This is a genomic window from Streptomyces sp. NPDC058279 (genome assembly GCF_042881255.1).
GTDB lineage: Bacteria > Actinomycetota > Actinomycetes > Streptomycetales > Streptomycetaceae > Streptomyces.
Genome location: NZ_JBHVYA010000015.1, coordinates 57,312 through 146,045 on the forward strand (window position 1 = coordinate 57,312; position 88,734 = coordinate 146,045).

Genomic DNA, 88,734 nt, shown 5'->3' on the forward strand with positions numbered 1-88,734 from the left:
GCTTGTCTTCCTCTCGGTACCCAGGCGGGGCCCCCGCGCCGTCGTCCTGCGTCCAGCCGTGGTGGAGTGGAGTGGGAGGGAAGTGAGGGGCGCCGTCATGACGTGACAGGGGTAGCCCATGGATCCCGGCGTGTTCCCGTACCTGCGTACGGACCCTCCGGAAATTCATACGAATGGTGGCCGCCTCGCGCGGTGCTCCACGCCGAAGGCCGCGCGGCCCGCGGCCGCCCCGTGCTCAGAGCCCCGCGAAGGCCCGCTCGAAGGCCGACCGCGGCGCCGGATCACGGTCGAGGATCCCGAACACCACCTGCTCGAAGACGCCCTCGAAGCGCCCGGTGAGCAGCCCCCGGAAGGCCCCCGCCACCTCCGCCGGGTCGTTGCGGAACACCCCGCACCCCCAGGCGCCCAGTACCAGCCGCCGGTAGCGGTGCAGTGCGGCGACCTCCAGCACCCGCTCGGCCCTCCGGGCGAGGGCGGCCGGGATCTCGGGGGCGCGCTCCGGCTCCTGGCGGCGGATCGTGCCCGCGTTCGGCGCCGGGGAGGTGAGGAAGCCGACCCGGTAGGGGGCCTCCAGCAGGTCGCCCCGGTCATCGCGGAATACGGGGACCCCCGGCGAGTGAATCACCCGGTCGGTGTAGAAGGTGCTGCGGCCGGCGCGGTGCGTCTCGTAGTAGTCCGGCGCCTCCAGCAGGGTCTCGTAGAGGGCCGAGGCGCGGCACAGTGCTTCCTCCTGGGCTTTGGCGCCGCGGACGTATCCACCGCCGGGATTGCGGGCCGAGGCGAAGTTGAGGACCGCGACGGCGGGCTCCGGGTCGGGGTGGGCGGCGAGCCTACGGGCAGCGACCGTGCTGCTCTCTCCCGTGACGTCGACGGTGGTCCGGCCGGTGCCGTTCAGCGGCTGTTCGTCTGGAATGACCTGGTTTGGTCCATATATTCTGGTTCCTGCCTTGGCTTCCGCCAGGGCGGCGGCCAAGGAGATCTGCCGTCCGGAGGGCGTCCGATAACCGCCGGCCGCCAGGATCACCGAGTTGTGCCGCGCGATCTCGCGCAATCTACTGCTCACGCCGTGATCCTGCGGTGCGGGAGCGGACGCGGCAAGGGAATTTGTCCCGCGCGCGCGGGTAGGCACGGGTGACATCCGAGCCGTCGACAAGGACGGCCGACGACAGGAGATGAGGTTCCGGTCATGCGCCAGGACTCACCCGCTCCGCCCTGCCAGCCCGCTCCCGACTCCCCTCTGACCGAAGCCACCGCCGAGGAACTGATCCACGGCATCTGTTTCAAGACCGGTCCGCCGCGGCTGCTCGGCGCCGAGCTCGAATGGCTGGTGGTGGACGCCGAGCGCCCCTGGCTGCCGCTGGACGCCGACCGGCTGACCGCGGCGCACGACGCGGCGGGCTCCCTGCCGCTGCGGTCCCGGTTCACCGTCGAGCCCGGCGGACAGCTGGAGCTCAGCTCCGCCCCCGCCGACTCCCTCACCGCCTGCGTGGACGGGCTCCAGGCCGACCTGGCGGCCGTCCGGGGGGCCCTGCGCGAGCGGGGCCTGGTCCTGCGGGGGCTGGGCCGCGACCCGCGCCGCCCCTACCGCCGGCTCCTCGACAGCCCCCGGTACCGGGCGATGGAGAGCTACTTCGACCGTACGGGCCCGGCCGGGCGCGCCATGATGCGCGCCTCCGCGTCCGTGCAGGTCTGTGTGGACGCCGGACTGGAGGAGCCGGGCCCGCTCGGGCACGGTCGGCGGTGGCGGCTGGCGCACCTGCTGGGCGCGGTGCTGGTGGCGTCGTTCGCCAACTCGCCCGCGCGTGAGGGCCCGTACGCCGGATGGCGGTGCGCGCGGCAGGGGATCTGGGGCGACATCGACGCGCGGCGGGCGCTCGCCCCGCCGTTGGATGTGGAGCCCCGTGCCGCCTGGACCCGGCACGCGCTGGACACCGAGGTGATGTGCGTGTGCTCCGCCGATCCGTCGTGGGAGGTCCCGGGTGGGTTGACGTTCCGCGACTGGCTGCGCTCCGGAGGCCCGCGGCCACCCACCCCGGCGGACCTGGACTACCACCTGACGACCCTGTTCCCGCCGGTCCGGCCGCGCGGCCACCTGGAGCTGCGGATGATCGACGCGCAGCCGGGTGAGGACGGCTGGCTGGTCCCGGTGGCCGTCACGCACGCGCTGTTCGACGACCCCGAGGCCGCCGAGACCGCCTACCGCGCGGTGAAGGCGCTGGCGGACGCGTACGGGGGCCGGCGCGCGCCCCGCAATCCGTTGTGGCGGACCGCGGCCCGGCTGGGACCGGCCGACCCCGATCTGCGTGCGGCCGCCGTCGCCTGTTTCGCGGCGGCCGGGGAGGCACTGCCGCGGCTGGGCGCGAGTTCCCACGTACAGGACACGGTCGGCGCCTTCACCGAGCGCTACGTATTGCGCGGCCGCTGTCCGGCCGACGATCTGGATGAGCGGCAGCCCGCCGGGAAGGAACCGCGATCGTGACCACCGAATCCCGCCCCGCCGTGTCACGTGAGCGGGCGGCCGCGGAGCTGACCGCGGCCCGGGCCCGTACCGCCGCCCTGACCGACGCCGTGACCGACGAAGACCTGACGTCGCAGCATTCGCCGTTGATGTCGCCACTGGTCTGGGACCTCGCGCACATCGGGAACCAGGAGGAGCTCTGGCTGCTCCGCCGGGTGGACGGGCGCGAGTCGATGCGCCCCGAGATCGACCCGCTCTACGACGCTTTCCAGCACCCGCGCTCGGAGCGGCCGAAGTTGCCGTTGCTGGGGCCCGAAGCGGCCCGCCGGTACGCGGCGGAGGTCCGGGGCCGGGTCTTCGACCTGCTGGAGCGCACTCCGCTGGAGGGCACCCCGCTGCTGGACGACGGTTTCGCCTTCGGCATGATCGCCCAGCACGAACAGCAGCACGACGAAACGATGCTGATCACCCACCAGTTGCGGCGCGGCGCCCCGGTACTCACCGCCCCGGATCCCGATCCGCCCCAGGGGCCTCCCCCGGCGGCGGCGGAAGTCCTCGTACCCGGTGGCCCGTTCACGATGGGGACGTCGGCCGAGCCCTGGTCCCTGGACAACGAACGACCCGCGCACGTCCGCGAGGTGGCGCCGTTCTGGATCGACACGACGCCCGTCACCAATGCCGCCTACCAGGCGTTCATGGCGGACGGCGGATACCGGGAGCCCCGCTGGTGGGCCGCCGAGGGCTGGGACCAGATCCGCGCCCACGCGATCGAGGCACCCTTGTTCTGGCACCGGGAGAGCGGGATCTGGTTGCGCCGCCGGTTCGGCGTCACCGAGCCCGTCCCGGACGACGAGCCGGTGCTGCATGTGAGTTGGTACGAGGCCGATGCCTACGCCCGCTGGGCGGGACGCCGGCTGCCCACGGAGGCGGAGTGGGAGAAGGCGGCCCGCCACGACCCGCGCTCCGGGCGCTCCACCCGGTACCCGTGGGGGGACGCCGACCCGACGCCCGCCCACGCCAACCTGGGCCAGCGCCATCTGCGCCCCGCCCCGGCGGGCAGCTATCCGGCGGGCGCCTCCCCGCTCGGGGTGCGCCAGTTGATCGGCGACGTGTGGGAGTGGACCGCCTCGGACTTCCTCCCGTACCCGGGGTTCAGGGCGTTCCCGTACCGGGAGTACTCGGAGGTGTTCTTCGGCCCGGAGCACAAGGTGCTGCGGGGCGGGTCCTTCGCCGTGGCGCCCGTGGCCTGCCGGGGCACGTTCCGCAACTGGGACCTGCCGGTGCGCCGGCAGATCTTCGCCGGCTTCCGGACCGCGCGCGGCGGTGGGGCCTGATGTGCCGTCACCTTGCCTATCTGGGGCCGGAGGTGTGTCTGGGCCGGCTGCTGAGCGAGCCCGAGCACTCCCTGGTCCGGCAGTCCTACGCGCCCCGTCGCCAGCGGTTCGGCACGATCAACGCCGACGGCTTCGGAGTCGGCTGGTACGCGGCGCAGGATCCGGTTCCGGCCCGCTACCGGCGCTCCGGCCCGGTCTGGGGCGATCTGACCTTCGCGGATCTGGCCCGGGTGGTGCGCAGCACGGCGGTGCTGGCCGCCGTCCGGGACGCCACATTGGCCGGGGCGGACGGTGAGGCCGCCGCCTCGCCGTTCGCGTCGGGGCCGTGGCTGTTCAGTCACAACGGGGCGATACGCGACTGGCCGGACGCGGCGGCCCCGTTGGCCGCGGGACTACCGCCGCACGAGTTGCTCCAGTTGGCCGCGCGCACCGATTCGGCGTTGATCTGGGCGCTGGTGCTGCGCCGGCTGCGGGAGGGGGACGGTCTCGGCGAGGCGCTCGCGGGGCCGGTGCAGGAGTTGGCGGCCGCTTCCCCGGGCTCCCGGTTGAACCTGCTGCTGACGGACGGCACGGGCATCGCCGCGACCGCGTGGGGCGACTCCCTCTGGTACCTGTCCGATCCGGCGGCCGGCCGCACGGTCGTGGCGTCCGAGCCGTACGACGACGACAGCCGTTGGATCGAGGTAGCCGATCGCACCCTGTTGACCGCCACCCGTACCCGGGTCGACCTGACCCCGCTCAAGGAGAGCCTGTCGTGAGTGACTTCCAGTTGACCCGTACCCTCGACGAGCACTCGGCGGACACCGCGCTGCGGGCGGACGTGCGCAGCGGCCTGACCCGATCGCCGAAGGAGCTGCCGCCCAAGTGGTTCTACGACGCCCGGGGCAGCGAACTCTTCGAGGAGATCACCCGGTTGCCCGAGTACTACCCGACGCGCGCCGAGCGGGAGATCCTGCTGGGGCGGGCCCGGGAGATCGCCGCGGAGACGGGCGCGCGCACGCTCGTGGAGCTGGGTTCCGGCTCCTCGGAGAAGACCCGGCACCTGATCGAGGCGTTGCCCGAGCTGGAGACGTACATCCCGGTGGACGTGAGCGAGAGCGCCCTGCGGGGTGCGGCGCAGACGCTGCTCGCCGCGCATCCGGGGTTGCGGGTGCACGCCCTGCTGGCGGACTTCACGCGCCCGCTGCGCCTGCCGGAATCGCCCGGTCCGCGGCTGGTGGTGTTCCTGGGCGGCACGATCGGGAACCTGCGGCCGCCGGAGCGCGCGGCGTTCCTGGCGTCGGTGCGGGCGATGTTGTCGCCGGGTGACGCCTTGCTGATGGGGACGGACCTGGTGAAGGACGAGGCGGTGCTGGTGGCCGCCTACGACGACGCCCAGGGGGTGACCGCGGAGTTCAACAAGAACGTACTGGCCGTGATCGACCGTGAGTTGGGCGCGGACTTCCACACCGCCGACTTCGCGCACGTGGCGGTGTGGAACCGGGAGCGGGAGTGGATCGAGATGCGGTTGCGGGCCCGGTCGGAGGTGGTGGTGAAGATCCGGGCCCTGGACCTGGTGGTGCGTTTCGAGGCGGGTGAGGAGATCCTCACGGAGATCTCCGCGAAGTTCCGTCAGGAGGGCGTACGGCGGGAACTGGCCGCCGCCGGGCTGGCGTCGACCCGCTGGTGGACGGACGTGGAGGGGCGTTTCGCGCTGTCCCTGTCGGTGGCCGACGGCCTGGAGGGCTGAGTGGGGATGCCGGGCGGCGTCGGTTGCCCGGTGTCGCCGCGGACGGCTTCCTGAGCGGCCTTCGCGAGGTCCCGTCGGTCCGGGTGCCGGCCCGACGGGATGCGCGGCAGCAGCCGCACCTCGGCCCGTATCCCGCGGGCGCGGGCGATCCGCCACAAGGAGGCGGTCAGCGGATCGTTCCCGACGAAGGCGGGCGCCCCGGCGAGGCGCCCGTCGGCCGCCGACCGGTAGGCGATCCGTACGGGCTGTACGGGGACCCGGGCGTCCAGGGCCGACTGGAACGCGGCCCGCCGGAAGGGGCCTTGGGCTCGTCCGCACCACGTGGACCCTTCGGGGAAGACGGTGACCCGGTCCCCGGCCAGCAGGGACCGGGTGAGGGTGTCGACGGTGTGGGGCAGGGCCCTGATCCGGTCGCGTTCGATGAAGAGGGTGCCGGCCCGGGCGGCCAGGCGACCGAGTACGGGCCAAGCGCCGATCTCGCTCTTGGCCAGCATCCGGCAGGGCAGGACGGCGGCGACGAGGGGGATGTCCAGCCAGGAGATGTGGTTGGCGACGACCAGTCGGCCGCCGTCCGGCCCGGGGCTGCCGTGCACGCTGACCCGTATCCCCAGGGCCCGCAGCAGCGCCGCCGCCCAGACCCGGACGAGGGCGTGGCGGGGGCGCCGCGGCAGCAGCCGGACCGGCGGGGCGGTCAGGGCCGCGAGCAGCGTCAGGGCGGCGGCGCAGGCAAGCCGCGCCACCGCCTGCGGGACGCTCGCCGCCCGCCCCTCGTGGGCCGCGCAGGCTTCGGGGGTGCAGGGCGCGGTGGGCAGCCAGCCGCTCATGCGCCCGGGGCGAGCGACAGGAAGTGGTTGAGGTAGCGCGGGTTGGTGCGGCGCAGCGAGAGCAGGACGTACAGGTCTGCGCAGCCGAACCCGGCGTCGAGTGCGGGCTCGCCGCACACCCAGGCGCCCAGGCGCAGGTAGCCGCGCAGCAGCGGGGGCGCTTCCGTGCGGTCGGGGAAGGTGATGCCTTCGGGGTTCCAGGGGAGGCGCGGGGTGACCCGGTACTCCTCGGGCGCGAGGTGGCGGGTGAGGACGTCGGCGCGGGTGGCGGCGGCCAGCAGGCCGCCGTCGGCCAGCGGGATCGAACAGCATCCGGCGAGCCAGTTGTGGCCGGAGCGGTCCATGTAGCGGGCGAGGCCGGCCCAGATGAGGGCGATGACGGCGCCGTTGCGGTGGTCGGGGTGGACGCAGGAGCGGCCGACTTCGACGAGGTCGGGGCGGATGGGGTCCAGCGCCGTCAGGTCGAACTCGCCTTCGGAGTAGAGGCGGCCGGCGATCGCGGCGCGTTCCGGGGGCAGCAGCCGGTAGGTGCCGACGACCTGTCCGGTGTTCTCGTCGACCACCAGGAGGTGGTCGCAGTAGGCGTCGAAGGCGTCGGCGTCGATGCCCGGCTCGGGGCCGTCCAGGCGGGCGCCGAACTCTCCGGCGAAGACGAGGTGGCGCAGCCGTTGGGCGGCGCGCACCTCGTCCTCGTCGCGGGCGAGGCGGACGGCGTACCGGGGGGTGGTCGCGGGCGGTGCGAGGGGGGACGGGGACAGGGGGGCGATGGTCATGACTGCTCCTGATCCGGGCACGGTGGCCGGGCCGGCGGGTTGGCGGCCTGGCTCCTTTACTTCTTCCGTGACCGGCTGGATTCGACATGACCGCTCAGCGGCGGCGGGATGTGCGGACGCTGAACTCGGTGCTCGGACGGTGTGGCGGCCTCAGCGTCGGCTGTTGAGGATCTTGCCGATCGCGTCGGACGCGGTCGCCGCCGCCCGCTTGGGGTCCTGACCGGTGAGGACGGCCGTCATGAACGGCTTGATCGGGTTCTTGGCCTCGACGTCGGCCCAGTGCGCGGAGTTCGGGGTGGCGCGGCCCTGGGCGGCGCCGGTGGCCATGGCGGTGGCGCCCTCGTCGCCCTCGACGACGTGGGCGAGGGTCGTCTTGTTGGGCACGTAGCTCATGGTGGTGGCGAGTTCGGTCTGCCACTTTTCGCTGACCAGCGCGGTGATCACGTCGACCGCCTGGGCGCGCCGCTTCGTCTTCTCCGGGATGATCAGGTCGGAGCCGCCGGTGAAGACGGCGCCGGGCTTCTCGGCGGTCTTGCCGGGGATCGGGAAGAAGCCGAGCTTGCCCTTGAGCGCGGGGTTGGCCGCCTCGATCTCCCGGGCCTGGCCGGGCGGGGCGATGATCTGGGCGACCTGGCCCCGGGCGAAGACCTGGGACTGCGGGGGCGTTTCCTCGTCGGCGTCCTTGGGGCCGTCGCCCAGGCTCTGGAGCTGCTTGTAGAACTCCATCGCGGACAGGGCCTTCTCGTCGTCGAGGGCGCCGGACCATTCGCCGCTGTTCTCGACGGCGAGGTCGCCGCCCTCGTCCCAGACGAAGCCGGCGAGGACGTACCAGTTCTGGCCCGGCAGGTAGATGCCCTGCTGACCGCCCGTTTCCCCCTTGTTCCCCTTGTCGAGCCTCTGGGTGGCCGCGAGCCATTCCTGACGGGTCTTCGGTGTGCTCTTGACGCCGGCGCTCGCGAAGAGGTCCTTGTTGTAGATGACCACACGGTTGGCCGCGTACCAGGGGACGCCGTACTGGGCTCCGTCGACGCTGCCGGGATCGGACAGGCCCCGCAGCCAGTCGTTGCTGCCCCAGGCGCGCAGTCCCTCCAGGGTCAGTTCGCGCAGCCCGCCGGTCTCCACGTACTGGGCGACCTGGGTGTTGCCGACCTCGATGACGTCGGCGTTCTCCTTGCTCTTGCCTTCGAGGACGGCGTTGACCTTGTCGACGACGCCCGTCCATTCCTGGATCTTGACGACGAGGTCGATGTCGGGGTGTTCCTTCTCGAAGTCGGCGGTGAACTTGGCGATGAAGTCGTCCGACGCGCTTCCCTTCATGAGCCACAGCGTCACCCTTTCGGGCCCCGCCTCCGATCCGGCCGACCCGGCGCAGCCGGAGAGGGCGGTCGCGGCCGCCAGGGCGGTGCACAGGGCGAGGAAGCGCATCTTCACGGAAAGTCACCTTCTGGGGACGGATCTCAGATGGCTTGAAAATTGGCATGGACCAATGGGCTGGTCAAGACCTTCCGCCTCGGGACTGTTCACGCAAAGTTCGCGGGAGCGGAGTTACTGGGGCACCGTGGAACCAGACAACAGCGACCACTGTCGGGAGACGCCCATGTCCCAGCACACGTACCGGGTGACCGAAATCGTCGGCACGTCCCACGAGGGCATCGATCAGGCCATCCGCAACGGGATCGCGCGAGCGGGCGCGAAGCTGCGCAACCTGGACTGGTTCGAGGTCACGCAGGTGCGCGGGCACATCGAGAACGGCGAGGTCGCCCACTACCAGGTGGGCTTGAAGGTGGGCTTCCGGCTCGACGACGAGGACTGACGGGGACTGACAAGGGCTGATGGCGGCTGAAAGCCTGGGCGGGCGAAAGCCCGGGCGGGCGGACCGGACCACGCCGTCCGGCTTCGCGTCGGAGGCGGCCGGGCGGAACGTCGGGTACGGTCCGGCGCCGCGTCAGGTGCGGCCCTCGGTCTCCTGGGCGGTGGTGAGTTCCGGCGCGTCCGCCGCCCAGTCGGCGAGCACCACGCGGAAGCCCGCCTCCCGGGCCGCCCGGCAGACCAGTTCGTCGTCGTCCACGAGCATCCGCACCTCCCGTCCCCGGGCGATCCGGCCGAGCACCTCCAGTTTGGTCGCCCGGGCGGGACGGCGGTCCCGGTCGCCCCGCATCCACAGCGGGCCCTCGGGCAGTCCGTGCCGTGCCAGCCACTCGACCGTGTCCGCCCGGCAGCGCTCCGGCCGCCCGGTCAGGTAGACCACCTCGCAGTCGGCCGCGCTCTCCACGGCCAGGGCCACCCCGCGCGCGAGCGGCGGATCGGCCGGGGCGGCGGCGAAGAAGCCGTCCCAGTCGCGCGGACGGCGCTCCAGGAAGTGCTGGCGGTGGTCGGTGTCGGACAGAGTGTTGTCGATGTCGAAGACGGCCAGGGGCCGACGAGCGGCGCTCTCAGGGGACATGGCGCAAGGGTAGAGGCCGCTCCCCGGCTTCGGGAATCCTGGCGGTCCGCGGACGTTGAGCAGTGTGTGATCCCGAGAATCTCGATACTCGACCGGTCCCGCACCCGGGTGGGGCACCCCGCCCCGCAGGCCCTGCGGGACACCGTGGACCTCGCCCGTGCGGCGGAGCGGCTCGGCTACCACCGCTTCTGGGTGGCCGAGCACCACAGCGTGCCGGGCGTGGCGGGTTCCGCGCCGACCGTGCTGGCCGCCGCCGTGGCCGCCGCCACCCGGCGGATCCGGGTCGGTACGGGCGGGGTGATGCTGCCCAACCACCGGCCGATGGTCGTCGCCGAGCAGTTCGGGGTGTTGGACGCCCTGTTCCCCGGCCGCGTCGACATGGGCCTAGGCCGCTCGGTCGGCTTCACCGACGGGATCCGGCGGGCCCTGGGCCGGGACACCGGGGACGCGGACCGGTTCGAGGAACAGCTCGCCGAGCTGCTGGGCTGGATCGACGGCACCCAGCGGGCCCACCCCGAGGTGCACGCCCGACCGGCCGAGGGGCTGCGGCTCCCCGCGTACGTACTGGCCAGCGGCGAGGGCGCGCGGATCGCGGCGCGGGCCGGGCTGCCGGTGGTCGTGGGCGACCTGCGGTCCCGCGGCCGGGTGGCCGGGGCCGTGGCGGCGTACCGCGAGGAGTTCCGGCCCTCGCCGTGGGGCGCGCGGCCGTACGTGGTGGTCTCGGGGACGGTGGCGGTCGCGGCCACCGAGGAGGCCGCCCGGCGGATCCTGGTCCCGGAGGCCTGGTCCCTCGCGTACTCGCGCACCCGGGGCTCCTTCCCGCCCCTACGCCCGGCCGAGGAGATCGCGGCGCTGGAGATGACCGCGAAGGAGCGCGAGCTGTACGAGGGAGCGCTGCAAGGGCACGTCCACGGCACGGAGGAGCAGGTCGCGGCGGAGCTGACGGAGGTCGCCGGGGCGTTGGGCGCCGACGAGCTGCTGGTCACGACGTCCACCTACGACCGTACGGCGCTGCTGGACTCGTTCACCCGGCTGGCCCGGCTCGCGGGCCTGACCGCGGCAGGAGCGGGGGCCGCGGTGGGCGGCGAGCCCTAAACTGGGGCGAATGCACCCGCAGACCGCTCCGCAGACCCACGCCCACGACCCCTACGTCCGGGTGCGGGGGGCCCGGGAGCACAACCTGCGCGGCGTCGATGTGGACATCCCGCGCGACGCGCTCACCGTCTTCACCGGTGTCTCCGGCTCCGGCAAGAGCTCCCTCGCCTTCGGCACGCTCTACGCCGAGGCCCAGCGTCGGTACTTCGAGTCCGTGGCCCCGTACGCCCGGCGGCTGATCCACCAGATCGGCGCCCCGAAGGTGGACTCCGTCACGGGACTGCCGCCCGCCGTCTCGCTGGAACAGCGGCGCTCCTCCCCCGGAGCGCGCTCCTCGGTCGGCACGGTGACGATGCTGTCCAACTCCCTGCGGATGCTGTACTCCCGTGCCGGCACCTACCCCCGGGGCGCGGCACGCCTCGACTCCGACTCCTTCTCCCCCAACACCGCCGCCGGCGCCTGCCCGTCCTGTCACGGCATCGGCCGCGTCCACCACACCAGCGAGGAACTCCTGGTGCCGGACCCGGACCTGTCGATCCGTCAGGGGGCGGTCGCCGCATGGCCGGGCGCCTGGCAGGGCAAGAACCTGCGGGACATCCTGGAGGCGCTCGGCCACGACGTGGACGCGCCCTGGCGGGAGCTGCCGGCGAAAGACCGCGCGTGGATCCTGTTCACCGAGGAGCAGCCGGTGGTCACCGTGCACCCGGTACGGGACGCCGACCGCATCCAACGCCCCTATCAGGGCACCTACATGAGCGCCCACCGCTATGTGATGCGGACCTTCGCCGACAGCAAGAGCGCCACCCTTCGCGCACGCGCCGAGAAGTTCCTCACCGACTCGCCGTGCCCGCGCTGCGGAGGCCGCAGGCTGCGGCCCGAGGCCCTCGCCGTGACCTTCGCGGGGCGCACGATCGCGGAGCTGGCGGCGCTGGCGCTGACCGACCTGGACGAGCTGCTGGCCGCCACGCCCGCCGCCGGGGAGGCGGCGCGGGTGCTCATCGAGGACCTGCGGGCCCGGATCGGGCCGATCGCCGAACTCGGGCTCGGCTACCTGAGCCTGGACCGGAGCGCGCCCTCCCTGTCGGCGGGCGAGTTGCAGCGGCTCCGGTTGGCGACGCAGCTGCGGTCGGGGCTGTTCGGGGTGGTGTACGTACTGGACGAACCGTCGGCGGGGCTGCACCCGGCCGACACCGAGGCGCTGCTCGGCGTACTGGACCGGCTCAAGGCCGCCGGGAACACGGTGTTCGTGGTGGAGCACGACCTGGCGGTGGTGCGGCACGCGGACTGGCTGGTGGACGTCGGGCCGTTGGCCGGGGAGCACGGCGGGCGGGTGCTGCACAGCGGGCCGCCGGAGGCGCTGGCGGGGGTGGCGCGGTCGGCGACGGCCCGGCACCTGTTCGGGCCGGGCGGGTCGGCCCCGGCCCGGGCGGCGCGCACCGCGACGGGTGCGGTGCGGCTCAGCGGGATCGAGCGGCACAACCTGCGCGGCGTGGACACGGAGTTCCCGCTCGGCGTGTTCACGGCCGTCACCGGCGTCTCCGGGTCGGGGAAGTCGACGCTGGTCGGCCAGGCGCTGGCCGGGGAGGTCGGGGAGCGGATCGCGGACGCCCGGTTCCCGGTGCGGCGGCTGGTGGAGGTGGACCAGAAGCCGATCGGTCGCACTCCGCGCTCCAACCTCGCCACGTACACGGGGTTGTTCGATGTGGTGCGCCGGCTCTTCACGTCCTCCCCGCAGGCGCGGGAGCGGGGCTGGAAGGCGGGGCGGTTCTCCTTCAACGTGCCGGGCGGCCGCTGTGAGACCTGCCAGGGCGAGGGCTTCGTCTCGGTGGAGTTGCTCTTCCTGCCCAGTACGTACTCCCCCTGCCCGGACTGCGCGGGCGCGCGCTACAACGCCGAGACCCTGGAGGTCCGCTACGAGGGGCTGAGCATCGCGGAGGTGCTGGCCCTGACGGTGGAGTCGGCGTCGGAGTTCTTCGCCGGGGTCCCGGCGGCGGCGCGCAGCCTGCGGGCGCTGGAGGACATCGGGCTGGGCTATCTGCGGCTGGGGCAGCCGGCGACGGAGTTGTCGGGCGGTGAGGCGCAGCGGATCAAGCTGGCGACGGAGCTGCAGAGGCTGCGCCGCGACCACACGCTGTACCTGCTGGACGAGCCGACGACGGGCTTGCACCCGGCCGACGTGCGGGTGCTGCTGCGGCAGTTGCACGGCCTGGTGGACGCCGGGCACTCGGTGGTGGTCGTGGAGCACGACATGGCGGTGGTGGCGGGTGCGGACTGGGTGATCGACCTGGGACCGGGCGGTGGGGCGGACGGCGGACGGGTGATCGCGGCCGGAACCCCGGCCGAGGTGGCGCGCACCCCGGGCAGCGCCACGGCGCGCTATCTGGCGCAGGCCCTGGGGTGAGCCGGCGCGGTCGGTGAGCCGGCGCGGTCGGTGAGCCGGCGCGGTCGGTGAGCCGGCGCGGTCGGTGAGCCGGCGCGGTCGGTGAGCCGGCGTGGTCGGTGAGCCGGCGGGATCCTCGCCGTTCGCGTCTGGGAGGCTCGGGCGATGTGCCCCTACTGGTGGGTCGGGTCCCCGTACGCCTCGAACTCGTAGAGGGAGTACCCGTACGCCATGCCGCGCCGGGTGCCGTACACGCGGATGTAGCGGCCGGAACCGGTCAGGCCGGTCAGGTCCTGGACGGCGCCCGCGCCGGTGGTGGTGGAGTAGACGGTGCGCCAGGTGGCGGCGTCGTCGGAGAGCTGGATCCGGAACGACTTGCCGTACGCGGCCTCCCAGCGCAGCACCACGCGGTCGACGCGGCGGACGGCGCCGAGGTCGACCTGGAGCCACTGCGGGTCGCGGTACGCGCTGGACCAGCGGGTGCCGGGATCGCCGTCGGTCGCGGCGGCAGCCGGGAAGTTCGCCGTCTCGGTGCTGGAGGCGATGGTGGGACGGCCCAGGGTCAGGTTGTCCGGTCGGGCGACGCCCGGCCAGGCGGGGTTGTGGCCCACGGCCGCCACGATCGGGGTGAAGGCCGGGTAGGTCGCCGCCGGCTTCGGCGAACCCCAGGTCTGCTGGGCCAGGGCGCGCAGCGGGTACATGATCCCCGCCGCGATCTGGTCCTCCGTCTCGGCCGTGGGGTTGTCGCACCAGACGTGGAGGAGCGAGCCGGGGTTCTTCGCCGGGTCGGAGAGGGTGTTGCCGCCCTCGAAGCGGTCCGCGGTCCAGGTCTCGTACATCCACGTGGTGTCCGGTTTGGCGCCGCCGAGCACGTAATAGGTGGGCGTCCAGGATGCGTTGGCGACGGTGTGCCCGGCGGCGGCCAACTGCTGTGGGGTGAGGCCGTAGGTGTACCAGTACTCGACGACGATCGCGGGGTTCGGGGTGAGCGTCCCGTCGCCGGACTTGATGCCGTCGTTCCACATGCGGGTGGTCTTGCCACCCGCCCGGACCAGCGCGTCTGCCCAGTTGACGAACCCGTAGTAGGTGTCCTTGGCGGTGGCGTTCGCGCCGTAGTGGGCGCGGGCGTAGGACAGGAGCTGGGGGTACTTGGTGTAGTCGGTGACGTATTCGTCCGCTCCGATGTGCCAGTACGGCCCGGGGAACAGGGGCAGGTACTCGTCGATCAGGTCTTCGATCAGCGTGTACGAGGCGGGGAGGGAGAGGTCGATGAAGTCGGGGCTGAGGGCGCCGGAGCCGCTCTTGAGTTTGAGTTCGGGGTGCGCGGCCAGCACCGCGTTCATGTGCCCGGGTGTGTCCACCTCCGGGACGATGGTGACGTGGTACTTGCGGCCGAGGGCGATGAGGTCGGCGATGTCCTGCTTGGTGTAGTGGTCGGCGGAGACGATCTCCGGGTGCGTGGAGCTTTCCAGACGGAAGCCGAAGGTGTCGGAGAGATGGAAGTGGAAGGTGTTGAGCTTGAGGTAGGCGAGTTCCTTGATGTGCTGCTTGAGCCAGTCGACGGTAAAGAACTTCCGCCCCTGGTCGACCATGAGCCCGCGCTCCGGCTTGGCGGGCCAGTCGACCGCCGTTCCGGCCGGCACCGATGTGGACTGGTGGAGCAGTTGCAGGACGCTGCGCGTGCCGTTGAAGGCGCCGGTGTCGGTGGCCGCCCGGATGGTGACGGAGGCGGCGACGGTCATCCGGTAGCCCTCGGCGGGCAGGGTGGGCTCCCCGAGGGTGAGGCCGATGTCCCCGGGGGCCGGGGCGGCGCTGACCACGGCCACGCTGCGGCCGGTCAGGGCGGCCAGGTCGTCGGCGAAGGTGGCCGCCTCGTCGGCGAGTTGGGCGGTGTAGGCGGGGTCGACGGCGATGCGGGTGGCGGTGGTGAAGGTGTACGTACCGGCACCGGCCGTCCATTGCCGCAGGGCCGGTACGGTCTGCGGCGGCGCGGCTGCGGCCACCGGGGCGGCGTGGGCGGCGGCCACCGGGGTGGGGTGGGCGTCGGCACCGGGGAGGGCCGGCGCGCAGACCGCGCAGACGGCGGCGATCAGGAGTCCGAGCAGACGCATGGCTGCCTCCAGCCGCTGTGGCCGCGGAGCGGAACGGGGCTCAAGTGCAGCCTAGTGCCGCGTACATGTCAATACTTGCTCGGAACCCGGCCGGATCGAGCACGGTCGCGCAGTCCGATGCCCGTCCGGACACCCGCCGTCGAACGCCGCGTGCGACCGTCTCGGGCAGGCCGCGGCAACGTCGCCGCCGTCCACGACACCCCGGTCGAACTCGCTCACCACCGAGCGCCGGCGCCCCCACCCTCGCCTTCCGCATGCGCGGCGACGAGGTTCGGCGCACGCTGAGACCATGGGGGCACATCTCGGAGCCGAGGGCACCCTGCCGCAGTGGCGTGCTGCCACGCCCCCCGGTCGCCGACGCCTCCGGCCGCCGGGACGGCGAGGACGTGCCTCACGCAGCTCGTGACCCGCTTCCGAGCTGTCCGGCGCTTCGGTTTGGCGCGAAGGAGGGCTAGTGAACCGTTACCCACCCATTGCCGAGCACGGCATGGTCGGCGATCTCCAAACGGCCGCGCTGGTGTCTTCCGGCGGAACGATCGACTGGTGGTGCACGCCCCGCTTCGACTCCCCGAGCATCTTCGGATCGCTGCTGGACAGTGATCGAGGAGGCTACTGTCGGCTCACCGCGGACCTTGCGGAGGGGAGCGGTGCGACGGTTCGACAGCTGTACCTCTCCGATACCGCCGTCCTGGTCAACCGTTTCCTCGCACCCGGCGGGGTCGGCGAGGTGGCCGACTTCATGGCACCGATCGAAGGCGGCGTCGCCACGGACCGCCACCGCATGGTCAGGGTCGCCCGGGTGGTCCGGGGCAGCCTGACCTTCACGTTCGATTGCCGCCCGGCCTTCGACTACGCCCGTGCGCCCCACACCATCACCCGCTCCGACGACCACTCGGCGCTCTTCCACGGGCCGGGAACCGATCTTCATCTCCAGTCCACCGGCCACATCACACTGACCACCGAAGGTGACGGCCTGACGGCCCGTTTCACCCTTGAGGCCGGTGAAGTGGCCGCCTTCGTGCTGACCAGTTCCGCGAGCGGCGGCGCCGTCCCGCCGCAGCCTTCCCTCGACGCCGTCGCCGAGGAGCTGGAGGCCTGCCGCACGTTCTGGCACACGTGGTTGCGCTCCTCGACCTATCGCGGCCGTTGGCGGGACATGGTCAACCGCTCGGCGATCACCCTCAAGCTGCTCACCTACGCCCCCACGGGAGCGCCCATCGCCGCGGCGACCATGGGACTGCCCGAACAGATCGGCGGTGAGCGCAACTGGGACTACCGGTACACCTGGGTGCGTGACGCCTCGCTGTCGGTCCGGGCCCTGATCGACCTGGGCTTCGAGGACGAGGCCCACGCCTTCCGGCGCTGGTTGCGCGACCGCATCGAGGCCGGCGCCACCGCCTCGGGCGACCCCCTGCAGATCATGTACCGGGTCGACGGGGAGCCCCATCTGACCGAGGAGACCCTCGACCACCTGGAGGGCTACATGGGCTCCTCCCCGGTACGGGCGGGCAACGCGGCGGCCGACCAGCTCCAGCTCGACATCTACGGCGAGGCCGCCGACGCCCTCTTGGTCGCCGGTGACATAGGAGCCATCCGCGGCTGGAAGGCCATCAGCGACGTGCTGGACTGGCTCGCCGACAACTGGGACCGCCCCGACGAAGGCATCTGGGAGACCCGCGGGGGTCGCCAGGACTTCACCTACAGCCGGTTGATGACCTGGGTCGCCTTCGACCGCGGCGTACACCTGGCGACCGACCATTCCCGTCCCGCCGACGTCCCCCGCTGGACGCGGGCCCGGGACGCGGTCTTCCGGCAGATCGTCGAACGCGGGTGGAACGAGGAGCGGCAGGCGTTCGTACAGCACTACGACACCAACGTCCTGGACGCCTCACTGCTGCTCATGCCCCGGGTGGGCTTCCTCTCCCCGAAGGACCCGGCCTGGCTGACCACCCTCGACGCCATGGACCAGGAACTGGTCAGCGACAGCCTGGTCTACCGGTACGACCCGGAGGCCTCCCCCGACGGTCTGCGCGGCTCGGAGGGCACGTTCAACCTCTGCAGCTTCCTCTACGTCGAGGCTCTGGCGCAGTCCGGCAGACTGCACCAGGCCCGGTACGCCTTCGACAAGATGCTCACCTACGCCAACCACGTAGGCCTGTTCGCCGAGGAGATCGGGCCTTCAGGCGAACAACTGGGCAACTTCCCCCAGGCGTTCACCCATCTCGCCCTGGTCGCCGCGGCCATGGCTCTGGACGAACAACTCGACAAGGCCGAGACGCGGCCGCAGAGCAGCCCCGGACATCTGCGTCCCCCGAGCCGAGGAGGCGGGGCCGGTGCCTGACGTGGGCACCTCGGGAGCCCCCTCGACGGCTCGACGGCGGGTCCTGGCACCCCTCGCCCTCGCACAGTTCATCTGCAGCTTCGCCGGCTCGAACATGAACGTGATGATCAACGACATCAGCGAGGACCTCGACACGACCGTGCAGGGCGTGCAGGTCGCGATCACGGTCTTCCTGCTCGTCATGGCCGCGCTGATGATCCCCGGCGGCAAGCTGACCGACCGGTACGGTCGCAAGCGCTGCTTCCTCGCCGGCCTGGCCGTGTACGGGGTCGGCGCCCTGCTGACCGCCGCCGCCCCGGGCCTGGGCGTCCTGATCCTCGGCAACTCGATCCTGGAAGGTGTCGGCACGGCCCTGCTCATCCCGCCCGTCTACATCCTCGCCACGCTCCTCTTCACGGACATGACCTCTCGGGCCCGCGCGTTCGGAGCCATCATGGCGTTGGGCGGCATCGGCGCCGCCGCCGGGCCGCTCATCGGCGGGCTCATCACCTCATGGATCAGCTGGCGGGCCGCCTTCGTGTTCCAGGCCGTGGTGATCGCAGTGATCATCTTCCTGAGCCGTCACCTCGAGGACCCCCTGCCGCCAGACCCGACGCGCCCCTTCGACACCGTCGGAGCCGTACTCTCGGCCGCCGGCCTCGTCCTCGTCGTCATGGGCATCCTGGCCGCCGACAACAACCTCTGGCTGATGATCGGCCTGCTCGTGCTCGGCGCACTGACCCTGCTGTGGTTCTTCCGGCACATCCGCGGCCGCCAGGCCGCCGGCAAGGAACCGCTGCTGTCCACCAGCCTGTTCCGCAACCGCACGTCCAACCTCGGCATGATCACCCAGAACGTCCAGTGGCTGCTGCTCATGGGCTCCTCGTTCACCGTGGCGGCCTACCTCCAGGTCGTGCGCGGCTACAACGCCGTCCAGACCGGCGTCATCTTCACCGCGGCGACCCTCGGCCTGCTCGCCTCCTCCCTCGCCGCCGAACGTCTCGCGAAACGCCGGGCCCAGCGCACGCTCATCACGACGGGGTTCGCCCTCGCGATCGTCGGCATCGTCATCCTGATCGCCATGGTCAACAGCTTCGCGAGCGCCTGGGCCTTCGCCCCCGGGCTCCTGCTGCTCGGGCTGGGCCTGGGTGTGATGCTCACCCCCTCGGTCAACGTCGTCCAGTCGAGCTTCCCCGAGGCGCGGCAGGGCGAGATCTCCGGCCTCTCCCGCAGCGTGTCGAATCTCGGCTCGTCCCTGGGCACCGCCGTGGCCGGCACGATCCTCGTCGCCGGACTCAGTACCGGCGCCTACGCCGCCGCGATGATCGTGCTCGCGGCCACCGGGCTCATCGGACTCGCCGCCGCGGTCTCCCTGCCCAGGAACGAGGCCAAAGCCGACGCCGCGGGCGCTCAGCTCTAGGAGGGGTTTCCCGGACCGACGAGCCGGCGGGCTCCCTACCGGTCACCCTTCGCCGGAGCCCGATCGACGTACCAGGCGTCGCCCGACGTGTTAGGCGTCGCCGGGCAACAGGTGTTGCGGGAGTTCGCGGAACTCCCATCGGCCCTGGTGGCGGGTGAACATCCAGACCAGGTCATGGCGGTCGGGCCAGGCGGCGGGGACGCCGAGGACGTGGTGGGCGCCGAGGGCACGGACCAGGCCGGGGATGCCGGAGTGCTCCCAGCAGACGAGTACGGGCATCCGCGCGGCCAGCACCGCCTGCGCCAGGGCCGGCTCCGCCCCGACGGCGAACTCGCCGCGGACGGGCAGGCGCAGGGCCGCCGCCAGCGGCTCCACGGTCTGCTTGCTGCGGGCGGGTGCGGACGGGCCACCGCCCGTCGCGAAGATCACCGTCGGGCGCGGCAGCGGAGCCCGGGCCGTCGGGGGGAACAACCGCGGGAGTTCCTCGGCGCGGCGCTCGCCCCGGCCGGCCAGGGACCCGGGGTGTTCGTTGCCGTCGTCGTCCTCGCCGGTGTCCCCGGGGGGCGGCTGCTCCCCGTGCCGGATGATCATGACGAGGGCGTCCTTGGGACGAGCCTTCGGGCCGGGGGCCGGGCGCGCGGACTCGGTGGTGCAGCCCGCCACCGCGAGCGGGGCGAGGGCGGCGGCCAGCACGGCTCGGCGGCGCGGTCCGGACCCGGCGGGGGCTTGTGGCATGGGGTCACTGTCCCCCACGGCCGGGATGCCGCCCGGGCGCGGCGCGACGTACGGCCACCACGAGCCCCCGGTCGGCGGATCGGCACCCTCGTTCGGGTCCCTCGTTCGGGTCCCTGGCTCGGATCCGTCGTCGGTCCCTCCGCCGGGGTCTCGCCCGGCCCGAGGGCGGTGGGCGCTACCCCTTGCGGACCGCGCGGAGCCACTCCTTGTTCATCGCGGCGATCGACGGCAGCGGGATGCCCTTGGGGCAGGCCGTGGCGCATTCGCCGGTCAGGGTGCAGCCGCCGAAGCCTTCGCCGTCCATCCGGGCCACCATGTCCAGGACCCGGGTCTCCCGCTCGGGCGAGCCCTGCGGCAGCACGTTCAGGTGGTTGACCTTGGCGGAGGTGAACAGCATCGCGGAGCCGTTGGGGCAGGCCGCCACACAGGCGCCACAGCCGATGCACTCGGCGTGTTCGAAGGCGTAGTCGGCGTCGGCCTTCGGCACCGCGTTGGCGTGCGCCTCGGGGGCCGAGCCGGTGGGGGCGGTGATGTAACCGCCGGCCTGGATGATCCGGTCGAAGGCGCTGCGGTCGACGACGAGATCCTTGACCACCGGGAAGGCCGAGGCCCGCCACGGTTCGATGTCGATGGTGTCGCCGTCGGCGAAGGCCCGCATGTGGAGCTGGCAGGTGGTGGTCCGCTCGGGGCCGTGGGCGTCGCCGTTGATGACGAGGCTGCACGCGCCGCAGATGCCTTCGCGGCAGTCGTGGTCGAAGGCGACCGGATCCTCACCGCGCAGGATGAGGCCCTCGTTGAGGGTGTCGAGCATCTCCAGGAAGGACATGTCCTTCGATATGCCGTCGACCTCGTAGGAGGCCATGGCGCCGGGGGCGTCGGCGTTTCGCTGGCGCCAGACGCGCAGGGTGAGCTTCATGCGTAGCTCCGCTGGGTGGGGTGGACGTACTCGAAGACGAGGTCTTCCTTGTGCAGGACGGGCGCCGCGCCCGTGCCCTGGTACTGCCAGGCCGCCGCGTAGCCGAACTCCTCGTCCCGGCGGGCGGCTTCGCCGTCGGGGGTCTGGGACTCCTCGCGGAAGTGGCCGCCGCAGGACTCGGCGCGGTGGAGCGCGTCGAGGCACATCAGCTCGGCCAGCTCCAGGTAGTCGACGACGCGGTTGGCCTTCTCCAGCGACTGGTTGAACTCCTCGCCGCTGCCCGGGACCTTGATCCGCCGCCAGAACTCCTCGCGGATCCGCGGGATGCGGGCGAGGGCCTTGCGCAGGCCGGCGTCGGTGCGGGCCATGCCGCAGAACTCCCACATGAGCTCGCCGATCTCGCGGTGGAAGGAGTCCGGGGTGCGGTCGCCGTCGACGGCGAGCAGCTTCGCGAGGGTGTCGCGGGTCTCACGGACGACGGCCGCCGCCTCGGGGTGGGTGTCGTCCACGGTGTCGTGGTGCGGGTTGCGGGCCAGGTAGTCGTTGATGGTGGAGGGCAGGACGAAGTAGCCGTCGGCGAGGCCCTGCATGAGCGCGGAGGCGCCGAGCCGGTTGGCGCCGTGGTCGGAGAAGTTGGCCTCCCCGATCGCGAACAGGCCGGGCACGGTGGTCTGGAGGTCGTAGTCGACCCACAGTCCGCCCATCGTGTAGTGGACGGCCGGGTAGATCCGCATGGGGACCTCGTACGGGTTCTCCGCGGTGATCCGCTCGTACATGTCGAAGAGGTTGCCGTACTTCTCGGCGACCTTGTCCTTGCCCATGCGGCGGATGGCGTCCGCGAAGTCGAGGTACACGCCCTGACCGCCGGGGCCCACGCCACGGCCCTCGTCGCAGACGTTCTTCGCGGCACGGGAGGCGATGTCGCGGGGCACGAGGTTGCCGAAGGAGGGGTAGATCCGCTCCAGGTAGTAGTCGCGCTCCGCTTCGGGGATCTCCGCGGCGGGGCGGGTGTCCCCCTTGGCCTTCGGGACCCAGATGCGGCCGTCGTTGCGCAGGGACTCGCTCATCAGCGTCAGCTTCGACTGGTGGTCGCCGGTGCGCGGGATGCAGGTGGGGTGGATCTGGGTGAAGCACGGGTTCGCGAAGTAGGCGCCGCGCCGGTGCGCCCGCCAGATGGCGGTCGCGTTGGAGTTCATGGCGTTGGTGGAGAGGTAGAAGACGTTGCCGTAGCCGCCGCTCGCCAGGACGACGGCGTCGGCGTAGTGCGTGCCGATCTTCCCGGTGATCAGGTCACGGGCGACGATGCCGCGCGCGACTCCGTCGACGGTGATCAGGTCGAGCATCTCGGTGCGGGCGTGCATCTCGACATTGCCCGCGGCGATCTGGCGCGACAGCGCCTGGTAGGCGCCCAGGAGCAGTTGCTGGCCCGTCTGGCCGCGGGCGTAGAAGGTGCGCGAGACCTGGACGCCGCCGAAGGAGCGGGTGTCGAGGAGACCGCCGTACTCGCGGGCGAAGGGGACGCCCTGGGCCACGCACTGGTCGATGATCTCGACGGAGATCTGGGCGAGGCGGTGGACGTTGGACTCGCGGGCGCGGAAGTCGCCGCCCTTGACGGTGTCGTAGAAGAGGCGGTGTACGGAGTCGCCGTCGTTGCGATAGTTCTTGGCGGCGTTGATGCCGCCCTGGGCCGCGATGGAGTGGGCGCGGCGCGGGGAGTCGGAGTAGCAGAACTGGACCACGTGGTAGCCCTGTTCGGCGAGGGTCGCGCCGGCCGCGCCACCGGCCAGGCCGGTACCGACCACGATGACGGTGTGCTTGCGGCGGTTGGCCGGGTTGACCAGCTTGGCCTCGAAGCGGCGGCGGTCCCAGCGTTCGGCGATGGGGCCGGCGGGGGCCTTGGTGTCGATGACGGGCTCGCCGGTGGTGTAGCCGGCGTAGTCGCCGTTGTCGGTGGTCTCGGTGTTGTCGGCGTTGTCGGTGTTGCTCATCTCAGCTCACCACTCCGGTCATGACGGCTACGGGCACGGACACGAAACCCGCGAAGAGGACGAGGGCCAGGGCGTTGGCCAGGAACCTGAGGGACCGCTCGCGTCGGGCGTTGCCGGCGCCGAGGGTCTGGGCGGCGCTCCAGAAGCCGTGCCGCACGTGCAGGCCGAGCGCCGCCATGGCCACGATGTAGATCGTGTTCCCGTACCAGGTCGAGAAGGTGGCGACGACGTTCTCGTAGGGGTGGCCGGCCCACGCCCGCTCGTTGACGGTGAGGGTGGTGAGGTCGAGGAGGTGCCAGACGATGAACAGGGCGAGGATGACGCCGCCCCAGCGCATCGTGCGGGTGGCATAGCTCGCGCGGCGCCTCTTGTGGGCGTACTTGACGGGGCGCGCCTTGATGTCCCGGCGGCTGAGCTGGTAGGCGCAGACCGCGTGCGCGACGACGGCGGCGACGAGCACGACGCGGACGATCCACAGGGCCCACTCGTGGTGCAGGAACGGAGATCCGAGGGTACGCAGCCAGTGCGCGTAGCCGTTGAACTCCTCCGACCCGAAGAAGATCTTCAGGTTGCCCAGCATGTGGACGACCAGGTAGCCGAGCATGATCAGGCCGGAGACGGCCATCACGGACTTCTTGCCGACGGTGGAGTCCCAGAGCGTGCGCGTGGTGGACGGCCGTCGATCCGTCCGCGGTGCCAGAGCCATGGGACGACGGTAGGGACGACGGTCCCGAAAGGTCCAAGACATGATGGAGCTGCACTCGATAGGCCGTGCCTATGGGGGCCCGATATCCTGGGCTGATGCAGTTCCAGCAGCTTCTCTATTTCGTGGCGGTCGCCGAGACCCGGCACTTCACCCGCGCGGCGGAGCGGGTGCATGTGGCACAGCCGTCGCTCTCCCAGCAGATCAGGGCCCTGGAGCGGGAGCTGGGGGCGGAGCTGTTCAGCCGGGCGCGGGGGAACATCGCCCTGACGGATGCGGGAGAGGCGCTGCTGCCGCTGGCCCGGCGGATCCTGGCGGACGCGGACACGGCGCGCCTGGAGGTGCAGGAGCTGGCGCAGCTGCGACGCGGGCGGGTGCGGCTGGGGGCCACGCCGAGTGTCTGCACGGGCTTGCTCCCGGACGTACTGCGTGCCTTTCACACCGCGCACCCGGGGATCGAGTTGCTGATCGAGGAGAGCGGTTCGCTGGACCTCGTACGGGAACTCGCGCGCGGCGTCCTGGACCTGGCGTTGATCGCGCTGCCACTTCCGCCGTCGGCGCCGGCGCTGACGACCGTGGAGCTGCTGACCGAGGACTTGGTGGTGGTCTCGTCGGCGGAGCTGCCGGCGCCGGGCGGGGGCGGCCCGCTGACCATCGCGGCGCTGCGCGACGAGCCGATGGTGATGTTCCGGCACGGCTACGACCTGCGGGACCTGACGGTGGCGGCTTGCCGGGCGGCCGGCTTCGAGCCGGCGTTCACGGTGGAGGGCGGCGAGATGGACGCGGTCCTCGGCTTCGTGCGGGCCGGGCTCGGTATCGCGGTGGTCCCGGCGATGGTCGTCGACCACGGCGGGCCGGGCCTGCGCGCCACCCCGCTCGCGGGCTCCCCGCTGCGCCGCACGATCGCCCTCGCCCACCGCACCGATGTCGCTCCCCCGCGCGCGGCCCGCGAACTCAAGCGGATGCTGCTGTCCTGACGCCGCATGCACCGCCCGGCCGGCTCCCAAAAGGCGCGGGGCGTCAGGACCGGCGTATGGAGAGGGTGCGGTCGAGGCCGTCCGCCAGCATCGCGAAGGCGTGTTCGGCGTCGGCGACGGCGGTGGGGTACGCCGCGTCGGCGCTCTGCCCTGCGGCGAGGCGGTGGTAGTTCTCGCGGCCCAGTTCGTGGCGGACCGTCACCAGGTGCTGCGCCGCGAGCCGCGCGGCGAGCGGGGCGACCCGCTCCTCCTCCAGCGCCGCGGCGAGCAGTTCCACCTCGCGGGCGGTGTAGTGGCCGAGCCGGGATTCCAGGCTGCCGGTGGCGTACAGCAGCCCTTGGAAGGCGAGCACGTTCGGGTGGTCACAGAGGCCGGTGATGGGATCGCGCTCGGCGAGCGCCGCCAGGAAGTGCGCGCGCAGGGCACCGACCGGGCTCTGGTCCGGCTCGCGGTCGCGCACCAGGCGGGCGGCCTCGTCCTGATGGTCGGCGAACCGGTCGAGGACCAGGTCCTCCTTGGTCGGGAAGTAACGGAACAGAGTGGGTTTGGAGACCTCCGCCGCGGCGGCGACATCGGCCACGGACACGGCGTCGAAGCCGCGTTCCAGGAACAGTTCGAGCGCCGTGGCCGCCAGGTGGTGGCGCGTGCGCAGCTTCTTGCTCTCGCGCAGACCTGTCGTGCGCGGATCGGTGGTCTTTTCCATGTCCCGAGCGTACCACGGAATTTCTGACTCGGTTATTTTTTTAACCGGGTTGCTTTTTTCTCCCGGAGCGGCTTTCCTTGGGGCAACGACGAGCAGAGGACATCCCATGACCGACGTACTGATCTCGGGCTCCGGCCCGACCGGATTGACCCTGGCCTGCGCCCTCGCGCTGCGCGGCGCCGCCGTGCGGGTCCTCGAACAACGCCCCGCACCGCACCGCGAGTCCCGCGGCAAGGGGCTTCGGCCCGGCAGCCTGGAGATCTTCGAAACCCTCGGGGTGGCCGCGGCCGTGAGGGCCGTGGGCAGCCGGAGCGTGGTCCTGCGCAAGTACTTCGACGGGGAGCCGGTCGCGGACACCTTGGTCGACGACGGCGGCCTACTGATCGGGCAATGGCAGGTCGAACAGGCCCTGCGCGACCGGCTCGCCGGGCTCGGCGTCCGCGTCGAGTACGGGTCCCGGCTTGTGGCCGTCACCCAGGACGCGACCGGCGTGCGAGCGGAGCTCGCGGACGGCGGCGTGGTGACCGCCGGCTACCTCGCCGGATGTGACGGCGGACGCAGCACCATCCGCCGCCTGCTCGGCATCCCCTTCGAAGGAAGCACCCGGGAGGAGCCGGCCATGGTCCTCGGGGATGTGCGGGCGCCGGGGCTCAGCCGGGACTTCTGGCATCAGTGGTTCACCTCGGAGGGCGGCGGGATACTGCTCTGCCCCATCCCGGGGACGGACGGCTTCCAGCTCCAGGCCGCGCCCGAGGCGGACGGGGAGGGTGGGTATGTGCCGCCCTCGTTGGAGAGCTTCCAGCGGATCTTCGACCGGTGCGCCCGCATGCCGGGAATCAGCCTCACCCATGCCACCTGGCTCTCCGACTGGCGGATCAACGTCCGCGTCGCCGCCCGCATGCGTGCGGGAAGGGCCTTGCTCGCCGGTGACGCGGCGCACGTCCATCCGATAGCCGGCGGCCTGGGCATGAACACCGGCATCCAGGACGCGGTCGCCCTCGCCCGGGCCCTCGCCGCGGCGCTCGGTGACCCGGCCCGGCAGGAGGACGTGCTCGACGCCTACGAGGCGGAGCGCCTGCCGGTGGCCATGGAGGTGGTGGCCGACACGGCGCGGCGGTACGAGCGGGTCGTGGACGCCGTCCGGACGCCCGGCCGGGGGACGGAGGTGGGCCTGGCCTGATCCCACCGGGCCTGCCGCGTCGCCTCCGCGACTCCGCGACTCCGCGCCCCCTCGGCGACTCCGCGACTCCGCGATGCCGGGCGTCGGCGCCCGGGACCGGCCGTCAGGACAGGGTGGGGACGGCGTCCGAGAGGGACAGCGCGTAGATCCGGTCGGCGGAGCCGGGGCGGGCGTAGTACCAGCCCTGGGCGGTGTCGCAGCCGAGCTCGCGGAGCTGGGCCGCTTGGACACCGGTCTCCACGCCCTCGACGGTGACGGCGAGTTCCAGGCTGTGGGCCAGCGCGACGATACCTTGCACGATCTTGACGTCCACGGGGTTGGCCGGCTGCTGCTGCATCCCTTGCGTGAACGAGCGGTCCAGCTTGAGCACGCTGACGGGCAGCCGCCGCAGGTTGGCCAGGTTGGAGTAGCCCGTGCCGAAGTCGTCCAGGGCGATGTCCACGCCGAGGGCGGCGAGCCGGCGCAGCGGTTCCAGGAGTTCGTCGTCGGCCCCGATCAGCGCCGACTCGGTGACCTCCAGGCAGAGCGCGCCCGGGGCGAGGCCGGATGCCTCCAGTACGCGGACGGTGTCGGCGACCAGGCCGGGGTGGTGCAGTTGCGTCGGCGAGAGGTTGACGTTGATGCGCAGCGCGGAGCCGCCGTGCCGGCGCTGCCAGGTGCATGCCTGACGCACGGACTCCTCGAGGACCCAGCGGCCGAGCGGGACGATCAGACCCGTGCGCTCGGCGAGCGGGATGAAGCGGTCCGGGCCCAGCACCCCGTACTGCGGGTGCGACCAGCGCACCAGCGCCTCCGCCCCGTGCACGCTGCCGTCGTGCATGTGCACCAGCGGCTGGTACTCGATGAAGAACTCGCCGCGCTCCAGGGCGGCGGGCAGGGCGTTGGTCAGGCCGTGCCGGGTGATGGCGCGGGCGTCGGCCTCCTCGTCGGCGAACTCGAACCGGTTTCCGCCCGCCGCCTTGGCCCGGTACATCGTGATGTCGGCGCTGCGCAGCACCTCCGCCGGGGTTCGTTCGCCCGCCGGGCCCTCGACGATGCCGATGCTGCCGCGCACCGACAGCTCGCGGCCCTCCAACCGGATCGGGGTGGACAGCGCGGACAGTACCCGGACGGCCATCTCGGTGGCCTTCTCCTCGGTGTCGGAGCCGGTGGTCAACGCCACGAACTCGTCACCGCCGAGCCGGGCGACGACCTCGCCCGGTCCCGTCGCGCAGCTCTGGAGCCGGTCGGCGACCTCCACCAGCAGCCGGTCGCCCGCCGAGTGGCCCAGGCTGTCGTTGACCGCCTTGAACCCGTCGAGGTCCAGGTAGCAGAGGCCGAAGCGGGGTCCGCCGGCCCCGCTCAGGGCCTTCTCCAGCCGCTCGAAGAACAGGGTGCGGTTGGGCAGGCCCGTCAGGGCGTCGTGGGTGGCCTCGTAGCGCAGCCGCAGGTTCAGCAGCCGGCGTTCGGTGGTGTCCTCCATCAGGGCCAGCTGGTACTGCGGCCGCCCTTCGGCGTCCCGCAGCAGCGAAACCGTCAGATTCGTCCACAGGACGGTGCCGTCGTTGCGGTAATAGGGCTTCTCCACCCGGTAGTGCTCGCGCTCCCCGCGCACCAGCTCGCCGTACATCCGCCACACGTGCGGGGTGTCGTCGGGGTGGCCCCACTCGCTGACGTTGCGGCTGCGGACGTGCCCTTCGAGGCCGCCGAACATCTGGAGCAGCGTGTCGTTGACCTCCAGGACGTTGCCCTCCAGGTCGGCGATGCCGATGCCGATGGCCGCCCCCTCGAAGACCGCCCGGAAGCGTTCCTCGCTCGCGTGCAGCGCCTGTTGCGCGTCGGCGCGCGCGGTCAGCGCGGAGCGTGCGATGGCTTCCTGCTCCTTCAGCGTGCGCTCCCGCAGGGCGCGGGCGAACCCGGCCGCGATGCCGTGTTGGAGCCGTGCGCAGCGGGACCGGTACTCCTCGGTGCTTTCCGCCCCCACGCCGTCGGGACCGCAGTACAGCACCAGGTACGACTCGACGACGCCCAGGGTTCCCGCCAGGGCATCCGGGTCGGTGCAGTGCACGGCCACGAGTTCGGCGCCGACCCGCTGGGCGGCGGAGGCGTCGAAGGGCCGGGCGTGCAGGGCGTCGGTGAGCGTGCGCGTCAGCGGGACCAGGTGCCGTTCGAATTCGGGGCGGGTCAGCGAGGTCGCCGTGACGGGAAAGATGGCCCGGCCCCAGATGGTCGCGAACCGCGCGATCCGGTCCTCCAGCCCGCTGCGCTGTTCCCGCACGTCCGCCCGGCCCGCATGCGGGCCGGGCGGAACGTCGCGGGTCGAAGGCTGCTTCGCCGGCGTCACGGCCCCGACCGCCGGTGGACGGGCCGGGCTCGGGCTGACGGGCGGCGGGGTCGGGGCCGGGAGTCTCACGCCTTGCGTCCCACGCCGGCGAAGCCCGAGAAGGCGAACGGGTCCTCCGGCGTGTCACCGTCCGCCGGGGATTCGGTGAGCTCCGGGCGCCAGTCCGGCATCGACACCAGGCCCGGTTCGAGCAGTTCCAACCCGTCGAAGAAACCCGTGACCTCCTCGCGCGTGCGCATCACCAGGGGGTTGCGGATGTCCCGGTAGACGCCGACGGCCCCGACCGCGACCTCTTCGGCGAGCGGGATGCCCTCGTAGGAGGCGTGGGTGAGGATCAGCATGCTGCCGGGGGCGAGGGCGTCGCGCAGCTGGGCGACAGCGGTGTACGGGTCGTCGGTGTCCTCCAGGAAGTGCAGGACGGCGACGAGCAGCAGGGCGACGGGGCGGTCCAGGTCCAGCAGCCGGGTCACCTCGGGCGCGGCCAGGATGTCCTGCGGTTTGCGCAGGTCGGCGGCGACGACGTCGGTCCGGTCGTCACCGGCGAGGACGGCCTGGCTGTGCGCGACGGCCACCGGGTCGTGGTCGACGTAGACGACACGTGCCTCGGGGCTGGCCTGGCGGGCGATCTCGTGGACGTTGCCGAAGGTGGGGATGCCGGAGCCGATGTCGAGGAACTGGGTGATGCCCTCGGCGACGGCGTGGCGCACGGCCCGGCGCATGAACGCCCGGTTGGCCTGCATGATCTTGGGAAGCCCCGGCAGGAATTCCATGGCCCGACGGGCCGCCTGACGGTCGACTTCGAAGTTGTGCGAACCGCCCAGGTAGTAATCGTAGATGCGGGACACGCTCGGCACCGATATGTCGATGCCTGGCGGGGCCCAGGCGGGGCGCTCCATCGGGGTCTCCAAGCCGTAGTCGTGCCGTGGTCCGGGGGGTCGGTCAGGAACCGGACTCCTGTCCGAGCCGAATGTACTGATCATTGGCCAACGGAGCGAGCGAAAGCGGAAATTGGCGATCCGTTCTTGGTCACACACCTAACGCGAGCAGGGGTGTCACCGCACCCCGTGACAGAAACCGACAAATACCTTTTGGGAATTGACCGGCCGGCCATGGAAGACGGTCAAAAGGTGGCTCAAACCACTACGGTCCGAACTCCGCCCGTTCTGGCGAACCACGACCGACCGCCGCGTGCGGGGGCTCGCGCGGGCCCATGCTCCCCGGGTGAACAGAGCATGTGCCCGGCGCCTGCTGGCGGTACCGGTGCTGGTGTGGGCGGCGTTTTCCGTCACACCGGCCGTGGCCGATAGCCGCGCCTCCACGTCGATCGGCCCGGGCGACGGCGGGGCCCCCGCCGGGCCGCCCACAGCCGCCCACGCCATCCTGGCCGGGACCGGCCGGGGTGGCGGACATCACGAAGACGCCCCCGAAGACGGTCATGGGAGCGACCGCGGGAACGGCCACGGCCAGGCGGACGGCGACGGACACGGAGACGGACACGGCTGGGGCCACCACGGCGGGCACCACTGCCCGCCACCGCCACCGCCACCCTGCCCCCCGAAACCCACCCCCACCCCGACCCCGACACCCACCCCCACGCCGACGCCCACACCGCCTCCCCCCTCCCCCGAGCCGACGCCACCCCCACCACCGAAGCCCACGCCACCACCGCCGCCCGCGCCCCCGAGGCCCGCCCCGCCACCGCCGGTGGTCGCGCCCGCCCCGCGCCCGCCTGAACCGGCCCCGGCCCCCGAACCGGAGCCCACGCCCACCCCGGCGGTGACGCCCCCGCCCGTCCCCAAGCCGGTGGCCCGCCCCACCTACCACGCGCCGTCCCGCAAACCGGCCGAACACCACATCTCGCCGGTCACCTTCACGCTCATGACCGCGGCCCCCGCGGTGCTCGCGATCGTCGCGCTGCGCCCCCGCTAGGCCCGGCCCGTAGGCGCCGGCCCCTCACCCCTGTTTTGGAGTCATCGTGTCGGAATGGCTCGTCCTGTCCCTGGCGATGGCCGCGGCCTGCGCCGTGGTACTGAGCATCGCCTTCTTCAACCAGCGCCGGATCGGCGACGACGACGATCCCAGCGAAACCCCGGACGTCATCGAGTACATGACGATGATGATCGGGGTGATCTACGCGATCGTCCTCGGACTGGCCATCGCCGGCGTCTGGGAGGGCCGCGGCGCCGCCCAGGAGTACGTGCGCCAGGAGTCGCAGGCCCTGCACGAGATCAGCGTCCGCTCCGAGGTCTATCCGCCGGAAACCCGCAAGACCATCCGCTCCGACGTAGACGCGTACGTGACGTACGTGGTGGACACGGAGTGGAAGGAGATGGCCGACCACGGCAAGATCACCGACCGCAGCGGCCAACTGTTGGAACGCATCCGCCGGGACGTCACGGACTACGAGCCGAAGACCGACCACGAGGGGCAGGCGTACCAGCCGCTGGTCGACCAGGTCGCGGCGGTGGACGACGCCCGCAACGCCCGCGGACAGAGCGCCCAGGCCACGATGCCGGGGGTGGTGTGGTTCGGTCTGGTCGTGGGGGCGCTCGTGACGGTCGGTCTGATCTTCACGCTCCAGATCCGGCGCTCCTTCCGCGAACTGCTGCTGGCCGGTCTGTTCAGCGCGCTGATCGCCTTCCTGCTGTTCCTGATCTGGGACTTCGACGCACCCTTCGGAAGGGGCATCGCGGCCACCGCCGAACCCTTCTTCGCCCAGTTCCCGCACCTCGGGCTCGGCGACTGAGCGCGGCGGTCGCGCCGCCGACGGCCGGGCGGCCCGACCGCCCCGACAAACCGGGGACGGGGCTCCCGTCCCCGGTTTGGCCCATCGATATGACCCGTTCGCCCGTTCCTGATCGCGAGCTCCCGGACCCCCGCCTAGCGTGACGGACATCGAGGCGCACGTCCCTCCACGTGCGGAAACCATTCCGCGGCTGCTCCTCGGGGATCCGGAGAATCACTCATGGGTGCGATACGCAGCTCCGCCACAGCCCTGCTGAGCGCCGGCGCCACGGGCGTCGTTCTCGCGCTCGGCCCGGCGGGCACCAGCGCCGCCCTCGCGGCCGAGGCCCAGCCCGTCACCCCGTTCGCCTTCGCCATCACCCCGTCGACGGTCGCCCCCGGCGGCCAGGTGGTGCTCTCCGTCAGCGGTTGCGACTCCGCGTTCGCCACCTCCTCCTCCGGGGTGTTCGACACCGTGAGCATCGCGCGTGGGCAGACCGCACGGGTCACCGTCGACCGGGACGCCCGTCCCGGGGCGCTGTATTCCGTCACCTTCACCTGCAACGGCGAGACGCGCTCCGCCGACTTGACCATCGCCGGCGGAACGAGCCGGCCCACCACGAGTTCCACCGTCGGCCCGCCGCGCCGCCTCCCGTTGCCGCCGACCGCGCCGACCGCGCCCGTCGCGCCCGCCTCGAGCGGCACCACCCTCGGCGTGCGCGGTGGCCTCGGCGGCAGCGTCGCCGGGATGGACCTGCTGGAACTGGGCGTCGGAGCCGGCTTCGTGTTGGCCGCCGTGGGCGGCACGGGATACGTGCTGCGGCGTCGCTCCACCCGTGGTCACTGAGCCCGCCGGGCTTCCCGGCGGGCGTGGCGGGAAACCGCACGCGCCCCGAGCCCTCGTCAGGACTCGGGGCGACCGCGGTACCGGGCGCACCGGGGAGGTCGGCCGGTCAGGCCCGGCTACCGATCGGGCGGCGACGGCGCATCACGTGGATGCCCGCGCCGAGGGCGGCCGCGGCGACGAGACCGGAACCGATGGCGGTCTCGGTGGTGGACGGGCCGAAGGAGCCGCCGAGTCCGCCTTGGGCGCCGTTGCCGTCGAGGATCGTGAAGCGGTGCGTGGCGACGAGGCTGCTGTCGTTGCACCGGACGGACAGCGTCTGGTGGCCGGGAGAGGCGTGGTTGAAGATGCGGACGGTCGCGAATCCGATGGAACCGGCCGACAGTCTGGTCTCGGGAAAGTTGCCGTGCGACCAGACCGTGCCGCCGTGGGTGCATCCGGCGGCGCTGACCTGCATCGTCGAGCCCTGGTGCACGGAGTAGGGGTTGACCGTGACGTTGCTGGGCCCGGTGCCGCCGCCCAGCGGTGGGCCGCCCGCCGGGTTCGCCGAGGCGAATGGTGCGCCGAGGGCGACGGCGGCGCAGGCCGCCGCGGTCACGGTGAGTGCGCGCAAAACACGCATGGTGGAACCTCCAGCGGGAAGCGCCCCGGAGCGGTCGCCCGGGATGATCGACGAGAACGCCTCCCATCACGAACCCTCGGGGCGGCTCGCAACCAGCGCATGTCCGACTTTGGGCCGCCCGGTTGAGCGACACGCCGGGCAGGTCGCAGCGTTTCTGACGGATCCGCAGGTCACGACCCGTCAGGCATTTATGTGACGATTACCTGGATGGGCGCACCCCTTCCGGCCGCACCACCCGTTCGCCCGCCCCCGATCGCCGTCCCGGCCGTGCGCGCTTAGCGTGCGTGACGTAGGGCTTACAGGGGAGGGACTGGAACGCGGGTCGGGACCCCCGCGTCGGGAAGGGAGAGCCATGACCGAGGACGAGGGTGAGCAGCGGCCGAGGAGGCGCTCCCCGTGGGGACCACTCGCACTGGTCCTGCTCACCGGCCTCGCCATGATGCGCAACGGCGTGAACCTGAACGAGGGTCCGCCGCAGCCCGCCGCCGCGGCGGCCGTCGCGGTACGGCCCGACCAGGCGGCGGTGGCGCCGCCGGCTCCGCCGCCGGACCTTGAGGTGCTGGAGCACTCGTCGGTGCAGCGCATCAGGATCCCCGCCATCAAGGTGGACGCGCCGGTGATGACGGTCGGGTTGGACGCGCAGGGCTTCATCGACGCGCCACCGCCGCAGGACCCGAACCTGGCCGGCTGGTACCTCAACGGGATCTCCCCGGGCCAGCAGGGCTCGGCGGTGATCGTGGGCCACGTGGACAACGCGCAGGGTCCGGCGGTCTTCTACGGCCTGGGCTCGCTCAACAAGGGCCAGCACATCGAGGTGGAGCGGTACGACGGGCGCACGGCGGTGTTCGAGGTGTACGGCGTGGAAGTGTTCTCGAAGGAGACCTTTCCCGGAGCCCGGGTGTACGGGGACACCGGCCACCCGGAACTCCGCGTGATCACCTGTGGCGGCGGCTACTCGAAGGGCCGGGGCTACGACGGCAACGTGGTCGTCTTCGCCCGGATGGTGGAGGCCCGCTGACACCGCCGGGGCGCCCCCGCCGCCGTGGGGCGGTCGGCGGTCCGGCGGTCCCTCAGTGGGCCCGGGCCGCGGGGAGGGTGGGGAGCGTCATCCGGTAGCCCTCGGCGAGCAGCCGGGGCAGGTACGTACCGAGCGCCTCGACGCTCTGGGAGCGGTTGCCGCCGGCGTCGTGGGACAGCACGATCACCCCGGGCGCGGCGCCTCCCAGGATGCGGGAGACGATGGTGGAGGTGCCCGGCTCGGTCCAGTCGAGGCTGTCCACGGTCCAGGCCAGGGGCTCCATGCCCAGTTCGGCGCCGATCTCGAAGGCGGCCCGGTTCCAGGCCCCGTAGGGCGCCCGGAACCACTGGGGCGCGGTGCCGACGGCGGCTTCCACGACGTCGCTGGTGCGGCCGATCTCGTCGGCCAGGTCGGGGCGGGTGAGGGTGGGGATGAGCGGGTGCGTCCAGGTGTGGTTGCCGATGACGTGGCCCTCGGCGGCCATTCGGCGCAGCAGGTCGCGGTTGTCGGTGGCCATCTCCCCGCAGACGAAGAACACGGCGCGGACCCCGTACCGGGCGAGGGTGTCGAGGATGCCGGGGGTGTAGCGAGGATCGGGCCCGTCGTCGAAGGTGAGGACCATCTGGCCGGACCGGCTCGCCTCGGGGGGCAGTTCCAGGATGGGGCGGGTACGGACGGCGGGCTTCACCGCGGGGGGCCGGGCCGGGGCCTCCGCCGTCATCGGGGTCAGCCGGTAGGTGTTCGGCGGAAGCCCCGCAGCGCGCGGGGCGGGGGCTCCCGGCGCCCCCCGACCGGTGGAGCCCGCGCCGCCGGGGCCGGGCGCGGGGCCGGTTCCGGCGGCGGCGCCGGGGGCCGGGGTGTCGCTCTCGCCGCCGGTGATCAGCGACGCGGCCGCCGCGACCCCGAGGAAGACGGCGGAGCGCAGGAGCACGCGCCGCCCTACTGTCGGCTCGTCATTTTTCATTCTCAACTGGTATCAATCACATCGGCTGAGTCGCCGGGAGGCGCGAAGGCGCCCGCCCCCCGTCACCCGCCCGGCGCAGGCCGGACCGGCCGCGGGGCCCGGGGCGGGCAAAGCGGGTGGGGCGGGGCGGGGCGGGAACCGTCAGCCGCGTCGTACGAGCGGGAACGGAAGCGTCTCGCGGATCGTCAGACCGGTGAGGAACATGACGAGGCGGTCCACGCCGATGCCCAGGCCCCCGGTCGGCGGCATCGCGTACTCCAGCGCGTCCAGGAAGTCGTTGTCGAGTTCCATCGCCTCGGGGTCGCCGCCCGCCGCCAGCAGTGACTGCGCGGTCAGCCGACGGCGCTGCTCCACGGGGTCGGTGAGCTCCGAGTAGGCGGTGCCCAGCTCGGTGCCGAAGGCGACCAGGTCCCAGCGTTCGGCCAGCCTGGGGTCCTTGCGGTGCTGCCGGGTCAGCGGGGAGACGTCGGTGGGGAAGTCCTTGTAGAAGGTGGGCAGCTCGGTCCGCTCCTCCACCAGCCGCTCGTACATCTCCAGCACGACGTCGCCCCGGGTGTCGTCGGGCGAGTGGGGGACCCCGGCCCGGTCGCACAGGCGGCGCAGCGCCCGCTCGTCGGTGTCGGCGTCGACCTCCTCGCCCAGCGCGTCGCCGATGGCCCCGTACACCGTCTTGACCGGCCAGTACCCGGAGATGTCGTGGACGACGACGGTGCCGTCGGCGTCGGTCTTGTGGGCGACGGGCGAGCCGAAGGCCGCGGTGGCGGCGCCCTGGATCAGCTCGCGCGTCAGGTCGAGCATGACGTCGTAGTCCGCGAACGCCTGGTACGCCTCCAGCATGGTGAACTCGGGGTTGTGCTTGTAGGAGACGCCTTCGTTGCGGAAGGTGCGGCCCATCTCGAAGACCTTCTCCATGCCGCCGACGCACAGCCGTTTCAGGTACAGCTCGGGGGCGATGCGCAGGTACAGGTCGAGGTCGTAGGCGTTGATGTGGGTGCGGAAGGGGCGGGCGTTGGCGCCGCCGTGGATCTGCTGGAGCATCGGGGTCTCGACCTCCAGGTAGCCGCGGTCCAGCAGCCCTTGGCGCAGTGCCTGCACGGCGACGGAGCGGGCCCGTACGACGTCGCGCGCGTCGGGGCTGGCGACCAGGTCGAGGTAGCGGCGCCGGACCCGGGCCTCCGGATCGGCGAGGCCCTTGCGCTTGTCGGGCAGGGGGCGCAGGCACTTGCCGGTGAGCTGCCAGGAGTGGACGACGACGGACAGCCGGCCGGTCTTGCTGGTGCCGACCTCGCCGGTGGCCACGACGTGGTCGCCGAAGTCGACCTGCGAGGTGAAGGCGTCCAGGACGTCCGGGCCCGCCTCGTCGCGGGTGAACATCAGCTGGGTGTCGCCGGTCCAGTCCCGCAGCACGGCGAAGACGACTCCGCCGAGGTCGCGTACGACCATCACCCGGCCCGCGAGGGTGACCTGTTCGCCGGTGCGGGTGCCGGGCGGGTAGCCCGGGTGAACCTCTTCGAGGCGGGCGACGGTGTGGGTGCGCTGCGGGATGCCGACCGGGTAGGGGTCGGTGCCGGAGGCCCGGATCCGGTCCAGTTTGGCGTGCCGTACCCGGACCTGCTCGGGCAGCCGTTCGGCCGCCGGGCGTGCGCCGGCCTCCCCCAGGAGGTCCAGGCCGAGGGAGTCGATGGAGGGCAGGCCCTCGGTGGTGGCGGGCGCGGTGAGGCCCTTGGGGTGGGCGTTGCCCCACAGTTTGCGCATGCTCGGTACGGAGACGAAGCCCTCGGCGATGCCTGAGGCCAGGCTGACCCGGGCGAGGGAGCCGGCGTCCTGGTAGCAGAGGAAGCGCGGGTACCACTCGGGGCCGTACTTGACGTTCGAGCGGTACAGCGCCTCCAGTTGCCACCAGCGGGAGAAGAACAGCAGCAGTCTGCGCCAGAGCCTGAGGACCGGCCCGGCGCCGATCCGGCCGCCCTCCTCGAAGGCCGAGCGGAAGACGGCGAAGTTGAGGGAGATCCGGCGCACGCCCAGCCCGGGCGCGGCGGCGCAGAGCTGGGCGACCATGAACTCCATGACGCCGTTGGGGGCGGCGCGGTCGCGGCGCATCAGGTCGAGGGAGATGCCGTCCTTGCCCCAGGGGACGAAGGACAGCAGGGCGATCAGCCGGCGCTCGGCGTCGAACGCCTCGACGAGGAGGCAGTCGCCGTCGGCCGGGTCGCCGAGCCGGTCCAGGGCCATGGAGAAGCCGCGTTCGGTCTCGGTGTCGCGCCAGGTGTCGGCCCGTTCGACGATGGTGTGCATCTCCTCCTCGGAGAGGGCGGAGTGGCGGCGGATGACCGTGGTGGCGCCCGTGCGCCGGACCCGGTTGACCGCTTGCCTGGTGACGCGCATGTCGCGGCCGTCGAGGTCGAAGTGGGCGACGTGCAGGATCGCCTCGTCGCCGAGTTGCAGGGCGCCGAGTCCGGAGCGGGCGTACGCGGTCGCGCCGTCCTCGGAGGCGCCCATGACGGCGGGCTGCCAGCCGTAGCGGCGGGCCACGGCCAGCCAGGCGTTGATGGCGGGGGTCCAGGCGGCGGGGTCGCCGACCGGGTCGCCGCTGGCCAGGCAGACCCCGGCCTCGACGCGGTAGGTGACGGCGGCCTTGCCGTTGGGCGCGAAGACGACGGCCTTGTCCCGCCGGGTCGCGAAGTAGCCGAGGGAGTCGGCGCGCCCGTACGCACCGAGGAGCGCGCGGATGCGGGGCTCCTCGTCCCCGTGCAGGGCGGCGGTCAGCCGTTGGGACCGGAACAGGGTCGCGGCGGCGTTCAGCAGGGCGATCGCGCCGAAGAGGCCGAGGACGAAGGACAGCGGGCGGGGCGGGCGGCCGTCGAAGCGGCGGTCGGAGAAGAGGCCGCCGAAGACCTCCTTGGCGGCCCAGTCGAGCCACTGGTCCTTGGGCAGCGTTCCGGGGAACAGGGCGACCAGGCCCCAGCCGGCGAGGACGGCGAGGAGCAGGCCCAGGCCGAGGACGAGCAGGGCCCGCCAGAAGGCGCCGGGCCGGGAGGCGGCGTAGAACTCGCGGCGGGCGGCGATCAGGAGCGCGAGGGCGGCGGCGGCGATGGCCAGGGAGACGCCGCCGACCCAGTACTCGTCGTCGGCGATGAACAGGACGTCGACGAGGATCAGCAAGGCCAGATAGGTGACGACGATCCACCAGGCGACCTTCTTGCGGGCGCCGAGGGCGGCGGCGAGCAGGAAGAGGAAGACGGCGTAGGCGAGGTTCGCGCTGACGGGGATGACGAAGTCGTCGAGGAAGCGCACGATGTGGCGCAGCAGGCGGCGCAGCACCGGGGAGAGCGACAGGAGGGCGCACAGCAGTCCGAGCGTTCCGAAGAACGCCCCGAACGCGTCGGGGACCCGGTTCAGGAAGCGGCTGCGGGTCCCCCGGGTCTGCTCCGCGGTGGCACTCATGGTTCGCACTGTAGGGAGGGCCGGGCCGGTCCGCGCGTCGACGGGATAATCTCGGGGGCGTGACGGAGCACGTGGGTACGGGATTCGAACGCGGTACGGACGGTCCGAAGGTGATCCTGGCCGGGATCGACGGTTCGGACTCCTCGCTGCGGGCCGCGGCGTACGCGGCGGGGCTGGCGCGGCGGCAGAACGCGCTGCTGGCGCTGGTGTACGTGCAGCCGGTGATGGCGGCCGGGGCCTCGTTGGGGGCGCCGGTGTCGGACACGACCGGTGAGATCGCGGAGGGCCTCGTCGCGGAGATCCGGGCGGCCGCCGAGCGCCTGAGGGGCATCTTCGAGGTGCACTGGCAGTTCCACACCTTCCGTGGCGATCCGTATGCCGGTCTGGTGAGCGCGGCGGAGGAGCTGAAGGCGGACGCGGTGGTGGTCGGGACGTCGGAGCAGGCCGGGCACCGGATCGTCGGCTCGGTGGCGGTCAGGCTGGTCAAGGCGGGCCGCTGGCCCGTCACGGTGGTGCCGTAACGGGCCGGGGGCGCTGGCGGCCGGACGGGCCGGACGCGGGGCGATTCGCTACTTGCCCATCGTGAGGCCGTCCTTCCCGGCGCCGCGGCTGAGGACGGCCTCGCCGATGGCGTCCCGGGCGGTTTCCCATTCCTCGTGGTCGGGGTGCTTGGCGAGGGCGTCGGGAAGGTTGACGACCCTCCAGGGCGACTCGTCGGTCATCTGCGGGACGAACTCGGCCTTGGTGACCCGCCAGCGCTGTCCCGCGGCGGCCGGCGGGGCGAAGGTGAATCGGCCGATCGAGCCGTAGTTGCCGCGCGCGTCCCGGGCGCCGGTGTCGTTGAACATCTCGCCCGCGACCTGGTCTCCCATGCCGTAGATGATCCAGGTCCCGTTGACCTTCTCGTAGGCCTGGGGGATGTGGGCGTGGGTGCCGAGGATCAGGTCGATGTCGGGGCGCCCGGCGGTCCGCGAGGCGGTCAGCGCCTTGCCGAGCGCCAGCTGGGTCTCGTCCGGCTCGGTCTGCCACTCGGTGCCCCAGTGCACGCTGACCAGGACCACGTCCGCGCCCGCCTTCCGGGCGGCCCGCGCGTCCGCGATGATCTTCTCCTGCTTCATCAGGTTGACGGCCCACGGTTGTCCCTCGGGCATCGGGTAGCCGTTCGTGTCGTACGTGTACGCGAGGTGCGCGACCTTGGCGGAACCGGCGCGGTAGCCGGTGACGGTGGCGGCCTCGGCGGCCGTACGGGCCGAGCCGGCGTGTTTGAGGCCGGCCTTGTCGAACGCGTCGAGGGTGCGCCGCACGCCGTCGGCGCCGTCGTCCAGGGTGTGGTTGGAGGCGGTGGAGCAACCGTCGTAGCCGGTGGCCTTCAGCGCGTCGGCGATCTCGGGCGGTGACTTGAAAGCCGGGTAGCCGGTGAAGGGGCCGCCGTCCTCGCCGTAGACGGTCTCCATGTGGCACAGGGCGAGGTCCGCGGCGGAGACCACCGGTTTGACCCCGGCGAACATCGGCCGGAAGTCGTAGCCGTCGCCCCCGGCGTCGGTGGCGCCCTGCCGGATGATCGAGGTGTGCGGGAGCACGTCGCCGCTCGCGACCAGGGTGAAGCTCTTGGCGCCGCCCGGGGCGGTGGCGGAGCCGCCGGTGGAGGACCCCGGGCCGTGGCTGCCGGCCATGCGCGCCGGGGCGGACCTCCCGCCGGCGGAGCAGGCGGCGGCCGTGGCGGACAGCAGGAGGGCCGACGCGAGGGCGAGGGCCTGGCGGGTGCGCTGGGTCATCTGTACCGGCTCTCGCTCGGAGGGACACCTGGGGACGCCGGAACGGCCGGGACGCACGGGACGTCGTGGAACGCCCGGACACCCGATTCCGGAGGATTCGTACGACTATCCGATGAGCTGAATTCACAGAAGACGACGCCACAAGTCAAGGAACGACGCGGCCCGACCCGCACGGTTCACCCCCGTGGCCGTTCGCCGCGCCGTTCGACCGTTCACCGTGCGGCGCGCCCGCCCACCGGAGGACCGGGGTGCTTGGGCGCAACGACGGCGCCGGACGGTTCCCGGGCCGCCCCGTGCAGGTCAGGGTGGATCCGTCGGACCCCGTACGGGCGCCGGGACGGTCCCCGGCAGACCCGGTGAACCGCGGAAGGAGCCGCTCGTGCCGCCCTCCCCCACCCTCCTGCGCACGGACCCCGAGGCGCTGGCCGAACTCCAGCGCGAGCACGGGCGGGCGCTGTTCGGATTCCTGGTCGGCCTGACGGCGGGGGACGCCCAGCGGGCCGAGGACCTCGTCCAGGAGACCCTGGTACGGGTCTGGCAGCACCCGGAGGTGTTGGCCGGCGGGCACGAATCCATGCGGCCGTGGTTGTTCACCGTCGCCCGTCGGCTCGCGATCGACGCCCGCCGGGCCCGCCTCTCTCGGCCGCAGGAGGTGAATCCGGACGGCCTGGAGCAGGCACCCGCGCCGCAGGACGCGGTGGCGGGCTCGGTGACCGCGATCGATGTCAGGCGGGCCGTGGGCAGCCTGGGGCAGGAGCACCGCGAGGTGTTGATGCAGGTCTACTTCCGGGACCGCTCGGTGGCCGAGGCCGCCGCGGAACTCGGCATTCCGGCCGGAACCGTCAAGTCCCGTACGTATTACGCGCTGCGCGCCCTGCGCAAGGGGCTCCAGGGCTACGGGCTCGGCGCCTGAGGTACCGTCAAGGCGGAGCGGAGGCGGCCGTCGGTGCGCCCGACCCGAGGCGGCACCCGGTCCGGAGAACGCCTCGAAGGGACACGGACCGGACACAAGCCGCGACAAAACCGGTGCCGGACCGTTCAAGTTGAGTAAACATCCTCCGCTCCGCGAGGCCCTCGGTGAAGGCTCGGGGCTGACGACGGGAAGCTCACGCGCGGGAGAAGGTGGAACGGTGCGGCCCGAAGGTACGAACGGCACCAGTGACGGTGGCGGCAGTGGGCTGGCGGTGCCCATGGCGTGGCTCTACGCGGAGTACATCGCCGACGAACTGCTGCGCACGGGCCGACTGATCCCCGTCAGCACGCTGGAGTTCCGCGCCGGCCGGGACACGCTCGCGCTGACCGTCTACCTCTCGGACGCGGCCGGTGAGCTCTCCGGGATCCGGGTGGTCTCCCAGCTCGACGAGTGGCTGTCGCTGACGGCCTACGGACACCCGTGGCGCGACTGGGTGGAGACCCGCTTCCTCCAGCTCGGCGAAGAAGCGCGGGAGGACGGGCGGGACGGGGACCCGGACCTGGAACTGGCCCGGGCGGCCTGGCGCTGGCTGGACCGCACGGAGCTGTTCGCGACCAACCTCGACCCGGGACGGCACGGCCACGCGGACACCCCGGTCGGCCTGGACGAGAACGCCCGCGTCTGGACGCCGGCCTGGCAACTGGGGCTGCCGCTCGGCCACTTGGCGATGCACCTGTTCTGATCGGCCGCTCAGGCGTCCGCGGTGCGGGACCCGGGCGCCTCGGCGGGGTCCGTCACCAGCCCGGTGAAATCGGCCTCGTTGCGCTCGGCCCGGGCCACGTACCAGCGGGCGATCAGCCACATCACCGGGTACACGAGCAGCCCCAACACCACCCACACCAGCGGGCCGGACGCCACCCGGGGCAGCAGGAACGCCACCGGCAGCGCGCCGACGAGCAGCGCGAGCACGGCCAGCGCCCGGAGCCCGGCCCGGAGTTGACTGCGCATCAGGGCCCTGACGTAGGTGGCACCGACGCTGGTCTGCTCGGAGATCTCCGACCGCGCCGGGGTGTGCGCGGGCGCCCTGCGCCGCGAGCCCCGGGGCACACCGGTGACGACCTCCCGCCGCGCCGCCTGCTGCTCCTCGGCCATGGTCCGGCAGTCTACGCACCCCACCCTCCCCGAGCGGCCCCGCCGACCGGAAGCGCCGGCCGGACAACCGGCCGCCTAGGCTGCCTTCCCATGAGCGCGACACCACGAGGAACCCCGCCGGCGTGCCGGAACCGCGACCGCGAAGTCACGCAGGGTGGGCGGGCCATGTGCCGCAGCGGCTGACGGCGGAGGAGTTCGAGGCGGTGTGGGACAGGGCCCGGCGCTACCTCGCGGCTACTTGAGGAGGCGGGAGAGGCGCCGGTCCGCGAGGGGCTTGCCGCCGGTCTGGCAGGTGGGGCAGTACTCCAGCGAGGAGTCGGCGAAGGACACCGAGCGGATGGTGTCCCCGCAGACCGGGCACGGCTCCCCGGCCCGGCCGTGGACCCGCAGCCCGCTCTTCTTCTCGGCCTTGAGCCGCCCCGCGGCCACCCCGTGGGCCCGCTCGACGGCCGCGCGCAGGGTGTCCCGTACGGCGTCGTGGAGGTGCGTCACCTGCTCCTCGTCGAAGGAGGCGGCCAGTTTGAACGGCGAGACCTTCGCGGCGTGCAGGATCTCGTCGCTGTAGGCGTTGCCGATGCCGGCGATGACGCTCTGATCGCGCAGGACCCCCTTGATCTGCCGCCGCTCCCCCGCCAGCAGGGCGGCGAACGCGGCCCGGTCGAAGTCGTCGGCGAGCGGGTCGGGCCCGAGCCGGGCGATGCCGGGGACCTCCCGGGGGTCGCGGACCACGTACACCGCGAGCCGCTTCTGGGTGCCCGCCTCGGTGAGGTCGAAGCCCGCGCCGCCCTCCAGTACGACGCGCAGCGCCAGCGGCCCCTTGCCCGGGCGCGGCGGCCCCGCGGGCAGGGTGTCCTGCCAGCGCAGCCAGCCGGCCCGGGCCAGGTGGGTGACGAGGTGGAGGTCGCCGATCCGCAGGGCGAGGAACTTCCCGTAGCGGGTGGTGGGCCCGGCGGTCTGCCCCTCCAGGGCGGTGAGCGGCGGGTCGTACGTCTTGAGCACGCTGACCGCGAGCGGGAGGACGCGTTCGACCACCCGCCCGGTCAGGTGCTCGTCGAGGAACTCCCGCAGGGCCTCGACTTCGGGCAGCTCCGGCATGCTCCCAGCGTGCCGCCACGCCGCGCGGAACGCGAGCCGTACCGCCGACGTCCACGAGACCGACGTCCACGAGACCGACGGCTACGAGAGGACGAACTCGCACCACACGCACTTGCCGCCGCCCCGGGGGTCCACGCCCCAGAGGTCCGCCAGCCGGTCCACGAGCATCAGGCCACGGCCCGAGACGCCCGACTCCCCCGCTTCCCGGCGTCGGGGCAGCGCGCTGGAGCGGTCCTCGACCTCCACCCGGAGCCGGCGCCGGGGGCCGGGCAGTACCCGGAGCGTCACGATGGCCGGGCCGTCGGTGTGCATGAGCGCGTTGACGATCAGCTCGTCGGCCACCAGTTCGATCTCGTCGGCCCGCTCCCCCGCCCCCCACGCGCGCACCGCCGCGCCGATCATGTGCCGGGCCGAGACCAGGGCCTCGGGGTCCGCCGGGGCCACGTGCTGTTGGAGCCGGCCGCCGCCCTGCGGCGCCTCGGGCACCTCGCGGCGCAGCAACAGCAGCGCCATGTCGTCGTCGCCGCCCCGCTCGTCGTTGACCCCGCACAGCACGTCCGCCAGCTTCTGGAGGTCCGCCGGGCCGCTCCGGATGAGGTCCGTCAGGTGTCCGATCCCCTGGTCGAGGTCCGTGCCCGGCTGCTCGACCAGGCCGTCCGTGCAGAGCAGAAGCGTTTCCCCAGGGCCCAGCTCCATCGTGGTGACCGGGTACTCCAGCCGGCCGAACTCCGCCGAGAGCCCCAGCGGCATTCCGCCCTCCGCCGTGACCCGGCGGCAGTCCCCGTCGCGGGTGCGCAGCAGCGGGTCGATGTGCCCGGCCCGTACCAGTTGGAGCACGCCGGTCGCGAGGTCGGCCTCTACGTAGGTGCAGGTCGCGAAGCGGTCGGTGTCCAGCTCGTGCAGGAACACCGAGGCCCGCGCCATGACGGTGGCCGGCGAGTGGCCCTCCGTCGCGTACGCGCGCAGCACGATGCGCAGCTGGCCCATCACCGCGGCCGCGTGGGTGTCGTGGCCCTGGACGTCGCCGATGACCGCCCCGACGCGGCCGCCCGGCAGCGGGATGACGTCGTACCAGTCGCCCCCGATCTCCTGGCCCATGCGCGCCGACCGGTAGCGGACGGCGATGTCCGCTCCGGCGACGGAGGGGATGCGCCGTGGCAGCATCGCCTGCTGGAGACCTTCGGCGAGGTCGTGTTCCTGTTCCAGCAGCATGGCCCGTTGCAGGCTCTGGGCGATGCTGCTGCCGAGGGCGACGAGCAGGTTCCGTTCCTCCTGCGTGAAGCCGTCCTTGTCCTGGTAGAGCAGTCCGATGGCGCCGATCGGGCGGGCCTGGGCGATCAGGGGCAGGTAGGCGGCCGCCGAGATGTCCATCGAGGAGATCTTCGCCCAGAGGTCGGGGTAGCCCTCGGCGAACTCCTTCGCGGAGTCGAGGAAGCGGGGCTGGAGGGAGCGGACGACCTCGCTCATCGGGTACTGCTCGTCGATGCGGGTGTAGCGGGTGCCGGGGATGAAACTGCCCTCCGGTCCTTCGGCCACCAGGTGGATGCGGCCGGCCTCGACGAGTCCCATGACCATGCCCATCGAGCCGAGCCGTTCCAGGCCGTGGGCGTCGCCGAGCGCGTCGATGACGTCCTGGACGGTCCGGGCGTGGGCGAGGGCGGCGGTGGTGCTCTCGACCACCGAGGTCTGGCGGCGGCGCTCCTCGTCCAGGCCGAGGCGTTCCGCCGAGTGGCCGAGCTCCTCGGTCGCGTCCCGGACGATGCCGATGATCCGGTACGGGCGGCCGTCGGGGCCGCGCATGACGCGGCCCTGGCTGTGGGTCCAGCGGAGGGTGCCGTCCTGGCAGCGGATGCGGAAGTAGGCGCCGTAGCTGTCCACGCCGCTCTTGAGGGCGCTGGAGACGAGCGCGTCGAGCCGGGTCGCCTCGGCGGGCGGTACGCGCCGGGCGAGGGATTCGGGGTGGCCGTCGTAGTCGGCGGGGCTCGTGTCGAACACGTCGAGGGCCGCCACGTCCATGTGCATGAGACCGGTGAGCAGGTCCCAGTCAAAACTGCCCATCCGGTTCAGCGAGAGCGACCGGTCCGGGTGCGCGGGCCAGTCGTCCGGGAGCGATACGGCGGTCGGCACCGGTCCACCATGACACACGGGCGGGTCAGGCGCTCTCCATGGAGGGGGCGGGGCCGAAGGGCTGCGGGGCGTCGGGCACGGCGTACGGGTCGGAGGGGGCGACGGGGTCGTATCCGTACGGGTCCGCCTGCTCGGGCGCCACGCCGTCGGGGCCCGTCGGCAGTCCGGGGTCGCCTGGAGGCGGCGCGGTGGGGTACGGGTCCGGCGGGAGGTCGAGGGTGCCGTCCGGCGGGATGTCCTGGGGCAGGCCTTGGGGGATGTCCTGGGGCACGTCCCGCGCGGGACCGTCCGGGAGGGCCGGGGTGAGCGGGGAGGGGGCGTCGGAGGGCGGTGCCGGCGGCTGCTTGGGCGGCGGTTGCGGGGGCCGGACCGGCCGGTTCTGCCCGGTCGGTCCCGTCGGGCGGGCCGGTTCGGACGGGCTGCCCGGCCCGGCGGGCCCCTCGGAGGTGAGGGGGCCGCTCGGGATGCTCTCGGCCGGGTCGTAGGGCGGCATCCCCTGGGGCGTCGTGTCCTGGGCGCCGTCGTCGCCGATCTTGCGCTCCAGCCAGGTGTTGTCGGCGAGGTTCACGAGCACGAGGTGGTCCAACTGTTGGACGGTCGGCTCGATGACGATGACCTGGTTGGCCTGGTAGCCGTTCCAGGGTTCCCCCTTGATCACCGGGTTCCCCTTGGGGGCGCGGGGCGCGGAGAGGGGGTTCCCGGAGCCGCAGCGCACGCGCGGCATGCCGTGGCCGTCGACGAGGACGGCCGTCCCGGCCTGGAGCACGGACTGGAAGGCACTGGCGCGGCCGTCCTGGAAGCCGTGACCGGTGACCCGGGTGTCGGCGCGCAGGACGACCGGTGTGAGGTCGCGCAGGAAGTCCCCGATCTTGTCCTGGTCGACGCCGGATGCCCCGGCGAAGGCACCCGCCTTGGCGTTGTCGGCGGTCAGCAGGCTCGACTGGTGTTCCACGTCGCAGCTTCCGAGCCGCTGGATGCCGCCGTACAGGCCCGGTGTGGCGGCGTTGACGGTGCGGATGCCCCGGCCGCTCTGGTTGGGCAGCGGGGGTTGGGCGGGGGCGGACTCACCGGTGGCGGTGGAGGTGGTGAAGGGGTCGGGCCCGGCGGAGCCGACGGGTTGGAGGTGGACCTCCTGGGTCTCCGGGCCCGGGGTGCTCACGGGCTCCTCCGAGCCACCGCAGGCGGTGGCGAGCAGGCCCAGCAGGCCGATGGCCGTGAAGAGCGGTGTCCGGGCCGGGGTATGACGGCGCGGCGCCTGACGGGATGTCGGTGCGTGCTCGTCGTTCAAGAGATTCTCCCTTTTCGCCCCGGTTGCTCCCTCTTGTCTGCCGCATCCTCGGCCGGCCCGCAACCGGAGCGCCGGAACCAGCCCTTGAACATGTTCAAGAGGACGCGTAAGGTCACGACCGTGACTTGAACGCGTTCAAGAATGTTCGACGCATCGACCCGCGGGAGTGGCCGTGACGGTACTCGTGAACCTGATCGTCACGCTGGGCATGCTCTACGTCGTCCCCACCGGCCTGCGCCTGATCGACCCGGCCGGGTTCCGCCGCACCGCCCGGCTCTGGCCCCTGCTCGCCGCCCCCGGGGCCGTGTGCCTGTGGCTGCCGCGCGGCGCCCCGGCCACGGTGCTCGCCGCGCTCTACGCGACGGCCGCCCTGGCCCTGGCGGCCGGCGGAGCGGCCCGGCTGGGTGTCCTCCCGGTGCGAACGCCGTCGCGCACCGGCGACCGCCTGCCGGCGCCGGCCGAGGCCGCCGTGCTCACCGCGCTCGTGTCCCCCGCCGTCGCCGGCAGTGCCCTGGTCGCGGAGCGTGCCGGGTACCGGCTCTTCGGCTTCGACCTCGATGTCTTGGAGCTGACCGTCCCGCACTTCCACTTCGCCGGGTTCACCGCCGCCCTGGTCGCCGGACTGGTGTGCCGGGCGGCCGAAGAGGGCCGCCCGCCCGGGGCCGCTCCCGGGCGCGGCGCGACCCTGGCCCGCTGGGCCGCGTACAGCGTGCCCACCGGGACGCTGCTGGTGCTGCTCGGCTACTTCATCGCCGACTGGGCCGAGCTGGTGGGCGCGGTGGTGCTGACCGCCGGGATGTGGGCGGTGGCCCTGACCACCTGGCGCTCGATCCGGCCGGGCGCCCGCGACCGCACCACCCGCACGCTTCTCGCCGGCTCCGCGGGGGTCCTGGTGGCCACGATGCTGCTCGCCCTGTGGTGGGCGACCGGCGAGGCCACCGGAATCACCCACCCCACCCTGACCTGGATGGCCGCGACCCACGGCCTCGGGAACGCGCTCGGCTTCGCCCTCTGCTCGCTCTTGGCCTGGCGCCGGCTCACCATGGACCGACAGGAGATGACCCGATGACCCGACTTCTCAGCACCGACCGTGACACCCTCAGCTACCCGGAAAGGGGCGCGACGGAGCGCCGCCCGCTGCCCGCCGGATACCACCACCTCCACCACCGCACCCGGATCGGACACGGCCCGGCCGTCTTCGCGGCGGCCGGGGCCGCGCTGACCACCTTCCGCGCCCACCGGGCCTCGGGCATGCGCGTCCTGGCGGAGCCGGGCGCCGTGCGGCCCGGCGCCCGGGTGACGGTCGGGATCGGCTTCGGCCCCCTGCGCGTCGACGCCCGCTGCCTGATCCTGCGGACCGCGTACGAGAGCGCACGTGTCGGCTTCGCCTACGGAACCCTGACGGGCCACCCCGAATCCGGCGAGGAGTCGTTCATGGTGCTCATGGACCCCGACGGCACGGTGTGGTTCGAGGTGACCGCTTTCAGCCGTCCCGCCCGCTGGTACACCCGCCTCGGCGGCCCGGTGGTCCCCTTCCTCCAGCTGAATTACGCCCGCCTGCTCGGCCGCACGCTGCGCAGGCTGGCGACCGCGGCCCCCGCCGCCTGATACTGGAGGGGATGGACTGGTTCACGGCGCCCGGCTACTGGTTGGGCCGGCTGGTCTTCCAGCGGGCCCTGGCCGGCGTCTACCTCTGCGCCTTCACCGCCGCGGCCCTCCAGTTCCGGGCGCTGATCGGGGAGCGCGGCATGCTCCCCGTGCCGCGGTACGTGCGCCATGTCCCCTTCCGCCGCGCCCCGAGCCTGTTCTCTTGGCGCTACTCCGACCGGCTCTTCGCCTGCTGCGCCTGGGCCGGCGCGGTACTGGCCGCGGCCCTCGCGGCGGGCGCCGGGGACACCGTGCCGCTGGGGGCGGCGATGGCGATGTGGGCGGTGCTGTGGCTGCTCTACCTGTCGATCGTGAACGTGGGGCAGACCTGGTACTCCTTCGGCTGGGAGTCGCTGCTGTTGGAGGTGGGGTTCCTCGCCGTCTTCCTCGGCAACGCGCGGACCGGGCCGCCCGTACTGGTGCTGTGGCTGCTGCGCTGGGTGGTGTTCCGCGTCGAGTTCGGCGCCGGGCTGATCAAGGTGCGCGGCGACGCCTGCTGGCGCAAGCTCACCTGCCTCTACTACCACCACGAGACGCAGCCGATGCCGGGGCCGCTGAGCTGGTTCTTCCACCACCTGCCGAAGCCGCTGCACCGGGTGGAGTGCGCGGCGAACCACGTGACCCAACTGGTCGTCCCCGTCCTGCTGTTCACCCCCCAGCCAGTCGCCTCGTACGCCGCCGGCATCATCGTCGCGACGCAGCTGTGGCTGGTCCTCTCGGGGAACTTCGCCTGGCTGAACTGGATCACGATCGCGCCCGCGCTCTGTGCCGTCGACTTCACGGGGCTCGCGGGGCCGCCGCCGGCCGCGGCCTTCCGTCCGGCGCCGCTCTGGTACACGGTCCTGGTCTGCGCGGTGACCGCGCTGGTGCTCGTCCTCAGCCGGCATCCGGTGGCCAACATGCTCTCGCGGCGCCAGGTGATGAACCGCTCCTTCGATTCCCTGCACCTGGTCAACACTTACGGGGCGTTCGGCACGGTCGGCCGGATCCGCGACGAGGTGGTGGTGGAGGGCACCGCCGAGCGGGTCCCCCGCACGGACGGCGACTGGCGCGAGTACGGCTTCAAGGGCAAACCCGGCGATCCGCGCCGACTGCCCCGCCAGTTCGCCCCCTACCACCTGCGGCTGGACTGGCTGATGTGGTTCGCGGCGCTCTCCCCCGGCTACGCGCGGGACTGGTTCGGTCCGTTCGCGGAACGACTGCTGGCGAACGACCGGGACACCCTGCGGTTGCTGCGCCACAACCCCTTCCCGGACGCGCCGCCGGTATACGTGCGGGCGAGGCTCTACCGCTACCGGTTCACCACCTGGCGCGAGCTGCGCGAGACCGGCGCGTGGTGGCACCGCAGGCTGCTCCGCGAGTACCTGCCGCCCACCCGTCTCGCGGAAGCGGCCTGGTCAGAGCCCGAGTAGCGCCGCTTCCCGGTCCGGTGAGACACCCTTCATCGGCCGGTCGGGGCGTTGCGGGGCGACCCCCCCGAGCGACCGGAGCCAGGCCCAGGTGTCGGCCACGGTCTCCTCGACCGGGCGGCATTCCAGGCCCGCGGCCAGGGCCTTCGTGACGTCCGCGCGACACATGAAGTCGTGGAGTTCGCCCGGCGGGAGCCAGCCGGGCAGTTCCGTCCACGGCTCGATGCCCGCGGCCTCGATCGCGGCCGGATCGGTCCAGCGGAGCTCCGCCCCGCCTCCGGTGACGCTCACGCAGGCGTCCAGCAGGCCGCCCATCGTGGCGTGCCCGGACGGCGAGACGAGGTTGAACGCGCCGCCGTGGCCGGCCGGGGCGGCCCGCAGGGTCCAGCGCGCGAGGTCGCGTACGTCGATGTACTGGAGCGGAAGGTCGCGCGGGCCCGGCGCGATCATCGGTCCGCCCCGGGCGGCGCGGCCCAGCCACCAGGGCAGCCGGCCGACGTTCTCGTACGGGCCGAGGATGAGACCGGCGCGCACGAGCAGGGCCCGTTCGCCGAAGGCGTCGAGGGCCGCCAGCTCACCACCCCGCTTGTCCTCGGCGTAGGCGGTGGCCGACGCGTCCGGCGAGCCCTCCACCAGCGGGCCGTCCTCGGCCAGGCCCACGGGGGCCGGGTAGCAGTACACGGAGCGGCTGGAGACGTACGCGTACCGTCCGGCCCGGCCGGCGAGCAGCCGGGCGCTGTCGCGGACGGCGGTGGGGGCCCCGCCCCAGGTGTCGACGACGAGGTCCCACTCCCCCGCGGCGAGCGCGGCCAGGCCGTCGGGGGCGGTGCGGTCCCCGTGCAGGGCGGTGGTGCCCGGCGGGGGTGCGTGGTGCCCCCGGTGGAAGACGGTGACGTCCCAGCCCAGATCCGCGGCCTCTTCGGTGATGGCGCGTCCGACGAATTCGGTGCCGCCCAGCATCAGCAGTCTCATGCCGGTCAGCCTGCCCGCCGGGGCCCGGGGCCGGAACCCTTGATCGCCCTCAGCGATGACGCCCAGGGCGTACACCGTGCGGGAACCCGGTGGGTACGCGCGGGCGGACGGGCGGATACGTGCGGCGCCCCCGCCGCCGGACCGGCGCGGGGGCGCTGTGTCGCCGGGGCCGCCTCCCGGACCGGTCCGGCCGGGCGACGGTGTGGGACAACTAGTCGATGCCGGGCAGGATGTGAGGCTCCGCCAGGTCGTCTTCGTAACCGGCCAGTCGGATCGGTGCGGAGCGGGCCCAGACTTCGAGGCTGCCCAGTGCGTCGGAGCGGCTCTTGCCCTGCCACCCGGACCGTTCCAGCAGGACCTGGTCGGACTTCTTCGGTTCTGTCACCGCGCACTCCTTTGTGTCGCGTAACCCGGCGGGCGAACCCCGCGCCGGGCAGGAATGAAAGGGATACCGGACGCGGTGGCGCCGTGATGGAGCGAGGGAGGGCCGTGGTGGGGCCCTTTCATGCGCTCCAGAGTACACATATGAGCGGGGCCCCGCTCGATGGAAAGGCAAAATTCACTCTCGCCGTCGTGTCGTCGCCCCGAATTCAGCCGATCGTGGCACCGGACGTCATCGGCGGATGCTCTGCTCGGCCCGCGGCGGACGGACACGCGTGCGCCGGCGAGCGAAGGAGCGGTGGCGGTGACGAGGTCCCAAGTGCCGGGAACGGAGAGTGTCGAGGGGCTCATGGACCTGCCGCACGCCTGTCGCGGGGCGCGGGACACGCCCGACCGCGGCGGCGACCCCGTGGACCCGCACGACCACGGGCTCCAGACGGCGGCGCTGCTGCGCCGTTCGCACCCCTCCGACGCGAGCAGGGCGGCCCGATGGACCGGTCGGAGGTCCGCGCCTTCGAGGCGGACCCGGAGGCCGCGACGGCGGTGGTCCTGCGCCGGGCCGACGACACGGGCAAGGTGGTCGGGCTGGACGCGGGCGTGATGGAGGACCGGCGGCCGGTCCTGGAACGGGTGGCGGCCGGGGAGTTCGCGCGTACGACGGCCCGCCGGACCGGCTGACACGGCGGCGCCCCGGCCCCCTCGCGGGAGGGGCCGGGGCGCGCGGACCGTCGGGAACGGCCTACCAGTTGGCGGGCGCGTAGTCCTTGAGGAAGACGCCGTACACGTCCTCGCCGGCCTCGCCGCGCACGATCGGGTCGTAGACCCGGGCGGCGCCGTCCACCAGGTCGAGCGGGGCGTGGAAGCCCTCCTCGGCGAGCCGGACCTTGTCCGGGTGCGGACGCTCGTCGGTGATCCAGCCGGTGTCGACGGCGGTCATCAGGATCTGGTCCTTCTGGAACATCTCCTGGGCGCTGGTGCGCGTCAGCATGTTCAGCGCGGCCTTCGCCATGTTGGTGTGCGGGTGCCCGGCGCCCTTGTAGCCGCGGCTGAACACGCCTTCCATCGCGGAGACGTTGACGACGTAACGGCGACCGGCCTCGGCGGCGGCCATCGCCGGACGCAACTTGCTGATCAGGATGAACGGCGCCGTGGAGTTGCACAGCTGCACTTCGAGGAGCTCGATCGGGTCCACCTCGGACACCGTCTGGATCCAGCTGTTCGTGTCGTGCAGGTCCGGGACCAGGCCGCCGGCGTCGATGGCGGTACCGGCCGCGATCCGCTCCAGGGAGGCGGAACCGGAGACCAGCGCGAGCTCGGTGACGTCCTGGGCGGTGAGCTTCTCGCCCTTGCCGGTGGGGAGGGCCGCGACCCGGTCGACGGTGCCGCTGCCGAAGGTGCCGATCACCTCGGCGGAGGGCAGCTCACCGGCCGGCAGCGGGGCGCTCTCGGCGGCCACCAGCTCGCTGTACGCGCCCGGGGACCGGCGTACGGTCTGGGCGGCGTTGTTGATCAGGATGTCGAGCGGGCCCTCGGCGGCGACCGAGTCGGCGAGCGCGACGACCTGCGCCGGGTCGCGGAGGTCGATGCCGACGATCTTCAGGCGGTGCAGCCACTCGGAGCTGTCCGGCATCGCCTTGAAGCGGCGGACCGCGTCATTGGGGAAGCGGGTGGTGATGGTGGTGTGGGCGCCGTCGCGCAGCAGCCGCAGCGCGATGTACATGCCGATCTTGGCGCGGCCACCGGTGAGCAGGGCGCGGCGGCCGGTCAGATCGGTGCGGGCGTCGCGGCGCGCGCGGTTGAAGGCGGCGCAGTCCTGGCAGAGCTGGTGGTAGAACGCGTCGACCTCGACGTAGCGCGTCTTGCAGACATAGCAGGAGCGCGGGCGCTGGAGTATCCCGGCGATCGGGCCCTTGGTCGCGGCGGTCAGCGCGTTGCCCTGGGTCTCGTCGTCGATGCGCTCGGCGGAGCCGGTCGCGGTCGCCTCGGTGACGGCCTTGTCGTTGGCGGTCTTCGCGGCGCGGCGCTCCTGGCGGCGGCGCTGCTTGACCGTGCGGTAGAGGCCGGCGGTGGCGCGGCGTACGGTGACGGCGTCCGGGTGGTCGACGTCGAGCTTGTCCAGCTCGTCGAGGACGCTGAGGCAGAGGGCCAGCCGGTCGGGATCGATGCCCGGGCCGTACGCCTGGGCGCCGTCCCCGGTCACGTGGTTGTCTTCGGTCACCGTCATGGCCGCTGCCGTTCCTTGATCAATCGTCCGCATCCGCCTGCTGCGGAAGTCCTCAAAACCGCAACTGTACGGAGGCCACGCGCCCGGCACCAAACCCGTGCCCGCACTCCTCACGGAGCGCGAGGGGACGTCACCCTGCGGAAGGCGGAAGGCAGCCGTCGCGGCCGGCGGGGAGGCGGTCGGGAGAGGCGCGATCGGAGTGGGGCAGGGGGCGGGGCAGGAGGCGGCGCAGGGGTCCGGGCCGGACCAGGAATAGGCCGCCGGGGTGGGGCATTGTGGACAACATGAGTGCACTGGCGCTGTCGGTCCTGCTCTGCCTGGCCTCGGCCGTCGCGTACGCGGCGGGCGCGATCGTCCAGGAGCGGGTCGCGGCCGGCACGCCGGACCGCCTCTCCGCGCCGTTGCACCGGCCCGTCTGGTGGGCGGCGGTGGCCCTGAACGGGCTGGGGGCGGTGCTGCACGTCGTCGCGTTGGCCTACGGGCCGCTGAGTCTGGTGCAGCCGCTCGGGGCGCTGACCATCGTCTTCGCGCTTCCGATGGCGGCCGTGTTCGTGCGCCGCCGGGCGGGGGCGGCGGCCTGGCGCGGGGCGCTGCTGGCGGCGGTCGGCCTGGCCGGACTGCTGGCGCTGACGGGCGGCGACCGGGACGCGGGGCGGACGTTGACGGGTGGCGAGCGGGGCCTGCTGCTGATCGTGACGGGGGCCTCGGTGGCGGCGCTGTTCCTGGCGGCGCACCGGATGCGCCGGGTGGTGGCGCTGCACGGTGTGCTGCTGGCGGCGGCCGCGGGAACGGCCTTCGGCATGGCCTCGGTGTTCACCAAGTCGGTGGCCGACGGCTTCTCGCCGGACGCGCCGGCCGCCCGGTGGCCCGACCTGTTGGCCATCGCGGTCCTGGCGTCCGGCGGGCTGCTGCTGTCGCAGGCGGCCTACCGGGGGGCCGGGCTGGCGGCGCCGCTCGCCACGCTGACCGTGGTGGACCCGGTGGTGGCCGCGGTGGTCGGCCTCTCCTTGTTCGGCGAGGGTTTCCGGTACGGGTCCGTCGGGACGGCGGCGGCGCTGGTGAGCGCCGTGGCGGCGGCGGCCGGCCTGATCCTGCTCACGGCCGCGCCGCCGCCGCACGCGCGGGGGTCAGATGTCGACGCCGTGCCCGCGGAGGTACTTGAGGGGGTCGATGTCGGTGCCGTACCCGGGCCCGGTGCGCATCTCGAAGTGGAGGTGCGGCCCAGTGGTGTTGCCGGTGGAGCCGGAGCGGCCGATGCGCTGTCCGCCGGACACCTGCTGCCCGGCCTTCACGCCGAGGGCGGAGAGGTGGGCGTACTGGGAGTACCGGCCGTCGGCGTGCCGGATGACGACCTGGTAGCCGTACGCCCCGGCCCAGCCGGCCGAGAGGACGGTGCCGGAGCCGACGGCCTTGATGCCGGTACCGGTCGGCACCGGGAAGTCGACCCCGGTGTGGTAACCGCTGGACCAGGAGGAACCGGCGACGTGGTACGCCGTGCCCATGGCGGCGTCGACGGGCGCGGTGAAGCCTCCCGAGGCCGTCTCCTGCTTCGCTGACGCCGACTCCGCCGGTTTGTCCTGCTCGGGTTTCGGGGCGGGCTTCGTCTGCTCGGGCTTGGTCTGCTCGGGCTTGGGGGCGGCCGGCTGTACGGGCTTGACCGGCTCGGCGACGCGCGGCGGCTTCTCCGGGTTCTGGGCGGGCGGCGCGACGGGTGCGGTGGTGACGCGCAGGGTGAGCCGCTGGCCGGGGAAGATCAGGTTCGGGTTGCCGCCGATGGTGTCGTGGTTGGTCTCGTACAGCGCCTGCCAGCCGCCTTCGACGTGCTGGTCGGTGGCGATCGCCGAGAGCGAGTCCCCGGGGGCGACGACGTACGGGTTCGGCAGGACCGAGGTACCGGTCGGGCGGGGCGTGCTCTGTGCCCGGGCGGGCGCCTGGGCCTCGACGGCCGCGGCCGGGGCCTGCTGTTGGCGCGGGATCGCGGCGGGCGCCGGGTCGGCCGCCGGACCGCTGCGGCTGAGCCCGGCTTGCGGACCGCAGGCGGGCCAGGCGCGGGGCCCCTGCCCATTGAGCACCTTCTCGGCGACCGCGATCTGCTGGGCCTTGGTGGCCAGGTCGGCGCGGGACGCGAAGGCGGTGCCGCCGAAGTCTCGCCAGGTGCTCTGGCTGAACTGGAGGCCGCCGTAGTAACCGTTCCCGGTGTTGACGTGCCAGTTGTTCGTGGACTCGCAGGCGGCGACCTTGTCCCAGGTGCCGACGGAGGCCGCGTGGGCGGCCCCGGCACCGATGAGCGGGAGTGCGATGCCCGCGCCGCCGGCGGTGACGGCGAGCGAGGCGCGGTTGATGCTGCTCGGCTGATACCGGCGGTGCCGGCCCCGTGCACCCATGAGAGCCCCCTTGAAGACGTGCCGGAACCGCACATGCGGACGGCGCCGGTGGAGGCTGACAATAGCGACAACCGGCTGTCTTCGAGGGGGATTTGACGCTTTACCCGCGACCCAGCGGTCCGGGCTGCGGGATCGGGGCCGGCCCGGGGGGCGGTGGCACCGGATCGGGCTCCGGAACGGGCCCCGGCACCGGAGGGGCGGGCCGCGGCACGGGGTCGGGCTCCGGGAAGGGTCCGGGGCCGGGCGGGGGCGCGGGCACCGGATCGGGTTCCGGGGCGGGTGGCTGCGTCTGGTCTTCGTCGAGCACCACGAGGTTGAGCACCATAAGCCCCACCTTCCCCGGAACCGGTCGGGTACGCCCGCCGGCGGCGTACGGGCGGCGTACCCGACGTCCTACGGGCGCAGCGCCGCGGCCAGCCCGGTCGCGGGACTGGCCAGGACCGGGACCGCGGTGCTCGTCAGCTCCGCCGCGGCGGCCATCGACGCCTGGGCGAGGACGATGACGTCGGCGCCCTCGACCGCGTCCGCGGCGCGGGCCACCCGGGCGAGGTACCCGGCGGTGTCCCCTGCCTCGAAGCGCTCCCACGCCCCCGCGACCAGGTGCGTACGGATCGACACGGCCCGGCCGGTGGCCTCCTGCTCCAGCAGTTCCACCGTCGGGCCGAGGGTGGACTCGACGGCGGCCAGTACGACGATCCTCGGCCCGGTGCGCACGGCCTCGGCCGCCATGGGACGGTCCACCCGGAGGACGGACCGCCCGAATCCGGGCGCGAGGCCCTCGGCGACGTCCGCGATCGTCGAGCAGGTGACCAGCACCGGTCCGTCCGTCCCGGCGAGCGCGTCGCGCACGTCCGCGGCCACCGACGCGGGCCCGTGCGTACGGGCCCGCTCCAGCAGTTCCGGGACGACGAGGTGCCGCAGCACGGCTCCGGGGTGGTTCCGGTCCCGCAGCGCGTCGAAGACGGGGACGTGGACCGGGGAGGTGTGCAGCAGGGTCAGGGGGCGGCCGGTCACCAGAGGTCGGCGTCCGCTTCCAGCCGCGCCTTCGCCGCCTCGACCGCCTCGGCCGGGGCGGCCGGGGCCTCGTCGGGGTGTTTGGCCGCCCAGCCGGCCGCGTAGGGGCAGAGCGGGACGACGGGAACGCCGTCGGCGGCGGCGAGCCCGTAGAAGGTCCTCACCAGCCGCCCGCCGATCCCGCGGCCCTCGTGGCCCGGCTCGACGATGGTGTGTACGGCGACCAGCGCGCGGGGGTCCCGGTCGAGCACGAAGTACGCGATGAACCCGACCACCGCCCCGTCCTCGACGGCCAGCAGCCGCCCGGCCTTGCGGTCGTCCTCGAACTCGATCGCCTGGTTCTCGGCCATGGTCCCCCGCCTCTGCTCGGAAATGTCAGACAGCCACCGCGTGGGGGCTGCGCTCCTGGTCCGTCCCGGGAACCGGGGCGGAGGGGTCCGCCCCGAGCTCGATGATCCTGTTGTCCGAGTCCACGTGCACGACGCGCGGCTTCAGCGCCCGGGCCTCGGCGTCCTCGACCTGCGCGTAGCTGATGAGGATGACGAGGTCGCCGGGGTGCACGAGGTGCGCGGCGGCGCCGTTGATCCCGATGACTCCGGACCCCCGCTCGCCCTCGATGACGTACGTCTCCAGCCGCGCCCCGTTGGTGATGTCCACGATGTGGACGAGCTCCCCGGGCAACAGGTCGGCGGCGTCCAACAGATCGGCGTCGATGGTCACGGAGCCGACGTAGTGCAGGTCGGCCTGTGTGACGGTGGCCCGATGGATCTTGGACTTGAACATGGTGCGCAGCATCGAGTGACTCCCGGTCGGTCTGCTCCCTGCCCACGTGAGTGGGTCAAGTGCGGTCGCGGCAGCCTACAACGATTCGCATGTCCGGTCAGCTGTCACGTATCGCGCGCCCGCGAGACCAACCCCCGGTCCCGGATCTCCCGGATCTCCCGGACGGTAGTCGAGCACGCGGAGGGCACCGGCTTGACGGCCCCGCGCCGGCCTCACGAGCGGGTGGCGGCTCGGTCGGTGCCGGAGCGGCGTTGCCACTCCTCGGCCAGCAGGCGATAGGACCGGACCCGGTCCGCGTGGTCGTGCGTGATGGTGGTGATCAGCAACTCGTCGGCCCCGGTCGCGTCTTGGAGCCGCTCCAGGTGATCGGCGACGGTCCGCGGGGAGCCGACGAACTGGGTGTCCACCCGGTCGGCGACGAGTGCCCGGTCCGCCTCCGTCCAGGGCAGGGCCCGCGCCTCGGCCGGTGTGGGGAAGGGAATGGCACCCTCGGCGGTACGGATGCTGCGCACCCAGGGCGCGTATCCGGTGGCCAGTTCACGGGCGGTCGCGTCGTCCTCGGCGACGACGACGTCGGCGGACACCGTCAGGTACGGCCGGTCGAGTTCGGCGGACGGCTTGAAGGCGGCCCGGTAGCCCTCGGCGGCCTCCAGCACCGAGGCGGGGCTGACGTGGTAGTTGGCCGCGAACCGCAGCCCGTTGCGGCCCGCGGTCTCCGCGCTGACCCCGCCACTGCTGCCCAGGATCCACACCTGTACGTCGGCCCCCTCCCCCGGGACGGCATGTGCCTCCGCCCCTTCCGGGGAGCGGTAGTCGCCCCGCAGCAGCGCCAGGACGTCCTCGACCTGCTCGGCGTAGTCCTGTGGCTGGGCGCCGGGCAGGTTCAGCAGCCGCCGCTGGAGCGCGACCCGCGGATGGCCCAGCAGGTGCTCGAAGGAGAACCGGGCCGGGATGCGCAGTCCGTTCGGGGCGTACCCGTCCACGACGGGGGTGCCGGGCCGGGCCGGTTCTCCGGTGCGCGACTGCGGCCGGCCGGCCGAGCGGCCCAGACCCAGGTCCAGGCGCCCGGGGTGCAGCGAGTCGATCAGGCCGAACTCCTCGACCGTGGACAACGCGGTGCGGTGCCCGAGCTGGACGGCGCCGGAGCCCAGCCGGATGGTCGAGGTCGCGGAGGCGGTCAGCGCGAGCACGACCGCCGGGGAGGTCCCGGCGACGCCCGGATTGAGGTGGTGTTCGGCGAACCAGTAGCGGGCGTAGCCGAACGCCTCCGTCCGCCGGGCCAGGTCGATGCTGTGGCGCAGGGCCTCGGCGGCGGTGGAACCGGACGGGACGGGGACGAGGTCGAGGACCCCGAGGGGGATGCCGGACATGCCGGGCTCCTTACAGGTCGGGCAAGGCGGGGTCGGGGAAGACGGGGTCGGGGATCTCGCGGCGCAGCACCGGGGCGATCTGCGACTGGAAGAGTTCGAGGGAGGCGCGGTGCTCCGCGGGAGTGAGCCCGCCCGGCTCCGCCTGGAGGTGCAAGACCGTGTGCCCGAACGCCTCGTGGTAGCGGTGGACCTTCTCGATCACCTGCTGGGGGCTGCCGACGAGAGCCGAGCTCCGCTCGACGAAGTCCTCCGGCGTCGTGAAGACGGGAACGATCCCTTGCCGTTCGTGGGCGGCGAGGTACCGGGCGAACACCGGCCGGTACGCCGCCACCGCCTGCTGCGAGGTGGGGGCCGCGTGGTAGCCGGCCGTGCCCGCGCCGACGACCGCGTGCGCCGGATCGTGCCCGTAGTGCTCCCAGCGCTCCCGGTAGTGGCGGATCAGCTCGGCGTACGGACCGATCGGGTGGGTGACGTTCGCCGAGAAGAGCGGGTCGCCGTAGCGCGCCGCGAGTTCGACCGACTCCCGGCTGGTCGCACTGCCGTGCCAGACCCGCAGGGCCGGCTGGAAGGGCCTCGGCAACACCTCGGCGCCGGCCGGCGCGGGGCGGAAGCGCGGCTCGGCGCTCACCTTGTCCTCGCGCCAGATCCGCCGGAACAGCTCGTAGCCCTCGGCGTTGCGCTCCCACTGGTCCTCGGGCGTCACGTGGAACAGCTCGCGCTGGGCCGTGCCGTTCCCCTTGCCGATCATCAGCTCCAGGCGACCGTCGCTGAGGTGGTCGAGCGTGGCGTAGTCCTCGTACGCCCGCACCGGGTCCAGCAGGCTCAGCGTGGTCACGGCGGTGAACAGCCGGATGCGGCGGGTCAGCGCGGCGATGTGGCTGAGCACCACGGGCGGCGAGGACGACAGGAACGGCCGCTCGTGGCGCTCGCCGACGCCGAAGCCGTCGAAGCCGAGCTCCTCCGCGAGCAGCGCGGCGGCGACCAACTCGCGGAACCGCTCACGGGTGGGTGTGGGGGCGCCCGTCACCGGATCCGGGGAGTCCGCGATCAGGGTGATCGCCAGGAACTTCACGAGGCCGCGGGCTGCCGGGCCGGCGCTTCGACGCCGGGCACGGAGAGCCCGAGGTGATCGCGCAGGGTGGTGCCCTCGTACTCGGAGCGGAAGACACCGCGCTCCTGGAGCAGCGGGACGACGGTGTCGGCGAAGACGTCCAGGCCGCCCGGTGTGATGTGCGGGACCAGGATGAACCCGTCGGCCGCGTCCGCCTGCACCAGGTCGTTGATCGACGCGGCGACCGTGGCGGCGGACCCGACGAAGGTCTGGCGTGAGGTGGTCGCGATGACGAGCTCGCGGATCGACAGCTTCTTGGCCTCGGCGAGCTCGCGCCATTGCCGGGCCGTTTCGAGCGGGTCGCGGAACTGGCGGACGCTCGCCCGACCGAGGGCGATCGTGTTCTCGCCGACCTCCGGGTCGACGGCGGGCAGCGGGCCGTCGGGATCGTAGGCGGACAGGTCCCGGTTCCATACGTGCTCCAGGTACTTGATCGCGGTCTGCCCGCTGACCTGGAGCCGGCGGACCTCGTGCGCGATCTCGTGCGCCTCGGCGTCGGTGTCGCCGAGTACGAAGGTGGCCGCGGGCAGGATCTTCAACTGGTCCGGGGAGCGCCCGTACGCGGGAAGCCGGCCCTTGACGTCGGCGTAGAACGCCCGGCCCTCGTCGAGCGTCCCGTACCGGCCGAAGATCGCGTCGGCACTGGCGGCGGCGAACTCGCGCCCCTCGTCGGAGTCGCCGGCCTGGAAGACGACCGGCCGGCCCTGCGGACTGCGCGGTACGTTGAAGTGCCCCTCGATGTCGAAATGCCGCCCGTGGTGGGCGAAGGCCCCGGCCCGCGCGTCCCGCAGGAAGACGCCCGACACGGGGTCGGCGACGACCTCGGAGCCGTCCCAGGAGTCGAACAGCTCGGTCGCGGTGGCCAGGAACTCCTTCGCCCGCGAGTAGCGCTCCTCACGCGGCAGGAACCCGCCGCGCCGGAAGTTCTCGCCGGTGAAGGCGTCCCAGGAGGTAACGACGTTCCACGCGGCCCGACCCTCGGAAAGGTGGTCCAGCGAGGCGAACTGGCGGGCCACCTCGTAGGGCTCGTTGAAGGTGGAGTTGATGGTGCCGGTCAGTCCGAGGCGCTCGGTGACGGCGGCCAGGGCGGCGAGCACCGTGAAGGTGTCGGGCCGCCCGACCACATCCAAGTCGTATATCTTCCCGCCCTGTTCGCGCAGCCGCAGCCCCTCGGCGAGGAAGAGGAAGTCGAACTTGGCACGTTCGGCGGTCCGCGCGAAGTGGACGAACGAATCGAAGTCGATGTGGCTGCCGGCCGCCGGGTCGCTCCACACGGTGGTGTTGTTGACGCCCGGGAAATGGGCCGCGAGGTGGATCTGCTTGAGCGGCTTGCTGCTCATGGTGGGTCCTTCCGGGTCCGGGATCAGGCGGCGGGGTGGGCGGCGTAGCGGCCGACCGGGCGCTCCAGGCCCAGCAGTCCGCGCAGGGTGTCCGCCTCGTACGCGTGGCGGAAGACCCCGCGCCGTTGGAGCTCCGGCACCAGCCCCCGGGTGATCGCGGGCAGGTCGTGGGCGAGTACGCCCGGCCGCAGCCGGAAACCCGACAGGCCCGCCGTCCGCCAGTCCTGGAGCAGGTCCGCCAACTGCGCGGAGGTTCCCGTGAAGATCGCGGTGTCACCGCTGTACGGGGTGTGCGCGAGCGCGTCGAGGCGGCTTCGGCGCGCGTCGGCCGCCGGGGCGTCCTGGTCCAGGAACACGGTGAGGTCCGCGAAGAGGTGCAGCGGCTGCGCGGAGAGCCCGGCGGATTCCCGGTCCCGCCGGAGCTCCGCGACCGCGGCGCGGGCCTCATCGGCGTCGCGTACGGCGAGGTAGCCGATGTCCGTGGACCGGGCGATGAGCCCGTACGCCGCGCTGACGTCACCGAGGGCGCCGGCAGGGCCCGCCGCGCTGACGACCGGTTGCCCCTGCGGTGGACGGGGGGTGATCGAAGGCCCCCTGACGCTGAAGTGTCGGCCCTCGAAATCGATGTAGTGCAGCTTGTCGCGGTCCACGAACCGGCCGGTGCCCACGTCCCGGATCTCGGCGTCGTCGTCCCAGCTGTCCCACAGCCTCCGGATCACCTCGATGTGGTCGGCGGCCTCCGCATAGGACTCCGCGTCGGGGAGCGGGACCGCCCGGCGCCCGAAGTGCCGTGCTTCGTAGTCCAGTTGTGACACCTGGACCCGCAGGCCGGCACGTCCGCGGCTGACGTGGTCCAGGGTCGCGATCGCCTTGGATATGTGGAAGGGCTCGGTGTGGGTGGCGGTCACGGTCGGGACCAGCCCGATGTGCCGGGTCAGCGGTGCGACGCGGGCGGCGGTGAGCACCGCGTCCAGCCGCCCGCGGACCTGGTCGGTGCGCCCGTCGGGACGGTCGGCCGAGGAGGATTGGAGGGTGAGGGCGTCCTCGAAGGTGACGAAGTCGAGCAGTCCGGCCTCGGCCTCGGCCACGGCATCGGCCCAGTAGCGGGCCGTGAAGAGTTCGCCGGGCCGGGCCCCCGGCTCCCGCCAGGCGGCAGGGTGCCATCCCGCGCCGTCGAGCGCGACGGCGAGGTGCAGCGGTGCGGAAGACGGTGATGTGAATGCGGAGTGGGGCGGGGATGCGGGCACGTCGAATTACGCCTTCCTGATCGGCCGTGCGGAAAAGGAGGCCGATGCGCGTCGCGAATGAGGGCATGTGAAAGGGCGGAGAAGAGGCCCGTCGCCGATATCTCCTCGAAACGCTACGCCCGATAGCGGTGCCATACAATGACCGGGATATTAAGAGGAGTTGGCAGCAGTGTTGCCGGGCGCGCGGACCGCCATGAAGGACGGCCGGCGACGCAGGGTGAAGCCGATCGACTCGTACAGTCGGATCGCCGTGGTGTTGCTCGCGGCGGTGTGGAGGAACGGGACGTCGCCCCGCTCCCGGATGCCCGCGGCGACGGCACGGACCAGCCGCGTCGCCAGCCCCCTGCCCCGGTGGTCGGGATGGGTGCACACCGCGCTGATCTCGGTCCAGCCGGGCGGTCGCAGCCGCTCACCGGCCATCGCGATCAGCCGGCCCCGGTGCCTGATGCCGAGGTACGTGCCCAGCTCGACGGTGCGGGGCAGGAACGGACCGGGTTTCGTGAGGTCGATCAGGCCCAGGATCTCCGGTACGTCACGCGGGCCGAGCCGAACCGCCTCGGGGGCGGGTTCGGCGCGCAGCGAGGTGTCGACCAACTGGACGCCGGGGACCGAGCCGACGGTCTCCCAGCCGTCGGGTGGGCTCAGCACGCCGGCGAGCGCGGCGGTCCCGCCGTCGCCGACCAGCCTGTGCAGGTCGGCCCAGGAGTCCGGGTCGGTCGGGTCCGCGAGGGCGGCGAACGGTGAGACGTCCGGTGCGTAGCGTGCGGCGCGGGAGGAGGAGTCGGTGTCGGGGCGGGCGGCCCGCTCGGCGAAGGCGGCGTGCGGGCCGGACAACGCGGCCCAGGCCGGGTTGTCCAGGATGTGTGGGGACACGAGGGTGCCCGTATACGGACTCGTGCTCCTGCTCGTGCTCGTGCTCGTGCTCGTGCTCGGACCTGCGTGGGTGCTCATACGGCGGGCTCTCCGTCCGTGGCGCGGCCTGGGACCGGGGATTCAGGAGTTGGTCGCCGGCAGGCCCGGCGGGTCGACCTCCGAGGTGGTCACGGCCTCGTTCGACAGGTTCCAGGCGGCCAACACCTGTGCGTACTGGCCGTTCTTGATCAGCTGGTTGATCGCGTCCGCCACCGGCTTGGCGAGCCCGCTGCCCTTCTTCGCGGTCCCGGCGATCAGGCCCTGGAGCGACTCACCGGCCCCGGAGAAGGAACCGGCGTTGCGCGTGGGCGCCTTGCCGCTCGCCGTCTGGGTGATGTGGTAGGCGATGGACGGGTTCGGGCCGAAGCTGATGTCGATCTTCTTGCCGCTCAGGGCGAGGTAGGCGCTGTTGGCATCGGGGAAGTTCTTGACGGTGATGTCCTTGCCCTCGGACTGCAGCTTCTTCTGCCACTCCAGCAGGATCTTCTCCTGGTTGGTGCCGGAACTGACCGACACCGTCTTGCCCGCCAGACTGTGGAAGTCGCCGCCGAAGGTCCAGGGGTTGTCCTTCAGGACCTCGAAGGCCAGGTTGTCCTGCCGGTAGGAGGCGAACTCGTACTTCTTCTTGCGCTCCTCCGTGACCGTGACGTTCGTGAAGGCCACGTCCACCTTGCCGCTGTCGATGCCGACGAAGAGGTTCTCCCAGGTGGAGTTCTTCACCACCGGCTTGAGCCCGAGCGTCGCGGCCACCAGGCGGCCGAGGTCCGGCTCCGCCCCGGTCAGGGTCTTCTGGTCGGTGCCGACGTACGCCAACGGCGGGAAGCCGGCGGGCAGCGCGCCCACCCCGATGACGAGTTCGCCTCGCTCGCGGACGTCGGCGGGCAGCCCGGCGCGCAGGGACTCGACCACCGGGACGGACAGCTCGACCTGCTGAGCGGCGCCATTGGACACCGCGCCGACGGTGACCTTGCCGGAGCCCGATCCGGTGGCCTCGGCATCGCCCCCGCACGCGGTGAGGCCGGAGGCGAGCGCCACGGTGGCAGTGGCGGCGCCGAGGCCGCGAAGAAGTCCGGTGCGCAGAGAGCGTCGGCGTTGCATGGTGTTCCTTTTCGGTTCGGTAAGGGTTGCTCGGTCGGGGCGAGGCGGGACGGGACGGGACGGGGGAAACGGGGCGGGGCGGAGTCAGAGCACCTTGCTCACGAACTCCCGCGTACGGGCATGGACGGGCCGGTCCAGCACCTGCCCGGGTGGGCCCTGCTCGACGATGCGGCCGCCGTCGAGGAAGACGATCTCGTCGGCGACCTCGCGGGCGAAGCCGATCTCGTGCGTGACGATGACCAGGGTGGTACCGCCGGTGGCGAGGTCTTTGATCACGGACAGCACCTCGCCGACGAGTTCGGGGTCGAGCGCGGAGGTGGGTTCGTCGAAGAGGATGACTCCGGGGCGCAGCGCGAGGGCGCGGGCGATGGCCACGCGCTGCTGCTGACCGCCGGACAACTGCCGCGGATAGGCACCGGTCCGGTCGCCGAGCCCGACGCGCTCCAGGAGTTCGTGCGCCAGGGCCCGGGCCTGCGGCCGCGGCAGCCTGCCGGTTGCCACCGGGGCCGCGGCGACGTTGTCCAGCACGGTCAGGTGTGGAAAGAGGTTGAAGTTCTGGAAGACGAAGCCGATCCGCCCGCGCTGGGCGCGGATGGCCCGGTCGCTCAGCTCCTTCAGCCGCCCGCCGTGCCGCTGCACGCCGATCGGCTCGCCGCCCACGCTGACGTATCCGGCCTCGGGCTTCTCCAGGTGGTTGATGACCCGCAGCAGGGTGGACTTGCCCGACCCGGAGCGGCCCAGGATCGCGGTGACCGTGCCCGGCCGCAACGTCAGGTTCACCCCGTCCAGGACCTGTCGGCCGCCGAACCACTTGTGCACGTCGTGGACTTCGATCGCTGCGGGCCGCGCGGCAGTGGCCGTGGTCATCGCGCCGTCTCCTTCCGGAAGCGGTCCCGCAGGTCGCGCAGGCCCGTCCGGGCCCGCTGCAGGGGGGTGGGAGGTACGGTGCGCAGCGCGCCGCGCGCGTAGTACCGCTCGATGTAGAACTGGACGACCGAGAGGACGCTGGTGAGGACCACGTACCAGAAGGTGGCCACCACCAGCAGCGGCACCACGTCGCCGGAGTAGGTGCTGCCGAGGCTCTGCACCGTGCCGAACAGGTCGAGCAGGGACACGTAGAAGACCAGTGACGTGGCCTTGACCAGACCGATCAGCAAGTTGACGTACCCGGGCACGATCACGCGCAGGGCCTGCGGGAAGACGATCCGGGCGAACTGGTACCGCTTGGGCAGTCCCAGCGCCGCCGCCGCCTCGTGCTGGCCCTGGTCGACGGAGAGCAGCCCCGCCCGTACCACCTCGGCGGCGTACGCGGCTTCGGCCAGGCTCAGTCCCACGACCGCCACGACGATGTCGGTGGCCTGCCGTGATTCGTCGAAGGTGAAGAAGGCGGGCCCGAAGGGCACCCCGATGCTGAGGGTGGGGTAGAGGGCGCCGAGGTTGTAGAGGAAGAGCAGGACCACGATCAGCGGCACCGAGCGCAGCAGCCAGATGTACGTCCAGCTCACGGACCGCAGTACGGGGTTGGTGGAAAGCCTGCCGAGGGCGAGCAGGATGCCGCCCGCGAGGCCCAGGACCGCGCTGTACGCGGCAACTTGGAGGGTGGTGAACAGGCCCTCCAGGATGACCGGCCGGGTGAACCAGTACGCGAACCGGTCCCACTGGTAGAAGGGGTTGGTCAGCAGGCCGTGGGCCGCCTGGGACACCAGGACCAGCACGACGACGGTGGCGATCCACCGCCCGGGCCGGCGGAGCGGGAGCACCCGCTCGGCCGGCGTTGGCGGTCCCGGGGGTGCGCTGAGAACAAGGGATTCGGTCAAGGACACTCCAGCAGCATTCGATGAATGGAAGAATCGAAAAGCAGCCGTCATGCCGGACAGAAGAGGCCGCTGATGTCGTTATCTGCGGCGTAAGCTAGGCAGCCCGGAGAAGGGCTGTCAACGGTCCCGATATCGATATCGGCGGAAGCGCGCGCCAATTTCATCCGCCGGACACAAAACGCCTTCCGGTGAAATGAACCGGGCTGTTGTCCACAGTCCGGGGAGCCGGTGGGCCGGCTCGGGGCCGGGTCCGCGCACCGGCCGACCGCCTGGAGTGACGTACGGGTGCCGCGGGTTCGGCCTCGACGGGGCAGGGGCTCCGTGCCGCATTCGACGGTGCGTGTCGGCCTGTCGCGCGGCGCACCGACCGGCACGGCGAACTCGCCGCGCCGGCATCCCTCCTGATGGACGGTCGGACCGAGACCACCCCACGCACGGTTCGGCGGCAGGCCTGCGACCTGCACCGTCTTTCATCTCAAGACCCTGCTGTCCACCATCCGGTCACGCTCTTGCCCGTGAGGGCCACTCCGGGCGAGTATCCCTATCAATTCGACGGGAAAGGTGGGGAAGCGGCTTGCCCGCGGGCACCTCGACGAGCCCGCCACCCGACAACCTCTCGGAGTGACCGACATGACCACCGCCCTCCCGCACGGCACCGCCGTCCGCCCGGCCCCGGCGTCACGCTGCGGCACCCGGACCCTTCGATGACGCCCGTGGCGACGTCACCGGCCGCGCCCGGCGCCCGGTTCTCCGACACCCGGCGTCGCGCGCTCCTGCGTACCGCCCGCGATGTGGCGGACGACCTCGCCGCCGACGCCATCACCCGCGACCAGGCGGGCAAGCCGCCGATCGACGAGACGACCCGGCTGCGCGAAGCCGGTCTGCCGGCGGCCCTCAACCCGCCCTCGTCGGGCCGCGGGACGGACTGGCGTACCGGATGCGCCGTCATACGGGAGATCGCGGCGGCGGACAGCTCCATCGGCGACCTGCTCGCCCGCCACTACGTACACGCCTGGAGCGGACGCTTCTACGGGACCCACCACCAGGCGGCCGGCCTCGAAGAGGAGTCGGTGCGCGAGCGGTGGCTGTGGACCGGCGCGATCCGCAGTCCCGCGCCCGATGACGACATGGAGGGACCGGACCTCACGCTGAGACCGCGCACCACCGGCTACGTGCTGAACGGGTGCCGGTCCGTGGATACGTCGGTGACCGTCGCCGACCAGATCGTGGTGGACGCCGTCTGCGCCGTGACGGGTGACGTCCTGGTCGTACGGATTCCACCCGGTGCGCGGGGCGTGACCATCGAACCCGCCCACGACCGCCTCGGGCAACGCGTCGCCGGCGCGGGCGAGGTCGTCTTCGACCGGGTCGCCGTCCCGCCCGGGCAGGTGCTGGGCCGCCGGCCGCACGACGAGGAGTCGACCGCCCCCTTCACCGCGCTCGCCGAGCCGGCGCTCCGGCTCGCCCTGTGCCACGTCGGCCTCGGCATCGCCGAGGGCGCCCTCACGGAGGCGCGTGACCTCAGCAGGGGCGGTCGCGCGTACCGGCCGGCCGCCGCCGACCCGGACCTCCTCCTGACGTACGGGGAACTCGCGTCCGCCGCCCAGACGGCCACCGCGGTGGTCGACCGGGCGACGGAGGTGATGGCGCAGGCCCTCGGTGCGGGCGCGCAGCTCGATGCCGAGGAACCCGCGGGCGTGGCCGCGCTGGTCGCCACGGCCGAGACCGTGACGGCGAAGGCCGCGCTGCACATCACCGCCCGGGTGCTGGAGCTCGCCGATGCCCCCGGCCTGGACCGGTTCTGGCGCAACGCCCGCGTGCTGACGGCCCACCGCCCGGTCGCGCACCGCCTGCGCTCCATCGGCGAGCACTACCTCAACGGCTCCCACCGCGCGGTGGCGGCGGCTTTCCACTGACGTGGGGCGCCGCCCGGGACGCGGATCCGCGACCCGACCCCCTCGGCCACCGGCCGCGAGCGCCCGTCAGGCAACCTGCGGCCCACCCGGGACGGACGGCGGGCGTAGTCGTACGGGATAATGCCCCTATGCGGATCTCAGCCAGGGCGGACTACGCGGTACGTGCCGCGCTGCAGCTTGCCGCGTCACAGGATGACGGGCCGCTGAAGGCCGAGACCATCGCCGACGCGCAGCAGATCCCGCACAAGTTCCTCGAAGGCATCCTGAACGACATGCGCCGAGGCGGTCTCGTACTCAGCCGGCGCGGCGGCAACGGCGGCTACCGGCTGGCCAAGCCGGCCCAGTCCATCAGCATCGCGGATGTCATCCGCGTCGTGGACGGACCGCTCGTCTCGGTGCGCGGGGTACGCCCGCCGGACCTGTCGTACACCGGCCCCGCCCGGTCGCTGCTGCCCCTGTGGATCGCACTGCGGGCCAACGTGCGCGAGGTCCTCGACGGGGTGACGCTCGCCGACGTCGCCTCGTCCGACCTGCCGGCCGACGTATCCGCGCTGACCCGCGCCCCGGAAGCCTGGACCAACCCCTGACCCCTGACCCCTGACCCCTGACCCCTGACCACATGGTGGCCGTCCGGTCGTCCACGATGTGGGCGCCACAGTGGCGGATCTTGCCACTTTTCCGCTGAATCCGCAGGTCAGAGCGGTTCGCATAGGGCGTCAGGTGGCGCAATACTGCGGCAACACCACGGGGATCGCTCTGCCGGTACGTTCCCTTCCATGCCAGCCGAACCCGCCCCCGCCGCCCTCCCGGTCGCCGCCGCGCGCCGCCGACGGCTGCGTGCGGACCGAGCCCGGCAGCTCGCCGACCTGCTGCGCCACCAGATCCTGGCGGGCGGCTTCCCCGGCGGGGTCCTCCCCCTGGAAGACGCCATCGCCGCCGACTACCGGACCAGCCGCAACACCGTCCGGCAGGCACTGGACCTGCTGCGCGGCGAGCAGTTCATCGACCGGCAGCCCGGCGTCGGCACGGTGGTGGTCTGCGAGAAGTACCCGCACGGCCTGGACCGCCTCCAAGGCCTGGCCGAGACCCTGCACGAGCACGGCCGGGTCAGCAACGAGGTCCGCACCGTCGGCCCCGTCACCGCCCCCGGCCCGGTCGCCCGGCGGCTGGGCCTGCCCGAGCACACCGACGTGCTCTGTATCGAGAGGCTGCGCCGCCTGGGCGGACTGCCGCTGTCTCTCGACCTGTCCTACCTGCCCATGGACGTGGGCGGCGAACTGCTCGGCTGTGACCTGGAGAACACGGACGTGTTCCGGCTCTTGGAGTCACTGACCGGGGGCCCGCTCGGCCATGCCGAGATCACCCTGGAGGCCGTCAACGCCGACGCGCACTCCGCCGCGGTGCTCCAGGCCCCACGCGGCGCCGCCGTACTGATGCTGGAACGACTCACGCATCTGCCCGACGGCCGGCCGGTGGACCTGGAATTCATCCGCTTCCGCGGCGACCGCATCACCATGAACGGTGTGCTGCGCCGCTCCTGCTGAGCCCTGAGCTTCGCCTTCCTTCCATTCCTCGTGTTCCCGGCCCTTCCGGGCTTTTGGAGACAGCCATGCCCCTTGTTCCGCAACGCGCCGACGTGCCCGTGACCATCGACGAGTCCAAGTGCATCGACGGCTGCACGCTCTGCGTCGACATGTGTCCGCTCGACTCGCTCGCGATCCGCGAGGACAACGGCAAGGCCTACATGCACGTGGACGAGTGCTGGTACTGCGGCCCCTGCGCGGCCCGCTGCCCCACCGGCGCGGTCACCGTCAACATGCCCTACCTGCTCCGGTGAAAGGCCGAACTCCCATGAACAGCAAGAGAATCCCGCTCCTGCCACTCCTTCCGCTCGCCCTGCTGCTGCCGCTGGCGACCGCATGCGGCGCCGCGGCCGGCGCCGACGGCAAGACCGGGCCGAAGACGGTCACGGTGACGGTCGGCTACCAGTCGAAGACCATCAACACCGTCACCGCCGGCACCCTGCTCCGCTCCCTCGGCTACTTCGAGGAGGAACTCGCGGCCCGCGGGAAGAAGGACGGCACCACCTACAAGGTCGACTGGCAGGACTACGCGACCGGCGCGCCGATCACCGCCCAGATGACCGCCGGGAAGATCGACATCGGTTCGATGGGCGATTTCCCGCTGCTGATCAACGCGGCCCGCGGCAAGGAGCTCAAGCAGCCGACCCGGCTGGTCTCGGTCACGGGCTACAACCTGCGCGGCGGCCTGAACACGGTGGTCACCGCCCCCGACTCGGCGCTGCGGTCGCTGGCCGACCTACGCGGCAAGAAGGTCTCCACCAGCGTCGGCTCGGCCGCCGACGGCACGCTGGTCCGGGCCCTCCAGAAGGCCGGCCTCGACCCGAACAAGGACATCCAGAAGCTCAACCAGCAGCCCAGCGTGGGTGCTTCGGCCCTGGCCGCGGGCAGCGCGGACGCGCTTTCCCAGTTCGTCGCCTGGCCCGGCCAGCTGACCTTCGAGGGGCGCGCCACGGCCCTGTACGACGGGGCCGAACTGAACCTGCCGACCTTCCACGGGGTCACGGTCCGGGAGAAGTTCGCCGAGGACCGGGCCGGGGTCCTCGACGACTTCCTCAAGGCGCAGCGACGGGCCACCGACTACCTGCGCGAGCGGCCCGTCGCCGCCGCCGAGTCGGTCGCCAAGGCGACCGGGCTGCCGGCCGAGGTGGTCTACCTCTACAACGGTGCCAACGGCATCGCCACCTTCGACCCGGAGCTCCGCCCGGAGCTGATCGCCGCGCTGAAGGAGGACGTGCCGGTACTGAAGACCGCCGCCCTGGTCGGCGACGTCGACGTGGACGCCTTCGTCGATCCCGCACCGCTGAAGCGGGCCGTGCAGGCCCCCGCCTACCCGCAGGCGAGCGCCGCCAAGCCCGAACTCTGGCTGAAGGGCCAGACCGCCACCCGCACGTTCGACAGCCCGAAGGAGCTGCTGAAGGCCGCCAAGGGCGCGGACGTACGGGCCGCGTACGTGCCGGACGCGCTGACCGGCACCCTGTGGTTCGCCGACAAGGCGGTGTGGGTGGCGGACGGCGCCGACCTGCGCGCCTTCGTCACCCCGGCCAGTGCCAAGCGATACCTCGACGGGCACGCCGGGGCGCGGATCGTCAGCTACGCGGACGCCGTGGGTCTGGCGTCATGAGTGCGGGCCGCCGGCTGCTGCGCGCCGCCTCACTGGTCGCGGCCCTCGGGCTCTGGCAGTTGCTGACGTCCCTGGACGTCAACCTGTGGCTGCGGTTCGAGCAGTTCCCGACGGTCGGCGAGGTGGCCTCCGCCTTCGCCGACCGGCTGGGCACCGGCCCCTACTGGCAGGACCTGGGTTACAGCCTCCGGCGGATCGTGGTGGGTTTTCTGCTGGCCGCCGTGCTGGGGGTGGCGGTCGGCACGGCGATCGCGCGGTCCCGGTGGGCCGCCGACCTGCTGGGCCCGCTGGTGGAGGTGGTGCGACCGGTGCCGGCCATCGCCCTCGTCCCGGTGGCCATCCTGCTGCTGCCGACCAACGAGCAGGGCATCGTGTTCATCACCTTCACCGCCGCCTTCTTCCCGGTGGTGGTGTCGACCCGGCACACGGTGCGGGCGCTCACCCCGGTCTGGGAAGAGGCCGTGCTGACCATGGGGGGCGGCAGGCTCCGGGTGCTGTTCTCGGTGGTGCTGCCCGGCGCCCTGCCGGGCATCTTCGGTGGTCTGTCCGTGGGCATCGGTGTCGCCTGGATCTGCGTGATCTCCGCGGAGATGATCTCCGGCGAGTACGGGGTGGGCTACCGCACCTGGCAGGCCTACACGATCCTCGACTACCCGGGGGTCTTCGTCGGGATGGCCACCATCGGAGCCCTCGGATGGCTCACCTCGACGGCGGTGGAGCTGCTGGGCCATCGCGCCACGGCCTGGCTGCCCCGCCCGGCAGCACCCGGTGGTGCCAGGGCGAAGCGGCCGGCGTCCCGCAGGACCGCCCCCGCCCACACCGAAGCCGCCCCCACCGCGGGCGCCGCGGCCCGCACCGCCGTTCCCCGGAAGGAACCGGTCCCGTGAACCCCACGACCCCGCTCCCCACGACCCCGCCGACCGGGGCCGCACTCGCCCTGCACGACGTTCGGCTCGGCCACCCGGACGGCACCGCCCTGCCGGGCACCGTCACCCTGCGCATCCCGCCGGGCGAACTGCTGGCCGTGGTCGGACCCTCCGGGTGCGGGAAGTCCACCCTGCTGCGCACCCTCGCCGGGCTGCTGCCCCCACTGGACGGGCAGGTCACCCTCGACGACGAGCCGATCACCGGGCCCGCCGCCGACCGGGCGCTGGTGTTCCAGCACGACGCCCTGCTGCCCTGGCGCACCGTCAGCGCCAATGTGCGACTCCCGCTGGCGATCCGCCGGGTCCCGCGGGCCGAACGGCGGCGCTCCGCGGCCGACTGGCTGGACCGGGTCGGTCTGGCCGAGTACGCCCACAAGCTGCCGCATCAACTGTCCGGCGGCCAACGACAGCGGGTCCAGCTGGCCCGCGCCCTGGCCGGCCGGCCCCGCGCGGTCCTGATGGACGAACCCTTCGGCGCGCTCGACGCGCAAACCCGCGCCGAGATGCAGGACCTGCTGGTGGACATCGTGCGGGGCACGGGCGCGACCGTCGTCTTCGTCACCCACGACGTGGACGAGGCCGTCCTCCTCGGCGACCGGGTCGCCCTGCTGGGTTCCGGCCGGGTGCTTGACGTACCGCACCCGCGCGAGCGGGCCGCGCGGCAGGCCCCCGGCACCGTCGAACTGCGCCGCCGCATCCTCGAATCCCTCTGAAAGGCACCTCCGTGGAGACCCTGGTGGACACTCCCCTGCCCGTTCCCGCTCTCGCCGACGCGACCGAGCTGTCCTGTGACGTCCTCGTCATCGGCGGTGGGACCGCCGGCACGATGGCCGCGTTGACCGCGGCCGGACGCGGTGCGCGGGTGCTGCTGCTGGAGAAGGCGCACGTACGGCACTCCGGCGCGTTGGCCATGGGCATGGACGGGGTCAACAACGCGATCATCCCGGGCCGGGCCGAGCCGGACGACTACGTCGCCGAGATCACCCGCGCCAACGACGGCATCGTCGACCAGTCCACCGTCCGGCAGACCGCGACCCGCGGCTTCGCGATGGTCCGGCGGCTGGAGTCGTACGGGGTGAAGTTCGAGAAGGACGAGCACGGCGAGTACGCGGTCCGCCAGGTGCACCGGTCCGGTTCGTACGTGTTGCCCATGCCGGAGGGCAAGGACGTCAAGAAGGTCCTCTACCGGCAACTGCGGCGCCGCGAGATGCGGGAGCTGATCCGGATCGAGAACCGGGTCATGCCGGTCAGGGTGCTCACCCACCCGGACGACGGCCGGGCCATCGGCGCGGCCGCGTTCAACACCCGCACCGGGGAGTTCGTCACCGTCCGGGCCGGCGCGGTGATCCTGGCGACCGGGCCCTGCGGCCGGCTCGGACTGCCGGCCTCCGGCTACCTGTACGGGACGTACGAGAACCCGACCAACGCCGGTGACGGCTACGCCATGGCCTACCACGCGGGAGCCGCGCTCACCGGCATCGAATGCTTCCAGATCAACCCGCTGATCAAGGACTACAACGGGCCTGCCTGCGCGTACGTCGCGAACCCGTTCGGCGGCTACCAGGTGAACCGGCACGGCGAGCGGTTCGTGGAGTCGGACTACTGGTCGGGGCAGATGATGGCCGAGTTCGCCGACGAACTCGCCTCCGACCGGGGCCCGGTGTACCTCAAGCTGAGTCACCTGCCGGAAGAGACCGTCACCGCCGTCGAATCGATCCTGCACACGACGGAGCGACCCACCCGCGGCACGTTCCACGCGGGCCGCGGCCACGACTACCGCACCCACGACATCGAGATGCACATCTCGGAGATCGGACTGTGCGGCGGTCACTCCGCCTCCGGGGTGCGGGTCGACGCACACGCCCGCACCACCGTGCCCCGGCTGTACGCGGCCGGAGACCTGGCCTGCGTACCGCACAACTACATGATCGGCGCGTTCGTCTTCGGCGACCTGGCCGGCGAGGACGCCGCGCGGTACCGGGCCTACGAGGGCGAGCTGCCCCGGGACCAACTGGTCGCCGCCCACGAGCTCGTCTACCGGCCGCTGCGCAACCCCCAGGGCCCGCCGCAGCCGCAGGTGGAGTACAAGTTGCGGCGGTTCGTCAACGACTACGTGGCACCGCCGAAGACGGGGGCGAAGCTGTCCCTGGCGGTGGAGGCGTTCACCCGGATGTCGGAGGAGATCGCCGGGATGGGGGCGCGCACCGCACACGAGCTGATGCGGTGCGCGGAGGTCGGCTTCATCCGGGACTGCGCGGAGATGGCCGCCCGGGCCTCGCTGGCCCGCACCGAGTCCCGGTGGGGCCTGTACCACGAGCGGGTGGACCACCCGGAGCGCGACGACGCGGGCTGGCTGCACCACCTCGACCTGCGCAAGTCGCCTTCCGGGGCCATGGTGTTCACCGCACGGCCCGTCGAACCGTACGCGGTCCCGGTGCCGGAGTTCGCGCCGACGCCGGGGCCGGAGCGCCCGCTGGGCGAGGTCACGCTGGTGCCGGTGGCCACGGCCGGCCCGCGGGACGCCGCTCCGGCCGCCCGCTCGACCGCGGCCGCGGCGGGGTCCGCGCCGACGCCCGCCCCGTCCGAGGCTCCCGAGGTGGCCGCGCCCGGCGCCGCCCTCCTCCGCCTGCTCTCCCTCGCCGAGGAGTCCCCCGACCTGGACGCGCTCCGCCCCTACCTGGCCGACGCCGACCCGGGCGTGCGGGCGGCCGCGGTCGCCGCCCTCGGCGAGACCGTACCGACCGGCGCCGGCCCCGCACTCGCCGCGTGCCTGCGGGACAGCGCGCCACGGGTGCGGGCCGCTGCCGCCGCCGCGCTGCGCGAGCTGGTGGAAGTGCTGCCGGCCGAAGCGGAGTTGGGCGACGGCCTGCGGGCGGCGCTGCGCATCGCCGACCCGACCGTCCGGGCCGCCGCACTCGACGTGCTGCGCGCGCTGCGGCTGGGTGACGCCACGGTGTACGCAGCCGCACTCGCCGACACCGACATAGAAGTCCGCACCACCGCCGTCCGTGCCCTGGTCTCGGTCGACGCCGCGGCGGAACTGGGGGTGGCCGCCGCCGACCCGGCCCGTCAGGTCCGGGTCGCGGTGGCCCGCGGACTCGCGGCCGTGCACGCCCCGACGCCGGCCCCGCTCGACCCGCTGCTGGACGACCCCGACCCGCTGGTCCGGGGGGCCGCCCTGGCCGCGTTGGCCGTCGTCGGATGCCCGCCCGAGTACGCCGCGCGGGCCGCGGCGGCGCTCGGCGACCCCGCGTGGCAGGTCCGGACCGGCGCCGCGACCGCCCTCCGGGCGGCCCCACCCGCCGCGGCGGTTCCCGTCCTCGCCCAGGCCTTGGCCGACCCGAACGCGGACGTCCGCAAGGCCGCCGTCCTCTCCCTGCTGGTCCACCGCGCCGTCCCCGAAGCCCGCGCCGCCCTCGCCACGGCCGCCACCGACCCCGACGCCGACATCCGCGCCTACGCGTCCCGCGCGGCCACGTGAGCGGCACGGTGACGAGCCCGCGCCGGCCGCCTGTGATCGCGGGCGTGGGTCAGGGCGTGGGTCAGGGGTGGTCGTGCCAGGAGAGGGCGGCTATGCGCCAGCCGGCGGGGGTGCGGACGAACTGGAGGGTCTTGGTGCCGGCGCCCTCGAAGGGGGTGCCGTCCAGGGTTCCGGACTTGCGGTAGTCGCCGAAGCGGGACGCGATGTCGCCCTGGATCTCGGTGCGCTCGGAGGTCTCCCACTCCGAGAAGTCGACCAGCCGGCCCTCGCTCAGCAGTCGTCGGCGGGGCTCGACGAACTCCGCCACGGTGTAGACCGTGAAGTCGGGGCCCGTCTTGACGATCACACCGCCGGGGAGGAACAGCCGGCGGAGCCTGTCGACATCGGCGGTCTTGCCGTCCCGGTTGTCGAACGCGCCGAAGAACTCGGCGGTCAGGGCGTCGAGTTCGGACTTGGACCGCGTACGTGACATGGCGTGCTCCCCCGCTTCCGGTCCCTGACCGCCTGCCGCGGTCCGGGCACGTCCCCATTGTGTCCGAGCGGAACGCGCCGCCGCCTCGGAGGCCGCCGGCTCAGCTCGGCTTCTCGCCGCCCAGCACTTGTCGGCGCATCAGGCGGGTGATGTCCTTCGCCGTGACGATGCCCACCAGCCGGCCGCCATCGACCACGAGGAGGCGGGTACCGGTGGCCATGCCGAGCCGGTCGAGGGCTTCGGTCAGGGGGTCGTCGGGCGAGGCGACCGCGCACCGCGCGAGCGGGGTGGCCACCTCGCGCACCTGGGTGGTCTCGCGCAGGGCACCCTGGACCGCGGCCAGCCTGCGCAGCTCCACGACGCCGCTGGGACGGCCCTCGAAGTCGAGCAGCGGCACCGCGGAGTGGCGGGACGGGAGGGCCACCTCGTCGATGAAGCGGCGTACGGTCAGCCAGTCCGCGCCGGTGGTCACCGGGCTGGTCATGGCGTCGGCGACGCGTACACCGCGCAGTGCCGTGCCCATGACGGCGCGCTGCCGTTCGGCGCCCGCGACGACCATGACGAACAGGCCGGTGAACACCAGCCACAGTCCGCCCGAGGAGCCGCGCAGCAGCGAGACCCAGCCGGCGCCCATGAGCAGGACGCCCAGCACCTGGCCGCTGCGGGACGCCGCCCGCTCGGCGCGTTCCCGGTCACCGGTGCGCCACCACAGCACCGCCTGGACCACCCGGCCGCCGTCCAGCGGAGCGGCGGGCAGCAGGTTGAACACGCCGAGGGCCAGGTTCACCCAGCCGAGCCAGCCGAGGACCGCACCGGGCACGGCCCACCCCGCCAGCCGGTCCAGGCCGATACCGGCCCCGAGGGCGGCCCCGCCGATGACCAGGCTGGTGAGCGGGCCGCTGACGGCGACGGCGAAGGCCGCCGCCGCGCTCTGGGGGCGCCCCATGCGGGTCATCCCGCCCAGCGCCCACAGCGTCACGTCCTGTACGGAGATCTTCTTGCGGCGGGCCATCGCCGCGTGCGCCGCCTCGTGGCACAGCAGGCTGGCCATCAGGAGCAGGGCGCCGGCGGCGCTGGCGAGGGTGTAGACGGCGTTCGAGTGCCCCGGTGTCCAGAGGGGAAGGGTCTGGCGGCCGAGGCCGTACGCGAGGAAGACCGCCAGCAGCGGCACGCTCCAGTGCATGCGCAGCGGTACGCCGACCACGCGTCCCACGAGGACCGAGCCGTTCATGGCGCTCTCCCGCCGGCCCGGCGGCCGGTCCGCGCGGGCCGCACCGTGCGGCCCGTACCCCGCGGATCGGACGGCCGGGACCTCACCTCCAGTGTCCCTCTCGGCGCGCCCCGCGCCCCGGCTACCCCGGTGACCGGCCCGGCGAGGGGTCGTGCCCGGGGTCGTGGGCGGGGTCCATCGGGGAGGCGTCCCCGGGCCCCGGGCCCCCGTGGTCTTCGTGCCCCGGGCCCCCGTGGTCTTCGTGCCCGGGGTCCCCGTGGTCTTCGTGCCCGGGGCCCCCGTGGTCCGGACCGTGGGAGTCACCGGTCTCCACCGTCCCGCCGAGGCGCTCGCGCAGCGGCGCCAGGGCTTCGGCCGAGGCGGCGGTGACCACCCACCGGTCCCCGACGAGGTAGGTGCCGCCGTACTCGCGGGACTGCGCCAGCCACGCGCGCTGCCCCTCGTCCGCGGTGAACGTCTCGATCCGGAACCCGGCGGCCCCCGCCCCGCACGCTCCTTCCCGCAGTTCCTCGGCATCGACGGTGATCTCGGCGGTGCAGCCGAGGGCCGCCGCCAGGTCCTGGACGGTGACGTGGCTCGCCGCACGGGTGGCGGCGGCCGGCCGGGCCTTGGCGGGCCCGCCGGCGCACCCCCCGCACAGCAGGGAGGCGAGCAGCACGGCCACACAGGGCGCCAGGTGGCGGGCGGTGACTCGGGGTGATTGCGGCATGTCTCCCTCGCGGGGGTTCGGGGCGGGGCAGGGCGGGGCGGGGGTGCGCGGGTCGGCGCGCGGGTCGGGGCCTACCGGTCGGCGGGGATCTTCTTGCCGGCGTCGTCGACGGCGAACCAGAGGCCCTGCTTGTTGTGTCCGTTCGTCTGGCCGGGCTGGGTGTCGCCGGTGAACAGGTAGACGGGCCAGCAGTCGATCGTCAATTGCTGCGATCCGTCGGGGCGCTTCACCGAGCCGACGAGTTTGGCCGCTATTCCGGACACCTTCGTCTTGTCCACCGGAGCGGCGGGCTTCCAGGTGTCCAGGCAGGCGTCGAGGCAACCGAATTTCATCGGCCAGGCACTGTCCTTGTTGAATCGGTACAGGGTTCGTCCCTGCCCGTCCACGAGGATCTTCCCGAGTTTCGCGTCGGTCGCGACGGAGAGTTCCGCACCGGATGTGGCGTTCATGTCGCCCATTCCGCTGCCCATTCCGCTGCCCGTTCCCGCTCCCGTGCCACCGGTCGCGGGCGCCCCGGGTTTTTCGCCGCCCTTCTGGTCGACGGCCTTCTTCCCGTCGGCGGCCAGCGCGTGCCAGGTGCCGCCGACGCCCTCGCCCTTGGCCTCCCCGGCCTGGGTGTCCTTGGCGTAGCGGTACACGGGCCAGCCGCCGAGGGTGAGTTGCTTGCTGCCGTCGGCGCGGGTGACCTCGCCGAGCTGGGCGGCGTCGATGCCCGCGGCGGCCGAGACGTCGGCCGCGGGGACCGGCGGCCACGCGGTGGCGCAGTCGCCGGAGCAGTTCGAGGTGGGGGGCTTGGCGGTGTCCTTGTCGAACCGGTAGAGGGTGAGGCCGGCGCTGTCGGTGACGACGCTGCCCACGTTCGCGACGTCCCGTACGGCGAGTTGGCCCGCCCTGGCGGAGGTGGCTGCCGCCGCGTCGCCGGCGGCGCCGTACCCCGAGCCGGCCGCCGGATCCGCTCCCGCGCCGCCGGACCCGTATCCGCTGTCGTATCCGTTTCCGACGGCTTTGCTGTTCCCGACCGGCTGTACGGAATTCCCCGAGCGGCCCGCGTTCGACCCGCCGCTCCCGCATCCGACCGCCAGTACCAGTACCGCCATCACCGATCCGGCGGCGGCCGCCCCACGACGCTTGTTGTTCATGGTTGCTCACTCCCTGCGTTTCCATTCGGCGTTTTCTCTTCCGGGTCATTCATAAGGCCCCGGAAGCCCGTCGAATTCATACGGGCGGGAATTTGTCAGATCGCGCCAAAGGCTGAACCCGGGTCGACCGCGGCCGTTCACGGCCTGCGGAACGCGCTCATTCCTGGATGCGCAGCGCCAGCGCCGGGCAGCGGCGGACCGCGCGCAGCGCCTTGGGCCGCAGCCGTCCCGGGACCGGCATGACTCCCTGGGCCGGGTAGCCGTCGGGGTCCAGCCGGACGATGTCGGGCAGCAGGTCCACACAGAGTCCGTGGCCCTTGCACAACGTCCAGTCCACGACGAGCCGTTCGGGGCTCTCGTCGGCCGGCAGGGGCAGCGCGCCCAGGGCCCGGCGTCCGCAGCCGCTGCCGAGCGCGTGGTCGCGGAACTCGTCGGGGAACACGGCGAGCGCGGACGCGACGAAGGCGGAGGTGCCGTCGGGGTGGCTGCACGCCCCGCGGCCGAGCACCGAGCGCATCCGCGCCTGGACGGCTTCGAGGGCCGGCCGTCCACCACCGCCGACGAGGGCGTCCACCGCGTCGGCGAGTGAGGGCAGCCCCCGCGCGCACGGCCCGCACTGTCCGGCGGACTCGTCCGCCATCCAACGGGTGACGCGGGCGACCTCCCCGGCGGGGCAGGTGTCGTGGGGCAGCGGCAGCACGGCGCCCGCCCCGAGCACGGCGTCGTACGAGGCGAGCGAGCGGCGGGAGAGGGCGGCGGAGCGGGCGGCGGCCGGGGCCAGCCAACGACCGTGGTAGCCGCCCACCAGGACGCCCTGGCCGGGTTCCGATCCGCAGAGGTCCAGGACGTACGCGAGGGACGTCCCGGTCGGCACTTCGACGACCGTGGCTCCCCCGACGGTCAGCATGACGGTACCCGGCTCGTCGTCGAGGCCGGCCATCCGGTACTCGGCGGCTCCCAGTCGGGCGGCGACGGCGAGTTGGGCGTAGGTCTCGGTGTTGGACAGCAGGGTCGGCAGTCCGCCGAGGCCCCGGTCGCTGGTGCGGACCTTCTGCCCGGACGGCAGCGCCGGTCCGCCCTCGATGCCGTTGATCAGGGCGGTGCCCTCCCCCGTGACGAAGCGCTCGGGGAGCCGGGCCACGCGGACCCGACGGTCCGCCGGGTCGCGTTCGGCGACGGCGGCGCGCAGCGAGCCCTCCACGTCGTCCCGGGTCACGCCGATCACCACGTCCTCGGCACCGAGCGCGTCGGCGGCCAGCAGCGCGCCGTCGAGCACCAGGTGCGGTACGTGCAGCAGCAGGGCGGTGTCCTTGAGGCAACTGGGTTCGCCCTCGCTGCCGTTGACGACGACGGCGGTGCGTCCGTCGCGCGCCCGCGCGGAGCGGAGCACGGCGCGGAGTTTGCGGGCGAACGGGAAGCCCGCCCCGCCGCGCCCCTTGAGATCCACGTTTTCGGCCAGGTTCGCCAGTTCCTCGACCGGGTAGCGGGGCCGGGGCCCGTGTACGGCGAGGTGCCCGGCCAGATCGAGCCGGGCGGCCAGGTCGAGCCCCGCCAACAGCCGGGGCATGCCCACGCAGCCCAGGGCGGGGCGGGACACGCCGGTCACTGGCGCCCCCGCGCCCCGCCGAGCGGTTCACCGGGTCGGTCGGCCACGCCGAGCCTGCTCGGTATGAACACCGTCGCGGGGTACGGCTGCGGCTCGTACGGCGGTGCGGCGTAAGGCTGCGCGGCATACGGCTGCGGTGTGGCATACGGCTGCGCGGCATAAGGCTGCGGTTCGGACGAGGCCACGGGATACGCCTGCGCGGCGGCCCGGGACACCGTCGCCGGACCGGCGGCCGCCCGCGCGGTCGCCGGCAGATCACCGAGCGGGTCGGGCCGCACCTCGTCGGCGGTGGACTGCGTCTGGCGGGCCAGCCGTGCGGTCAGTCGCGCCGCCGCCCATTCGGCGGGCTTGCGGACGAAGGGCAGCGGCGTACGCGGCGGCCCCTGTCCGGGGGCGCGGGGCGGGGGCGGCGGGACTACGGCCGGGCGGGCGGGGAACGCGCGCAGTCGCGCGCGCAGCCGGATCACGAGGACGGCGGCGACGCCCGCGAGGCAGAGCCCGTACGCCACGGTCACCCAACCGGCCGCCACCCGCCCGGACTTGAGGCCGTGCACCAGGGAGGCGCCCCAGGCGGGGTACGCGCCCACGTGCAGGGCCCGCCACCACAGCGAGCGGCCCTTGGTGGCGAACGCGCTGCGGGCCGCGCCCGAGACGGCCACGGCGACGAAGAGGTACCCGGCGAGCGTGCCGAGTCCGATGAGGACGGGCCGGTCGGGGTCGGCGAACGGCAGGACGGCGGACGCGGCGCCGGTGTGCGCCCGCGCGATCTTGATCCAGATGTGCAGGGCGAGGAAGGCCAGTCCGGCGACGGCGAGTCCGCGGTGGACCCCCTGGGCGACGAGTCGGTGGCCGGACGCCAGCAGCGTGCGGTCGGTGGCGGCCAGGCCCCACAGGACCGTGGAGGTGAGCGAGACGAGCGAGAGGACGCCCGCGCCGTAGTCCAGGAAGTCCCACAGCCGGCTCAGGGCGCCCGCCCGGACCGCGACGGTCAGCGCGACGAGGCCGGCGAGCGCGGCGGCGGACAGGGCGCCCGGGTGCAGTCCCCCGGGGGCGGACAGCAGCGGCGGCCGGCGCACGGCGCGTCGTCCGGCCGCCGCGGCGGCCGTACCGGCGTGGCGTCTGGCCCGGCGGGCCCGGTGGGAGCGTGGCGTACGGGGTTGGGGCAAGGGCATCTGGTTCTCCCATACGCCCGGGCCCGAGCACTCCACCTCGCGCTCGGCGCCCGGGGCAGTCGTCGGAACTGCTCCGCGGCGGGCGGGAGATGACGCCTCACCGACCGGGGAGCGGGGGCCGGAGTGCAGAAGCATCGTGGAGCGTCGCAGCACCTCCACGGGATTTATCGAAACGTGATAATTTCTGGCGCCCGCGCAGTCATCGCATCGAACATCCCCGGAAGATTCCCTTCCAGTGGTGCGGTCACGACGAGATTCACCCCTCGTCCGCCGCCACACCTCCCCGACGGCAAAATCAAGGCAAGGTCGCGGGACTGCAAGTGGATGGCACGCTCCTGGAGGGAGTACGAGGCGCTCGACTCCCTGCCGGCACCGACGCCGGCGGGGAGGGAGGCGGCCCCGACAGGCTTGTCACCCTCCCACGGGGCAGGCCATACCCCGGCATGAACGAGGTAACAATGTGCGAACTGCTGAACCGCATCTGGTCCCGCCCCCGCGGCGAGTGGACCCGGGTCCTGCGAAGGGAACTGCCCGCGCTGGCCGCGGGGATCGCGGAGGAGCTCCGGGAGGGCATACCCGGATTCCGCGAACTGATCGGCGACACCGACGAAGAGGTGGTCAAACAGCGCGTGGAGGCGGCGTTGCTGACCGCTCTCGGATACCGGGAACCCTGCGCCCCGGCCGAGGAGGAACGGCCGCGGGAGACCGCGCGGCCCGACCTGAACCCTTCCGCGAGTGGCCGGTTGGTGCCCCTCAAGGCCGTTCCCTCACCGCGTTCCGAGGCGCACGGCACCGCGGCCGAACGCGCGCGGCGGGAGCTGTTCACCGCTCTTACGAATGACATGCCCATGTCCGAAATAGCCCTGTCGGAACTGGCCGCCACGGCCGGATGGCCCCTGCCGGCCACCGTACGGGCCGTCGCGCCGGCCACGCCCGGCGAGATGCAGCAATTGGCGGGCGTACTGGACGACGCGCTCACCGGGATGGTCGGCGGGCAGCCGTGCCTGCTGGTGGCCGCCCCCGACCCGGACGCCCGCGGCCCGTTGGAGTGCGCGCTGCGCGGGCGGTTCGCCGCCGTCGGGCACCCCGTCGCGCTGCGGGACGCCGCCTCCTCGTTGCGCTGGGCGCTGCGCCTGCTCCACCTGACCCCCGCCCGGCCCGGCGCCGAGGCCCGCGCCGTCTTCGTGGACGACCACCTCTCCACCCTGCTGCTGCTCCAGGACGAACCCCTCGCGCACGCGCTGGCCGCGCGCTGGCTGCGACCGCTCGCGGACCTGACCCCGCGCCAGAGCGAGCGACTGGAGGTGACCCTGCTCGCCTGGTTGGAGGGGGGCGGCGCGCCGGAAGCGGCCAAGGCGCTGAGCGTACATCCCCAGACCGTGCGCTACCGCATGCGGCAACTGGAGAAGCTCTTCGGAACGGGGCTGCGGGACCCGCGCACCCGCTTCGAGTTGGAGATGGCCCTGCGCACCCGCCGGCTGATGGCTCAAGTACGGCGTCAGCACTCGCGGGTGAGCCGGCGGGCCCGGGTCGTGACCGCCGAATTCCGGCCGCCACTCGGTGCCGGTCGGATGGCCCGGGTCAACGGCCTGTAGACCCGCGCACCGGCGGACCCGTGCGTCCGCAAGCCGTCCGGCCCCGGTTCCGTCCCCTCAGCGCGGGGTGGAGCCGGGGCCGGAGGCGTGCACGCCCAAGGCGGCTCCGAGGTCGAGCAGTTCCGCGTACGCCCGTGAGCAGGAGGGGCATCCCGCCAGGTGACGGCGCAGCCCCCCGGCACGGGGCGCGTCCCGGCGCCGGACGGCCGCGCCGAGCATCGGGGCGTACGGCCGGCACCGGTCGTCGCCGGTCGCGGCGGGGCCGAGGTGGGCGCACAAGTACGCCTCCCGGAGCCCTTCGCGGGCCCGGAAGGCCAGCGAGGTCACGGCGCTCGGGGTGATCCCGAACAGCACGGGCACCTGGTGGCGGCAGTCGTCCTCGACGAGCGTGTGCCACAGGACGGCCTTCCAACGTCCGGGCAGGGAGTGGAAGGAGCGGGCGGCCAGCCGGCGCTCCTCCTCGGACAGCAGCCGCTGCTGCGGGTCCTCGCCGGACGGACCGGGGCCGCACCAGGATTCGACGTCGGGGGTCAGGACGGTCCGGCCGTCGCCCGTCCGCCATTCGATGGCGGTGTGCCGGACCACCGCGAGGAGGTACGGGCGCCACTCGTCCCGCGGACCCGCGCCGGACCGGACGGCCTGGAGGGTGCGGACGAAGGCTTCCGAGACGAGGTCCTCGGCGTCCTGCGGGGCGCGGCAGCAACCCCGGGCGCACGCCATGAGGGCGCCGCGGTGGCGCCGGTACAGCAGGTCGCAGACGTCGGGGTCCATGGCGCCGCGGGCGTAGGACCGTCTGAGCCGACGGGTGAGTTCCCGGTCGCTGGGCGCTGCCCCCTGATCGGATGGTGCACCGGCCGTGGTGCGGTGAGAGCCGGACATGGCGATCGCTCCTCGGTGACGTGGGAGCCGGCCGCCGCGGGGCGACGGCACGGCGCGGTGCCGGTCCGAAGTCGGCTTCGGTCCGGCACCGCTCTCGGGGCGACGCGGGGAGTGGGAGGGGGGCGTCGCCCCGAGGGTCTCAGCGGCAGGCCCGCCCGCCGTTGATGCAGCGCACGGCGCCGGCCATCAGCCCGTTCGACATGACGTTGATGAAGTCGCCGTGATCGGTCACCGGCTTGTGCAGTTGCTCGGGGAAGCTGTCCACGGCGAACCGGGCGCCGGGGGCCACCGCGTAGGTGATCCGCTGCACGAGTTGCGGGATGGCCTTGAACCCCGCCGGGCAGGAGCCGTCGCCGCGGGCGAAGGCCACGTGGGTGCGGTGGTTGGCGCTGTCGGCGTTCTTCCCGTCCCAGCAGCTCTGGAAGGTGAACGTCCGCACGACGTCGCTGCCCTTGGGGCAGATCGGGTACTTGTCCTTCAATTGGCGGTTCTCGAAGCCGGTGCAGCTCCAGGAGGCGTTCGCGTTCGTCGGACCGTTGGTGAACGCCTTCGCGTCACCGGTGATGATCCGCAGGAAGCGCGGCATGGCGGTGACCGGCCCGGTGGGGCTGCCCTTGAAGTCGATCGTCACCTGCTTGGGCTTGAGGATGGTGCCGACGTTGGCGTCCTGGCCGCCGCCGGGCGCCTTGGCGTCCTGCTCCGCCCGGCCGTCGCGCAGTCGCAGCACCGGCCAGTAGTAGGTGGACTGGTCGCCGTTGGAGCAGGTGGTGCCGGAGGCGGCCAGGCTGTTGTTGGTGGAGAAGGCGTCGGTCGTCTCGTTGCCGACGTAGTCGTGCATGTGGTGCGCGCCGTTGCCCACGCCCGGCGCGACGATCACGTTGTCGGGGTTGAGGTGGCGGTTCTCGTTGCGTCCGCACTGGACGGAGAAGGAGCCCTTGGACGCCTTCGCCTGGGCGGCGGGGGTCCGGACGTTGGGCTTCACCGTGCCGATGACGACGAAGTCGGAGCGGGCCGGGCCGCCCTTGCCGCCACCGGCCTTGCCCTGGGCCAGTCCTTGGGCGTCGGCCGGGCCGGCCGCCTCGGCGGCGGTGTCCGCGGCGTCGGCGGCCGGTGCCTGCTTCATCGAGCAGCCGCTGAGGGCCTCCAGACCCCCGGGGCGGGCGGCGGTCCGGCCGATCGCGTCGGCCATGCCGGTGATGGTCTTCTGCCGCTTGCCCTGCAACTCGCCGAGCAGTGCGTCGCCCTGGGCCCGGCCGGTCGCGAGGCGCTGGTAGGAGTCCGCTATCTGGGTGTCCAACTGCGCCAGGTCGCGGTCGACTTCACCCCGTGCGGGGTCCGGGACCTCGCGGAGCCGGTCGCCGACGTCGGGACAGTCGATGGTGGCGGTCACCGGGGCGTTGCGCGCGGAGTCCTGTCCCGCGGAGGCCGCCTGCTCGACGATCACGACTCCGCCGGCGCCCAGGACGAGGGCGGACACGAGGGCGAGGGCCTTGTGGGACGGCCTCAGTCGACGTTTGTGGCCCTTTGGGCTCATGCGATCACTTCACTTCGTCGGTCGGGGAACGGTGGAAGGGGCGGGCGAGACGTCCGCCAGGCCGTCGAAATCGACGAGGCCGCTGGCTTCGAGGACCGAGATGTGGTCCAGAACGGTGGAGTTGGCGTCCGTGGCGAGATCCCGCACCATCGAGTTGCGGGTCTGGGCGCGGACCTGGGCGACGAGGGCGAACACCTTGCCGTGCGCCCGGCGCAGCAACTGGACGAACAGCCGCTCGTACTCGTTGCCCTGGGCGGTGTCGAGTTGGTTGAGCCAGCCCTGCTGCTGGGCGCTGGGCCGGTCGGGCAGCTCCATGCCGAGGGCCTGACCCACCGCCCGCACGTGGCGGTCGAGTGCGGTGTGGCCTTCGACGAGGTGTTCGCCCGCGGTGCGTACGGCGGGGCGCGTGGCCCGTTCCTGCGCCTGCCGCCCGGCGGGAAGCTCCCACAGTCCGGCGAGCCGCACCTTGCGGACGAAGTCCCGGTCCTGCGGCGTCAGCGGCCCGAAGGCGGTGCTCATCGTTCCGGCGCCGTCGTCGTCGCCGGAGGGGGTGGTGGCGGCCGCGGCCGTGGTGCCGCCGAATTTCTGCACGGGGATCAGCAGCGCGACCAGCGTGAACGCGAGGGCGCCGATGACGATGAGCGTCCCCATCACGTGTCGCGAGGCGACCGACATGGCGGCGACGTTCGACCGGCGGAATGACAGCACAGTGCCTCCTTGCTGCGTGGGCGGGGAGGGGCGGCATGGCCGGAGGTGTCCGGCGGCCACGCCGTGTGCACCCGAGCTCCCCGGGTGCCAAGGGACGCTAGTGCCAGTCGGGGTGCCCGTTCGGAAGGACCATCACGAACGGACAAAGATCCGGGCAACGCCTCGAACGGCTGGTACGGTGCCGCGTTCGGCCTCCGTGTGTCACGGACCCAACCGCCTGGGAGTATCGGCCAGTTGTCCGGAATGACCCTCCTTCGCGGGGAGGATTCCGACCAGCTCTTCGGGAGGATTCGGTACGGCCTCGCGTGCCACAGGGTGGACGGGACCCGTCGCCCCGCCGAAAGGAACCGCCTCCCTGTGCGCAGGAAACGCTTCACACCGCTGCTCGCCGCAGCCGGCCTCATGGTCACCGCCCTCCCGCTGCTCACCGCGCCCCAGGCGTCCGCCGCCCCGGCCGACGTCCCGGCCGCCGAGTTCGTCGCGCGCCCGGCCGCTTGGCAGCGGTGCGATCCCGCCCAGCCGGCCGCGTACGAGTGCGCGACCATCAAGGTCCCGCTGGACTACCGGCGCCCCTCGGGGCGCACGATCGACCTCGCGATATCGAGGATGAGGAGCCAGAACCCGGCGAAGCGGCACGGTGTGCTGCTGCTGAATCCCGGCGGCCCGGGCGGCCCCGGGCTCGACCTGCCGCTCCAGCTGAACGAGCAGCTGCCCAAGGAGGTCCGCGAGCAGTACGACCTGATCGGATTCGACCCCCGCGGGGTCGGCGCGAGCAGCCCGGTCAGTTGCGGACTGACGCCGGAGGAACAGGACATCATGCGTCCGTACCGGCCGGAGAGCTTCCCCTCCGACGTGGCGTGGGCGCGGACCGTGGCCGACAAGTGTCGCGAGAAGGCCGGGGCGGTGCTGCCCTTCATCACCACCCGCAACACCGCACGGGACATGGACGCGATCCGCTCGGCGCTGGGCGAACGGAAGATCTCGTACCTGGGCTACTCCTACGGGACCTACCTGGGCGCGGTCTACACGCAGCTGTTCCCGGCCCGCACGGACCGCTTCGTACTGGACAGCGGCGTGGACCCGCAGCGGATCTGGCGGGGCATGCTCCAGGTGTGGGCGAGCGAGGCCGAGCCCGCGTTCGCGCGCTGGACCCGGTGGACGGCGCAGCGTTCGGCCGAGTACGGGCTCGGGGACACCCCGGAGGCGGTGTCGCGGACGTTCTGGGCGCTGGTGGCCCGCGCCGACGAGGACCCGATCCCGCTCGACGGCGCGAAGCTGACGGGTGATGACATCCGGGCGCTTCGGGCGCTCTTCTTCTACCCCGCCCAGGCGGCCCCCGCCGTCAAGGCGCTCAAGGACGCGGCCGACGGCAAGCCCGCCGCGCTCTCGCCGGCGCAGCGGAAACTGTTGCTGCCCACCGCCGAGCCGGCCGCCGACAACGGCACGGCCGCGTTCCTGGCCGTGGTGTGCGGGGACACCGAGTGGCCGCGCTACCCCGAGCAGTACGAGCGGGAGACGGTCCGGGACAAGGCCCGGTACCCGCTGTACGGGGACTTCACGTCCGGGATCAAGCCGTGTGCCTTCTGGTCGCGGCCGATCGAGGCCGCCACGCCGATGCGGACCGGGGCCCCGGTGATGACCGTGCAGAACGAATGGGACTCGCAGACCCCGCTGGTCAGCGGCCAGGGCCTGCACCGCGCGCTGGGCGGCTCGCGGATGGTGCTGGCGGAGGGCGGCGAGGGCCACGGCGTGTACCTGGTCGACCCCGCTTCCTGTGTCGCCGCACCGGTCGAGGCGTACCTCACCACGGGTCGACTGCCGGCGCGGGACGTGACCTGCCGCAGCGCCCCCGGTTCGACCGAGCGGCGCGCCGCGTCGCCGGTCCCGTCGCTGCCGTCGCCGTTCCTGTTCTGACCCTTCCGTACCGCTCCCTGCCGGCACCCGCCCGCGGGTACCGGCAGAACGCCCCCGACGCCCGGACGGCAGATTCTTGGGGTCCTCGCAACACCTGATGGCTTACGCGGTCGTCAGTAGATCACGCAGGCGCTCGGCTGGGGTTCTCCAGCCGAGCGTTT

At 72.8% G+C, this 88,734-nt stretch carries 77 protein-coding genes and 1 pseudogene; 33 read left to right on the forward strand and 45 right to left on the reverse strand.

Going from position 1 to position 88,734, the window contains the following annotated elements; genetic code table 11:
* Window positions 1–235 precede the first annotated feature (235 nt).
* Window positions 236–1,063: a TIGR02452 family protein gene (locus tag ACFVXJ_RS24310; RefSeq protein WP_389664647.1), complete on the reverse strand. Its 828-nt coding sequence runs from the start codon at window positions 1,061–1,063 to the stop codon at window positions 236–238.
* A gap of 123 nt (window positions 1,064–1,186) precedes the next feature.
* On the opposite strand from ACFVXJ_RS24310, the gene egtA reads away from it, so the two are divergent.
* The 4 genes from egtA to egtD are packed head-to-tail and all read left to right on the forward strand — an operon-like array spanning window position 1,187 to window position 5,521.
* Window positions 1,187–2,479, forward strand: coding sequence for an ergothioneine biosynthesis glutamate--cysteine ligase EgtA (gene egtA, locus ACFVXJ_RS24315; protein WP_389664649.1), 1,293 nt, complete (start codon window positions 1,187–1,189; stop codon window positions 2,477–2,479).
* Window positions 2,476–3,792 (forward strand): ergothioneine biosynthesis protein EgtB, encoded by a 1,317-nt coding sequence (gene egtB, locus ACFVXJ_RS24320; RefSeq protein ID WP_389664651.1) that lies wholly within the window; start codon window positions 2,476–2,478, stop codon window positions 3,790–3,792. The genes egtA and egtB overlap by 4 nt, the downstream gene beginning before the upstream one ends.
* Window positions 3,792–4,550: an ergothioneine biosynthesis protein EgtC gene (gene egtC / locus ACFVXJ_RS24325; protein ID WP_389664652.1), complete on the forward strand. Its 759-nt coding sequence runs from the start codon at window positions 3,792–3,794 to the stop codon at window positions 4,548–4,550. Before egtB ends, egtC begins: the two co-directional genes overlap by 1 nt.
* A complete protein-coding gene (gene egtD / locus ACFVXJ_RS24330; RefSeq protein ID WP_389664653.1) occupies window positions 4,547–5,521 on the forward strand; it encodes an L-histidine N(alpha)-methyltransferase in 975 nt (324 codons plus the stop codon). The genes egtC and egtD overlap by 4 nt, the downstream gene beginning before the upstream one ends.
* Here the strand turns inward: egtD and ACFVXJ_RS24335 are convergent.
* The 3 genes from ACFVXJ_RS24335 to ACFVXJ_RS24345 form a co-directional block, all read right to left on the reverse strand.
* Window positions 5,404–6,345 carry a lysophospholipid acyltransferase family protein gene (locus tag ACFVXJ_RS24335; RefSeq protein ID WP_389664655.1) on the reverse strand — a complete coding sequence of 314 codons (942 nt, stop codon included), beginning with the start codon at window positions 6,343–6,345 and terminating at the stop codon, window positions 5,404–5,406. The two genes, egtD and ACFVXJ_RS24335, sit on opposite strands and share 118 nt — an antisense overlap.
* Window positions 6,342–7,118, reverse strand: coding sequence for a GNAT family N-acetyltransferase (locus ACFVXJ_RS24340; protein ID WP_389664657.1), 777 nt, complete (start codon window positions 7,116–7,118; stop codon window positions 6,342–6,344). The genes ACFVXJ_RS24335 and ACFVXJ_RS24340 overlap by 4 nt, the downstream gene beginning before the upstream one ends.
* 150 nt (window positions 7,119–7,268) lie before the next feature.
* Window positions 7,269–8,549 carry an extracellular solute-binding protein gene (locus ACFVXJ_RS24345; protein ID WP_389664658.1) on the reverse strand — a complete coding sequence of 427 codons (1,281 nt, stop codon included), beginning with the start codon at window positions 8,547–8,549 and terminating at the stop codon, window positions 7,269–7,271.
* Between the two features lie 166 nt (window positions 8,550–8,715).
* Between ACFVXJ_RS24345 and ACFVXJ_RS24350 the strand changes: the two genes are divergently transcribed.
* Window positions 8,716–8,931 (forward strand): dodecin, encoded by a 216-nt coding sequence (locus ACFVXJ_RS24350; protein WP_361307529.1) that lies wholly within the window; start codon window positions 8,716–8,718, stop codon window positions 8,929–8,931.
* Between the two features lie 132 nt (window positions 8,932–9,063).
* Here the strand turns inward: ACFVXJ_RS24350 and ACFVXJ_RS24355 are convergent, their stop codons facing one another.
* Window positions 9,064–9,561: a hypothetical protein gene (locus ACFVXJ_RS24355; protein ID WP_389664660.1), complete on the reverse strand. Its 498-nt coding sequence runs from the start codon at window positions 9,559–9,561 to the stop codon at window positions 9,064–9,066.
* A gap of 66 nt (window positions 9,562–9,627) precedes the next feature.
* Here ACFVXJ_RS24355 and ACFVXJ_RS24360 point away from each other — a divergent pair, with 66 nt between their 5' ends.
* Together ACFVXJ_RS24360 and ACFVXJ_RS24365 are read left to right on the forward strand one after the other, a co-directional pair.
* On the forward strand, window positions 9,628–10,656 hold the full coding sequence (locus ACFVXJ_RS24360; protein ID WP_389664661.1) for an MsnO8 family LLM class oxidoreductase: 1,029 nt from the start codon (window positions 9,628–9,630) through the stop codon (window positions 10,654–10,656).
* A 10-nt stretch (window positions 10,657–10,666) separates the two neighbouring features.
* On the forward strand, window positions 10,667–13,057 hold the full coding sequence (locus ACFVXJ_RS24365) for an ABC transporter (RefSeq protein WP_389664662.1): 2,391 nt from the start codon (window positions 10,667–10,669) through the stop codon (window positions 13,055–13,057).
* Window positions 13,058–13,209: 152 nt separating this feature from the next.
* Here the strand turns inward: ACFVXJ_RS24365 and ACFVXJ_RS24370 are convergent, their stop codons facing one another.
* Complete coding sequence (locus tag ACFVXJ_RS24370; protein WP_389664663.1) at window positions 13,210–15,147, reverse strand: family 20 glycosylhydrolase; 1,938 nt, start codon at window positions 15,145–15,147, stop codon at window positions 13,210–13,212.
* Window positions 15,148–15,601: 454 nt separating this feature from the next.
* Between ACFVXJ_RS24370 and ACFVXJ_RS24375 the strand changes: the two genes are divergently transcribed.
* Window positions 15,602–17,488 (forward strand): glycoside hydrolase family 15 protein, encoded by a 1,887-nt coding sequence (locus tag ACFVXJ_RS24375; RefSeq protein WP_389664665.1) that lies wholly within the window; start codon window positions 15,602–15,604, stop codon window positions 17,486–17,488.
* Window positions 17,481–18,887, forward strand: coding sequence for an MFS transporter (locus tag ACFVXJ_RS24380; protein ID WP_389664667.1), 1,407 nt, complete (start codon window positions 17,481–17,483; stop codon window positions 18,885–18,887). Before ACFVXJ_RS24375 ends, ACFVXJ_RS24380 begins: the two co-directional genes overlap by 8 nt.
* A 90-nt stretch (window positions 18,888–18,977) precedes the next feature.
* Here ACFVXJ_RS24380 and ACFVXJ_RS24385 read toward each other — a convergent pair whose 3' ends face one another.
* The 4 genes from ACFVXJ_RS24385 to ACFVXJ_RS24400 all read right to left on the reverse strand — a co-directional run bounded on the left by ACFVXJ_RS24385 (window position 18,978) and on the right by ACFVXJ_RS24400 (window position 23,232).
* Window positions 18,978–19,622 (reverse strand): hypothetical protein, encoded by a 645-nt coding sequence (locus tag ACFVXJ_RS24385; protein ID WP_389664669.1) that lies wholly within the window; start codon window positions 19,620–19,622, stop codon window positions 18,978–18,980.
* Between the two features lie 175 nt (window positions 19,623–19,797).
* Window positions 19,798–20,538, reverse strand: coding sequence for a succinate dehydrogenase/fumarate reductase iron-sulfur subunit (locus tag ACFVXJ_RS24390; RefSeq protein WP_389664671.1), 741 nt, complete (start codon window positions 20,536–20,538; stop codon window positions 19,798–19,800).
* Window positions 20,535–22,526: a fumarate reductase/succinate dehydrogenase flavoprotein subunit gene (locus ACFVXJ_RS24395; RefSeq protein ID WP_389664673.1), complete on the reverse strand. Its 1,992-nt coding sequence runs from the start codon at window positions 22,524–22,526 to the stop codon at window positions 20,535–20,537. The genes ACFVXJ_RS24390 and ACFVXJ_RS24395 overlap by 4 nt, the downstream gene beginning before the upstream one ends.
* A 1-nt stretch (window position 22,527) precedes the next feature.
* Window positions 22,528–23,232, reverse strand: a complete 705-nt coding sequence (locus tag ACFVXJ_RS24400) for a succinate dehydrogenase (RefSeq protein ID WP_389664675.1) — start codon at window positions 23,230–23,232, stop codon at window positions 22,528–22,530.
* Between the two features lie 95 nt (window positions 23,233–23,327).
* On the opposite strand from ACFVXJ_RS24400, the gene ACFVXJ_RS24405 reads away from it, so the two are divergent.
* The gene (locus ACFVXJ_RS24405; RefSeq protein WP_389664676.1) at window positions 23,328–24,206 is read left to right on the forward strand and encodes a LysR family transcriptional regulator; all 879 of its coding nucleotides are present in this window, start codon (window positions 23,328–23,330) and stop codon (window positions 24,204–24,206) included.
* Between the two features lie 43 nt (window positions 24,207–24,249).
* Here the strand turns inward: ACFVXJ_RS24405 and ACFVXJ_RS24410 are convergent, their stop codons facing one another.
* Window positions 24,250–24,909: a TetR family transcriptional regulator gene (locus ACFVXJ_RS24410; RefSeq protein ID WP_389664678.1), complete on the reverse strand. Its 660-nt coding sequence runs from the start codon at window positions 24,907–24,909 to the stop codon at window positions 24,250–24,252.
* Between the two features lie 106 nt (window positions 24,910–25,015).
* Between ACFVXJ_RS24410 and ACFVXJ_RS24415 the strand changes: the two genes are divergently transcribed.
* Window positions 25,016–26,089: an FAD-dependent monooxygenase gene (locus ACFVXJ_RS24415; RefSeq protein ID WP_389664680.1), complete on the forward strand. Its 1,074-nt coding sequence runs from the start codon at window positions 25,016–25,018 to the stop codon at window positions 26,087–26,089.
* 103 nt (window positions 26,090–26,192) lie between these two features.
* Here ACFVXJ_RS24415 and ACFVXJ_RS24420 read toward each other — a convergent pair whose 3' ends face one another.
* Together ACFVXJ_RS24420 and ACFVXJ_RS24425 are read right to left on the reverse strand one after the other, a co-directional pair.
* Window positions 26,193–28,346: a putative bifunctional diguanylate cyclase/phosphodiesterase gene (locus ACFVXJ_RS24420; RefSeq protein WP_389664776.1), complete on the reverse strand. Its 2,154-nt coding sequence runs from the start codon at window positions 28,344–28,346 to the stop codon at window positions 26,193–26,195.
* A gap of 131 nt (window positions 28,347–28,477) precedes the next feature.
* Complete coding sequence (locus ACFVXJ_RS24425) at window positions 28,478–29,308, reverse strand: SAM-dependent methyltransferase (RefSeq protein ID WP_389664682.1); 831 nt, start codon at window positions 29,306–29,308, stop codon at window positions 28,478–28,480.
* 880 nt (window positions 29,309–30,188) lie between these two features.
* On the opposite strand from ACFVXJ_RS24425, the gene ACFVXJ_RS24430 reads away from it, so the two are divergent.
* The 3 genes from ACFVXJ_RS24430 to ACFVXJ_RS24440 all read left to right on the forward strand — a co-directional run bounded on the left by ACFVXJ_RS24430 (window position 30,189) and on the right by ACFVXJ_RS24440 (window position 31,983).
* On the forward strand, window positions 30,189–30,341 hold the full coding sequence (locus ACFVXJ_RS24430) for a hypothetical protein (protein WP_389664684.1): 153 nt from the start codon (window positions 30,189–30,191) through the stop codon (window positions 30,339–30,341).
* Window positions 30,342–30,387: 46 nt separating this feature from the next.
* Window positions 30,388–31,158 (forward strand): hypothetical protein, encoded by a 771-nt coding sequence (locus ACFVXJ_RS24435; RefSeq protein WP_389664686.1) that lies wholly within the window; start codon window positions 30,388–30,390, stop codon window positions 31,156–31,158.
* A 219-nt stretch (window positions 31,159–31,377) separates the two neighbouring features.
* Window positions 31,378–31,983, forward strand: a complete 606-nt coding sequence (locus tag ACFVXJ_RS24440) for a hypothetical protein (RefSeq protein WP_389664688.1) — start codon at window positions 31,378–31,380, stop codon at window positions 31,981–31,983.
* A gap of 106 nt (window positions 31,984–32,089) precedes the next feature.
* Here ACFVXJ_RS24440 and ACFVXJ_RS24445 read toward each other — a convergent pair whose 3' ends face one another.
* Entirely contained in the window at window positions 32,090–32,602 is a 513-nt protein-coding gene (locus ACFVXJ_RS24445) for a hypothetical protein (RefSeq protein WP_361307561.1), read from the reverse strand.
* 352 nt (window positions 32,603–32,954) lie between these two features.
* Between ACFVXJ_RS24445 and ACFVXJ_RS24450 the strand changes: the two genes are divergently transcribed.
* Window positions 32,955–33,620 carry a class F sortase gene (locus tag ACFVXJ_RS24450; RefSeq protein ID WP_361307563.1) on the forward strand — a complete coding sequence of 222 codons (666 nt, stop codon included), beginning with the start codon at window positions 32,955–32,957 and terminating at the stop codon, window positions 33,618–33,620.
* 52 nt (window positions 33,621–33,672) lie between these two features.
* Here ACFVXJ_RS24450 and ACFVXJ_RS24455 read toward each other — a convergent pair whose 3' ends face one another.
* The gene (locus ACFVXJ_RS24455; RefSeq protein WP_389664690.1) at window positions 33,673–34,584 is read right to left on the reverse strand and encodes a polysaccharide deacetylase family protein; all 912 of its coding nucleotides are present in this window, start codon (window positions 34,582–34,584) and stop codon (window positions 33,673–33,675) included.
* A gap of 141 nt (window positions 34,585–34,725) precedes the next feature.
* Window positions 34,726–38,028, reverse strand: a complete 3,303-nt coding sequence (gene lysX, locus ACFVXJ_RS24460) for a bifunctional lysylphosphatidylglycerol synthetase/lysine--tRNA ligase LysX (RefSeq protein WP_389664691.1) — start codon at window positions 38,026–38,028, stop codon at window positions 34,726–34,728.
* A gap of 59 nt (window positions 38,029–38,087) precedes the next feature.
* On the opposite strand from lysX, the gene ACFVXJ_RS24465 reads away from it, so the two are divergent.
* Entirely contained in the window at window positions 38,088–38,549 is a 462-nt protein-coding gene (locus ACFVXJ_RS24465) for a universal stress protein (protein WP_389664693.1), read from the forward strand.
* A gap of 48 nt (window positions 38,550–38,597) precedes the next feature.
* On the opposite strand, the gene ACFVXJ_RS24470 is transcribed toward ACFVXJ_RS24465, so the two are convergent.
* Window positions 38,598–39,803: a CapA family protein gene (locus ACFVXJ_RS24470; RefSeq protein ID WP_389664695.1), complete on the reverse strand. Its 1,206-nt coding sequence runs from the start codon at window positions 39,801–39,803 to the stop codon at window positions 38,598–38,600.
* A gap of 379 nt (window positions 39,804–40,182) precedes the next feature.
* On the opposite strand from ACFVXJ_RS24470, the gene ACFVXJ_RS24475 reads away from it, so the two are divergent.
* On the forward strand, window positions 40,183–40,716 hold the full coding sequence (locus ACFVXJ_RS24475; RefSeq protein ID WP_389664696.1) for a sigma-70 family RNA polymerase sigma factor: 534 nt from the start codon (window positions 40,183–40,185) through the stop codon (window positions 40,714–40,716).
* Between the two features lie 217 nt (window positions 40,717–40,933).
* Window positions 40,934–41,458 (forward strand): hypothetical protein, encoded by a 525-nt coding sequence (locus tag ACFVXJ_RS24480; RefSeq protein WP_389664698.1) that lies wholly within the window; start codon window positions 40,934–40,936, stop codon window positions 41,456–41,458.
* 8 nt (window positions 41,459–41,466) lie between these two features.
* Here the strand turns inward: ACFVXJ_RS24480 and ACFVXJ_RS24485 are convergent, their stop codons facing one another.
* From ACFVXJ_RS24485 to ACFVXJ_RS24500, 4 genes are all read right to left on the reverse strand, one after another.
* On the reverse strand, window positions 41,467–41,868 hold the full coding sequence (locus tag ACFVXJ_RS24485) for a hypothetical protein (protein ID WP_361307573.1): 402 nt from the start codon (window positions 41,866–41,868) through the stop codon (window positions 41,467–41,469).
* Window positions 41,869–42,102: 234 nt separating this feature from the next.
* Entirely contained in the window at window positions 42,103–42,963 is an 861-nt protein-coding gene (locus ACFVXJ_RS24490) for an Fpg/Nei family DNA glycosylase (protein WP_389664700.1), read from the reverse strand.
* Between the two features lie 81 nt (window positions 42,964–43,044).
* A complete protein-coding gene (locus ACFVXJ_RS24495) occupies window positions 43,045–45,108 on the reverse strand; it encodes a SpoIIE family protein phosphatase (protein ID WP_389664702.1) in 2,064 nt (687 codons plus the stop codon).
* Window positions 45,109–45,115: 7 nt separating this feature from the next.
* Window positions 45,116–46,378, reverse strand: a complete 1,263-nt coding sequence (locus tag ACFVXJ_RS24500; RefSeq protein WP_389664704.1) for a DUF6777 domain-containing protein — start codon at window positions 46,376–46,378, stop codon at window positions 45,116–45,118.
* Window positions 46,379–46,550: 172 nt separating this feature from the next.
* Here ACFVXJ_RS24500 and ACFVXJ_RS24505 point away from each other — a divergent pair, with 172 nt between their 5' ends.
* Genes ACFVXJ_RS24505 through ACFVXJ_RS24515 form a run of 3 tightly spaced genes read left to right on the forward strand, consistent with a single transcriptional unit; the run spans window position 46,551 to window position 49,437 of the window.
* Window positions 46,551–47,447: a YndJ family protein gene (locus ACFVXJ_RS24505; protein ID WP_389664706.1), complete on the forward strand. Its 897-nt coding sequence runs from the start codon at window positions 46,551–46,553 to the stop codon at window positions 47,445–47,447.
* Entirely contained in the window at window positions 47,444–47,986 is a 543-nt protein-coding gene (locus ACFVXJ_RS24510; RefSeq protein ID WP_389664708.1) for a DUF1990 family protein, read from the forward strand. The genes ACFVXJ_RS24505 and ACFVXJ_RS24510 overlap by 4 nt, the downstream gene beginning before the upstream one ends.
* Window positions 47,987–47,997: 11 nt before the next feature.
* Window positions 47,998–49,437: a lipase maturation factor family protein gene (locus tag ACFVXJ_RS24515; RefSeq protein ID WP_389664710.1), complete on the forward strand. Its 1,440-nt coding sequence runs from the start codon at window positions 47,998–48,000 to the stop codon at window positions 49,435–49,437.
* Here the strand turns inward: ACFVXJ_RS24515 and ACFVXJ_RS24520 are convergent.
* Together ACFVXJ_RS24520 and ACFVXJ_RS24525 are read right to left on the reverse strand one after the other, a co-directional pair.
* Window positions 49,423–50,406 carry an NAD-dependent epimerase/dehydratase family protein gene (locus ACFVXJ_RS24520; RefSeq protein ID WP_389664712.1) on the reverse strand — a complete coding sequence of 328 codons (984 nt, stop codon included), beginning with the start codon at window positions 50,404–50,406 and terminating at the stop codon, window positions 49,423–49,425. The genes ACFVXJ_RS24515 and ACFVXJ_RS24520 overlap by 15 nt on opposite strands.
* Before the next feature lie 211 nt (window positions 50,407–50,617).
* Window positions 50,618–50,791, reverse strand: a complete 174-nt coding sequence (locus ACFVXJ_RS24525) for a hypothetical protein (RefSeq protein ID WP_361308749.1) — start codon at window positions 50,789–50,791, stop codon at window positions 50,618–50,620.
* A 485-nt stretch (window positions 50,792–51,276) separates the two neighbouring features.
* Here ACFVXJ_RS24525 and ACFVXJ_RS24530 point away from each other — a divergent pair, with 485 nt between their 5' ends.
* Complete coding sequence (locus ACFVXJ_RS24530; RefSeq protein WP_389664714.1) at window positions 51,277–51,465, forward strand: hypothetical protein; 189 nt, start codon at window positions 51,277–51,279, stop codon at window positions 51,463–51,465.
* 61 nt (window positions 51,466–51,526) lie between these two features.
* On the opposite strand, the gene ACFVXJ_RS24535 is transcribed toward ACFVXJ_RS24530, so the two are convergent.
* On the reverse strand, window positions 51,527–53,011 hold the full coding sequence (locus ACFVXJ_RS24535; protein WP_389664715.1) for an SDR family NAD(P)-dependent oxidoreductase: 1,485 nt from the start codon (window positions 53,009–53,011) through the stop codon (window positions 51,527–51,529).
* A 284-nt stretch (window positions 53,012–53,295) separates the two neighbouring features.
* On the opposite strand from ACFVXJ_RS24535, the pseudogene ACFVXJ_RS24540 reads away from it, so the two are divergent.
* Window positions 53,296–54,024: pseudogene (locus tag ACFVXJ_RS24540) on the forward strand (DMT family transporter); the annotation flags it as partial.
* Window positions 54,025–54,138: 114 nt separating this feature from the next.
* On the opposite strand, the gene ACFVXJ_RS24545 reads toward ACFVXJ_RS24540, so the two are convergent.
* The 12 genes from ACFVXJ_RS24545 to ACFVXJ_RS24600 all read right to left on the reverse strand — a co-directional run bounded on the left by ACFVXJ_RS24545 (window position 54,139) and on the right by ACFVXJ_RS24600 (window position 66,138).
* On the reverse strand, window positions 54,139–55,395 hold the full coding sequence (locus ACFVXJ_RS24545; protein ID WP_389664717.1) for a transglycosylase family protein: 1,257 nt from the start codon (window positions 55,393–55,395) through the stop codon (window positions 54,139–54,141).
* A gap of 393 nt (window positions 55,396–55,788) precedes the next feature.
* Window positions 55,789–56,409, reverse strand: a complete 621-nt coding sequence (locus ACFVXJ_RS24550; RefSeq protein ID WP_389664719.1) for an arylsulfatase — start codon at window positions 56,407–56,409, stop codon at window positions 55,789–55,791.
* Window positions 56,406–56,759 (reverse strand): GNAT family N-acetyltransferase, encoded by a 354-nt coding sequence (locus ACFVXJ_RS24555; protein WP_389664721.1) that lies wholly within the window; start codon window positions 56,757–56,759, stop codon window positions 56,406–56,408. Before ACFVXJ_RS24555 ends, ACFVXJ_RS24550 begins: the two co-directional genes overlap by 4 nt.
* A 25-nt stretch (window positions 56,760–56,784) precedes the next feature.
* Window positions 56,785–57,204, reverse strand: a complete 420-nt coding sequence (gene panD, locus ACFVXJ_RS24560; protein ID WP_389664723.1) for an aspartate 1-decarboxylase — start codon at window positions 57,202–57,204, stop codon at window positions 56,785–56,787.
* 200 nt (window positions 57,205–57,404) lie between these two features.
* Window positions 57,405–58,562, reverse strand: coding sequence for an LLM class flavin-dependent oxidoreductase (locus ACFVXJ_RS24565; RefSeq protein WP_389664724.1), 1,158 nt, complete (start codon window positions 58,560–58,562; stop codon window positions 57,405–57,407).
* 10 nt (window positions 58,563–58,572) lie between these two features.
* Window positions 58,573–59,634, reverse strand: a complete 1,062-nt coding sequence (locus tag ACFVXJ_RS24570; protein ID WP_389664726.1) for an LLM class flavin-dependent oxidoreductase — start codon at window positions 59,632–59,634, stop codon at window positions 58,573–58,575.
* Window positions 59,631–61,013, reverse strand: a complete 1,383-nt coding sequence (locus ACFVXJ_RS24575) for an NtaA/DmoA family FMN-dependent monooxygenase (RefSeq protein ID WP_389664728.1) — start codon at window positions 61,011–61,013, stop codon at window positions 59,631–59,633. The genes ACFVXJ_RS24570 and ACFVXJ_RS24575 overlap by 4 nt, the downstream gene beginning before the upstream one ends.
* A gap of 23 nt (window positions 61,014–61,036) precedes the next feature.
* Window positions 61,037–62,260, reverse strand: coding sequence for an LLM class flavin-dependent oxidoreductase (locus tag ACFVXJ_RS24580; RefSeq protein WP_389664730.1), 1,224 nt, complete (start codon window positions 62,258–62,260; stop codon window positions 61,037–61,039).
* Window positions 62,261–62,410: 150 nt separating this feature from the next.
* Complete coding sequence (locus ACFVXJ_RS24585; protein ID WP_389664732.1) at window positions 62,411–63,211, reverse strand: GNAT family N-acetyltransferase; 801 nt, start codon at window positions 63,209–63,211, stop codon at window positions 62,411–62,413.
* Window positions 63,212–63,253: 42 nt separating this feature from the next.
* Window positions 63,254–64,270: a transporter substrate-binding domain-containing protein gene (locus ACFVXJ_RS24590; RefSeq protein WP_389664733.1), complete on the reverse strand. Its 1,017-nt coding sequence runs from the start codon at window positions 64,268–64,270 to the stop codon at window positions 63,254–63,256.
* An 84-nt stretch (window positions 64,271–64,354) separates the two neighbouring features.
* The gene (locus tag ACFVXJ_RS24595; RefSeq protein ID WP_389664735.1) at window positions 64,355–65,137 is read right to left on the reverse strand and encodes an amino acid ABC transporter ATP-binding protein; all 783 of its coding nucleotides are present in this window, start codon (window positions 65,135–65,137) and stop codon (window positions 64,355–64,357) included.
* Window positions 65,134–66,138 carry an amino acid ABC transporter permease gene (locus tag ACFVXJ_RS24600; protein WP_389664737.1) on the reverse strand — a complete coding sequence of 335 codons (1,005 nt, stop codon included), beginning with the start codon at window positions 66,136–66,138 and terminating at the stop codon, window positions 65,134–65,136. The genes ACFVXJ_RS24595 and ACFVXJ_RS24600 overlap by 4 nt, the downstream gene beginning before the upstream one ends.
* Window positions 66,139–66,791: 653 nt before the next feature.
* On the opposite strand from ACFVXJ_RS24600, the gene ACFVXJ_RS24605 reads away from it, so the two are divergent.
* The 8 genes from ACFVXJ_RS24605 to ACFVXJ_RS24640 all read left to right on the forward strand — a co-directional run bounded on the left by ACFVXJ_RS24605 (window position 66,792) and on the right by ACFVXJ_RS24640 (window position 75,614).
* On the forward strand, window positions 66,792–68,003 hold the full coding sequence (locus tag ACFVXJ_RS24605; RefSeq protein ID WP_389664738.1) for an acyl-CoA dehydrogenase: 1,212 nt from the start codon (window positions 66,792–66,794) through the stop codon (window positions 68,001–68,003).
* A 128-nt stretch (window positions 68,004–68,131) separates the two neighbouring features.
* Window positions 68,132–68,590, forward strand: a complete 459-nt coding sequence (locus tag ACFVXJ_RS24610; protein ID WP_389664740.1) for an RrF2 family transcriptional regulator — start codon at window positions 68,132–68,134, stop codon at window positions 68,588–68,590.
* 189 nt (window positions 68,591–68,779) lie between these two features.
* The gene (locus ACFVXJ_RS24615) at window positions 68,780–69,547 is read left to right on the forward strand and encodes a GntR family transcriptional regulator (RefSeq protein WP_389664742.1); all 768 of its coding nucleotides are present in this window, start codon (window positions 68,780–68,782) and stop codon (window positions 69,545–69,547) included.
* 65 nt (window positions 69,548–69,612) lie between these two features.
* The gene (locus tag ACFVXJ_RS24620; RefSeq protein WP_125741086.1) at window positions 69,613–69,840 is read left to right on the forward strand and encodes a ferredoxin family protein; all 228 of its coding nucleotides are present in this window, start codon (window positions 69,613–69,615) and stop codon (window positions 69,838–69,840) included.
* Window positions 69,841–69,854: 14 nt separating this feature from the next.
* Window positions 69,855–71,207 carry an ABC transporter substrate-binding protein gene (locus ACFVXJ_RS24625; protein WP_389664744.1) on the forward strand — a complete coding sequence of 451 codons (1,353 nt, stop codon included), beginning with the start codon at window positions 69,855–69,857 and terminating at the stop codon, window positions 71,205–71,207.
* On the forward strand, window positions 71,204–72,094 hold the full coding sequence (locus ACFVXJ_RS24630; RefSeq protein WP_389664745.1) for an ABC transporter permease: 891 nt from the start codon (window positions 71,204–71,206) through the stop codon (window positions 72,092–72,094). Before ACFVXJ_RS24625 ends, ACFVXJ_RS24630 begins: the two co-directional genes overlap by 4 nt.
* On the forward strand, window positions 72,091–72,846 hold the full coding sequence (locus tag ACFVXJ_RS24635; protein WP_389664747.1) for an ABC transporter ATP-binding protein: 756 nt from the start codon (window positions 72,091–72,093) through the stop codon (window positions 72,844–72,846). The genes ACFVXJ_RS24630 and ACFVXJ_RS24635 overlap by 4 nt, the downstream gene beginning before the upstream one ends.
* 23 nt (window positions 72,847–72,869) lie before the next feature.
* The gene (locus ACFVXJ_RS24640) at window positions 72,870–75,614 is read left to right on the forward strand and encodes a fumarate reductase/succinate dehydrogenase flavoprotein subunit (RefSeq protein ID WP_389664749.1); all 2,745 of its coding nucleotides are present in this window, start codon (window positions 72,870–72,872) and stop codon (window positions 75,612–75,614) included.
* Between the two features lie 61 nt (window positions 75,615–75,675).
* Here ACFVXJ_RS24640 and ACFVXJ_RS24645 read toward each other — a convergent pair whose 3' ends face one another.
* From ACFVXJ_RS24645 to ACFVXJ_RS24670, 6 genes are all read right to left on the reverse strand, one after another.
* Entirely contained in the window at window positions 75,676–76,086 is a 411-nt protein-coding gene (locus ACFVXJ_RS24645; protein WP_389664751.1) for a nuclear transport factor 2 family protein, read from the reverse strand.
* Window positions 76,087–76,186: 100 nt separating this feature from the next.
* The gene (locus tag ACFVXJ_RS24650; RefSeq protein ID WP_389664753.1) at window positions 76,187–77,317 is read right to left on the reverse strand and encodes a site-2 protease family protein; all 1,131 of its coding nucleotides are present in this window, start codon (window positions 77,315–77,317) and stop codon (window positions 76,187–76,189) included.
* A gap of 121 nt (window positions 77,318–77,438) precedes the next feature.
* Window positions 77,439–78,026 carry a hypothetical protein gene (locus tag ACFVXJ_RS24655; RefSeq protein WP_389664755.1) on the reverse strand — a complete coding sequence of 196 codons (588 nt, stop codon included), beginning with the start codon at window positions 78,024–78,026 and terminating at the stop codon, window positions 77,439–77,441.
* 71 nt (window positions 78,027–78,097) lie between these two features.
* Window positions 78,098–79,165: an SCO0930 family lipoprotein gene (locus ACFVXJ_RS24660; RefSeq protein ID WP_389664757.1), complete on the reverse strand. Its 1,068-nt coding sequence runs from the start codon at window positions 79,163–79,165 to the stop codon at window positions 78,098–78,100.
* A 157-nt stretch (window positions 79,166–79,322) separates the two neighbouring features.
* Window positions 79,323–80,771, reverse strand: a complete 1,449-nt coding sequence (locus ACFVXJ_RS24665; RefSeq protein ID WP_389664759.1) for an NADH-ubiquinone oxidoreductase-F iron-sulfur binding region domain-containing protein — start codon at window positions 80,769–80,771, stop codon at window positions 79,323–79,325.
* Window positions 80,768–81,943: a hypothetical protein gene (locus tag ACFVXJ_RS24670; RefSeq protein WP_389664761.1), complete on the reverse strand. Its 1,176-nt coding sequence runs from the start codon at window positions 81,941–81,943 to the stop codon at window positions 80,768–80,770. The genes ACFVXJ_RS24665 and ACFVXJ_RS24670 overlap by 4 nt, the downstream gene beginning before the upstream one ends.
* A 443-nt stretch (window positions 81,944–82,386) precedes the next feature.
* Between ACFVXJ_RS24670 and ACFVXJ_RS24675 the strand changes: the two genes are divergently transcribed.
* The gene (locus ACFVXJ_RS24675; RefSeq protein WP_389664763.1) at window positions 82,387–83,538 is read left to right on the forward strand and encodes a PucR family transcriptional regulator; all 1,152 of its coding nucleotides are present in this window, start codon (window positions 82,387–82,389) and stop codon (window positions 83,536–83,538) included.
* Window positions 83,539–83,595: 57 nt separating this feature from the next.
* On the opposite strand, the gene ACFVXJ_RS24680 is transcribed toward ACFVXJ_RS24675, so the two are convergent.
* The 3 genes from ACFVXJ_RS24680 to ACFVXJ_RS24690 form a co-directional block, all read right to left on the reverse strand.
* Complete coding sequence (locus tag ACFVXJ_RS24680; RefSeq protein WP_389664765.1) at window positions 83,596–84,417, reverse strand: RNA polymerase sigma factor; 822 nt, start codon at window positions 84,415–84,417, stop codon at window positions 83,596–83,598.
* A 139-nt stretch (window positions 84,418–84,556) separates the two neighbouring features.
* Window positions 84,557–85,951 (reverse strand): DUF1996 domain-containing protein, encoded by a 1,395-nt coding sequence (locus tag ACFVXJ_RS24685; protein WP_389664767.1) that lies wholly within the window; start codon window positions 85,949–85,951, stop codon window positions 84,557–84,559.
* A 9-nt stretch (window positions 85,952–85,960) separates the two neighbouring features.
* The gene (locus ACFVXJ_RS24690; RefSeq protein ID WP_389664769.1) at window positions 85,961–86,659 is read right to left on the reverse strand and encodes a DUF4142 domain-containing protein; all 699 of its coding nucleotides are present in this window, start codon (window positions 86,657–86,659) and stop codon (window positions 85,961–85,963) included.
* Between the two features lie 402 nt (window positions 86,660–87,061).
* Between ACFVXJ_RS24690 and ACFVXJ_RS24695 the strand changes: the two genes are divergently transcribed.
* A complete protein-coding gene (locus ACFVXJ_RS24695) occupies window positions 87,062–88,573 on the forward strand; it encodes an alpha/beta hydrolase (RefSeq protein WP_389664778.1) in 1,512 nt (503 codons plus the stop codon).
* Window positions 88,574–88,734: the final 161 nt, after the last annotated feature.

Excerpts from the sequence above, each read along its gene's own strand:
- ACFVXJ_RS24565 (WP_389664724.1), bottom strand. The coding sequence starts at position 58,562 with ATGTCCGGCATCCCCCTCGGGGTCCTCGACCTCGTCCCCGTCCCGTCC.
- ACFVXJ_RS24450 (WP_361307563.1), top strand. The coding sequence starts at position 32,955 with ATGACCGAGGACGAGGGTGAGCAGCGGCCGAGGAGGCGCTCCCCGTGG.
- ACFVXJ_RS24395 (WP_389664673.1), bottom strand. The coding sequence starts at position 22,526 with ATGAGCAACACCGACAACGCCGACAACACCGAGACCACCGACAACGGC.
- ACFVXJ_RS24575 (WP_389664728.1), bottom strand. The coding sequence starts at position 61,013 with ATGAGCAGCAAGCCGCTCAAGCAGATCCACCTCGCGGCCCATTTCCCG.
- ACFVXJ_RS24630 (WP_389664745.1), top strand. The coding sequence starts at position 71,204 with ATGAGTGCGGGCCGCCGGCTGCTGCGCGCCGCCTCACTGGTCGCGGCC.
- ACFVXJ_RS24425 (WP_389664682.1), bottom strand. The coding sequence starts at position 29,308 with ATGGAGCGCCCCGCCTGGGCCCCGCCAGGCATCGACATATCGGTGCCG.
- ACFVXJ_RS24340 (WP_389664657.1), bottom strand. The coding sequence starts at position 7,118 with ATGACCATCGCCCCCCTGTCCCCGTCCCCCCTCGCACCGCCCGCGACC.
- ACFVXJ_RS24555 (WP_389664721.1), bottom strand. The coding sequence starts at position 56,759 with ATGGCCGAGAACCAGGCGATCGAGTTCGAGGACGACCGCAAGGCCGGG.
- panD (WP_389664723.1), bottom strand. The coding sequence starts at position 57,204 with ATGCTGCGCACCATGTTCAAGTCCAAGATCCATCGGGCCACCGTCACA.
- ACFVXJ_RS24685 (WP_389664767.1), bottom strand. The coding sequence starts at position 85,951 with ATGAGCCCAAAGGGCCACAAACGTCGACTGAGGCCGTCCCACAAGGCC.
- ACFVXJ_RS24485 (WP_361307573.1), bottom strand. The coding sequence starts at position 41,868 with ATGGCCGAGGAGCAGCAGGCGGCGCGGCGGGAGGTCGTCACCGGTGTG.
- ACFVXJ_RS24415 (WP_389664680.1), top strand. The coding sequence starts at position 25,016 with ATGACCGACGTACTGATCTCGGGCTCCGGCCCGACCGGATTGACCCTG.
- lysX (WP_389664691.1), bottom strand. The coding sequence starts at position 38,028 with ATGAGTGCCACCGCGGAGCAGACCCGGGGGACCCGCAGCCGCTTCCTG.
- ACFVXJ_RS24605 (WP_389664738.1), top strand. The coding sequence starts at position 66,792 with ATGACGCCCGTGGCGACGTCACCGGCCGCGCCCGGCGCCCGGTTCTCC.
- ACFVXJ_RS24520 (WP_389664712.1), bottom strand. The coding sequence starts at position 50,406 with ATGAGACTGCTGATGCTGGGCGGCACCGAATTCGTCGGACGCGCCATC.
- ACFVXJ_RS24675 (WP_389664763.1), top strand. The coding sequence starts at position 82,387 with ATGAACGAGGTAACAATGTGCGAACTGCTGAACCGCATCTGGTCCCGC.
- ACFVXJ_RS24490 (WP_389664700.1), bottom strand. The coding sequence starts at position 42,963 with ATGCCGGAGCTGCCCGAAGTCGAGGCCCTGCGGGAGTTCCTCGACGAG.
- ACFVXJ_RS24410 (WP_389664678.1), bottom strand. The coding sequence starts at position 24,909 with ATGGAAAAGACCACCGATCCGCGCACGACAGGTCTGCGCGAGAGCAAG.
- ACFVXJ_RS24585 (WP_389664732.1), bottom strand. The coding sequence starts at position 63,211 with ATGAGCACCCACGCAGGTCCGAGCACGAGCACGAGCACGAGCACGAGC.
- ACFVXJ_RS24595 (WP_389664735.1), bottom strand. The coding sequence starts at position 65,137 with ATGACCACGGCCACTGCCGCGCGGCCCGCAGCGATCGAAGTCCACGAC.
- ACFVXJ_RS24440 (WP_389664688.1), top strand. The coding sequence starts at position 31,378 with ATGGGTGCGATACGCAGCTCCGCCACAGCCCTGCTGAGCGCCGGCGCC.
- ACFVXJ_RS24455 (WP_389664690.1), bottom strand. The coding sequence starts at position 34,584 with ATGAAAAATGACGAGCCGACAGTAGGGCGGCGCGTGCTCCTGCGCTCC.
- ACFVXJ_RS24650 (WP_389664753.1), bottom strand. The coding sequence starts at position 77,317 with ATGAACGGCTCGGTCCTCGTGGGACGCGTGGTCGGCGTACCGCTGCGC.
- ACFVXJ_RS24335 (WP_389664655.1), bottom strand. The coding sequence starts at position 6,345 with ATGAGCGGCTGGCTGCCCACCGCGCCCTGCACCCCCGAAGCCTGCGCG.
- ACFVXJ_RS24545 (WP_389664717.1), bottom strand. The coding sequence starts at position 55,395 with ATGGGTGCACGGGGCCGGCACCGCCGGTATCAGCCGAGCAGCATCAAC.
- ACFVXJ_RS24350 (WP_361307529.1), top strand. The coding sequence starts at position 8,716 with ATGTCCCAGCACACGTACCGGGTGACCGAAATCGTCGGCACGTCCCAC.
- ACFVXJ_RS24695 (WP_389664778.1), top strand. The coding sequence starts at position 87,062 with ATGGTCACCGCCCTCCCGCTGCTCACCGCGCCCCAGGCGTCCGCCGCC.
- ACFVXJ_RS24400 (WP_389664675.1), bottom strand. The coding sequence starts at position 23,232 with ATGGCTCTGGCACCGCGGACGGATCGACGGCCGTCCACCACGCGCACG.
- egtC (WP_389664652.1), top strand. The coding sequence starts at position 3,792 with ATGTGCCGTCACCTTGCCTATCTGGGGCCGGAGGTGTGTCTGGGCCGG.
- ACFVXJ_RS24535 (WP_389664715.1), bottom strand. The coding sequence starts at position 53,011 with ATGACGGTGACCGAAGACAACCACGTGACCGGGGACGGCGCCCAGGCG.
- ACFVXJ_RS24660 (WP_389664757.1), bottom strand. The coding sequence starts at position 79,165 with ATGAACAACAAGCGTCGTGGGGCGGCCGCCGCCGGATCGGTGATGGCG.
- ACFVXJ_RS24370 (WP_389664663.1), bottom strand. The coding sequence starts at position 15,147 with ATGCGTCTGCTCGGACTCCTGATCGCCGCCGTCTGCGCGGTCTGCGCG.
- ACFVXJ_RS24610 (WP_389664740.1), top strand. The coding sequence starts at position 68,132 with ATGCGGATCTCAGCCAGGGCGGACTACGCGGTACGTGCCGCGCTGCAG.
- ACFVXJ_RS24625 (WP_389664744.1), top strand. The coding sequence starts at position 69,855 with ATGAACAGCAAGAGAATCCCGCTCCTGCCACTCCTTCCGCTCGCCCTG.
- ACFVXJ_RS24530 (WP_389664714.1), top strand. The coding sequence starts at position 51,277 with ATGGACCGGTCGGAGGTCCGCGCCTTCGAGGCGGACCCGGAGGCCGCG.
- ACFVXJ_RS24680 (WP_389664765.1), bottom strand. The coding sequence starts at position 84,417 with ATGTCCGGCTCTCACCGCACCACGGCCGGTGCACCATCCGATCAGGGG.
- ACFVXJ_RS24615 (WP_389664742.1), top strand. The coding sequence starts at position 68,780 with ATGCCAGCCGAACCCGCCCCCGCCGCCCTCCCGGTCGCCGCCGCGCGC.
- ACFVXJ_RS24355 (WP_389664660.1), bottom strand. The coding sequence starts at position 9,561 with ATGTCCCCTGAGAGCGCCGCTCGTCGGCCCCTGGCCGTCTTCGACATC.
- ACFVXJ_RS24645 (WP_389664751.1), bottom strand. The coding sequence starts at position 76,086 with ATGTCACGTACGCGGTCCAAGTCCGAACTCGACGCCCTGACCGCCGAG.
- ACFVXJ_RS24655 (WP_389664755.1), bottom strand. The coding sequence starts at position 78,026 with ATGCCGCAATCACCCCGAGTCACCGCCCGCCACCTGGCGCCCTGTGTG.
- ACFVXJ_RS24510 (WP_389664708.1), top strand. The coding sequence starts at position 47,444 with ATGACCCGACTTCTCAGCACCGACCGTGACACCCTCAGCTACCCGGAA.
- ACFVXJ_RS24385 (WP_389664669.1), bottom strand. The coding sequence starts at position 19,622 with ATGCCACAAGCCCCCGCCGGGTCCGGACCGCGCCGCCGAGCCGTGCTG.
- ACFVXJ_RS24620 (WP_125741086.1), top strand. The coding sequence starts at position 69,613 with ATGCCCCTTGTTCCGCAACGCGCCGACGTGCCCGTGACCATCGACGAG.
- ACFVXJ_RS24365 (WP_389664662.1), top strand. The coding sequence starts at position 10,667 with ATGCACCCGCAGACCGCTCCGCAGACCCACGCCCACGACCCCTACGTC.
- ACFVXJ_RS24445 (WP_361307561.1), bottom strand. The coding sequence starts at position 32,602 with ATGCGTGTTTTGCGCGCACTCACCGTGACCGCGGCGGCCTGCGCCGCC.
- ACFVXJ_RS24515 (WP_389664710.1), top strand. The coding sequence starts at position 47,998 with ATGGACTGGTTCACGGCGCCCGGCTACTGGTTGGGCCGGCTGGTCTTC.
- ACFVXJ_RS24470 (WP_389664695.1), bottom strand. The coding sequence starts at position 39,803 with ATGACCCAGCGCACCCGCCAGGCCCTCGCCCTCGCGTCGGCCCTCCTG.
- egtA (WP_389664649.1), top strand. The coding sequence starts at position 1,187 with ATGCGCCAGGACTCACCCGCTCCGCCCTGCCAGCCCGCTCCCGACTCC.
- ACFVXJ_RS24405 (WP_389664676.1), top strand. The coding sequence starts at position 23,328 with ATGCAGTTCCAGCAGCTTCTCTATTTCGTGGCGGTCGCCGAGACCCGG.
- ACFVXJ_RS24600 (WP_389664737.1), bottom strand. The coding sequence starts at position 66,138 with ATGACGGCTGCTTTTCGATTCTTCCATTCATCGAATGCTGCTGGAGTG.
- ACFVXJ_RS24390 (WP_389664671.1), bottom strand. The coding sequence starts at position 20,538 with ATGAAGCTCACCCTGCGCGTCTGGCGCCAGCGAAACGCCGACGCCCCC.
- ACFVXJ_RS24670 (WP_389664761.1), bottom strand. The coding sequence starts at position 81,943 with ATGCCCTTGCCCCAACCCCGTACGCCACGCTCCCACCGGGCCCGCCGG.
- ACFVXJ_RS24590 (WP_389664733.1), bottom strand. The coding sequence starts at position 64,270 with ATGCAACGCCGACGCTCTCTGCGCACCGGACTTCTTCGCGGCCTCGGC.